The organism is Polynucleobacter sp. UK-Gri1-W3 (assembly GCF_018881595.1).
Classification (GTDB): Bacteria; Pseudomonadota; Gammaproteobacteria; order Burkholderiales; family Burkholderiaceae; genus Polynucleobacter.
Window position 1 is genome coordinate 54,869 of record NZ_JACVQA010000008.1, and the last position, 112,960, is coordinate 167,828.

Sequence of the window (112,960 nt, forward strand, 5' to 3'; positions counted from 1 at the left end):
TCAGCGTAGAGAATTCTCATACCCATACTTAATAACAGTTGATGGTGATGATGCGCATTTGGTATATACCTGGGACCGTAAAAAGATTCGCCACCGTTATTTTTCTGGCGCTTGGTTAAAGCACGCTTTTGACAAGATGGAAAAACAAACGAAAACATCACAAGCAGATGCTCCACGTCAGGAGGCGCAATAATGAATTCTCTAATGCAGGCCTTAGTCTTAATTGAGTTATCTATCACGTGTGCGATGCTATGTATTTGGGTTTTGCAGAAGTTTTCTCCAAATACCATTCCACTTCTCGTTAAAGTATTCCTTGTGATCTTGATTGGTAATATTTTCTTTTGGCCTTTGGGCATGAATTTACCTTTGGTTACCTATGTTCGTGGTGTAACTGGCGATCTCAGCATTGTCCTGACACTATTGCTATGGAGTTCATTGCTGCCTTCCAATAAACCTGCACCGATTGCTTTTAAGTTTGCAGTTGCCATCATCTCTTTATGTTTCTATCCATTTGCCTTGGGCGTGGGGATGGTTGACCCTTATTCATGGGGATATGGATCGCTTGCATTACTAGTGGCCGTACTATTTTTCGCTTTGGTCTGCGGAGTGGCCAATTGGGGTAAGGGCGTTTGGATTATTGCGATCGCAATCCTTGCTTGGGCAGCGCATTGGCATGAATCAGCGAACCTTTGGGATTACCTACTTGATCCATTCTTGGCAATCTGGGCTTTGATTGCCCTTATTGGGATGCTTTATAGGAAACGTCGCGACAAGGCACGCTCTGGATATTTATTTAGACCAGGTTAAAGAAATAAAAAAAGCCAGTATCTTGAACTGGCCTTTTTATTGATGTAATCAATGCTTAGTCTGCAATATTAGATTTACGAATGATTGGACCCCATTTATTGATCTCGGCTTCGAGGTGTGCTTTTAGACCCTTAGGCGTCATCTTCTCGGGAGAGACGATGTCAATATTGGCATCTTCCAAGCGTTTTTTGACATCGGGAGTGTTGAGTGCCTTTATTAGTGCGGCGTTCAACTTATCCAGAATTGGCTTTGGAACACCTTTTGGTGTGTACATGCCATGCCAGACTTTAACTTCAAATCCTTTGAGACCCTGTTCATCCAAAGTGGGTACGTTAGGTATAGCAGGCAAACGTTTTAAGGTAGTTGTGCCGAAAGCTTTGACGCGCCCATCTTTGATGTAAGGAATGGTTTGAGTAGTTTGATCGCAAAGCAAGTCAACCTGACCGCCCAATAAGTCAGTCAGAGCAGGCCCAGTTCCTTTATAAGGGATGTTCGTTAGCTTGACACCCATGCGACTCTGAAACAAAAGTCCGCAAAGTTGTGAAACCGCGCCAGGGCCTGCATTAGCCATAGTGACTTTTGAGCCATTGGCTTTGATATAGGCTTCAAGTTCTTTAAAGTTGTTAGCAGGCAAATCTTTTTTACCTAAGAGCACCATTGGAACGTCTGCCACCTGACCAATGTATTCAAAGTTTTGCAAAGGATCGTATGGGAGTTTGTCATAGAGAGCGTTAGCAGTAGCCATACCCATATGATGCAAATAGATTGTGTAGCCATCGGGTGCGGCACGCGCAACTTTAGTTGTAGCAATGGTGCCACCAGCCCCGTTGACGTTTTCAACTATGACGGTCTGTCCAAGGGCTTGGCCCATTGGGACTGCAATTAAACGCGCAACAGTGTCAGTTGGGCCGCCTGCTGCGAAAGGAATCACCATGGTGATTGACTTGGTTGGCCAATCTTTTTGAGCGAGAGCGCTAGTACTCAGAAATGCACCAGCCGTTAAAGCGGCGGCAATTCCTGAGGATATAAATTTTTTCATTTGCATTTTGGTCTCCAACTTGTTTTTATGTAGACCATTTTTGCCAGTTTTCAAAACTTTTTTGTCTTGAATTGCCCTAGTGTTTACCAGTAATTGCGAGAGTCCTCTGGGCTAATAGGACAACTGGTCGATCGATCATGCGGCCATCTAATTTCACGGCACCTCCCTTAGATGCTTTATCCGCCTCGATAACGCGTTGAGCCCAAGCCAGCTCCTCTGCTGTTGGGGTAAACGCTTTGATGACGACACCTACTTGCTTTGGGTGAATGCAGAGTTTTCCGCCGAAACCCATGCGCTTTGCGCGCTCGGCATCATCAGTAATGCGCTCAACGTCATCAGTGGAAGGTGTAACCCCATCAATAGGAGGGGCAATCTGCGCAAGCCGAGAAGCTAAAACAATTTGAAAGCGCGCGGTTTGTAGTTCTGTTTCTTGGCGGTCACAGACCATTCCCAGGTCTGCTTGCAAATCCAAGTTACCCAAAGCAAGTCGAATGACTTGATTAGAGTTTGCAATACCTTTTAATTGATCCAAGCCAATAGCAGTTTCAATCATAGGAATGATTGCGGTATTAGGTAGTATGAGGGCGGCACCATTAATCTGGTCGAGCGATTCGCTCTTGGGGATTAATAGACAGGCAATATTAAGTTCCTGAGCCAAAATTAAATCGGCTGAGTAAAACTTGCTGCCGGGTGAGTTTGTACGAATCACCAAACGTTTCTTTTGCTCTGCACTAAAGCTTGACCATGCAGCACGAATAGCATCACGTGCAGCGGCTTTATCTTCTTCTGGGACCGCATCCTCTAAATCTAAGACGACCCCACTAGCGCCACTGTCGAGGGCTTTCATAAACCGTTCCGGACGAGTGCCGGGAACAAATAAAAAGTTGGTACTAAAGCCTAATGGCGTTTCAAGTGGGTTCATAAATAGGTTTGTACTGAGTTTGCACTTAGTTCGATGGTAGAAGAGAGCCTATCTTGGCTTGTTTGCGGATATTCCACAAGAGATCAATTGCCTTACTCATCTCTGCAGGGCTAGCTCCTCCGCTAAAGGCGGCTAGGCGCATGGCTTTATCGGTAATTTCTGCACGAGAGAGAGTATTGCCTGGGTCGCCCTTAGGCTCGTCTACTCGTCCCTCTAAAACTTGCCCATTAGTTAAGTGAACTTTGACTTTGCCAATCCAGCGCTGTGGATAGGCGCCATCCACTTCAGGATCTAGTGTCATGGAAACGCGCTCTCGGAAAGTGCAGATCTCATCATCATGAAAGTGCTCTTCAAATTCTTGTAAGCCCGCAAATTGGTAGTGCGCAACCAAAGCCAGAACCGTGCCCATGGAGAACTTGGATTGATGAACGGTAGCAGGGTCTGTAACTGGACCCAAGACATCAATAGCACCCTGGTGCACCAAGGTTTCCACTTTAGCAATATCACTGGGTACAAGTTTGTTCGAAAGCATCACTTGCAGCAAAGCATCTGCAGCAGGGTGAGTATGGCGGCATGAGGCGTAATACTTAAAGCTTGTTTCCGCCAAAGCCCAACGACTTCCTAAGCGATCAACTAATTTACTTGGATCGCTATCGCTTGACATGCCAGCGGCTAAGCCTTGCTTGCCTTCTAAAATATGCTGCGCACCTGTAAAGCCAGCCTGTGCAATATAGGCAGACATTAATCCAGTGGAAGCTGCATGCGCTGTATGGAGCTGCTTAGAGTCTGCAGCATCGCGCAGAAATTCCCAAAGGCCTGCTGATTGTGTACCCGCAGAACCAAAGGCGTTGAGCATTTGTTCGGGAGAAAGCTTTAGAAGCCTTCCAACCGCAGCAGCGGCTGCTAAGTTGCCAGCAGTACCGGTTGTATGAAAGACTTTGTAATGAGAGCGACCTAAGAATTCACCTACCCGAATACCTACTTCGTAGCCCGCTACTGCGGCAACCAATACATCTTCGCCTGAGGCGCCAATAGCTTGAGCGCAAGCTAATACTGGTGGAAATACTACAGTTGCCGGATGAAAAACTGATCCATTGTGAACATCATCTTGCTCTGCAACATGTGATGCTGCAGCATTTGCCATTGCTGCCAAAAAGGGGCTCGAGGTTTTACGAGTAACCAGCACCTCTGAAGGACCGGCATGTGCGTCACCAAAGCCACCCATATTTTGTGCAAACTGAGTAATGAGCTCCACTGGGCGGGAGCCCTTACCTGCAATAGCTGAGCCAAACCAGTCGACTAATAAGTCTTCAGCGCGGTTCATTACATCTGCAGGTATATCAGCAGCCTGTAAATTGGCTGCAAAAGTAGCTAGCTCACGAGAAAGATGTTGAGTAGTCATAAATTAAAAGTGTCTCATTAAGTTAAGACAGCGGTGGCTTGCATAGTCAGCCAGCCTTCGTGATCTTGTGCCCAAATAGAAATTGTTTTTCCTGTTGGATCTTTTTCTAAATCTGGCTTAGCATTTACTTTGAAGATGTTGATGTCAAAAGTGGGGCGAATGGCGCGGAACTCAAAGCTCTTAAGCTTGCACCCAGGAATGCTTTGACGTACTAAATCAACTAGTAGAGTTGCAATCAAAGGACCATGCACAATTAAACCGGGGTAGCCTTCAACCTCGGTGACGTATTTGCGGTCGTAATGAATGCGATGGCCATTAAAAGTCACTGCTGAATAGCGAAATAGCAGTACATCATCAGGCGTGATGGTTTTGCTCCATTTGGCATCAGCGGGTGCAGGGGTAGGGGCAACTGGCTTGTCATCTGGCCCAGGTGCATCGCGATAGACAATGTCATGCTCCTCAATAATCGCAAGACCATCTTGATTGGAAATCTTGTGATTCACCAATACGAAAATTAGATCACCAGTGCGACCCGCTTTGTGGGTAACCGACTCAATCGTAGAAATACGCTCAATCTCATCACCAACAGCAAGAGGCTTTAACCATTCAATACGACTACCTGCCCACATACGACGTGGCAATGGTACCGGTGGAAGAAAACCGCCGCGCTTGGGGTGACCGTCGGGCCCGATTTCTGATTGGCGAGCATGAGGTAAGAAATACAACCAGTGCCACAGTTCAGGTAAAAAAGTGCCTTTACTCGGCGTAGCATCATCACGATCTAATGTTGCCGATAGTGCGCGTACGGGGGCTGCTGTGACGGTGTCTTGATGGGACTCGGTTTTACCAAGCCATTCTTGCAGGTGGGTAATGGTTTGAGGTTCGATTCGCATGAGTTCCATTATGCCAATCTTGTAGAAAACCTCACCCCATCAAAACAGAGATGTAATAGAGCAGTAATCCAGCTAATGCGGAGCCACCCAATACCGACATAACACCCTTTTGAAACTTAAATAAGGCCAGCCCAGCTAAGGCGCAAATGATGATCGATACCCAGGAAATCGAGCCACCAAAGCCCCTTGGTAAAAACACGTGGTATGCAAAAAATAGACCGAGATTAGCAATAACGCCAACGACTGCAGCAGTAATGGCTGTTAGAGGGGCGGTAAATCCGATCTTGCCATGCGTTGATTCAATTAGTGGACCACCTACCAAGATAAAAAAGAAGGAGGGTAAAAAAGTAAACCAGGTAGCAACACAAGCGCCGATAACGCCAAACCAAAATGGATTGCTATTGCCAATCAAAGATTGAATGTGTCCTGCAAGGTAGCCCACAAAAGCCACCACCATGATGAGTGGGCCTGGTGTCGTCTCCCCTAGAGCTAAGCCATCAATCATTTGGTTAGCGCTGAGCCAATGAAAGTGCTCGACTGCCCCTTGGTACACATATGGAAGCACAGCATAGGCGCCACCAAATGTCAGAAAGGCAGCCTTCGTAAAGAACCACGCGATATCGACGTACAAAGTCTTCCAGCCAAAGATTGCTACTAAAGCACCCATTGGAAGCAACCAGCATGCCAGCGCAACCAAGCCATGGCGAGCTGTCTTTGAGTATGTAAATTTCGCATGCTCAGGTGTGGGGGTGTGATCATCAATAATGGCAGCGCCGTACTCTTTTATTTCTTTAGCGCTATGCCCAATACCTTGCTGAAAATATTCTGGATAGCGTTTGCCTCCCCAGTAGCCAATGGCAGCAGCAATCAAAACGATGATAGGAAAGGCTAGATTAAGAATGAAGATAGCCAGAAAAGATCCAAGCGCAATCCACTGGAGCGCTTGGTTATGAATTGTGCGCTTACCAATGCGAACTGCAGCATGCAGCACGATTGCAGTCACTGCAGGTTTGATGCCAAAAAAGATAGCAGCAATCCAAGGAACCTGTCCAAAGGTAAGGTAAATCCAAGATAGGCCAATCAAGATAAACAAAGAAGGTAGTACAAAGAGGGTTCCTGCCAGAATGCCACCCCAACTACGGTGCATCAGCCAGCCAATATAAGTAACCAGCTGTTGGGCCTCTGGCCCCGGTAGCAGCATGCAGTAGTTGAGCGCATGTAAAAAGCGCCGCTCAGAAATCCAGCGACGCTTCTCAACCAACTCTTGATGCAGAACAGCGATCTGTCCTGCAGGCCCACCAAAACTAATGAAACCTAGCTTAGCCCAAAACTTCAGGGCATCGCGTAGTGGAATACTCAAACTTCATCCATTCCGCCAACAACTTGGCTAAAGCCGTTATCAACGTAAATGATTTCAGCGGTAATGCCATTGGCCAAGTCAGACATTAAGAATGCAGCAGTGTTACCCACATCATCAATGGTTACATTGCGACGAAGAGGAGCAGTTTTTTCAACCGCTTCCAAAATTTTGCTAAAGCCTTTAATACCAGATGCAGCCAAGGTTTTAATTGGGCCAGCAGAGATACCGTTAGCACGAATACCTTTAGGGCCTACGGAGCCAGCGAGGTAGCGCACGGAAGCTTCAAGCGATGCTTTTGCAAGGCCCATGGTGTTGTAGTTAGGAACATTCTTCATGGAGCCCAAATAAGTCAAGGTGAGCAACGAAGATTTATCGCGCAACATTGGTAGCGCTTCTTTAGCCATAGCAGGGAAGCTGTATGCCGAGATGTCATGCGCAATCTTGAAGCCTTCGCGAGAGAGGCCATCCAAGAAATCACCCGCAATTGCCTCGCGTGGAGCAAAGCCAATTGCATGCACAAAGCCATCAAACTGAGGCCAGGATTTGGCTAAATCCTTAAAAAGGGCGCTGATTTGCTCATCACTGCCGACATCGCAGTCAAAAATGAGTTCGGTATTGAATTCTTTTGCAAAATCAACAATACGGTCTTTAAAGCGCTCACCCACATACGTAAAGGCAAGTTCAGCGCCTTCACGATGACAGGCCTTGGCAATGCCATAGGCGATGGAGCGGTTGGAGAGGAGGCCGGTAATGAGGATTTTTTTGCCGGTGAGAAAGCCCATGATGTGTCCTTTACTTCAAATATGATTAGCTATCTACAATTGTTGCATATATGCCTACCCTCAAGCTCATTCGACAAATTGCCTATTTCTTGCTGCTAGCCCTGCTAGCTGGGCTTGGACCCAATACAGCTATGGCGGGGCAGGGAATTGCTCAGTACGGTAAGCCCAAGTATCCCGAGGGTTTTGCCCATTTTGACTACGTCAATCCCAGCGCCCCCCGTGGTGGAACCCTGGTCTTGCCAAATCCAGGACAAAGAACCAGTTTTGATAAGTTCAATCCGTATACCTTGCGGGGCGTGACTGCACCTGGGATAGATTTGATGTTTGAATCTTTGGCCGAAGGAAGTGCAGATGAGGTTTCTAGTATTTACGGTTTATTGGCGGATGACATTGAAGTTGCTAAAGACCGTAAGTCAGTCACATTTCATATTCGCTCGGAAGCAAAGTTTTCAGATGGCAGTCCAGTCTTGGCTGCAGACGTAAAGCATAGTTTTGATACCTTGATGAGCGGTCTTGCACATCCTCGTTACAAAACGACTTTTGCAGATGTGAAACAAGCCGTTGTTATCTCTGATCGAGTAGTACGGTTCGACTTTATAAATAACAATACTGAATTACCGATCATGGTCGGCACCTTACCCATTTTTTCTCGTAACTGGGGAAAGCGTCCTGACGGTACGATGGTTGCTTTTGACAAGCTCGCCTTTGAGGCGCCGATTGGAAGTGGCCCTTACTTAATCGAGTCTTTTAAGGCTGGCAAATCGATTACCTATAAGAAAAATCCGCAGTACTGGGTTGATCAACTTAGCAAGCCCCTGAATGTGAGGGTGGGCTTTTATAATTTTGATCGCGTCTTATACAAACTGTATAGCGATGATGCTGTGAGGCTGGAGGCCTTTAAAGCCGGGGAGTTTGATGCTTTAGTTGAGTATCGAGCTAAGATTTGGGCTAAAGGTTACGTGGGCTCTAAATTTGATAACGGTACACTTTTAAAGAAGGCCTTTGTTAATCACAATGGCGCTGGCATGCAGGGCTTTGCCATGAATGTGCGCAAACCTACATTGCAAGACCCACGCGTTCGCCAAGCATTGGGATTGGCGCTGGATTTTGAATGGCTCAATCGCCAAATATTTTTTGATCAGTATGGCCGCATTAATAGCTTCTTTACAAATAGCGATCTAAGCGCGAACTACGATGGTCCACGCAAACCTACTGAAGCAGAATTGAAATTGCTTAGACCATTGAAGGCTAAATATCCACAGTGGGTACCGGATGCCGTTTTTGGTCCAATGCCTGCACCACCTTCAACGAACTCGCCGGGCAGTCTTCGTCAAAATCTCCGTCAGGCTCGTGAATTGCTAATGCATGCAGGTTGGCAGTATCGTGATGGCGCCCTTCGGAATGAAAAGGGCGAGCCGTTTCGAATTGAAATGGTGGAGAACGGTGGATTTTTCTTGAGAGTTCTTTCTGCTTATGGTCGAAATTTGGAAAAGTTAGGCATCCAACTCGATATTCGTACCAGTGACTTTGCTTTGTATCAAAAGCGTATGGACGAGTATGACTTTGACATGACAACTACTCGTTTTCCGGATTCACAAAATCCAGGAAATGAATTGTGGGACCGATTTGGCAGTCAAGCAGCCAAAACAAAGGGCTCGGACAACATCATTGGCATACAGTCGCCAGTCGTAGATGCTTTAATAGAAGAGATTACGAAAGCACAGAATCGCGAAGAGTTACGTGCAGCATGTAGAGCGCTAGATCGGATTCTTTGGAATAGTTATTACGTCGTTCCCCAGTGGTACAACCCAACGCATCGTATTGCCTTCCGCACTGAAATGCGCTACCCAGAACCTCCGCTGTATTACCAGGCTGAACCTTGGATCATGCAAAACTGGTGGAAAGAAGAGGCTAAATAATGCAAGGAAATATGCGCGCCTATATCTTTAAGCGTTTGCTGTTGATGATTCCTACTTTGTTAGGTGTGCTCACTTTAACTTTTGCGGTAGTGCAATTTGTTCCGGGTGGCCCAGTTGAGCAAATGATATTAGAGCTCAAAGGCAAGGGCGATGCAGCGGTTGGAGGATCGGAATCTTCTGGTTCAGGGGCAACTTATCGTGGGCGTCAAGGTATCGATGCACAGCGCCTGGAAGAGGTAAAGGCCTTATACGGATTTGATAAGCCACCACTCGAGCGTTATTTCATGATGTTGGGTCGCTTCGCAAGATTTGACTTGGGACAAAGCTATTACCAGCACGAAAGCGTTTGGAGTTTAGTGGTCTCTAAATTACCAGTCTCTATCAGCATCGGACTCTGGACCTTCTTTATTACCTATTTAGTTTCGATTCCCTTGGGTATCGCCAAAGCAGTACGCGATGGTTCACGTTTTGATGCCATTACCAGCAGCATGATTCTGGTTGGTTATGCCATTCCGGGATTTGTATTGGGGGTCTTATTGCTCGTTCTCTTTGGCGGCGGCAGTTTCTTGCAGTTATTTCCGCTGCGAGGGCTTACTTCGGACAACTGGAGTGATCTGAGTTTGATTGGCAAAGTCATGGATTATTTGTGGCATTTGGTGCTACCGATTACCGCATCTGTTCTGGGTAGCTTTGCCGTTGTCACCATGTTGACTAAGAATTCTTTCCTAGAAGAGATTCGCAAGCAGTATGTATTGACTGCGCGCGCAAAAGGACTCACTGAAAAACAAGTGCTCTGGAAACACGTATTCCGAAATGCGCTCTTGCCGCTAGTAACAGGTTTCCCAGCAGCATTTATTGGGGCATTTTTTACAGGTTCATTGTTGATCGAGACGCTATTCTCATTGGACGGACTTGGTTTGCTCTCATACGAATCTGTAATGAGGCGTGACTATCCTGTAGTGTTCGGTACCTTATATTTATTTACTCTTATTGGCTTATTCACCAAGCTCATTTCTGATCTTTGCTATGTATATGTAGACCCACGCATTCAGTTTGGCGCGGGAGGGGGCTCATGAGTCGTTGGCTGCGCTTTAAAAATAGTCGCATGGGTTATGCGAGCCTTTGGATCTTCATGGTGCTATTTGGCCTATCGATGTGTGCCGAGCTGATCGCGAATGACAAGCCCTTAGTAGTTCGCTATGAGGGCCATTTCTATTTTCCAATTGTGAAGAGTCAGCCTGAAACTGTTTTTGGCGGAGATTTTGCAACACCAACAGACTTTTTGGATCCGGATATTCACCGAAACATTACCAGCAACGGTAATTGGGCGATCTATCCGCCGATTCACTATAGCTATGAGACGCTGAACTACTTTTCTCAGGTGCCCAATCCTGCACCACCTTCTTGGGAGAACTGGTTAGGTACTGATGATCGTGGGCGCGATGTATTGGCTCGACTGATCTATGGCTTTCGCTTATCTATTCTTTTTGGCCTTGCCCTAACTATCGTTGGCGTGAGTGTGGGCATTATTACTGGGTCTTTAATGGGATTCTTTGGCGGTAAGTTTGACCTGATCTCCCAACGCTTGATTGAAATCTGGTCGGCAATGCCCGAGTTGTACTTACTCATTATTTTTGCTTCGATCTTTAATCCTAGCGTCTCTTTATTAATTATCTTATTGGCAGCATTTGGTTGGATGGGGTTATCGGATTACGTGCGCGCAGAATTTTTCCGTAATCGTGCTTTGGAATATGTGCGCGCAGCCCGAGCGCTTGGTTTGACAAACATGCAGATTATGTGGCGTCACATTCTGCCCAATAGTTTGACACCAGTAATTACCTTTTTGCCGTTTCGCATGAGTGCCGCCATATTGTCTTTGACCAGCTTGGACTTTTTAGGATTGGGAGTTCCTCCAGGAACCCCAAGCTTGGGCGAGCTGCTCTCTCAGGGTAAGAGCAATCTCGATGCTTGGTGGATTTCCTTATCCACCTTTGTAGTCTTGGTTGTAACTCTGCTGCTGTTGACCTTTATGGGGGAAGCATTACGTAATGCATTTGACTCGCGCAAAGCTGGCTTGATGAGTGGAGGGCGCTCATGAGCGAAGCTTCAAATCAAAAACAGCCCTTGTTACGCTATGAAGATTTATGCATTTCATTTGGATCGGGTCGGCGAGAAAAGTTCGCAGTCAACCATTTGGATTTGGATATCGGCATCGGTGAGCGTGTTGCTTTGGTCGGCGAGTCAGGTTCTGGTAAGACGCTAACTGCTTTGGCACCCTTACGACTCGAGCCTGAGGGCGCCAAAGTTTCCGGAAAGATTCTGTGGAATAAAAAAGATGGGAAGGGCGCTGTAGATTTGCTCTCCATGCCTTTGCAAGATATTCGGGAAATTCGTGGTCGTGAAATTGCGATGGTGTTTCAGGAGCCAATGACAGCTCTTAACCCATTGTTTACTGTTGGCAATCAAATTATTGAGGCGGTACAAATCTATCAACCCTTGATTTCTAAGGCGGACTCGATTGATGCTGCGATTGACTTGCTTAGAAAGACCGGAATTCCTGAGCCTGAGCGCCGCTTTCATTCTTATCCACATCAGCTATCTGGCGGTCAAAGGCAGCGCGCCATGATTGCGATGGCCTTGGCATGTAAACCACGGCTATTGATTGCGGATGAACCGACTACCGCCTTAGATGTGAGTTTGCGTTTGCAAATTTTGGATTTACTCAAAGAGCTCCAAGAAGAATCCAAGGATCATGGAGGAATGGGAATACTCCTGATTACGCATGACCTTAATATGGTGAAACATTTTGCACAGCGTGTTGCAGTATTGAATCAAGGCAATCTGATGGAATCTGGCCCCACTAAGCAAGTATTTGAGCATCCAGAAGATCCCTATACCCGCGCTTTGGTCAATAGTGAGCCAGTGCGTGACTTAGCTCCACTCATGCCTCTTGCCCCAGTGCTCTTAAAAACAGAAGAGCTATCGGTTGCTTATCCAAGCTCAAGGTCCGTCTCTTGGTTTAAAAAAGCGCCATCACATAAAGTTCTAAAAAAAGTGGGCTTTGGATTGAAGCAAGGGCAGACCATTGGTGTTATTGGGGAGTCCGGCTCTGGTAAGACAACACTGGGTATGGCGGTACTTGGTTTATTGGGCGACTCTGCAGCTGAAGTGACTGGTAGTGTGGATGTGCTGGGTAATGAATGGCAAAAACTGAAACCCATTGAACGACGCGCGATGCGTTCTAGCTTGCAAGTTATTTTTCAAGATCCCTTTGGTTCGCTGTCACCCCGTATGAATGTCTTGCAGATTGTTTCTGAAGGTTTGGATGTGCACTTTCCTGGGCTGTCTGCTGCAGAGCGCGAGACTCGCGTAGTAGACATGCTCAAAGAAGTTGGCCTCGATCGCTCAGCTTTACTGCGTTATCCCCATGAGTTTTCTGGCGGACAACGACAACGTATCGCAATTGCCCGCGCTCTTATCTTGCGTCCACAAATTTTGGTTTTAGATGAGCCGACCTCTGCATTGGATGTATCCATTCAAAAGCAGGTGCTTGCTTTACTGACCGAGCTGCAGAAAAAGTACAACTTAGCGTATCTGATGATCAGTCATGATTTGGCAGTGATTCGGGCCATGTCTCATGAGGTAATGGTTCTCAAAGAAGGTAAGGTTGTGGAATTTGGCGACACCGAAACCCTTATTAAGCATCCCCGTCAGGTCTATACCAAAGAGCTTTTTGCTGCTGCTGAGCTGACCTAGAGAAGAGCAAAAACCCATCTCAGATGGGCTAAATTGGTGCATTTGCCCCTATTTAAAGCAAAATTATGTTTATAAACATAGACTTATACATATAGTGAAGGCTTGGTTAATTAGGGGTTCTTTGTTAAACTGAACAGATGTCATTGAAAAAAGCATTGCTTTTAAAACTACTAGGCCTGACTTTAGGAGTCATCGTCTCTGTATCTGCTTATGCGGCCGATCCGGTCGTTGAGGCATCTGCTGAAGCCGTAGTTCCTAAAGAGAGCATGTTCCAGGCTGGGCGTTCTTACATTGCTCGCGTATCAGATCGTTTGGCAGACACCGTTACCGGCAAATCTGAAGAGTTAATTAACCGCGCTATGGAAGTCATTGGCGTGCGTTATCGCTGGGATACAGAATTACCGCAATCCGGATTAGATGGCAGTAGTTTTGTTGGCTATGTATTTAAAGATAAGCTTGGATTTTTATTGCCACGTAAATCCACTCAAATGAGTCGTGTTGGCAAACCAATTACCCGTGAAGAATTACAACCAGGTGATCTCGTATTCTTCAACACGATGCGTCTGACTTTTTCTCATGTTGGAATCTATGTAGGTGATAACAAGTTCATTCATTCTCCCTCTAAAGGTACGAATGTTCGAGTGGATGATCTCGGTAGTCTTTATTGGGATAAACGTTTTGATGGCGCACGTCGCTTAGATGGCAGTGATAACCTGAACGACTCGGAGCGTCAAGAGCTCCTCAATGAAGTAAACAATCTCAAACGTAAGTCACGCAGCCTTTAAATAAAGGCTCTTTAGCCTTATGGCTGCTAGCCCTTCAGCTTTTCTTTAATCAGCCCCATTTGCTCTTGTGCAGCGAGTTCGCCAGCAAGAATGGCGGCATTCCTGGATTTGAAATCACCACTACCCATTTGCTTTAATTGCGGCTGAATCACTATGTCCGCGCTTTTGAGTTCGTATTGGTTGATGCTTCGCTGCATGATTGAAATGGTCTGCTGCAGAACGCCCAGGGTTCCACTGGCATCTTGATGAACGGGTTCAGATGAGATGTTGACTGCAATCACTAAAGTTGCACCCATTTGTCTTGCATAACTAACGGGAACTGGCGCTACTAAGCCGCCATCCAAATATTCTTTGCCGCTAATCACTGCCGGCTGAAATACACCTGGCACGCTGCAGGATGCACGAACGGCTAAGCCGGTGTTTCCTGTTCTAAATAAAACCCCTTTGCCTGACTGCAATTCAGTAGCGACAATTCCCAAAGGGATGCGCATTTGTTCAATAGTTTTATTTTGTACTTCTCGGTTAACCATGTTTTGCAGTGCATCACCCTTAATCAGCCCACCAAATCGTCCGGCAAAAGGGAGTCCCCAGTCCGCAATTGTGGCCTCATCCAGATTTAGGGCTAGGCGGTTTAGGTCATTACCTGTTGCGCCTGAGGCCAGTAAGGTAGCAATAACGCTACCAGCACTACTGCCAACAACGATATCGGGCCTAATGCCCTGGGCTTCCAGAGCCTTAATGACACCTATATGGGCAAAACCTCTGGCTGCGCCTGCACCTAAAACCAATCCAACCACTGGTTTCTTGCTACTAATCATGCTGCAAGAGCTCAGGCCGGCACCCCCAAGAAGGGCGCTCATGCTAATTCCGAGGCCCAGGAGTCTACGGCGCCCTATAGATTCTGGAGCGCTAGACGGGGCTAAGGGGGATGTTGTGGAATTCTTGTGCATGTAGCTATTGTATTAAGCCTACCTTATAATGGTTGAAAGGTGAACGAAAAGGACTTCGTTTCAGCGCGGTCATATCCCAATAAGAACTGATGAGATGGATTGTCCGTAGTCGCTAGAGAACACCAAAACCCATTACTGAATACATTTTTAAAGCCTAATCAGGATTACTCCTGGTAGCCCGAATTTTATGGACGATCACAATAAGCGCGTAATTGAAACAGCCCTCCTGTGCGCACAGGAACCACTCACTGTTGCTGATTTGTCTCGCTTATTTGTAGAAGACATCACTACTGCTGATATCGAGGAAGCATTAATCGAAATTCAGCGCACTTGGGATGACAAGGGTATGGAGTTGGTGCATATCGCTACCGGCTGGCGTTTTCAGAGTCGCCTTTCGATGCGTGAATATCTTGATCGCCTGACTCCAGAAAAGCCACCAAAGTATTCACGTGCTGTGATGGAGACATTAGCCATCATTGCCTATCGTCAACCAGTCACTCGTGGTGAGATCGAGGAAATTCGCGGTGTTGCAGTGAGTAGTAACGTGATGAAGCAGTTAGAAGACCGTGGCTGGGTAGAGGTGATTGGCCACAAGGAAACAATTGGTCGCCCAGGTTTATATGCAACCACAAAGCAGTTCTTAGATGATTTAAGTCTGACAAATTTACAAAGCCTACCAATTTTGGAAGATGCTGCACCAATGGCTGCTGCAGCGCAATTAGGCCAAGCAGTGATGGAGTTTGATCCATCTGCCACAGTCGAGACAGTCATCATCGAGGCTGATGCAAAAGAAGTAAGTGAGACCGATGCTGAAGTAGTAGAAATAGTTATTGAAGAAATTGAAGAAACTGAAGAAACGACTATTGAAATTACTGAAGATGGAACAATTGAAGAGGTTACCCCTGAGTCTGAAAATAATCCAGACGAAACAAAATAATAATTAATGACAAGCTCTAACGAAAACGATTCATCCCCGATAGTAAATTCATCGGCACCTCCTTCCAATTCAGACGCTGCGCAATCGAATTCTGATAGCCCTAAGACTGAAGGTGGGGAGCGTGCTGAACGTGGCGATCGTCGCCCACGCCGCCAGGGTGCTGGAGGTAGTAAGCATCCCTTTAATAAAAAACGCCCGTTCAATAAGGATCGGCCACGCCGCGAGGGTGGTGATTCCAATGGTCCCCGTGAAGGGGGAAATAACCCCGGCAACAATCAGTCCGCAAAATTAGCCCCGAATCCCGCTGAAAGCGAAGCTTTGTTTGCTTCAGTAGTATCTGGTGAATTCGACGCTGCCTTAGATGCGCCGGAGATTGAAGAAGTTAAAAATCCTGATGGCTTTAATGAGAGTGAGATCTCTCATCAAGCTGGAGCTGAACATCGTGCACAACGTGCCCAACGTTCCCGTGAAGATGAAGATCCTGATGCGCCAACAGATGAAGAAATGAGTAGTCTGCAGTTTGCGAACGTTGATGACCTTCCACTCAGTTTGCGCGATGAAGTTTGGTCTGATCTTGATGGCCTAGACGATGACGCAGATGATGAAGATACTGTTAAGTTGCACAAAGTATTGGCTGATGTCGGCATGGGCTCACGTCGAGATATGGAAGACTTGATTATTCAAGGGCGCGTATCGGTTAACGGATTACCTGCGCACATTGGTCAACGTATCGGACCAACAGATCAAGTACGTATCAATGGCAAGCCAGTCCATCGCAAGATTCAGACTAAGCCGCCACGCGTCATCTTGTATCACAAGCCTGCTGGTGAGATCGTGAGTCAGTCTGACCCTGAAGGTCGCCCAACGGTATTTGATCGTTTGCCAAAGCCTCGTCAAGGACGCTGGATCGCAGTAGGTCGCTTGGACTTTAATACTGAAGGCCTTTTGTTATTCACTACTTCTGGTGAATTAGCGAATCGTTTAATGCATCCACGTTACGGTGTCGAGCGTGAATACGCAGTGCGTATCTTGGGCGACTTGAGTCAAGAAAATACATCACTATTAAAGAGTGGTATTACGCTCGATGACGGCCAAGCCAAATTCTTACGTTTAGCAATGGGTGGTGGTGAAGGCGCTAACCGCTGGTACCACGTTGCATTAAACGAAGGTCGTAATCGCGAAGTGCGTCGTATGTTTGAGGCGGTTGGTCATGTGGTATCTCGCTTGATCCGAACCCGTTATGGCATTTTCTTATTGCCCCCACGCTTAAGACGTGGCAAATGGGAAGAGATTGAGGCCGGCGGTATCTATAACTTGATGAAGTCTGCAGGCTTAAAAATGCCTCAGCCACAAGACAAGGGTCGCAACCCTAACGCTAACTCTAATCATCGTGATCGTCGCCCTATGGGAGAAGATTTCCAGCCCGATCCAATGCAGACCTCAGTTTCTTACTGGGGATCACGTGATGCTTTAACCCTTGCTAGCGGCCACAATGGCCTAACGCACCAGGGTAGAGGTGGAAAACCTGGTGGCGGTGGTGGCTCCGGTGAAGGACGCGGACCTTTCCGCGGTCGTGCTCAAGGCGGTAGACCTGGTCAGGGTGGTCAAGGGGGTCGTGGCGGTCAAGGCGGGCAGGGTGGCCAAGGTGGACAAGGCGGAAATGGTCAAAACCGCAGTAAAGGCGGCAAAGTTCATCATGGACAGTCAGCTTTTGTGACTGGAAACCCTCAAAGTCCTGGAAATGGGCCAAAGCGTGGCGCACCAAAAGGAAGAAAACCCTTCAATAAAGGGCCTAGAAAACCGCGTAATCCGGGCAAAAGCTTCTGATTTGTATCGATTTTCTGCCAAATAGGCTATAATTTCGGTCTTACAGCAGGTTTCTGTTGTTTTAGTGGTTACCGACTGATGTTGCGATCAACGTAAGTCGGCCTGTTCTGAATTTCGAGAATATGGGCTTTGAAGCCCATTTTTTTTTGCCATTTTGGTATGAAGGGGTGTCGTGAAGGATCAGCAGGTTATTTCAGCAGAGCTGGAAAACTTAGGTTACACGCTAGTAGAGATTGAGCGTGAAGCCGGAGGATTGCTGCGCGTCACGATTGAAAACCCAGATTACGAACGTTTGATTTCTGTTTTGGATTGCGAGAAGGTAAGTCATCAGTTGAGTTACACCTTGCCAGTAGAAAACATCCCTTACGAGCGTTTAGAGATTTCTTCTCCAGGATTGGATCGCCCAGTAAAAAGTGCCGCAGATTTTGTTCGCTTCGCTGGTATGGAAGTGGATTTGAAGTTGCGTGTTGCAGTTGGTAGTCGCAAGAATTTTCGTGGTGAGTTACAAGGTTTGCTAAGTGGTGAATTGAATTCACCGGATGCAAAGTTTGGTTTGGTATTTGAGGGTGCTGATGGTCAGCCTTCTCAATTGGAGTTCTCTTTAGCCGAGGTCGATAAGACTCGGTTGGTCCCTGTTATTGATTTCAAAGGAAGAAAGTCATGAGCCGAGAAGTTCTCATGTTGGCAGACGCGTTAGCGCGTGAAAAGAACGTTGATCAAGCAATTGTGTTCGAGGCGTTGGAGATGGCTTTGGCCTCTGCGACTAAGAAGCGCTACGCTACAGAAGACGTGGATATCCGCGTTTCAATTGATCGCGAAACTGGTGAATACGAAACCTTCCGTCGTTGGTTGGTTGTTCCGAACGAAGCCGGTTTACAGGAGCCAGATAAAGAGATTCTGCAATTTGAGGCCCAAGAGCAGCTTGCTGATATGGAAGTTGGCGACTACATCGAAGAGGAAATTGAATCTTTAGCATTTGGTCGTATCGGCGCACAAGCTGCTAAGCAAGTCATCTTGCAGCGCATCCGTGATGCTGAGCGCGAACAGATTTTGAACGACTACCTTGAGCGTGGCGAAAAAGTCATGACCGGCACCGTCAAGCGTGCCGACAAGAATGGCCTGATCATTGAATCCGGTCGTGTTGAAGCCTTACTGCGTCGTGATCAAATGATCCCAAAAGAGAACTTACGTTCTGGTGATCGTGTTCGCGCCTATATCCTTAAGGTGGATCGCGAAGCACGTGGCCCACAAATCGAACTCTCACGTACTTGCCCAGACTTCTTGATTAAGTTGTTTGAGAACGAAGTTCCAGAAATGGAACAGGGCTTACTAGAGATTAAGGGTGCTGCCCGTGATCCTGGTGTACGCGCAAAGATTGCTGTGATTACTTATGACAAGCGTATCGACCCAATCGGTACTTGCGTTGGCGTTCGTGGTACACGTGTGACTGCGGTTCGCAACGAAGTTGCTGGCGAAGCGGTGGACATCGTATTGTGGTCTGAAGATCCAGCCCAGTTTGTAATTGGTGCCTTGGCTCCAGCTCAAGTATCTTCTATCGTGGTTGACGAAGAGCGTCATGCGATGGACGTAGTGGTGGATGAAGAGAATTTGGCAATTGCCATTGGTCGTAGCGGACAAAACGTTCGTTTGGCGAGCGATTTGACTGGCTGGCAGATCAACATCATGACTCCTGAGGAGTCTGCTGAGAAAACTGAAAAAGAAGCATCTTCTGTGCGCCAGCTGTTTATGGACAAGTTGGATGTAGATCAAGAAGTTGCCGACATTTTGATTGAAGAAGGCTTCAATACATTGGAAGAAGTGGCTTATGTGCCATTGTCTGAAATGTTAGAAATTGATTCATTCGATGAAGATACTGTGAATGAGCTACGTACTCGTGCACGTGACTCTTTGTTAACTATGGAGTTGGCAAAGGAAGAGCGTATTGGAGAAGTTTCCCAAGATTTACGCTCCCTAGATGGAATGACAACAGAACTGATTGCTAAGCTTGCTGACAATCAAGTTCATACCCGTGACGACCTTGCTGAACTGGCTGTTGATGAGCTGGTTGAGGCGACACAAATTGACGAAGAAACTGCGAAAACGCTCATCATGAAAGCGCGCGAACATTGGTTTACTTCATGAGAGGAAGTAGTGCATGGCAACAACAGTAAAAGTACTCGCTAAAGAATTAAAACGTACCGCGCCAGACCTCTTGGAGCAGTTGAAGGCGGCCGGTATCGAAAAAGGTTCTGAGGACGACAGCATTACCGAAAAGGACAAAACTGTCCTGCTCGAGCATTTGCAAAAAGCCCACGGCAGCGCAGATTCAAGCACGCGCAAAAAGATTACCTTAATCAAGCGCGAGAGCTCAGAAATTCGTCAAGCTGATTCTGCTGGTCGCACTCGTACCGTGCAGGTTGAAGTTCGTAAAAAACGTGTACTCGTTAAGGCCGGAGAAAAAGCCCCTGAAGAAGCTCCCGCTCAAGAGGTTAAAGAGGCTGCACCAGCCGCACCAGCTGTACCAGCTAAACCTGTTATTTCTGCAGAAGAATTAGAGAAACGCGCAGCTGAAGCAACACGTCAGGCTGAGTTATTGGCTCGTCAAGAAGCGGAAATGAAGGCGGCCGAAGAAGCGCGTCAAAAAGAGGTTGCCGCTCCGGTGGTTGCTAAAGAAGAGGCGCCTGTAGATGCAGCGCCGGCTGCTGCTGCAGCTGCTGCAGAGAAAAAAGCCGCAGCAGATAAGGCAGCTAAAGATTTAGCTGTAAGCAAAGAAAAAGAATTAGCAGACATTCGTGTCCGTCGTGCTGCTGCTGAAGCAGAAGCATTGGCAATTCGCGACATGATGAGTGCTCCAGCACGTGTTTTAAAGGCACCAAGCGAAATTGCTGCTGAAGAAGCCAAAAAAGGCACATTACACAAGCCTGCCAAAGTTGAAGGTGCCGATGATAAGAAGAAGGCTGTCGCCAAAGTTGGCGGTAAGACCATTAAGTCTGCTGAGACATCTTCTACATGGCAAGAAGAGGGCGCTAAGAAACCTGGCGGCCTAAAGACTCGCGGAGATTCTTCTGGTGGTGTTGGCGGTTGGCGTTCAGGCGGTGGCCGTAAGAAGCAACGTCAAATCGCAGAAGCGAACGTCGACACCAACTTCCAAGTACCAACAGAAGCTATAGTGCGCGATGTTCACGTACCAGAAACTATTACTGTTGCTGAGTTAGCTCATGCAATGGCGGTGAAGAGTGCAGAAGTGATTAAGCTTTTGATGGGTATGGGCCAAATGGTCACCATCAATCAAGTACTTGACCAAGATACTGCAATGATTCTTGTGGAAGAAATGGGTCACAAAGCCTTTGCAGCGAAATTGGATGATCCGGATTTAGAGCTCGGTACAGTCGGTCATGATGCGGAGTTATTGCCGCGTCCTCCAGTTGTAACGGTGATGGGTCACGTTGACCACGGTAAAACTTCCTTGCTCGATAAGATTCGCGCTGCCAAAGTAGCCACCGGTGAAGCCGGCGGCATTACTCAGCACATCGGCGCATACCATGTGGAAACTCCACGCGGCATGATTACCTTCTTGGATACCCCGGGCCACGAAGCCTTTACGGCAATGCGTGCTCGTGGTGCTAAGGCGACCGATATTGTGATCTTGGTAGTTGCCGCTGATGACGGTGTGATGCCGCAAACAAAAGAAGCGATTCACCATGCGCTCGCAGGTGGTGTTCCTATTGTTGTCGCTATTAACAAGATTGATAAGCCAGAAGCCAATTCAGAGCGCGTTAAAACTGAATTAGTAGCAGAACAAGTGGTTCCTGAAGAGTACGGTGGCGATGTGCCATTTATTCCAGTGTCCGCTAAAACAGGCGAAGGCATTGATGCTCTTCTTGAAAACGTTTTGTTGCAAGCAGAAATTCTTGAACTGAAAGCGCCTAAAGATGCGCCAGCACAAGGTTTGGTCATTGAGGCACGCTTAGATAAAGGTAAGGGCCCAGTGGCAACTATCTTGGTTCAGTCAGGCACATTAAAACGTGGTGATATGTTGTTGGCCGGTTCAACTTATGGCCGCGTACGCGCCATGCTAGATGAAAACGGTAAGCCATGTAATGAGGCAGGTCCATCTATCCCAGTTGAGATTCAAGGTTTAGGAGATGTTCCTGCGGCTGGTGAGTCAGTACAAGTGGTTCCTGATGAGCGTAAGGCTCGTGAGATTGCACTTTTCCGTCAAGGTAAGTTCCGTGATGTGAAGTTGGCTAAACAGCAGGCATTTAAGCTTGAAACCATGATGGAAAACATGGAAGAAGGCGCCATTGAAGCCAAGTTATTGCCGTTGATCATCAAAGCGGACGTACAAGGCTCTCAAGAAGCTTTGGCTCAATCTTTAATGAAGCTTTCTACTCCAGAAGTGAAGGTTCAAATTGTTCACGCAGGCGTTGGTGGCATTACTGAAACTGACGTGAACTTGGCTGTTGCTTCTAAGGCCGTTATTTTTGGATTCAACTCCCGTGCAGATGCCGCAGCTCGCAAGTTAGCCGAGAACAATGGCGTAGACATCCGTTATCACAACATCATCTATGACGCAGTAGACGAGGTGAAGCTGGCGCTGAGCGGCATGTTGACTCCAGATAAGAAAGAAGAAATCACTGGTCTGGTTGAGATTCGTCAAGTCTTCCTGGTATCTAAGGTTGGCGCGATTGCTGGTTGCTTGGTTGTTGATGGCATCATCAAGCGTACATCTAGTGTGCGTCTCTTGCGCGATAACGTGGTTGTTTGGACTGGTGAGTTGGATTCTCTCAAGCGTTTCAAAGATGACGCCAAAGAAGTTCGTGCCGGTGTTGAGTGCGGCCTGTCATTAAAAGGTTACAACGATATTAAAGAGGGTGATCAGCTTGAGGTATTTGAAGTTACTGAAGTTGCACGTTCACTCTAATTAATATGCATAAGACTAGTCCGCATCGTAACCAGCGTCTCGCCGATCAAATTCAGCGAGACCTGGCCGAGCTTATTCCGCGCGAATTGCGCAGTCCAAGCTTGGGTTTGATTACTTTACAAAGTATTGAGCTCACGCCAGATTTGGCGCACGCTAAGGTGTTCTTTACTGTTTTAGGTGCTGAGCCTGAGCATGCTTTAAAGGCGCTACAAGAAAAAGCAGGATATTTACACTCACTTTTGTTTAAGCGTTTGCATATCCATACTGTTCCTACATTACATTTTCACTATGACAGCTCTGTTGAGCACGGCATAGAGATGTCTCGATTGATCGATCAAGCCGTGGATAGTGACCGCAGCAGCAGTGATCAAGCGGACGAGACTAAGTAATTCATGTCTATTCGGATCGACGGCGTAGTGCTACTAGATAAACCCGCTGGGATGAGCTCACAAGGTGCGGTGACTGCTGTCAAGCGCGCCTTTAATGCCGACAAAGCTGGACATACCGGCACATTAGATCCAATGGCAACTGGCTTGCTTCCTATTTGTCTTGGTGAAGCCACTAAGTACTCTCAAGACTTGCTTGAAGCTGATAAGACCTATATTGCGAGAGTGAAGTTTGGTTCGCGTACCGATACTGGTGATGCTGAAGGGCAGATTATTGAAGAGTTGCCTTTGCCTGTGTTTGCAAGCGAAGCCGAAATCAAGATTGCCTTAGATTCCTTGCTCCCGAAATTTACCGGCCCGATTTCTCAGGTACCGCCAATGTATTCCGCGCTCAAGCGTGACGGTAAACCTTTATATGAATATGCTCGTGCTGGCGTTGAGTTAGAGCGCGCTCCACGGGATATTACGATTCACTCCATTCGCTGGACTGATGTTACTTGGCCTGAGGCCACTTTAGAGGTGAGTTGCAGTAAAGGCACCTATATTCGTGTGCTGGCCGAAGATATTGGTAATGCCATAGGCTGTGGCGCCCATTTGGTTGGCTTACGCCGAACCGAAGTAGGGCACCTAAATCTTGAGCAGTCCTTTACGATTGAATCGATTCAAAGTGGCTTGCAAAATAGCGCTAACTATATATTGCCTGTTGACGCCTTGTTACAAACGTTGCCTCACTTAACGGTGGATGAGCAACAGGCTAAACGTCTTGAGATGGGGCAGCGAGTTCCTCTCAATTTACCTTCCATCGAAGCATTGGTACGTATCTACCGCGCCACTGCTGCTCCTCATAACTTTATTGGCACTGCTGATTGGCGCTCTGGTGTTTTACATCCAAAGCGTTTGATCTCCTCAGCCCATTAAACAAATTTGACTTATTTACCCACTAATCTTAATTAACCCGAATTTATATTCTTAACTTTAGAAGCTTCACATGACTAAACGCGCACTTCGTAACATCGCTATCATCGCCCACGTTGACCACGGTAAAACTACCTTGGTTGACCAACTCTTGCGCCAATCTGGCACATTCCGCTCCAATGAAAAAATGACTGAACGCGTCATGGACTCAAACGACTTGGAAAAAGAGCGTGGTATTACTATTTTGTCCAAGAACTGTGCGGTGGAATATGACGGCACACACATCAATATCGTTGATACCCCAGGACACGCCGACTTCGGTGGTGAAGTGGAGCGTGTGCTCTCGATGGTTGACGGTGTATTGCTCTTGGTCGACGCGGTTGAAGGTCCAATGCCACAGACCCGCTTCGTTACTAAGAAAGCTTTGGCTTTGGGTTTGAAACCAATCGTGGTGATTAACAAGGTTGACCGCCCAGGCGCGCGTTGCGATTACGTGATCAACGCCACTTTTGAGCTGTTTGATAAGCTTGGCGCAACTGAAGAGCAGTTAGACTTCCCTGTTGTGTATGCATCTGGTTTGAATGGTTATGCAGGTTTGACTGACGATGTACGTGAAGGTGATATGCGTCCATTGTTTGACACAGTGTTAAAGCATGTACCAGTTCGTGATGACAATCCAGAAGGCCCATTGCAATTGCAAATTACCTCGATTGAATACAGCACTTACGTCGGTAAGATTGGCGTAGGCCGAGTAAACCGCGGTACTGTAAAGCCATTAATGGACGTTGTATTTATGGACGGTCCTGACGGCGTTCAGCGTAAAGGCCGTATTAACCAAGTATTGAAATTCCGCGGCTTAGAGCGCGAACTAGTAGATGAAGCGCAAGCGGGCGATATCGTATTGGTAAATGGGATTGAAGATTTGGCAATTGGTACAACTATCTGCGCACCAGATGTACCGGAAGCATTGCCAATGCTCAAGATCGATGAACCTACTTTGACTATGAACTTCATGGTGAACACTAGCCCATTGGCTGGTCGTGAGGGTAAATTTGTTACTAGTCGTCAGATTCGTGAGCGTTTAGATCGCGAATTGAAGTCAAACATGGCTTTGCGCGTAAAAGAAACAGACGACGACACTGTATTTGAAGTATCTGGTCGTGGCGAATTGCACCTCACCATCTTGGTGGAGACTATGCGTCGTGAAGGTTACGAATTAGCGGTTTCCCGTCCGCGCGTTGTTTTCCATGAAGTAGATGGCGTGAAGATGGAGCCGTATGAGAACTTAACGGTTGACTTAGAAGATACAACTCAAGGCGCCGTGATGGAAGACTTGGGTAAGCGTAAGGGTGAATTGCTCGACATGGTGAGTGACGGCAAAGGTCGTACACGTCTTGAGTACCGCATTCCTGCGCGTGGTTTGATCGGCTTCCAAGGCGATTTTATGACTATGACCCGTGGTAATGGCTTGATGAGCCATACCTTTGATTCTTATGCGCCAGCTAAAGACGGTATCTTAGGTGAGCGTCATAACGGCGTATTGATTAGCCAAGACGATGGTGAAGCAGTTGCATATGCATTGTGGAAGTTGCAAGACCGCGGTCGTATGTTTGTGAGCCCTGGAGATCCTTTATATGAGGGTATGGTGATCGGTATTCATAGTCGCGATAACGATTTGGTTGTGAACCCCATTAAGGGCAAGCAATTAACCAACGTTCGCGCATCTGGTACTGACGAAGCTGTTCGTTTAGTAACTCCAATCGCAATGAACTTGGAATATGCAGTAGAGTTTATTGATGACGATGAATTGGTTGAAGTAACGCCTAAGAGTATTCGTATTCGTAAGCGCTACCTCAAGGAGCATGAGCGTAAAAAAGCATCACGCGAGTAATTTCACTCAAGCTACACAACAAAGGTCACCTCAGGGTGGCTTTTGTTCTTCATTGAAATCAAAATAACAAATTAACTATTAATTGTTACAAATCAATTAATTAAATAAAAATAGATATACATGCTGCCATCAATAGAACAACGCCTTGCCCAAGAACTTTCTGCTAAACCTGCTCAAGTATCGGCTGCTATAGCCCTAATGGATGAGGGTGCAACCGTACCATTTATTGCTCGTTACCGCAAAGAAGCCACTGGTGGATTAGATGACACGCAATTGCGTTTATTAGAAGAGCGACTTAGCTACCTTCGCGAATTAGAGGGTCGACGTAAAACGATTGTTGCTTCGATTGAAGAGCAGGGCAAGATGACCCCAGAGCTTCTCAAAGCCATCATGCTGGCAGAAGATAAGACGCGCTTAGAAGACCTTTATCTACCTTATAAGCCCAAGCGAAGAACAAAAGCACAAATTGCCTTAGAGGCTGGTTTAGAGCCTTTGGCAAATGATTTATTGGCTAATCCCAATTTAGATCCTGAAACGGAAGCAGCAAAGTATTTGAAGGAAGCCTTTCAGGTGGATGGCACTGACAACCCTGGAGTACCTGATACTAAGGCTGCTCTTGAAGGCGCCCGTCAAATTCTGATGGAGCGCTTTGCAGAGGATGCTGCATTGGTGCAATCTCTCAGGGAGTATTTGCAAGATCATGGTGTTGTAGATTCCAAAGTGATTGCTGGCAAAGAGCAAGAAGGTGAGAAGTTTGCTGATTACTTTGATTACTCCGAGCCAATCAAAGCGATTCCATCACATCGTGCCTTAGCTTTATTCAGAGGTCGTCGTGAGCAGATGTTGATGGTCAATCTACGCCTAGATACCGAAGAAGAAAAACTAAAGTGGGATGCTCCTCATAATCCTTGTGAAAACCGCATTGCCAATCATTTCAAGATTAAAAATGATGGTCGTCCTGCCGATGCTTGGTTAGCCGATACTGTGCGCTGGACCTGGCGCATCAAGTGTTCTTTGCATTTGGAGTCAGAACTTATGACTGCGCTGCGTGAACGCTCAGAAACTGAGGCAATTAACGTCTTTGCGCGCAACCTAAAAGATCTTTTGCTAGCAGCGCCTGCTGGCCCAAGGGTCACAATTGGTCTAGATCCAGGAATGCGTACCGGTGTCAAAGTGGCAGTAGTGGATGCCACCGGCAAAGTCGTCGATACCGAGGTCATTTACCCGCATCAACCTAAAAATGATTGGGCTGGTTCATTACATACTCTGGCAAAGTTGGCTGAAAAACACAATGCCACCTTGATCTCGATTGGTAATGGTACCGCCTCTCGTGAGACTGATAAATTGGCCCAAGAACTCATTAAAGCCAAACCAGAGCTTAAGCTCACTAAGATTGTGGTCTCTGAAGCAGGGGCATCAGTCTACTCAGCATCAGAATATGCCTCAAAAGAATTGCCCGGTATGGACGTCTCATTACGTGGCGCCGTATCAATTGCACGTAGATTGCAAGATCCGCTTGCTGAGTTAGTGAAGATTGATCCTAAATCTATTGGTGTGGGTCAATATCAGCATGATGTGATGCAAACCCAATTAGCAAAATCTCTAGTAGCAGTAGTAGAGGATTGCGTGAATGCCGTAGGTGTGGATGTCAACACAGCCTCAGCACCATTGCTAGCAAGGGTCTCAGGCTTAAGCTCTACCGTTGCTGAAGGTATTGTGGCGTACCGAGACAGTAAGGGTGCATTTAAATCCAGAGCTGATCTGAAGAGTGTGCCTCGTCTTGGCGATAAAACGTACGAGCAGGCTGCTGGGTTCTTACGCATCATGAATGGCGATGATCCATTAGACGCATCTGCAGTTCATCCAGAGTCCTATCCTTTAGTAGAAAAAATCTTGAAGGATATTAAGAAGGGAGTGAAAGAAGTCATTGGCGATGCTAGCTTACTTAAATCACTCTCACCAGAAAAATATGCCGATGGTCAGTTTGGTTTACCTACTGTAACTGACATTATTAAAGAATTAGAAAAGCCAGGTCGTGATCCACGTCCAGAATTTACCACTGCTACCTTTAAGGATGGCGTAGAAAAAATTAGCGATCTCAAAGTGGATATGATTTTGGAAGGCGTAGTGACTAACGTTGCTGCCTTTGGCGCCTTTGTGGATATTGGTGTGCATCAAGATGGCCTAGTTCATATTTCTGCGCTGTCCAATACATTCGTAAAAGATCCGCATAGCGTGGTCAAGGCCGGGCAAGTGGTGAAAGTCAAGGTACTAGAGGTAGATGAAAAGCGTAAGCGAATTGCATTGACGATGCGCTTAAGTGATGAGGCTCCAAGAGATGGCGCTAAGGCAGGAGCAAAGCTTGAGCAAAGAATGCCGAATCGTCCTAACTCGGAGCCTAAGTCAGCTGAAGCTAGAAAACCTCAAGAAGACAGAAGACAGGCGCCCCCCATGAATAATGCAATGGCAGCAGCCTTTGGAAAACTTAAGAAATAGTATTTTTTAGAGAATTTCTCATCATAAGAGTGGCAAATTCTCTAAACTACTAGTCTGTAACTGTAAATACTAAAAGCAAGGATCCCTGTGAAAATCTCCCCATCAATTATTCGCTTTGCAGTAATTTCGCTCTGTGCAGTAGGCGTTAGCGTTTCTGCTGCTAAAGCTGCTGATTTCCCTGGCGATCGTCCAATTACTTTAGTGGTGCCATTTTCTGCTGGCGGTCCAACCGACAAGGTGGCTCGTGAGCTTGCTTTGGCAATGGGTAAGCAACTTAAAGGCCAGGTGATCGTTGATAACAGTCCTGGCGCTGGTGGCACGATTGCCGCTAAGCGAGTAATCAACTCCAAGAACGATGGCTACACATTATTGATTCACCATATTGGTATGTCTACCGCTCCAGCTTTGTATAAGAACTTGGGCTTTGATCCAATGAATGACTACGAGTATGTTGGCCAAGTTGCTGATGTACCAATGATATTGGTTGGCAATAAAGATTTGCCTCCTAAGAATTATCAAGAACTTCTCCCGTATATGAAGGCAAACGTAGGCAAAATTGCTTACGCCAATGCTGGTGTAGGTTCTGCTAGTCACTTGTGCGGCTTGTTGTTCATGAGTCGTATTCAGTTGGATTTGACAACCGTTCCTTACAAAGGCACTGCGCCTGCGTTGACTGACTTGATCGGTGGCCAAGTGCAATTGATGTGTGATCAGACAACTAACCTGTCAGGTCAGCTAGCAACTAACGCAGTCAAGCCATATGGCACAACTACGATGCAACGCATCAAGGCTTTTGATAAGATTCCAACGCTTAATGAGCAGGGCTTAAAGAACTTTGAAGTGAAAGTTTGGCATGGCGTTTATGCGCCAAAAGGCACTCCTAAAGCAGAGATGGATAAGTTGGCTAAAGCATTGCAAGGTGCCATTCAAGATCCGCTATATAAGCAACACATGGCTGAGTTAGGTGTTGAGATTCCATCACTAGCAAATGCAACCCCAGAAGGCCTGAAAAAGCACTTGAAGGCACAGATTGATTTGTGGACACCAATCATTAAAGCTGCTGGCATCTACGCAGACTAAGCAAAAATAAGCTGTGATACTAAAAGCCGCCTTAGGGCGGTTTTTTGTTTCCTTTGCTAGGGCGTAATTTAAACTAAGCCCATCATGTAATTTTCTAGCAGGGTTTATGAAAGTCAATTCAGAAGGGGTCTCGGCATCGCGGGTATATTTACCTGCTGATCAAGCTCATCTGAACTTGCTGGCATTTTTTGTTGCCCAGTTTCCGCACATTACTGAAGTTGAGTGGGCCGATCGCTTCGATGAAGGACTTATTCTTGACCAAGATGGTCATGCTCTTAAGGCAGGTGATCCCTATCTACCCAATACACACTTGTTGTACTTTAGGCGGCTTGCCCGTGAGCCAAATATTCCTTTTGAAGAAAAAATTCTTTATCAAGATGAGCATATCTTGGTTGCAGATAAACCCCATTTCTTGCCAGTCACACCAAGCGGTCTTTATTTACATCAGACCTTACTAAATCGACTTAAGAAAAAAACGGGTATACAAACCCTTAGCCCCATTCATCGAATTGATCGCGATACTGCTGGCCTAGTTATCTTTTGTGTCAACCCAAATGAACGAGCTCAATACCAAAATTTGTTCAGGGATAGGGCGGTTAAAAAAGTATACGAAGCGATTGCGCCGTATTCAGAAGATATCAGTAAGCAAGTGCCAATGACTTATCAAAGTCGCCTAGAAGAATCTGAACACTTTTTGCAAATGCAAGAAGTGCAGGGTGACCCTAACTCCGATACCTTAATAGAGATCATCGCAGTCAAAGAGCCCTGGGCTAAATATCGACTCACTCCTGGCAGCGGTAAAAAGCATCAACTACGCTGCCATCTCAATGCACTTAATATTCCCATTAAGAATGATCAGATTTATCCGATCCTTACACCTTATCAAGAATATGACTTGGATTTTTCCAAACCATTACAGCTGCTTGCAAAGGAAATATCCTTTATTGACCCTCTGGATGAAGCAAAAAAGGCCTTCAATAGCCCTCAAGAGCTAGTGCTTTAGTTCTATAGAGCCCTTATTTAGCGGTTAAATCATAGTTATGCACTAAAAATAGGCCTAGATTTTAGTAAAGTATTAGCTCTTAGGCTAATATTCGTCGCATGACGTCCAAACCCCGTTACCGCTGGCTATTGAATCGTTTAAGACACCAGCCAAATGGTCTGGAAGAGTGCAACCCCGATCTGATTGTTGAGTATGCAAAGGCAACTAGTGCAAAGGTTTTTTATCGTACTAATGAATATCCACGCTGCCCACAGTTAACTCGAGATTTTAGTAAGCTCGTAAAACATAAATTAGCAGTACGTAAAAGATCATTTCTGTATGACCTCAATGGATTTATGTTGTCTCCGAGGGCAACCTTCATTTATCGGTTAACGCCTGTGTCTGCGAATTCTCTTACCTGGGTAGATCGGGAATGATGCAAATGAACAGTATTGATAGTCTATTTGGGATCAAGCCAAAATTGGCGGTTCAGCTTGGATTTATTTCACTATTTCTAATTTTATTAATCGATGTTCTATCGCCCGATGATTATCGATTAGTTCTACTCTACTTATTTCCTGCTGCAATCATTGCATTAAATGCGAAGTCAATGAAGGTGGTTATCGTAGCTCTGATTATCACCACCTTATTTGAAAATTACTTTCTCTTTAGGGATGGGTATTACCCTCTCTATTTTACGAAGATAGAAGTATTAAATATTTTGATTCGTTTTCTGGCTACCTTATTAATCATGTGGCTTGCCAGGTCGCTCAGGCGCAGTCAATTACGCGTGAATCTTCTCGCTAATACCGACTCTTTAACGGGTTTGTGGAATAGGCGTTGGGCTCGAATCATGATAGAGCAGGCTATTGCAGGGCTAGAGGAGCGTAAAGAGATATTTTCTGTTGCGATGATTGATGTTAATGACTTTAAAAAAATTAATGATATTCGAGGGCATTTAGTTGGTGATCAGGTATTAACAAAGATCGCGCATACCCTAATGAAATTTTCATCTGAGAAAACAATGTTTTTCCGTTTGGGTGGGGATGAGTTTTTGATTGTTGCATCAAAGATCAATGAGCATGAAATGAATCGCATGTGCAGCGATATTGTTAAAACAGTAAATCAGACAATGAGTGATTCTGGGTATCCGGTTACCATAAGTATTGGCATGGCAACATATAGTGATAATTCAGGTACCGTATCAGCAATTTTGCACCAGGTAGATTTGGAGATGTATCGCCACAAAACTGCAGGCAAAAATTCTCAATAGACTTCTCAAGAAGAGTTATCTATTGGGGATCTACAGATTTAGGCTTTCAGAGCAGAAAAACTTTGGGCTTGAGACCGATGCCAATACAACTCAAATACTCTAGGTAGATTGAGGTTTGGATCAATATGTTCTGCCTTGAGTAGCAGGCCTGCAGGCATTTCAGGTAGCAAGAAAGATAAAAGACGCACCTCATGTTTATTAATGCGTCGGATGATATGAGGGGCATCAATTTCACCGGGATGACTGAGGCCTGCTGCCTCGACCAGTTCTTTCAGGGTCTTGAGTGTTTCATTGTGGAAGTTATAAACACGCTCGGCTTTATTGGGGACTACTAAGGCTTTCTGGCGCAAAGGATCTTGTGTGGTGACGCCGGTAGGGCAGTTGCCAGTATTGCAAACTTGTGCCTGAATACAGCCAATCGAGAACATAAAGCCGCGGGCGCTATTGCACCAGTCAGCGCCTAAAGCAAAAGCTACTGCCATATCAAATGCGCTAATAATCTTTCCTGCGCAACCAATTCTGATTTGATCGCGTAAATTTGCACCCATCAGGGTGTTATGAACTAGGCGTAAACCTTCTTGAAGTGGAGTCCCCACATGATTAGTAAACTCTACTGGTGATGCACCAGTACCACCTTCAGAGCCATCCACTACGATAAAGTCAGGATGAATGCCGGTCTCTAGCATTGCTTTAACAATGCCAAACCATTCCCAGGGATGGCCAACGCAGAACTTAAAACCCACTGGCTTGCCGCCAGATAGGTCGCGTAGTTTCTTCACAAAGTGAATGAGCTCAAGCGGAGTGGAGAATGCGCTATGTGAGGCAGGGGAGATACAGGCCTCGCCTTCTTTTACGCCACGCGCAGCGGCGATCTCAGCCGTCACCTTGGAGCCCGGTAGGATGCCACCGTGACCAGGCTTGGCGCCTTGGCTTAACTTGATCTCAATCATCTTGACTTGAGGGTCTAATGCATTCTCAGCGTATTTTTCGGCATTAAAACTGCCATCGGAATTGCGACAGCCAAAGTAGCCAGAGCCAATTTCCCAAATGAGGTCGCCGCCATGGACGCGATGGTATTCAGAAATCGACCCTTCGCCAGTGTCATGCGCAAAGCCACCTTTTTTAGCGCCAAGATTTAAAGCCAAGATAGCATTGGCACTCAACGATCCAAAGCTCATTGCTGAGATATTGAAAATGCTTGCTGAATATTTCTGTTTGCAATCTTTGCCACCAATCTCAACCCGGAAGTCATGGTTAGGCAGTCGGGTGGGGGCGAAGGATTGATTGATCCATTGGTATCCTGGTGCCATCACATCTAGAGTGGTTCCAAAGGGTATTTGATCGGGCACAGCCTTTGCGCGTGAATACACTAATGTGCGCTGCTCTTTTGAGAATGGAGTTTCATCATTGTCACCCTCGATAAAGTACTGTCGAATTTCTGGGCGAATAAATTCCAGCATGAAACGCAAATGACCGATAACAGGGTAATTGCGAAGAATGGCAACTTTGGTTTGAATAAGGTCGTAGATGCCTACAACAGTTAAAAATCCAAATAATATGAAGAAGCGATATGCCTGTAGATGCAGTTCTATAGAGGCGAAACTGACGACTGCCCCCAAAATACAAAGTCCAAAAGGGATGTAGCGAATGGGTACGTATTTATTAGGGGATATGGCCATAATGAGCTTAAATGTAGATGGTCTAAGTATATGAATTTAATACTAATCAAACATTTTGACTTAAATCAAGTTAAATAACACTTCATCAGTGATTTTCCGCGATTATCAAGCGTTGCAGGAGTATTCTCAAAGGGTAGTCAATATTATTAATAGGAAGAATATGTCATTAAATCACGCAGTTATTTGGATTGACCATAGAGAAGCTCATGTCATGTTTTTGAGCGCAGAGGCTAGTGAAGCTGAAATTATTCGCAGCAAAACTACCCATGCGCATTTGCACCACAAGGCGAATGAAGTTGGTAGTGGCAAGCTAGCCTTAGATCATAAGTACCTGCATTCAGTTATTAATGCCGTGAATGAATCCAAAGAAATTTTGATTCTTGGCCCAGGTTCTGCAAAATTAGAGTTAATCAAGCACGCGCACAAGCATGATGCCAATATTGCAGAAAAAATTGTTGGCGTGGAAACAGTTGATCATCCTTCTGATAAAGAAATCCTTGCCTATGCTCGTAAGTTTTTCTATAAAGTAGATCAGATGTTATGAAAATTGAATTTATTGGCCCACCAACTTTAATGGCTGATCGAGGCATCAGTTATTTTGCAAAGCTCGATGGCAAGGATCTTGAATGCCAATTTAGTTATGAGGCCTTGGGGGATGTTGATCCCGATAGTATCTTGGGTAACCCATTGGAGCATTTTATAAAGCATCAACTAAAACTGCTTTCCGTTGCCGAAGCTAAAATTACTCAGGGACATAGTCATAATGGCGTGCTACAAATTCATAGTAATGATTTGGTTATAGATTAAATTTCGCAAACAGTTAGATGAGGGGTAATTGCAAATGACTAAAGTAGCTAAAGAAGAATTGGGTCCAGATGGACTCCCCGGACATGATTACTTTCTAGATGCAGTAAATCATATTGATGAGGCTGTAGCAAACAATACGATTGCAGCTGGCGCAGCCAAAGGAATCATCTTTAGTCTGGTGGAAACCTTAGGTGCCATGGTTGGTGATCCTGATCTACCAAATCATCTGAAATCCGGCTATATGGGGGCTTTGGATCTCGCAGTTGAGTTAGAGGCTAAGCTCGCTAAATTGCGTTAATCAAGTAGTTTCTTTGTTTTACAGTAAGGGCAGCTTCGGTTGCCCTTATTCATATGTCTGATAGCAGACAGACTAATTCATCAGTATTTTTTAGACTAATTACTGCTTAGTCAAAATAAGAAAGTGAATATGTATATGAAAAAACTATCAATAGTATGTGCTTCACTATTAATGTCTGCAGGGGTGGCTATAGCGGCCACCGGAACGCCTGTCGCAATTAGTACGCTTGAGCTAGCAGGTGTGTGTAGCGATCAGTCGAACCCATCCCCACAGGTTTATTGTGATATCTATGGTCAGGGTGTGTACGACAGCTATTTAGTGACACGTCACCCTAAAAGGGCTCCAGAGTTCATTTGCGTAGTGCAGCCAGCACCATCACGTAGAGAGGTGATGAGTCAATTCATCGATTGGGTAAAAGTAAACTCAGTTTATAACTCTGCGCCAGCTGCAGATACCTTACTACGATTTCTAGCAGTGCGTTTTCCGTGTGATTCATCCAGCATGTCTCCTGGAAATGCTGCTACCAAAATTATTCGATAGATTTAAAGGGAAAATATGAAAACGACTTTACTGGTTTTATCTACTACCGCTATCCTGGGGCTATCAGCCTGCTCTAATATGAGTAACACTCAGCAACGAACCCTGTCTGGAGCTGCGATTGGTACTGCTGCTGGTGTTGGAATAGGGGCGCTTACTGGCGGTGGTTTGTTATGGGGTGCTGCAGGTGGAGCGGCCGTAGGTGCTGCAGGCGGCTATATCTACGATCAGTATGAAAAAGATCAAAAGAAGGCTCCCCCAAAATCGAACTCCACTAAATCAACTGTCAATTGATAGATTGACGATCATTAAAAAGCCGCGATTTGCGGCTTTTTAATTAGACAGAAAAATTACTTCACAACAAGCAACTTATTGGTAACAGACTTAACGCCTTCGGTAGTCTCTGATAACTTCACTATCTTATTGATGTTTGCCTGAGTATCAGCTGAGCCAGTGAGTGTAACAACGCCGTTTACCGTATCGACTGAGACCTTGATTGACTGCAGCCCAGGTTCATTGAGAAGGTCACCCTTAATCTTTGCGGTAATCTGGGTATCACTAAGCGCTTGACCGGTCGCCTTATCTTGTTCAATGAGTGCTTTATCTGCCTTATCGGCAGAATTCGAAACAGCTGTAGTAACGTTTTCAGTCACTTGATCAATCTTTTTGCCAGCCGTTTCTGCTGGACCAGGTTTATCACAGGCGACTAATCCAGATACGATCATCATGGGGGCAAAAATTGCCTTAAAACTATTATCAATTTTCATATTTTTCTTTCGTGGATGTATTTATATTCTGCCAGTGAGGATGAGGATCAGTAGTATTAAAACCACCAAACCTAACCCACCACTTGGTGCGTATCCCCAATTTTTGCTGTGTGGCCAAGCAGGGATGGCACCCACTAGCATCAAAATTAAGAGAACTAAAACGATGGTTCCTAACATTTGAAATTCCTTTCGTGTGATTACTACCATCTACTCTATAAGTGTCACACTGTTATGACTGTTCGCCATCAGACATATGAAGAAATAATTTTTATTAATCGAAAATAATTTTCTATTAGTACGCCAGCGCACTGAAGATAGGCATCTCAACGCTATAGCATATAAGCTCATACACAAAGGGGGTTTAAATGAACTGGGATATCGTCGAAGGCAATTGGAAGCAATTTAAAGGCAAAGTTCGTACTCGTTGGGGCAAGCTAACAGATGATCAATTGGATTTGATTGCCGGAAAGAGAATCGAGTTAGCCGGGAAAATTCAAGAAGCTTATGGTGTCGGCAAAGATGAGGTTGAAGAGCAAATCAAATTATTTGAAGAGCAGATGAGGGACTTCAAGATCACAGCTATAAAGTAGTGTTTGCAAGCTTGGTGCTGTGATGAATTAGTCTTTAATGATTACTAAGGCATTGCACACCAGCTTTCATTAACAATGGGAAAAAGTAATTATCAGGTAATCATTTCTTCTATAGCCGTCTGCCTACTTATTACTCATAGCATAGGTTGTAAGGCTGAATCATAAGGTCCTATAGACGTGATTGATGAATCCTCCAAATCAGAAGTCTGGCTTAATCCCGGGCTGTATTCCTATCATTTTGATCAAAACCGAAACTTTAATTCAGTGAATTATGGCTTTGGCGTGGAGTATCTCTTCTCAACTGTAGCCTCAGTAACTGCCGGAACTTTCCGTAATAGCAACTACTATCAATCAAACTATCTTGGAGTATATTGGCAGCCTATTGCCATTGGCCCTATTCAGATCGGGTTAGTTGCCGGCGCATTTAATGGATATGCAAATACTAATGACGGCGGTTGGTTTCCAGCAGCTTTGCCTGCGTTGACTATTAAGGGCGATTTAGTGGGTCTCAACTTAATGGTGATACCCACTATTCCTGGCCGCGTAGCCGGGTCACTATCATTTCAGCTAAAGATAAAAGTCTTTGATTAATATCATTCGCTAAAAATCTCAGCGTAAATTTTTCTATTTTTTTCATAGCAGCTACAAGCTTCTGCTTGCAGGGCTGTGCGGTTTATTACTTTAATTTCTCCGCGATGATATTCAATTAGACCTCTTCTTCTAAAATCTGCTGCAGTAGTTGTTATGCCTACACGTCTAACCCCCAACATTAAAGAGATAAATTCATGTGTCATTGAGAAAGTGGGGGATTGCGCTCTATCCTGGCTCATCAGAAGCCACTTTGCAAGGCGTTGGTCAATCTGATGAAAGTGTTCGCAGGCTGCAGAAAGGCCTAATTGCTTTATGCGAACCGCAAGATAGCTGTTAATGAGCTTACTCAGTTCTGGGCGATTTTTTATCTCAGCTAAAAAATCGCCAATACCTATTTGCCATGCGCTTCCCGCGCCCTGAACAAGAGCGCCAAAGGGGTTGTTGGCAATTCCCAGGACTGACTCAGCACCTAGAACGCCTTCTCTGCCTACCATGCCAACCTCAATAGCAGGGTGCTCATCCAAGCTTTGGGTTACAGAGATAAAACCATCCACTGGAAAATAGATGTAATCAAAAGGACTATCTGCCGTACAAATAACTTGGGAGAGGGTTAATTCTATAAGCTGTGCTTTGGCTTGTAGTGATTCCTGAGTCTTTTTAGGTAGTAAGTCAATTAGATGATTCTTATTCATTTGTGATTACCTTAGGGTTAAATATGAAACCCTTGTTCGGGCAGTAGGGTTTGAATGACGTAGGTGAAAGTTATCCCGTCATAATTCTCGCCCTACAAATCTCTAGCGTTAGTCTGCTAGCGAACTAAGTCGCAATTTTATTTGGTAGAAGGCGATCATATTCAGTTTTAACTACTTGATAGCACTCACAGGTGCGATGTTCAAGCCCAGGTCGATCTAGAACCGTGATGTGGCCACGCGAATATTTAATAAGTCCTGCCTTTTGAACTTTTAGTGCAGCTTCTGTTACGCCTTCTCTACGAACGCCCAACATATTGGCAATTAACTCCTGAGTCATTACTAGTTCATTGCTTGGTAAACGATCTAGGCTAAGCAGTAGCCAGCGACAAAATTGTTGATCTAGGGTGTGGTGACGATTGCAAACAGCGGTTTGAGCCATCTGTGTAATGAGTGCTTGGGTATAGCGCAATAACAAATGCATGACAGGGCCGCCCTTGTTGAATTCTTCCAATAGCAGGCTAGAGCGGATCTTGTAACCCAGCCCGGCACTTTGAACAACGGCTCTGCTAGAGGTCGACTCTCCACCCATAAAGATGGAAATGCCAACTACTCCTTCATTGCCAACAATAGCAATTTCTGCTGAAGAACCATTTTCTAGGGCGTATAGCAATGAAACAATGGCGGTCGAGGGAAAGTAAACATGGCTCATTTTTGTGCCGGGCTCGTATAAAACTTTTCCGAGTGGTAGCTCAATAGGTTCAATGTTGGGCAATAACCTTTCCCATTCAACAATAGGAATGTATTGAAATAGATGGTTTTGCGCTTTTAGATACTTTAATTCCATACAAATACCTTGATATTGGTTGTCGGCTGAAGACTTATTAAGTCTATTTGTCGGAATGAGTTAGGTATGTGCGATACCGCACATAAGACAAGCTTACACGATAAAAAACCCACCAAAGATTAGTGGGTTGGCATCCTGATGTAAAGCAGTCCTAGCCTAAGCTAGGCAGCTAAAACAGTTATTCGCCGCAATACATTATTTCATTGCTGAAGCTGTATTGGCAGCATTAGCAGTATTTTTACAAGCAATTTCGCTATATTCATTTGCTTGTACGGTATGACCTTGAGCTACGGCTGCATGATAGCCAGCTTGTTTTGTATCTCCAGATGCGCAATGTTTAGCAGCTTCTTTGTGTGCCATTGACGCAGCGTCACAATGTTCGGCAGCTTTTACATGAGTGTTTTGGAGTTACTGGGTTTGAAGTATTTGATTTTGGGTCGAGTGTCATATAAATCTCCTGATGAATTTAAATAGAGAATTCTCTATACAGATGAGCTAAAAAACTCATCACTCAATATAAAGTGCATACTCAAATGATTGAGTCTGATAACGCACATATAAAAAATATTTTCTTATGTCTGATATCGAACAATCAATTACTTAAATGAAGAATAGGGTAAATGTGTACCTAAGGAATTGTCGACGCCTCAATTGTTCGACCATCTTCATGAAAGTCAAAAATGAATCTATCAAAAAAAATCGTAGCACTACTCATGTCCGGCCTACTGATTTCATTGGGCGCTTGTGCTGCATCTGATACCAAGGAAAGTACTGGGCAGTATGTAGACAACAGCGTTCTCACTGCTAAGGTAAAAGCCGCCATCTTTAATGACCCAACTTTAAATTCTTCAGAGATTACTGTGCAAACGTTCAAGGGTGAAGTGCAGCTTAGCGGCTTTGTGAGCAGTATTGACCAAACCAATAGAGCGGTAGATGTTGCCAAGGGCATCCCAGGCGTTACTTCAGTGAAAAATGATATGCGCGTAAAGGGAAGTAACAACCCCTTCTATAAATAAGAAATTTTTTGAGCCAATTCTCGCATTGTTGTTGCTTCAGTGATTTAAGTCTGATGCACCAGTAGTTCCATAGTTTAACGACACAAAGGAGTTTTCAATGAATAAAGATCAAGTTAAAGGCCGCGTAGAAGAAGTTAAAGGCAAAGTAAAAGAAGTTGCTGGCAATATTGTTGGCAATAAATCTCTCGAGGGTGAAGGTCTTGTTCAAAAGACGGTAGGGAAGATCCAGGCTGGAGTAGGTGATGCCAAGGCTGAGCTGAAGAGCAAGCTTTAAAGCATTGGTTTTATTGAAATTAACCTCAGATCAGCATCAACTGATCTGAGGTTTTAAATAAAGGAATCGTATGGATTATCTTCAAAAACTAGGCGCTGCATTTTTAGCCAGCCTATCTTTGGTTGCGTGTGTATCGATGTCTAACGGGCAAAGTATTGTTAAAACTACTGATGGCTACTTAGTTGGCACCAATAATATGACTCTTTATACCTTTGATGGTGATGTGGCTAAGTCAGGTAAGTCAGTGTGTAATGGAGACTGCGCTATCAATTGGCCACCTCTATTGGTGGATGTTAATGCCACTTCTTATGGGGACTATTCAATCATTACTTGTGACGATGGTAAGAAGCAATTTGCCTACAAAGGTAAACCTTTGTACTCCTTCTTCATGGATAAGAAGCCGGGTGATCGTACAGGGGATAACTACTCCAACGGTGCATGGCATGTTATCAGAATGTAATTAACAAAAAAATATGAAAGACCCGCTACGGCGGGTTTTTTGTTATTCAGCTCTATATAAAAACAAGGTCAACCAATAGCGCCCTAAGCATTCTGTGAGTCAAGACAATATTTGGCGGATTCGAGGCAAAACCATCTAAAATCATTCTCTATTATTAGTTGCATAAAAAGATAGCTCAAAATCCTTGAATAGCATCCCAAAAAAACGTTTAGCAGTGGCGCCCATGATGGAGTGGACGGATCGTCATTGCCGTTCTTTTCATCGCACGCTTACTAAAGAAGCCGTTCTTTATACGGAGATGGTGACTTCTGGTGCCTTGATGCATGGGGACGTCCCGCGTCATCTAGATTATTCGCAAGATCAACATCCAGTCGTTTTGCAGTTGGGCGGATCTGAGCCTTCCGATTTAGCAAAGTCTGCCGAGCTAGCGCAGCAGTGGGGCTACAATGAAATTGATCTTAATTGCGGTTGTCCGTCAGAGCGCGTGCAGCGTGGCGCCTTCGGCGCTTGTTTAATGGCTGAGCCTAATTTAGTGGCTGAGTGTGTCCGCTCAATGAAAAGCGCAGTAGATATTCCAATCTCCGTAAAGCATCGTCTAGGCTTGGATTCGATGGATGCAGCGAACTCGGAGACTGACTACCAATTTGCGCTGAACTTTATTCTTGCTGTTGCTGATGCCGGTGCAAGTCAAGTAACAATTCATGCTCGTAATGCTGTGCTCAAAGGTTTATCTCCCAAAGAGAATCGTAGTAAACCACCATTGCGTTATGAAGTAGCTGCAAAACTTAGGCTGGATGCACAAAAGCAATTTCCAAATCTCAAAGTGTTACTCAACGGTGGCTTAGAAACGAATGAGCAAATTGCCGGTCACTGGAATGACTTTGATGGTTTCATGGTGGGAAGAGCTGCATATCATTTTCCGGCGCTGCTTTTAGGTTGGGATGACATGATCAACACGGATGGCGATGCTGCTGGTTATCTTTTCAGTGAAACCGAGTGGCACCGCATTCAAATTGCATTGGTGAAACAAGTACAAGCTTGGTTTGATGAGTGCCAAGCAAAAGGCAAACCTTTTTATATAGGCGTCTTTACAAGACACATCCTGGGTCTAGCTCATGGCAGGGCAGGATCGCGTTATTGGCGTCAGCGCCTATCTGATCACCATGCTTTAGCCAAAGTTCAAAGCAAAGCCGCCATTGTGGATTTCTTTATCGATGCGAGCCTTTGCCTAGGAGATTGGGCGGCTTTTGAGTTCGAAACTGCCTAAAGACAGGCTTTAAAGGGCAGTTTTTGACAGAATTTTGAGCAAAAAGCTATAATCTAATTCTTCAGTGGCGGACGTAGCTCAGTTGGTAGAGTCCCAGATTGTGATTCTGGTTGTCGCGGGTTCGAGCCCCGTCGTTCGCCCCATATTCTATATAGCTCTTAAGGTTTTTAGAAGCCTTAAAGGGGCCCCAAAAAAGTAACCACATGGTTACTTTTCTCATTTAAGTCCAGATAAGCCCCATTTCAAGCGCTCGGTATCATATTTGCCTGCGCGACAACCAGATAGCGATACTTATGTTTCGCATCTAATCAGGTTGATGCAAGTCGGAATATCAAAAGACTGGTTGGCGGCAATCGGCCTCAAGTTACCAAATTCAGTAATACCCTACTTATGCAGAGTATTTGCTTTTGCTTTTTGTGGATAAGATTATTTTATTGTGAATTATTCAACCCAGTTGCTTGCCCTCATATATTTATGTACAATGTACATATGACTTCATTGAGATTTGAATGGGAGCCCCGAAAAGCTTCGGTTAACCTGAAAAAGCACGGCGTTTCGTTTGAAGAAGCGAAATCTGTGTTTTCTGATGAGGGTGCCAAATTAATTTCCGATCCCGATCATTCGGAAGATGAAGACAGATTTATTTTGCTAGGCGTAAGCCACGCACTTCGGACAATTTTGGTTTGCCATTGCTATCGAAGTGAAGGTAATGTCATACGTATTATTTCGGCTCGTAAGGCGACGCCTAAAGAGTCAAAAGCTTATTAAAGGTGATGAACATGCGTAAAGAATATGATTTCTCAAAAGCTCGTAAAAATCCATATGCTTCTATGCTCAAGAAGCCTATTACGATTCGTTTAGACGAAGATTCTGTTAGCTACTTTAAGTCCGTGTCTGAAGAAGTAGGCATTCCTTATCAAAGCCTCATTAATCTCTATTTGCGTGATTGTGCGGCATCTCATAAGAAGTTAAACCTTAGCTGGAAGTAGTTTGGAGGTGGGGTTAAATATCCTGAGCCCTGGTCTATGGCAGTTTTGATCGCTGTTGAAATCTTAAAATAGACTTCTACCTCTTACTCAAGAGAATTTACCTTTTCATGGTTACTAGGGTTTGTAACCCTCTGATTTTATTGAGTTGAAAAATTGAAAAAGTAACCATGAATCACCTTGTAAGCCATATATCTCTTGATATAAGCCTTCAGATTGTGATTCTGGTTGTCGCGGGTTCGAGCCCCGTCGTTCGCCCCACAGCATTAAAAAAAGCTCTCATTGAGGAGCTTTTTTCTTTCCGCCACTCATATTTCTTTTACTCTTATCTCTTGCTTCTGGCTGATCTAGCCGATTCAGCCGTAAGGTTAGACATTTTTACAGCTTCGGCGGCGGCCATAGCTGCGCGCTTAGTGGCCTCAGCAGCTTCAGCTGAGGCCAATATAGAGGACTCCTCGGCTTGATGGGCAACAGCTGCAGCGGCTGCAGCGGCAGCAGCAGAGGCAGCAGCAGCGGCTTCAATGGCAGCTTCGGCAGAGGCAGCAGCGGCCGCCTCTGCGGCATCCACCACCGCTTCTGATGCGGCTAGCTTGGCTGCAGTTGCGCAATTCTTGGCTGAGAGGGAGGCTTTTTCAGCAGATATAGCAGCTCTCTTAGCGGCTTCAAGTGCGCTCGAGGTCAAAGCCTTGAGGGTATTTATCGCATCAGCGTAGCGAGCATTAACGGTGATATATCCCTGACGTAGGTTGCTCACCTCGGATTCCAGGCCGATCAGCTTTGCATAGATTTTTCAATATCTTCTTTCATATTCCCTTGTTAGTAGTTTATGTTTTCATACTCTGCCTATTTATTGGCAATTGCAAGCCTTTTAGGGCGATTTAGGGCCATAATAAAAACATGAAAACAAAGCCTATAAATCAGCATAACTTATCTTCTGATTTAGCCATTCGTGACGAGTTAGAAAAGCGAGGCTGGGCTTTATCCGCACTTTCAGAAGCGGCTGCTGCACTGGCACGTGCAAACTCTACTGAGTTATTGATTCAAGAGGTTTGTCAGGCGATTGCTGCACAAGGTCCATACATTCTTGCTTGGGTGGGACAAGCTGAGGGTGACGCCTTTAAGACCGTCAAAGTAGTTGGGGTTGCTGGGGCTGCCTCTGGCTACATTAAAGATATTGTGGTGAGCTGGTCCAGCGCTGAAGTAACCGGACGCGGACCTGCAGGTAGTTGCATTCGAAATAATAAAACGAGCGTAGTTATCGATGGTGAAATCGATCCTGGATTTGTTGCTTGGCGCGAGCATGCCAAGGGGTTTGGAATTCGCTCGGTAATCGGTTGTCCAATTCCTGATGGTATTACTGGGATACCCTTTGGTGTACTGATGGTGTATTCGAAAGTTCCGAATACATTTAGAGCTTCTGAAGTTCAGTTATTTGAAAGTCTTGCTAAAGAGATTGGATTTGGACTGCGCTCTATTGAACGTCAACATAAGTTAGATGACCAAATTCATGAAAAAGAAGTAACGCAAGAGCGCCTTGCAACTGCATTACGCGCAACTATTGAGGCTATGTCCAAGACTATGGAGTGGCGCGACCCCTATACTGCCGGTCATCAAAAGAGGGTAGCTAGTATTGCGATGGCTATTGGCCGTCAATTAGGTTGGGACAATGAGCGTATTCAGGCTATCTATATGGCAGCAATGGTGCATGACATTGGCAAGATGGCAGTGCCATCAGAAATTTTGACCAAGCCCTCACGATTGACTGACCTGGAAATGCAAATGGTGCAAGGGCACGTAGAGGCTGGCTATCAAATTCTGAAGGATATTCCATTTCCCTGGCCAATCGCGGATATGGTGCGCCAACATCATGAGCGTTTAGATGGCAGTGGTTATCCGCTGGGTTTGAAGGATGAGCGGATCAGCCAGGAGGGAAGGGTATTGGCCGTAGCCGATACGATCGAGGCAATGGCAACTCATAGACCTTATCGGCCTGCTAAGGGATTAAATTCAGCAATGGATGAAATTCAAGCTGAGGCAGGTACCAAGCTAGATGCGAAAGTTGTTGAGGCTGCATTTAAGTTGCTTGAAGATGGAAATGAACTGCAAAATATATTAGATACGCATTAAAGATGACGATTAAATGGATTGCACTCGGCGCGTATTATTTGGCATTACTTGCGCAAGTTTTTGCAACGATTTTTGCGCTCAAGATATTTTTTAAATCAAAAGCGTATCGCCTGGCTAGCGGCTCCTTAGCTCTCGGTTTTGGCTTAATGGTAGGGAGGCGGATTACTTCTCTTCTGCATTTTTATCTAGATGGTTACTACAACCTCTTGGATGCAGCCTTGGCCTTTTCTATTTCAGTACTGCTTTTTCTGGGGCTGATGCAAATCAAAAAAATTATTTTAGAGTTAGAGGAAAAGAATTTCCTGCTTGACCATATATCAAAGACAGATTCATTAACTCAAGCTTTAAGTCGATTGGAAACTTTCCATCAAGCAGAATTGGAGATTGAAAGATCTTTGCGCAATGGGGAGCCGGTAGCCTTCCTTATGCTCGATATTGACCACTTTAAAAATATCAATGATGAGTATGGCCATCCGCTAGGCGATATCGTTCTGACAAATCTTGTGAAGCACTGCCAAAAAGAGCTCCGTGTTATTGATATTTTCGGGCGCGTCGGTGGCGAGGAATTTTTCGTTGTTTTGCCAGGGGATGATATCGGGAGTGCTTTTGAGGTCGCTGAGCGCTTGCGTAAAAGGGTGTTCTCTACCCCTTCAGCTCTTGTGGGTGGTAAAGAAATCTTTATATCAATCAGTATCGGCGCCGCTAGTTTCAGCCCCAAAATGGATGGAGAGACCAAGTCCAGTCTGGTTTTAAGGACTTTTTATGCCAAAGCCGACCAAGCCATGTATGCAGCTAAGTCTAAAGGCCGTAACCGAACGGAGATTTGGACTCAATAGGCTAATAAAATAGCTTATATTCCTAATAAAATTGATAGCAATGCCAAAAAAGAGAAATATTATTCATGCAACTATCAATGCGATTGATGGCGTCAAAGAACTCGTCCTTCAAAAGGCGGCCCGTAGAGAGTTAATTCTTGTGGTGATTGCCATCGGATTTTTTTGTTATCGCCCAAATGTGTATACCGTATTAATGGCTGTTCTATCCCTGGTTTTGCTAGCGGTTGAAGCGCTTAATACGGCCATTGAAAAGATCTGCGATCTCATTACCTTGGAAGAGCATCCTGAGATTAAAAAGATCAAAGATCTTGGTGCGGCAGCAGTGATGATTATCGTGTTGGCTATTGGTCTCATCTTTATTCGCTACTTATCTCCATTCTTCTGATGAGGAACTTTTTAAGCGCCTTTCATATACATATCATCCCTAGGAGTGATATGGAGTCACCGGATGAATCATCTCATCAAGCCATTCGAGACAAGGCACTTCTTTTAATTGCAAGAATTTGTAGAGATTTTCGCGGCACAACCTTTGAAGAGTCTCGCGAAAAAATCATTTATTCATTTGAGCAAATCAGTTTCGCAGCACAAGCGGCTATGGCTATTCAAATAGAGGCTGATGCAACGAATGCAAAAAATCATTCAGACCCTATATGTTTGGCCTCGATTGGGATTGTTTCTCTGATTAATCCATTTACTGGACTCAAGGAAGAAGAGCGCTCTATCCAATTGGCATCCTTCATGGCTGAGGCTGCTGGCCCTGGAGAGCTTTATCTATCTGAGGGCGCGCATGATTCCTTAAAAAACCCAGATGCACTTCTGTGTCGCTTTACACGACAGCTACTGAGAACGGGTGAGGATAGAGCCCTCAATGCCTATGAAGTTTTTTGGAATCCAACCGAGGTTGATCCAGGAAGGCTCCATCAAGATCCCAGTGCTATCGATTTGGAGCTTCAACCGATTCGCTCCTTTGGTCTGAAATTGGTTGCTGGGATTTTGCTATTGTTCTTTTGTGTGCTACTGCTTACTGTGGGCTATGAAGCCCTATGGGAGTGGTTTATTTATATGGTTAATCGCTAATGTTTTTGCGCGATCGTCACTCCAGAATCACTGCAAGCTTATTGATGTTTGCCGTTGGTATTGGCGTCATGATTTACTTCGCTGAGGAATTACTCAATCTTGGCGGCCAGCTCTATTTAGGTTGGGGCTCTTTTTTCATCATCTTCCTAATGTCGAAGGTGAAGTATTTCCGTAATCAACCTTGGCGTTCTGTATTCATTGTTCTAGCGCTCTTTGTTAGTTGCCGTTATATGGCATGGCGTATTTTTGACACTTTAATTTATAACGGTTTCTTTGACTTTATCGGCACCGCTCTGTTATTCCTGGCAGAGCTGTATGGCTTTACCTTATTCCTGCTAGACATGTTTGTGAACTTCTCGCCAATGTCTAGTGAAATCGTTCCCTTATCTCAAGACGAGTCTTCTTATCCCTCTGTAGATATCTTTATTCCTACTTACGATGAGTCTGAAACTATTGTTCGCATGACGGTGACGGCTGCGACTCAGATTCAATACCCTAAAGAAAAGCTCAATATTTACATCCTGGACGACGGCGGGACCCATGCCAAGCGTCGCAGCAAGGAAACGGGTCATCAAGCCTGGAGGCGCCATTACAGCTTGAGAAGACTCGCCAAAGATCTGGGTGTGCATTACATCACCCGCGATACCAATCAAAAAGCTAAAGCTGGAAATATCAATCACGCTTTGCAGCATAGCAAAGGTGAGCTGATTCTCATTTTGGATTGTGATCAAATACCAACCAAAGATATTTTGCACAATACAGTAGGGCAGTTTTTAAGCGATCCCAAAATGTTTTTGGTGCAAACACCGCATTTCTTTATCAATGAAACTCCAGTCAATAACGTGATTACTGGCGTTTCTAATCGCCCGGATGAGAGCGAGATGTTTTATCGCAAGATTCAGCCTGCCATGAATTTTTGGAACTCTGCCTTTTTCTGTGGCTCCGCAGCGGTACTGCGCCGTCAGTACCTCATGGAAATAGGTGGTATTGCCATTAAGACAATTACGGAAGATTGTGAGACATCACTTATTCTCCATGCGCATGGATATAACAGCAGCTATATCAATAAACCCATGGTCTGCGGTCTTTCTCCAGAGACTCCATCTGACTATCTGACCCAGCATTCACGTTGGGCCAAGGGGATGCTTCAGATCTTGATGCATTACAACCCCTTGTTTATGCGTGGGCTCAGTCTGCCACAGCGTTTGGCATATTTTTCTTCGTCATACTCGTGGCTTTTTGGATTTGCACGATACATCTTTTTCTTGGCGCCATCAGCCTTCTTAATTTTAGGCCTTAATGTGTATTCAGCCAATTGGCACGAGATGGTGGATTTCACGGTGCCTTATGCGTTGAGTATTTTAGTGGTGATCTCATACTTCTTTGCTGGTTCGCGTCAACTCTTCTTCTCGGAAATTTATGAAACTGTGAAAGGTTTTAGGATGATTAGAGAGCTCATGCCGGTTCTTCTAAATCCTTGGAAGCAAAAGTTTCTAGTAACGCCAAAAGGCCTTACCTTAGAAAGAGAGCAGCTTAGCTGGGATGCCTTCCCATTATTTATCCTGGTAACTATCAACGCCGTTTCTATTCTTATTGCTGCTCTTCGCTGGCATTACGAGCCTATTTGGCATGACAACATCGTCATTACCGCAATATGGTGTTGTATCAATATTTGGTTGGGCTTAATGTCTCTAGGCGCCTTTTGGGAAAAGCGTCAAGTCAGAGCTTATTACCGAATTGGTGGTGGTGGGGCAGTGAGGGTTCTTCGTGGTAATGGCCTACCTGTTATCGAAGCAAATTTAGAGGATGTTTCAGTAAGTGGCATCGGGTTTGTTCTTCCATTTAACACGGACCTAAAAGTTGGCGAATCCATTCAATTAGCCGTGAATGATAGTTATGGAAACCACTATAAATTTATGGCAAAAGTAGTTCGTATGCTAAAAGAGACTGACCATTATTTTTGCGGTACACAGTTTGTCGCTGAACAAATTGGTAGCCCTGAAGCCATTGCCTTCGTTTATGGAGATAGTGGTCGTTGGCAGCACATTTGGGATGCTAGTGCGGAACTCAAGCATTCAAAGCTTCAGTTGTATTTGTTAACGAAGTTAGGGCTGAAGGCGGTACGCGAAAACTCTGCGGGCTATTTTGCTTACATCACAAAAAGTCTAGGCGCTTTTATCGTGATGCTATTTAATCCCTATGTTTGGTTTTATGCGATCACTGGCTTAGTCAATTGGATTATTTATCTACTTTATTTATTCGTGGTCTATACCATTGGCTTAGTCGATCATGAGCAGGCAAGAACCTTTCCACGCTTACAGGCTGGAGAGAGAATGACTCTTTATTTCCCCAAGCTTGATGCTACCTTGGAAGGCTGGCTCTTTGATATCTCACTAACTGGCGTTGGTATTAAAGTCAATCTACCTTTCTTAATTGACGATAACGAGTTAATAGAAGTTTTTGTATCTGGAGTCTTGAAATCACAGCAACGCATGGATTGCATTATTCGCCGAGTAATTAAAACCGGTGATGAAGTAATATTAGGTGCAGAATTTATCGTAGATAACAGCAACTTCTTCAAGATTGTGAGCTTCGTTTATGGCCAAGGTTCAAAGATGGTATTTTCATTGGCGATTCAGAATTTAAGGCGAATTCTGTCCTACCTCTTTTTCATCGGTGAGTTGTCGGATGAACGCAAGAGTCTCGCTTCCTCTAAGCCCTTGGGTAAATGATCCCTTGAGAATAAGAGCTCTTCATCTCTGCTTTAGTTTTGTGCTGATCTCTTCAATTGGGGTGGTGGAATTTGTCTACGCTTCTGATGCAACCCTCAGTAGACAAGAGATTGCAGAGGCCAGAAGGGCGCTAACCCAGGCCACCATTCTTCAAAAAAGTGGCAAGTCGGCAGAGGCAAATGCATTTCTCAAGGAGAAGTTTCCTAATGGCCCGCCTGCAGGCGATTTGGCAGTTGGCTATTTCAAAATTATCGCTAGCTTGCCGGGCGGCTGGAATGAGGCGCGCGCGGGATTGGAGGGGTTGGTTAAGTCTGACCCCAAAAACTTGCAATACACCTTGGCATTAGATACCTTATTAGGTTCAAATCTGGAAACCCGTGATATGGCTTTCCAGAATTTGGCTGAAACCTATAAAGTTCGCAAAGTGGATAAGCAGCGCGTTCTTCAAGTTTGGCGGGAAGTACTTAATGCGCAAGAGCCTGGTCCAGAATTGCTCCCGTACTATCAGAAGTATCTAGAAGTAGATCCGCACAATCAAGAAATCACCGGCAGATGGATTCTGGAGAAGGATGTCCTTGCTGAACGTAAACGTATTGCGAGCGACCCCTTGCTTAAACGGCGGCAGGTTGGTTTGGATTTGTTGGATAAGGGTGACATCGTAGGGGCGGAGGCGCCACTGCTAGATACGCTTAAAGAACGCCCAAAAGATTATTTAGCATTAGGTGGTATGGGCGTTATTCGGATGAGACAAGGTAACTATGATGAGGCGGTTGCTTACTATCAAAAAGCTTTGGCGCTGAATCCAGAAAATAGCGGCAAGTGGAAGAGTCTGATATCTACCAGTCAATACTGGTTACAAATTCACCAGGCTGAGGATGCAAGGGATAAAAAGAATTACCCCTTGGCAATGGAGAAAATTCGAGCAGCTATTAATCTTGAGCCACAAGGTGCAGAAGCTATTGCTGTATTGGGAACTATTGAGGCTGAGCGAGGTAATACCAAGGAGGCTGAAAAACAGTTTCGAGAAGCCTTAAATATTGAGGCGGATAACGGTATTGCACTTCGTGGTTTAGTCCAATTGCTTATTAAAGCAGGTAAAGGTGATGAGGCATTAGCCTTAATTAATTCACAGGCATCTGCTAATAGCTCTGCTGGTAAAGGCTATGATTATTTGCGAGTCAAGATTTTAAGTTCGCAGGCAGATGACTTGGTAAACAAAGGGCGTGCTATTGATGCCATTCCTTATCTACAGAGTGCGCTCAAGCTAGAACCAACCAACCCTTGGTTACGATTTCAGCTAGCTGGGATCTATGAGACCTCAGGCTCTATCAACAAAGGCTTGGCAGTAATGAAGGAGGGCTTGCGTCTGGCTCCCAATGATCCGGAAATGATTAACGCCAACGTACTGTTCTTATTAAGCGCTGATAAAACTGATGAAGCCCTGAGCCTGATGCGCAGTGCATTGGCTAAACCCTCTTCCGATGTAACATCATTGCGCTTAACTTATGCCAATGTGCTCAATCGCCTGCAGCGTGATGATGAATTAAGTCCCGTGTTGCAACAGCTGTCAAAAACCCAATTATCAATCAGCGATAAGAAAAAATATACTCAGATAAGACTGGATTTTGAGATTCGCCAAGCCCTTCAAGCAGGCGATACTCAAAAAGCCATTACGCTTTTGCAACAAGCAATTGCACTCGATCAAGATGATGTTTGGTTGCGATTAGATTTAGCGCGTTTATACGCAAAGGTACATCGCCCAAAAGAGGGCATTGCACTATTCGACGCTTTCCTCAAAACCCATCCCAATAGTGTTGAAGGCTTGTACGCCTATGCCTTGTACTTATCTGCTCTTGATCAAAATCAACCAGCCCTAAAGGTGTTAGAGCGCATTCCTACACCTGAGCGAACCCCAAAAATCACTCGTTTCCAAAGAAGTGTTTGGGTAGATCTTCAATTAACTCAGGTAAGCAGAGCAAATGCCCAAGGAAATCAAGCCAAGGCAATTGCTCAGCTAAGTGCTCTCGAAAATGAGGTATCCAATGATCCCGACCTTTCTTCCTTGGTTGCGCTGATGTGGGGAAAGATTGGTAAGGTAGAACAAGCTAATGCTCTCTTTGAGAAGATTGAGCAAAGCACTCCAGACCTCTCTGTTGAATGGCATTTACGTTATGCCAATTACCTTCTCAATAATGATCAGCCCGAGGCATATCAGAAGGAGATGTTCCTGATATCTAGTCAAAAATTAAGCCCAGGTCAAAAGCAAGATTACGCAGATCTTCAGGAGACGGCTGAGCTCAGAGCGATCGGTCAGTTTATTAAGAGTGGCGATATTCAAGTGGCTAAACAAAAGCTACAACCGCTCATTTCTGTAACACCGAATAATTACAAGATGATGTATTTGGACAGCCAGATTCAAAGGAGAGAAGGTTACCTAGATAAAGCAATCGATATTGAGCAACGTGCGCTTGCTCAATCTCCGGTGCCAATCTCTAGTTACCATAGCCTTTCTACACTCAAACCGGCTGCAAGTTCATCAGGCGTTTCTGTGTTTCAGATTGACCCACCCATTTTGGAGCCCTCAGCTGTCTCATCCGGAAGTGCATACCAATACAGGCAAATGGCCGACATGATAGAGATGCGTTCCAATTGGCTTGATTCAGCTATAGATTATTTATCTCTCAATGGCACTCCAGGGCAGTCTTATTACCGGGCGACAGAAATTCCACTGGAGTGGAAGATGCCGATACGCTCCGATGAGCGCATTACTTTCCGAGCCGATCAGGTCAATATCAATGCTGGCACTATTGACGCAGGTAATGTATATCAAGTTAGTACCTTTGGCACCATGGCCACTGTTTGCGGCGGAGGAGCCGGTACTGGGAAATGCCCAACTGGCTACTCAAATCAATCTGCCTCAGGTACCGCTATCAATATCGGATACGAGAAGCAAAACTTCAAGGCTGATATTGGCACAACACCCATTGGCTTTCTTACCCAGAACTGGATAGGCGGAGTCAAGCAGAGGTTAGATGTAGGTCCTGTTGGAGTCTCGTTAGAGTTGGCACGTCGCTCCATGACCAGCACCTTACTTTCTTATGCGGGAACTCGTGATCCTGTCACTGGATCCGTTTGGGGAGGCATGATCGCAACTGGTGGAACGATTGGCTTAAGCTTAGACCAAGGCGGAACTCTTGGGGGCTGGACCTACTATCGAGCGCGTAGCCTCACTGGTACGAATGTTCAGAGTAATAGTGATAATCAATTCATGGCTGGCCTGAACTGGCGCATTATTAATGAAACAGATCGCCAACTCTCGAGCGGTCTTACCGGAATGCTCTGGGGCTTTAAACGAAATGCTGGTGAGTTTACTTATGGGCAGGGTGGTTACTACAGCCCACAAAGCTATCGCTCTGTAACCCTTCCTTTAAATTATTCTCAGCGTTTTGCTCGCTTCTCCTATGTTATCAGTGGTTCGGTATCGACCAATTGGTCTCGCACTGATGCAGCGCCTTACTTTCCGACCAATACTCAATATCAGGCGGAGTCAAACAACGCTACGTATTCCGCAAGCTCAGGCCCTGGTAGTGCATATTCTGCTTTGGCTGCTTGGGAGTACCAGGTCACGCCATCCGTTTTCGTTGGTAACCGCTTGAAGTTGGAGCGTTCGCCTTACTATGCTCCAAATAGTTTTGTCTTGTATGTCCGGATCATGCTTGATGGCAATTCACCAAATCCAGTGCCACTGCAAACCCAACCAGTAATACCGACATCTCGCTTTTAATACACTGTAGACAATGAACAAACGAATCTCATCGCCAATATTGCTTCTCGTGATGGGTTTGCTCGCTTGCTCAATTCTGAGAGCTCAGCCATCGAATGTTGCCCCTGAGTTTGATCCCTATCTTCCAGGCGAATTAAATGAAAGAGCGCTCTATGAATTAAAGGATGGTGATATCTCCACTGCAGTAATTCTGCTGGAGCGGGCTTATCGCTTAAATCCCCACAGCCCTGATATCAAGGCTAATCTAGAAATAGTAAGGAAGATTGATCAGGAGAAATCTGCCATTCAAGTCAATGGGGAGGTGGTCTACCTAGATGCACTTGGCAATACGCTCATTCCTGAAAAAACTCTAGATGTTCCAGCGCTGTGGCCGGAAACCCAGCCTAACCGTAGCCTTAATCCTAATCCTAAGCCAAAGCCCTAATTAAGGTGCTAATTATTCGTTTCGAATACATTCCAGTTGATATCGTTGGAACGGAAGTAGTAAGAAGCACCAAACTTCATGATGACTGAGTCTTCGTTCTCAGCAACAAATCGGGTACTAGGGATATTTTTTAAATAGGTTTCAGGTGAGGCAGCTGCAGCACCAAAGGGAACTTTACCCACAAACTTCGAAATCAAATCCGATGCAGCAAGATAGCTTGTTGGCTGCTCAATGACATTGGTTTTCATAGGTGTATCTGCTTTGCCAGTGAACATGATGCCAACGGGAATATTGGTCACATTTGGACTTGGGATTTCTCGCATACCCGTAATTTCATTCTTGTTTCTGCGGATCGCTGCACCATGCTCAGGAATGAAAACAATCACCACTTGTCGACCAGAGCTATTTACCTTGGTGTAAAAACGATCAACATCACTTAATAACTTACGCGCTCTGCGGGAGTAGGTTTCTACGCTGTTTTCTAGCTTGCCACCATCCAGCGCACGATTACCATCATGCAATGAGATCGTATTGTAGAAAAGGGCGACCCGTTCATTGGGGGACTTCATGCGCGCATCCCACCAATTCGATAGCACGGAGTAGTCATCATAAATTTGCGAACCGTCAAAACCTCTTAGGTAAGGGGTGGATTGCGTGTTATCGAATAGTGGGGCAGACATACCGCCCTCATTTCTGATTTCCTTAAGGAGATCTCCATATTTGCCATCATGATTTAAAGCAAGCTGTACCTGAAAGCCAGTTTTATTCAGGTTACTAAAAAGCAAGGAATCTTCGACAGGAGGTTTGTATAAATCCCGCTGGTCCTGCTGACCACGACTACCGCGTAATAAACGAATAATTGAAGGGCCACTGTAGGAAGATGCTGAATTAAAGTTGGTAAATAAATAATGGAAGCGTTGGAAAAGTGGATTGTTATCTTCTTTAATGTATCTCAGATCATCCCAAGCCAGCGAGCAGACATTAATCACCAGTACATCAAATGGAGCGCCGCTGGCCTTTTGAGAGCGATTGAATGCAGTCCGAGAGGCCTCTTCAATAAAGAAGCCATCAAGCGACTCTGTGAGTGCTGTATCGCTTGGTAGACCAATCACTTGGCCGTCTGCATCATAGGCCAATGGTGCCATCTTGGCTCCCAACGGAAGCAAAGTGCTCAAGATGGCTAATGAGGCTATTGTTGTCATTCTCAACTTCTTGGAAAGCAGGAAGTAAAAAAGATATAGACCCAGCAAGATGGCTATGACTCGCCAATCTAAAATTCGGATTAAGAGCTCTAAGTAATACTGGTAGCTAAAGTCTAGCAACTGACTAATTTTGGGAATGATATTGCGAAGCGGTGGCAGCGGGCTATCGAAGTAAAGTAGAGCGATGCCAGTAGGCAATGCTACCCATTTACGAATTCGTAGCAAGGTTGGATTAGCATGGGAAAAAATTAGAAATAGCGCAAAGGCAGCATTAACAAAAAAATGGAAATGTATATAGCCTGTATAGAACAGGATAATCTTAATGAGGAAATAGAAATTCCAAATTCCCATATTACTTTTTCAGATCCTCTAGAGCCATTTTAGTAAATAAAGACAGCATTGATGAGTAATAACCTTGCGATGGATTAAAGCTTGGTAGTTGAGTCTTCTCTACATCAGGGTAAGCAAGCGCCATAGCTGCAATGCTTTGGAACCCTTCAGATGCATTGTACGTTGCCATTTCACCAGTCATAACATTAATCCAGGCGGGCGGCATTTTGCCGGCATAAGAGCCCCAGTAGTGTTGAAAAGGTTTTATGAAGGGTAGAGAGGCCTGCTTTCCCCAAATTAAATACAGGGGGATTCTGACTGCGTCATACCCAAATCGATCGTCATCCGTAGGACCGATCCTCTCACCCTCTAATACCAGCCAATCTGGAGGCAATTGCCATTTCCCAAATCTCGCTTCTTGAATCAGCTTTAGGCCGGTTAATCGCAGATCTTCCCATTCCGGAGCAGGGTCTAATCTAGATAATTCCGCAATCGCCGGAAATACCCAATAGGAGAGGTTGAGTTTTAAGCCATCTGGTTTTTCAAAACCCGCTGCACCAGGTAGCAAAACTGTTCCTTTATTAGTTTTGCGCAAGAGCTTTGCTCTAATGGACTGGCTTATTTGGATGGCGTTAAATAAATAGCTCGGTTCATTCCATTTGGTATAGGCACACGATAAGGCCCATGCAATAAATAAATCGCCATCACTGGCGTTATTCATATCATTGATGCCTACCTGCGGAGACCAGCTCCAGGCAAACAGTTTATCGTCGCGCACTTGTAGATTTTGCTGTGTCCAGCTCCACACTTGGGAGAATGTTTCAGGGTCGTTATTTTGTACTGCAAGAAGCAAGGCCATGCCTTGACCTTCGGTATGGCTTATAGCGTTTTGGCCTTTATCAATAACCCGACCATTCTCCATAAATTCGGATTTAAATTGGGTCCAATCATCCGTCCCAAACGCAGTCGACGAACAGAAGAGCGCAAAAAGAAAACTCAAGAGCCAAAATCGTAGAAGGGTACGCCTAGTCATGGGATTATTAAATCTAGGAAAAAATATGCTGGCGATTGATTATGATTTGTATTACTAAGGAATAGGGTACATTATGGAGTAATGGCTTGTCATTGGCCTAATTTATTTGGTATTTCATGCAGTTAGCTAATCAAACCTTTTACTTTGCTGTATTTATCATCCTTGTAGGGCTGATGGCCCGATTCTTGGCGAATAAGGATGACGATCGCTCTCAGTTTAGGGTAATTTACTGGCCCGCAGGCTTGAGCTTTCTGGCCGCCTCTATGTTGGGCTTTGCCACTGCTCCATGGGGTGGCATGCTTGTCTTGGCCTTGGCGAATATCTTTTTGATCGCCGCCCTCGCCAATATTTCCCTATTGTTTAGTTGCTGGAATGAATCTCTACAGAGATCGAGTAAGGTTGCTGCTGGCACCTTGTTTGGCGGTGCCTCCGCAATCTATATCTACTTACAGTTTTTTGGGGAAACAAAAGACCGTATTCAGTTAATGGACATTGTCCTGATTATCTTTTGTATTTGGCAGATTGTAGCCTTGAGTCAGTTGCTCAAAAAAGATAACGCCTATCAAATTAAAGTATTGCTTGGTGTCGAGTTTATTCAGCTTGGGGCTCGCATCATTCGCTCACTTTTAGCACTTAATGAAGTGGACTATCCTGGCACGCTTTACCACGAGAGTGGCTGGGCATTTGTAATGCGTATAACCTCAATCCTTGCGATTGCTACGATCTGCATCCTGATTACCAATTACTACATAGAAAAGCTGTGGCATGAATATCGACGTAGCTCACGTGCGATTGAGGATGGGATGCTTAATAGTCTAAATGTACTTTCAATGGTGCGAGATAACGAAACAGGTAACCATATTCTCCGAACAAAGAATTATGTACGCGCTTTAGCAGAAAGACTTAGCTCTAGCGGTGCTTATGCAAACGAATTGTCTAAAAGGGATATTGAAAATATTGTGAAGGCCGCCCCCTTGCATGACATAGGTAAGGTTGGTATCCCGGATACCATTTTGAAAAAATCAGGATCGTTGACAGACGAGGAGTGGCAAGTGATGAAGACACATGCCACTCTTGGGCAAGATGTTTTAACTGCCGCCAAGCTGAAGGACGCCTTAGATACCGATGTATTAGATGCTGCAATCCAGATTGCGGGCTGTCATCATGAATGTTGGGATGGCTCTGGCTATCCGCGGGGGCTAAAAGGCAAAGAAATTCCCTTGCCAGCTAGGCTGATGTCCTTGGCTGACACCTATGATGCTTTGGTCAATGAACGGGTTTATAAAAAGAAGTGGTCTCATGAAGAGGCTTGCTTGGAGATTGCTAGGTTAAAAGGTCTTCGTTTTGACCCTCGTATTGTCGAAGCTTTCATTTTCGAAAAAGACAATTTCTTGAGGATCTCTGAGCTATATAGAGACTCGATATGACGATTACTTTCGAGCCTAGCTCTAATGTTAGACGTAACTCTAGCCTTATTTTGGGCGCCTCTATTATTCTGGCGGTCATCTTTATCATCAACGCAGTAATCTCAGGATATTTGTTACGCCGTAATACAACCGACGATCGTGCGGATCAACTCGCCACCCTGACATTAATATTAGCCGAGCACACTTCGCAGATTATTTTCTCAGCTAATACTGTTTTAAATAGCATTGATGATGTGGTTTACGCAGCAAAAATTGAAGATGAGAAAAGCTATCGCAAGTTCACATCAAATAAAAATCAGTTTGAGCTGTTGGAGGAAAAGACAAAATCGAATTCTATTTTAGACGTCACTACTTTTGTGGCTAATGACGGTAAAGTCCTGAATTTCTCGCGCTCCTATCCTGCGCCTGAAATTAATCTGGCGGATCGTGATTATTTTGTCTACTTGAAAAATCACAATGATCTTGAGACCTTCTACAGCGCTCCCGTCCAGAACAAGGGGAATGGTAAGTGGGTTTTTTATTTGGCTAGGCGCGTCAATGGTGCGCACGATGAGTTTCTGGGTATCATTTTGGTGGGCGTCTCTGTTGAGGTCTTTTCCTCGTTGTACGAGAGGTTAGGCTCCAACTTGGGCGATGGCGCAGCGATAACTCTGTATCGCCAAGATAAGACCTTATTAACTCGATGGCCGCTAGTTGAAAATCTGATAGGTCGTGTCAATACCAATAACTTGATTGAGCAATCCTTAGGCGCTGCAGCAGACGGTAATGGCGTGATCTTTACATCCAAGACCGGCTTTACTCGGCAAAATACGTCTCCGGTTGAGCGCATGATTTCCTATAGAAAAGTTACTGGATATCCATTCATTGTCGGAGCCGTAGTCCCCGAGACTTTGTATTTGGCCAACTGGTATAAAAATGCGACTGGCGGATTAATTGCCACCATTTTGAGCATCATCATTTTATTCATTGGAACCTATTTTCTGCTGAGGACTTATCGTCGTAATGCTGAGAACCAATATCGTGCGCATCACGATGTCCTTACCAGATTACCCAATAGAACCTTATTCTCCGACCGCCTCTCTTATTCACTAGCCAATTGCAAGCGCAACCAAGCTAAATTGGCGCTTCTTTTTATTGATTTAGATAATCTTAAAACGATTAATGATGTATACGGCCATCTCGTAGGAGATGCAGTCCTAATGCAGGTTGCCGAAAGAATACGATCCTGTTTACGAGATACGGATACTGTAGCCCGTCTCGGTGGAGATGAGTTTATTGTGCTCTTGCTGGGTGTTGGTGATGAGAAGAATGCCTTAATGGTTGCCGAAAAAATACGATCCTCTCTCATGATGCCGATGACGGCTGATGGCATAACTGTAAGTACAAGCGCAAGTATTGGAGTGGCTTTATATCCCGATCATGGATCTAATGAGTCTGATTTGATGAATAATGCTGATATGGCGATGTATGAGGCTAAATCTAGCGGTCGCAATACAATTCAGGTATTCAGCGAGAAAGTACTCAAATCAGTTTTCAAAGATATTTCATAAGCCTTATATTTACAAGTTAATTGTTTGCTGAGTAAAGCCTGATGTATTGGAGGATCATTGTTTATGAAAAAATTTGAGACCCCCAAAATTCTTTTAATTCCATTGATTAGTATTGGGCTCTTGTTCATAGTGCTTAGATCAGCTCCAAGTCAAAGCGCACCAAGCTCAACTATTCCTACATTGCAAATCGGTAACTTGATCTGGGATCAAACAGAGATGAACATTGCTGATGTTAAGGCTTATGCAGCCTCAACCGGATTTGTTAGTGCTGCGGAAAAGAAGGGCGGCGGCTTGTCGTATGAATATGGCTTTGTTCAAAAGCCGGGATGGACCTGGAAGACCCCCTACGGTGTACCTGCAAAAGATTCTGAGCCAGCAGTGCATCTAAACCAAACAGAAGCAGAATCGATTTGTCGCTATTACGGCAAACGTTTGCCTACTGAATCTGAATGGACTAATGCAGCTTTCTTAGAACAAAGAGCGAGTCCTCCCGCTGGATATACGAAGGGTCAGCGTTACCCATATCCGGGAGGCAGCACTCCCGCGGTATCCCATTGCCTCAGTGGTTGTGGTGACTACAAGGGGCTCGCACCGGCTGGCGCCCTGAATCGTGGTACTGGGCACGTTATTGCTGGTTCAACAAAGCCTGGCGTCAACGGATTGTTTGATATGGGTGGAAATGTTTGGGAATGGACATCAACAGAACGTAATGGCGGATATATCACTCGAGGTGCCTCATGGTGGTATGGCCCTGAGAGACAGCAAGAAAGCGATGTGGAATCTAAACCAGGTGATATTGCCGTGGTTTACATTGGTTTTCGGTGTGTCGCCGATGCCGTGAAACAATAGGGGATGACTAGTTCTGCTGCAGATTCCTCCGAAATTGAAATTACCCCAGATTACCAAGCGGTAATTGAGGCCGTTGATCGCCATGATCCTTATATCTTCGTTAGCGGTAAGGCTGGTACAGGTAAAACAACCTTAATTGGATATTTGAGAGATGCCATCCCTGGGAACGTTGTAGTAGTGGCCCCCACAGGCGTTGCAGCTCTTCAAGTGAAGGGGGTGACGATTCATTCTTTCTTTAGATTGCCGCCTCGCTTAATCTTTCCGGAAGAAGATATCAAGCCATTGCGTGATAAGCGTCTTTATAAAGACATTCGTTTACTTATCATTGATGAGATCTCGATGGTGCGCGCCGATGTAGTCGATGCGATGGATTTATTTCTGCGTGAAAACGGCCCCCAAAAAGGTCAGCCTTTTGGCGGTATTCAGGTGATGTTCGTGGGGGATTTGTTTCAGTTGCCCCCTGTGGTTTCTAGTGCTGATATGCAGGTCTTATCAGAGAGAGGGTATGAGGGGCCTTATTTCTTTTGCGCCATGGCCTTGCATCGTAAGGATGTCACGATGGTTGAGCTCTCAAAGATCTTTCGTCAAAAGGATGAGCACTTCGCAGGCCTGCTCAACCGTATTCGAATTAATCAGGATATAGACGAAGCCATTGAAACTCTGAATGCCCAATGCTTCAAAAAAGATACTGAACTAGATGAGCAGACTATTACTCTAACGACTACCAATGCCAGGGCGGATCAAATTAATGGTGCTGGGCTACGCGCTATCACTAGCGATAGTAAGGTCTACGCAGGCAAGTCGACAGGAAAATTCAATATTGATGAGCGTAATCTACCGTCACCCAATAGCTTGGTACTCAAGGTTGGCGCTAAGGTTATGTTTACGGCAACCGATCCAGGATTTCCGAAGCGCTGGGTGAACGGCACGATCGGTGTGGTGCGAGAGTTATTACCCGATAAGGTGAAGGTAATGGTCCAAAATGGGCCTTACTCAAATACAGTTGAGGTTACGGGCCATCAGTGGGAGTCGTATCGTTACGATCATGACATGATGTCGGGAAAAATTTCCCCGAGCATCATTGGAACGTATGTGCAGATACCGCTCATGCTGGCTTGGGCCGTCACTATTCACAAAAGCCAGGGCAAGACGCTTGATAAGGTGAAGGTCGATCTCTCATCGGGTGCATTTGCCTCAGGGCAGGTCTATGTAGCTTTAAGTCGCTGCAAAACGATTGAAGGCATTTCTCTACAAAGACCCATTGAGCCCAGAGATGTGAGCTGCGATCAGGAGATCAAGCGTTTCTATATGAACTGTTTGCCTTCTAAATAGGGTTATTCCCCCTCATTTGACGCTCTTCTGTTTATGTAATTACATTGTTATTACTATGAACAAAGACCATAAATCCAATGTTGTAACCAGCGCACCACTGCAGGTGGCCATTAGAACTATTGGCAACTCTAAAGGCGTGGTCATCCCAAAGATTATTCTTGAGCAATCTGGAATACGGGAGATTGTGGAGATGTCGGTAGACGGAGAAAAAATCGTTCTAAGTAAGCCTAAAAATGCCATTAGAGAACATTGGGCTCAAGACGCGCAAAGTCTTGCGAAGCTTGGTGAGGATAAATTGCTACTTGGAGATTTTGCTAACGATGAAGATGGAGATTGGGTTTGGTAAGGAGCATCGTTTCTTGTGGGGAAATTTGGCTCATCAATCTCGACCCAACAATTGGAAGTGAAATTAAAAAAACACGCCCTTGTATTGTGGTCTCGCCTCAAGAGTTAAACGACTGTTTGCGCACTGTCATCGTTGCTCCCATGACTAGTAAGGGTAAGTCAGCAGGCTTTCGGGTACCTATTACGTTCGATGGAAAGAAGGGTTTAATTCTTATAGATCAAATTAGAGCTTTTGATAAAGCACGCTTAGTCAAGAAAGTTGGAAAGGTTAATTCCAAAACCTTAGCCGCCAGTCTTAGTGTGCTGCAAGAGACTTTTGCAATATAGTTTCTTATTAGAACCCAGCCGCCAATCCATCTCTACGGTGATCGCTGCCAGCGATAAAAGCTGAATCAGTATCTTCATTAAGTTTTGCGATTGCTTGTGCGCTGCCAAAATCTAGGCTATTCGCAGGCTGAACAGCAACTTCATGACCAAGCATCTTTAATCCCTCAATGACGCTGGCTGGCATGGACGCTTCCACTGTGAGCTTGCCTACATCATCGATACGCCAGCGTGGCGCATCGGAGCATGCCTGTGGGTTGAGATATTCATCCACAAAGCGCATTACGAACTGAATATGACCTTGCGGTTGCATATTGCCGCCCATGACACCAAAAGCCATAGTGGGTTTGCCATACTTGGTAAGGAAAGCTGGAAGAATGGTGTGGAAAGGTCGTTTTCCTGGAGCAACTTGATTAGGGTGTCCATCTTCAAGCCTAAAACTCATGCCGCGATTGTGAAAAGCAATGCCTCCTGGCGCTACAACACCGGAGCCAAAGCCTTTAAAGTTCGATTGAATGTACGAGATCATCATGCCGGACTCATCGGCAGCGCAAAGATATACAGTGCCCCCTGAGTGTGGATCGCCAGGACCATAGCTTCCAGCCTTGTTGTGATCAATCATAGCTGCGCGACTTGCTAAGTAATCTCTATTCAATAAAGAGGTAACTGGCATTTCCATTGAGTGTGCATCGGAAACATAGGCATAGACATCAGCGAAAGCCATCCGCATGGCTTCAATTTGTAAATGAATGCGTTGTGCAGAATTAGCTGGGTACTGTTTTACATTAGCAGCTTCCAAGATGCCTAAAGCAATTTGCGCAGCGATGCCTGAACCGTTAGGGGGTATCTCAAGGAGGGTGTGATCGCCATAGTCAAAAGCAAGAGGCTCTACCCACTCGGGCTTGTTATCGGCAAAATCTTGCATGGTGAAGCAACCACCAGTAGCCCCCGCAAAATCGACCATGCTCTGTGCAAGCGGACCCTTATAAAAAGATTCACCTTCTGTAGCAGCGATTTCTTTTAAAGTTTTAGCTTGCGCAGGGTATTTCCAGATTTGTCCTGCTTGAGGTGCTTTGCCATCAATTAAAAAAGATTCGGCAAACCCCGGTTGATTTTTCAGAACTGGAATAGCTTCACGCCATTGACGAGCGATAACCGGAGAAAGGGGAAAACCATTTTCCGCATAATCGATCGCACGTTTAAACAATTGCGCGAAGGGCAGCTTGCCAAATTTTCTGGAGAGTTCGATCCAACCAGCAACCATGCCTGGGACAGTGACTGTATTCCAGCCAATTAAATCCATGGCCTCTTTGCCGGCAAAATACTCCGGCTTCCAAGCTGCAGGGGCTCGGCCAGAAGCATTTAGGGCATGTATTTTCTTACCATCCCAAAGGATTGCAAAGCCATCTCCGCCTATGCCATTCATCGTAGGTTCAACAACGGTGAGCGTGATTGCAGTTGCAAGTGCCGCATCCACTGCGTTGCCGCCACTCTGAAGAGCTTCAATGCCAGCCTGAGTGGCCAGTGGTTGAGAGCTCGCAACCGTGTTTTTAGCTAAAACAGGGGCGCGACTACCAAAAGGAGGGGATATCAACATAAGGACTTATCTATTTAACGACTTAATCAACTTTAACATTCGCTGACTTTACTACCTTCTCCCATTTACTAGCTTCGCTTGCAGTAATTTCAGATAATTTTTCAGAGTTTGCAAACTGAGGATGAATACCTTGGGCAGCCATACGTGCTTTGAAATCCGGATTCGTGAGAATTTTACGGATTTCCTTTTCTAATTTTGCAATGATTAGTGGAGATGTTCCCTTGGGAACATAAACCGCATAGAAGTTTTCCACATCAAACTGCTTCATACCATCTTGTCCGAGAGTGGGAACATTGGGCAATAAAGGGGAGCGTTCTGCTGCAGCGATCGCAATCGGGCGTAGCTTGCCACTCTGAATATGGGGCAATGAGGCAGTCACACTATCAAACATCATCAGGGTGTTGCCCGCAATCAAATCAGGCAAAGCAAAACTGCTGCCCTTGTAAGGGACATGGGTTCCTGTTGCGCCGATACGTTGCATAAACAAAGTGGACTCTAAGTGGGAGAGACTGCCATTACCTTGAGATGCGTAATTAAAGTCACCCTTTTTAGATTTGATAAATGCAATAAGCTCCGGGAGATTTTTTGCCGGAACACTTGGGTTCACCACAATTAAATGAGGAATTGTTCCAATTAATGCTACTGGAACAAAATCTTTCTGCAAGTCAGCCGGTGGATTTTTAAATAGGGCTGAAGAAATCGATTGATTTGTCAATGCACTAATGTTGATAGTGTAACCATCAGGAGCGGCTTTAGCGCCAGCTTGTAAGCCAATCATTCCACCTGCACCCGGTTTGTTCTCTACAACAATGGATTGTCCCAATGCTTCTGCTAATGGTGCCGTCACGCTCCGCGCAAAGATATCGGTAGATCCGCCTGCAGGAAAGGACACAATCGCAACAATCGGCTTTTTAGGCCAATCTGTTTCTGGAGCTGCTAATGCTAGGTTGCTAAGGGCTACTGCTCCAAGAGCGCTAAGGAGCAAAGATTTAAGAAGGTTCATTTAAGGATCCGAATGTAAGATGAGTACTATAGTATTGGAAATTCAGAATCTTGTTTGCAAAGATCAACCAAAGAGACACATGACAATAATGAATAAAACACCAGGTGGAATTGACATGTCAGCTTATTGGCTGCCATTTACGCCTAACCGCTACTTTCAGCACCACCCGAAGATCATGCAGTCAGCTAAGGGAGCTTACTACTTTGATGACCAGGGGCGTAAACTATTTGATGGCCTATCTGGGCTTTGGTGCTCACCATTGGGGCATGCTGATCCACGTATTGGTGCAGCGATTCAAAAGCAGTTTGAAACGATGGATTATTGCCCTGCATTTCAGATGGCCAGTGAAACAACTTTTAGCTTGGCTAGTCGAATTGCGAAGATGGCGCCGGAGGGATTAGATAAAGTGTTTTTCACCAACTCTGGTTCTGAGGCGGTTGACACTGCATTGAAGATCGCCATTGGTTATCACCGAGTAATGGGCAATGCATCCCGTATTCGACTGATTGGTCGAGATCGCGCTTATCACGGTGTTGGTATTGCCGGTATATCCGTAGGTGGCATGGTCGCCAATCGCAAAATGTTTGCCAGCATGATGATGCCCGGTGTAGATCATTTGCCACATACGTTAAATCTTTCGCAGATGGCTTTCTCAAAAGGGCAGCCAAAGTGGGGTGCTCATTTGGCAGAAGAGTTGGAAAAGATTGTTGCTCTTCATGATGCCAATACGATTGCTGCAGTCATCATGGAGCCAGTACAAGGATCGACCGGAGTAATCGTTCCGCCAGATGGCTATTTACAAAAGATTCGTGAGATCTGCACTAAGCACGGTATCTTGCTGATCTTTGATGAGGTGATTACCGGCTTTGGTCGCTTAGGTGCAAACTTTGGCGCCGATCGTTTCGGCGTTACTCCTGACATGATTACGTTTGCCAAAGGTATTACTAATGGCGTTATACCCATGGGCGGTGTGATTGTTCGTGGCGATATTTATGACAACATCATTGCTAACGGTGGGCAAGAGCAAGCGATTGAATTTTTCCATGGCTATACCTACTCAGGTCATCCAATACCAGCAGCTACAGGCCATGCGGTACTGGATATTTTTGAGTCTGATGATTTAGTTAATCGTTCTCGGGCACTTGAACCGGTTTTAGAAAACGGACTTCATGCTCTAAAAGGCCAGTCAGGCATTTTGGATATACGTAACTTTGGTTTATCAGGCGCCGTTGAGCTTGACCCTGTTCCTGGAAAGCCTGGTCTTCGTGCGATGAAGGTATTGGAAGCCTGTATCGAAAGAGGTGCGTTGGTGAGGGTAGCGGGCGATGCTATCGCCGTTGGACCTCCATTTATTTCTAAACCTGAAGAGGTTGAATTTCTGTGTAGCGTGTTGGGTGATGCTATAGATGTCGCTATGCAGATTCAATAAGCAGGTTAAATAAGTAGATTCCTAAATCACTTATTAAATAGGTGATAAATCACTGGGATAGCAATCGCGCTCACCACGCCGTTCATTCCCATAGCTAGGCTCGCATAGGTGCCCGCTTCTGGGTGAATGCTAAAAGCACGTGATGTACCAATACCATGCGCGCCGATGCCAATAGCAAAACCTCTTTGCCACCAAGCTTTCATACCTAATGCGTTCAATACAAAGGGTGCCAAAATAGCGCCTAGTATTCCGGTGCTCACTGCAAAGATAGCTGTCAGGGTGGGCGACACACCAATACGCTCTGCGATACCCATAGCAATTGGTGCAGTGACTGATTTGGGATACATAGCACCAGTGATGCTGGAGTCTGCGCCAAGCACGGTAGCAATGCCTACCGCACTAATGATCGACACTAATCCGCCAGTACATAGCGAAGCAATCAAGGGGAGTGATCTCCCTTTAAGGCTGCTCAATCCTCTATAGATGGGGATGGCTAAAGATACTGTCGCGGAACCTAATAAAAAGTGAATGAACTGAGCGCCCTCAAAATAGGTTGAGTAGGGCATTTCAATAAATTGAATCGTACTTGCCACAATCAGAATGGCAATTGCCACTGGATTGGCCAATGGATTCTGATGACTAGCTTTATAAATGCTGAGCCCAATTTGATAGGCTGCTAGCGTAATAAACAGGGCAAAAAGCGGGCTACCTGATAAGTAGACCCAAATCTCAACGATGGAGTGCTTTTCACTCATGAGATTCTTTCTTGCTCAATAAACGGGCGACTAACGCGCTAGAGGCAATAGTGAGGATGACGCTACCAATGAGGGCGCTAATAATGGCCCATGCATTTGCCTTGAGCTGTGGCAAGAAAAGCACCACGCCAACGGCAGCTGGAACAAAGAGAAGTCCAAGGTACTGACTAAAGCCATCACCCACCATAGCTAAGTCGGCATTAATTCCTTTGCGCAAAACAAGCCACAGCACCAAGAGAACTAATCCAATGACCGGGCCAGGGAGCGTGGGCAAAAGGAACTTAGAAACAAGTTCACCCAAGCTTTGAAAGAGAAGGATTTGTACAAGACCAAAAATCATGTATCTATCTTACCGCCTGCGTGAATAGAGTGCCCGGATAACCATCTCAGTGCCTGAGGTACCAAAGAAGGGGTTTTCTGAAGCTGCGCCATGGCTATCTCAGTTAGATTTGTACTATTCAGGGATGCCCTGAGGATTCCAGCCAATATCTTGTATACAAAACCTTGCTACACTGGTCTGAAAATAGCAGTTCATATTAATAAATAGGAGATTCAACATGAAGTCACTCGTATCTGGCTTGCTTCTTGCTTTGTGTTCCAGCCTTTCTTTTTCTGTATCGGCGAAAGACACGGTCAAGATTGCCTATATTGGACCATTGACCGGCGGCGTTTCCGCAAATGGTATTGGAGGACGAAATTCTGCTGATCTTGCAGTTCGCCTAAAGAACCAAGACCCTAATGCTAAATATAAGTATGAATTAGTTACCGCTGATGATGAGTGCAAGCCAAACGTAGGCGTTCAAGTCGCTACGAAAATTGCGTCTGATAGCTCCATCATCGCTGGTATAACGCATTACTGTTCAGCAGTCGCAATGAGTACTGTCGACGTTTATCACAAGTTTGGTTTGCCAGTGATGGTGTGGGGTGCTGTTCTACCTGAAATCACTTATGGCAATGACTATAAAGAGATTCATCGCGTTAATGGTACGATGATTAATCAAAATGAAGTGGCAGCTAAATTCTTAACTGGCTTAGGCTACAAGAAGTGGGTCATCATTCATGACACTACCGATTACGGCAAAGGTCACAATAAGTATTTCTCTCAGTTCCTGACTAAAAATGGCGGCCAGATCTTGGGCACCTTTGGTGTCACCGCTGACCAGCAAGACTTCACGGCTGAATTAACCAAAATCAAGCAGTTGAATCCTGAAGTGGTTTACTTTGGCGGTCTCACACCAATTGGTATTCGCATCCGTACGCAAATGGATCGTTTGGGTATCAAGGCGGTATTTGAAGGAACTTCTGGAATTAAGTCTGATGCTTACATCGAAGGCTTAGGTAAATTATCTGAAGGCTCTTTATCCTTCATCGAGGGTGCGCCATGGGAAAAACTCCCTGGCGGTCTTGAGTTCATAGCCAAGTATTCACAACAAAAGTATCCAGATGCACCTGAAGCCTACGGTCCTTTTGCCTATACCGCTACTAATTTGATCATGGCTGCAATCGAAAAGGCAGGACCTAATCGCAAGAAGGTCATGGATCTTTTAAATAACACCCAAAACGTAGAAACGATTATTGGCAAAGTCAGTTTTGATGATCATCGTCAAAACATTGTTCCTTTGATCTCTAAGTATGTTGCGCAAGATGGCAAATGGGTTCTCTGGGAAGATAGTCTCTATGCTAAGAAGCAGCGTAAGTTAGGGCAGTAATTGAAATCGTAGTAGAGGGGGTATTTTTGCATGTCATTTGATATTTTTTTGCAGTACCTGCTCAATGGTTTGATGTTGGGTGTAATTTATGCAATCGTGGCAGTTGGATTTACCCTTTACTTCGGTGTTTTGGATGTCATTAAGTTTTCTCACGGCGACATCCTCATGGTTGGGGCCTTTGCTGGCCTCACCGCCTATATTGGTATAGCCGAGACTTTTACTTCTCCTTGGCTACAGCTTCTTGTGTTAATAGTAGTGAGTCTAGCTGTTGCAGCCTTTCTTGGTGCAGTCATTGCACGCTACCTCATCCTGCCTTTGCAGAAAGCGCCCCCAATCAACACCTTATTGGTAACCTTGATGTTGGGCCTAGCGCTGCGTGAATTAGTCCGTTTGTTTTATCCAAATGGATCCAATCCAAAACCTTTTCCAAAGTTGCTGCCAGTTGATGGCATTGTTCTTGGCGAATTTACTTTGCGCTCTGATAGTCTCATCCTGCTCATTACTGGAGTCTTAATCATTGTTGCGGTTCAACGCCTGATCACCAAAAGCAAGATTGGCTTAGCTATTCGTGCGGTTGCACAAGATAGCGAAACAGCACGCATTATGGGCATTAACTTCCATCGAATTGTCTTGATTACATTCATGTTGGGTTCAGCCTTGGCTGCACTAGCTGGCTTGATGAACGGTCTGTATTACAACGAAGTCAATTTCAGCATGGGTTTATTGCTAGGTGTGATTGGCTTCTCTGCTGCGGTAGTGGGCGGCTTGGGAAATTTCTATGGGGCGATTGTGGGAGGATTCTTATTTGCGGGACTCCAAACGATTGGCGCTGTTTTATTGCCGGCCATCATACCGAGCGTTCCAAGCGCTTACAAAGACGTCTTTGCCTTTGCGGTAATTATCATCATCATGGGATTGAAGCCTACGGGCTTGATTTCTGAAAAATCCAGCGAGCGAGTTTAAGTATGAAGTTATTAATATCTGCCTTCATTGCCTGCTTGGTCTATTGCATTCTATTGTTGGGCTCTGAAAACCAGTTAGAAGTTGGCGCTCTCGTAATCCTCGCGTTTGTAACCAGTTTGGTTGGTAAAAAATTAGGGTTGATGGATAAGCTTGCTATCGCCGTAAGAGAGCATCCTCAGTTTCCAGCTTATGCATCGATTGCGGGCGTACTCATAACCATGCTGGTGTTCCACAATTCACACTTTGCGCTATTGATGCTCGCTACAGTGCTGATCTATTCCATTGTTTGCCTTGGCTTAAACATTCAATTTGGTTATGTCGGTATCGTGAACTTTGCAGGCGCCGCTTTCTTTGGTATCGGTAGTTATACCGCTGCAATATTGGCAACCCACGCAGCGATCCCGCATTTGCTGGTTCTATTTATCGCAGCAGGTATCTCTGCCCTGATTGGTTCCATATTGATCTATCCAGTGTTGAGAACACGTGGGCACTATGCTGCTTTGGTCACCATCGCTTTCGGTATCTTGTTCCGCAACTTCTTGGAGGTGAACGACACCTTGGGTGGTCCGCAGGGGCTAAAGATTCCACCGCTGATTATTTTTGGCTGGAATTTATCAGATGGTTTGTACATAGGTGGTTTTGAGTTTTCTTTCTACATCCCATACCTCCTGATCGCATTAGTTCTGCTAATTGCTAGTTTTAGAATCACCCGCAATTTAGAGCGCTCATGGATTGGCCTCAGTATGGATATGGTCCGTACCGATGAAATTGCAGCCTCTACTTTTGGTGTAAATATTGCGCACTGGAAGGTGGTGGCATTTACATTGGGCAACTTCATTGCTGGTATGGCAGGAGCGCTCTATGGAATGATGACGGCCTATGTTGCCCCTAATAACTTTACCTTTGCTGACTCCTTGATATTGGTATCAATTGTGATTTTGGGTGGTATTGGTAACCCATGGGGAATTATTCCTGCGGCAGCCATTGTGGTGATTCTTCCTGAGAAGCTGCAGTTCATTCAAGAATATCGTTTCTTGCTCTATGCCATTGTGGTGATCTTGATCTTGCTATTCCGTCCTGATGGTTTATTGCCAAGGCGGATTCGTGAGTATTTCCCGGGTAATAAAGCGGGAGGCCAAAAATGAGTTCATTGACATCAACCAAGAAGCAAATCCTTGTCGCAGAAAAACTCACCATGCGCTTTGGTGGTGTGACGGCATTAGATTCATTGGATCTTCATGTGAATGAGGGAGAGGTATTGGGATTGTTGGGCCCCAATGGTTCTGGCAAGACCACCTTTTTTAACGTGATTACTGGTCTATATCGAGCAAGCTCAGGAAGTGTTTCATTTCGTGGTGAGGATTTGACTGATGCTACTGCTCAGCAAGTGTATTTACATGCAATTACTCGCACCTTTCAGCGCTCGCGTTTGTCTTTACCGCTGACTGTCTTTGACAACATTGCTATTGGCGATAACCGTCGATTAAATACGGGGCTTTTCTTTAATTTGTTTCAAAGAGAGAAATTCAAGCAAGAATACGAAGGTTTGGTTGAGCAGGTAAGGCAGTTGCTCCTTACGTTTAACCCTAAGTTAGCTGACAAAATATTTGAGCCAGTGGCAAGCTTGCCAATGATTGATCGCCGCCGCATTGAAATCTGCAGAGCCTTGATCAGTCAGCCCGATTTACTTCTTTTAGATGAGCCTTCGGCTGGTATGACTCATGATGAGACCGCTGAAGTAATGGATGATATTTTGCAAGTTCGCAGCAAGATTAAGCCATTCACTATTATTTTGATTGAGCATGAAATGGGTTTGATTCAAAGGATGACTGAGCGTTGTATTGTTCTGAACTATGGCAAGAAAATTGCTGAGGGCACTTACGATGAGATCGTGAACAATCGCGAAGTACAAGTCGCTTATTTGGGGCAGGAATAATCATGGCCTTATTAGAGATTGAACACATCTATACCGCATACGATCGCATTGATGTTTTGGAAGACGTCTCCATCAAAGTCGAGATGGGTGAAATTACCTGCATTCTTGGTGCCAATGGCGCCGGTAAATCTACCTTAATTCGATCCGTCCTAGGATTGACCCCGGCTAATCGTGGAAAAATCATCTTTAATGGCGTAGATATTGCCCATTTGCCAACACATCGCATTATTGAAGCAGGGATTGCATGTGTTCCAGAAGGACGTCGCGTGTTTCCGCGTATGACAGTGGATGAAAATCTATCTGCTGGAGCTTATCTGGTAACCGATAAAAAAGTGATTGAAGAGCGTCGTGAGCATGTAAAGTATTTATTTCCGCGCCTTGCTGAGCGCTCTAATCAGTTAGCGGGGACTATGTCCGGTGGTGAGCAGGCCATGCTAGCTATTAGTCGTAGCCTCATGAGTTCGCCTGAGTTGCTGATATTTGATGAGCCTTCACTGGGTCTGTCACCTTTGTTTGTCAAAGAAAACTTTAAGATCATTAAAGAAATCAATCAAATGGGCACCACGGTCTTATTGGTTGAGCAGAATGTTCGACAAACCTTGGCAATCGCTCATCGCGGATATGTTATTACCAAAGGCCAAGTGGTGGCTGAGGGAAGCGCCACAGCATTGGCTGAGAATGCAGAAGTACAAGCAGCTTATTTTGGATAAATACAGATGACAACCAACATTCCTGATCCAATTAAATTAACTCAAGAGCTGATTCGTTTTAATACGATTAATCCCCCGGGTAATGAAGATCAAGTTTGTGAATATCTAGCCAAACTTTTAGAGTCTGTAGGCTATGAATGTCGCAAGGTTGAATTTGCTCCACATCGAATGAGTTTAGTTGCCAAAATTGGCGCCTGTTCCGATCAAAAGCCTAGTATCTGCTTTACTGGGCATGTAGACGTTGTTCCTTTGGGTGCCCGCACTTGGAAATATGAACCCTTTGCCGGCATTATTGAAGATGGCAAGTTATATGGACGCGGCTCTAGTGATATGAAGAGTGGCGTAGCTGCTTTTGTTGTTGCGGCTATGAAAATGGCTGACTCAGCAAAGCAGGGTGCTGGCGTGAGCATGATCATTACTGCAGGAGAAGAGACGGGCTGCGAGGGCGCATTTCATTTGGCGGCCAACCAAGAGATATTGGATTTTCTGGGCCCTGCTGGATGCTTTATTGTGGCTGAGCCAACCGCTAATGAACCTTTGCTAGGTCATAAAGGGGCTTACTGGTTAAAAGCCTCCACCGATGGTGTCACAGCACATGGCTCGATGCCTGAGCGTGGAGACAATGCGTTCTATAAGTTAGCTAAGGCGGCATTAACTTTAGAAAAATTTTCTTTTGATACTCCGGTTCATGAGTTGATGGGGCAGGGCACCCTGAATGTGGGTACCGCTAAATCGGGTATCAATATCAACTCGGTTCCTGATGCAGCAGAAATGACGCTGGACATACGAACGGTTGCAGGGCAAAGCCATAAACATATATACGGTTGTCTCTGTAAGGTCCTTGGCCCTTCGGTTCGCCTAGATACCATTATCGATATCGAAGGTGTTTTTACGCCAGCTACAGATCCCTGGATGGCAAGCGTATTTGATTTTTGTGAAAAGGTGAATGGGGTTCGTCCAATTGAAAAGACTGTGTCCTACTTTACCGATGCCTCAGCATTAAAGCCTGCTATCGGCAATCCACCTACCGTGATTCTGGGGCCGGGCCAGCCAGAAATGGCTCATCAAACCGATGAATTTTGCTACGTCGACAAAATTACGGACGCAACCGAATTATTTTCTGAATTAATCCTTGATTGGCAGGCTCACTAGTCCTTTGCCCCCAATATATGTTGCATTGCAATATATTAATTCTTAGTTAAGATAAGCACACCGAAAGCAGGGGTATATATGCCCCTAAAACAATAAAACAAGTAATTACAGGAGAGCACGCATGGCTGAATTGAATGTCAACGGCAAAAAGTACAAGGTAGATGTAGATCCCGATACCCCATTGCTTTGGGTAATTCGTGAGCAAGTTGGCTTAACTGGTACTAAATACGGTTGTGGAGTTGGCCAGTGTGGTGCTTGTACAGTTTTGTTTGAAGGTCAAGCTATTCGTAGTTGTTCAATTCCGGTTGCTGCAGCAGAGGGCAAAAAGATTGAAACGATTGAAAGCCTAGAGAAAAGTGGTCAACTTTCTAAAGTACAAAAAGCTTGGGTTGACAATCAAGTACCTCAGTGCGGCTACTGTCAATCTGGCATGGTGATGGCAACAACAGCTTTGCTCAGAAACAATCCAAAGCCTACTGATGCTCAAATTGATGAATCCATTACTAATATCTGCCGCTGCGGCACATTCCAGCAAGTGCGCGCAGCTATTCATGCGGCTAGCAAGGCTTAAGGGAAAAGACATGACTACAAATACAAATATTTCCCGCCGCCACTTTGTTATTGGCTCTAGCGCAATTGCCGCTGGCTTAGCAATTGGCTTTGACCTCTCATTTATGTCTGCTGCGCACGCAGCGATGGGTACTGGCACAACCGCTATGACTCCATTAGCCACCCCAGAAATCGGTATCTGGGTTGTAGTTAAGCCAAACGATGATGTTGTTGTAAGGATTGTTCGCTCAGAAATGGGCCAAGGAACCATTACTGGTTTGGCACAGATGGTTGCAGAAGAGTTGCAGTGCGATTGGAAAAAAGTAAGCTATGAATATCCATCTCCTGCTGAAAGCTTGGCGCGTAAGGCGGCTTGGGGTAGCTATTCCACTGGCGGAAGTCGTGGTATTCGTACCTCTGAGCAATATGTTCGTAAAGGCGGTGCCGCTGCCCGCATGATGCTTGTTCAGGCTGCCGCCAATCAATGGAATGTACCGGCCTCTGAGTGTGTTGCCATGAACGGCGTCATTACACACACACCGTCTGGCAAGAAAACGACTTTCGGCAAAGTTTCTGTTGCCGCATCCCAGCTGGAAGTCCCTAAAGAAGTTCCACTGAAGGATCCTAAAGAATGGACACTCATTGGCAAGCCGGTTAATCGTATTGATGGTGTTGCTGATAAGGTAACGGGCCGTCAGGTTTACGCAATTGATTTGAAGATGCCTGGCATGTTGGTTGCAACTATCAAACAGTGCCCCGTATTTGGCGGCAAGGTTAAGACTTACGATTCTGCAAAAGCAATGAACATTAAGGGTGTTAAGAAAGTAGTGCAAGTCGGCGATAACGCTGTTGCAGTTATTGCTGATACTTTCTGGCATTCTAAAACTGGTCTTGAACAGGTAAACATTACTTGGGATGAGGGAGTAAATGCTACCGTTTCGAGCGAATCTATCAAGAAAAATCTAGAAGAAGGTTTGACAGCAAACGACGCTTTTGTTGGAAGCGCTAACGGTGATGTAAAAGCTGCTTTTGCTAGTGCCTCTAAAACAATGGAAGCGACGTATTTCTATCCATTTTTGAGTCACGCAACCTTAGAGCCACAAACTGCAACTGCAAAGTGGACTCCAGAGATGTGTGAAGCATGGGTTCCAACCCAGGATGGCGAAGCATCATTGGCAGCCTTGATAGCGGCAGCTGGTTTGCCTGCTGAAAAATGTAATGTCTACAAAGTCAACCTTGGTGGAGGCTTTGGTCGTCGTGGTGCCTTTCAGGACTTCACAACTCAGGCGGTAAATATTGCCAAGCAAATGCCGAGTACACCCATTAAGTTGATTTGGACTCGTGAAGAGGATATGACGCATGATCACTATCACCCAGTGATGATGTGCAAGATGTCTGCATCCATTGATGATAAGAAAAATGTGACCGGTTTAAATATGCGTTTATCTGGGCAATCCATTCTGGCTGCAGTTCGTCCAGCAGTGGTGGCTTCGAATAAGGGCAAAGATCCTGCAGCGTTTCAAGGTGTAGACGAGACGGGTGAGCATGGCATTACCTATAAATTCCCGAATTTAAATATTGACCATGCTATGCGCAATACTCATGTCCCCCCAGGCTTCTGGCGTGGTGTGAACGTTAATCAAAATGCTATCTTCTTAGAAACATTTATGGATGAGTTAGCAGAAGCTACCGGCAAGGATGCTGTAGAGTTCCGCAGGCAACATATGCAGGATTACCCGCGTGCTATAGCTGTCCTTAATGCTGTGGCAGATGGCATTGGCTGGACTAAGCCAGCATCGCCTGGAGTTTTTCGTGGTGTCGCACAGATGCATTCTTATGGAAGCTATGTTGCTGCCGCTTGCGAACTCTCAGTTACCAATGGTACTGATGTGAAAATTCATCGTATCGTAGCGGCAACTGATCCAGGTTATGCGGTGAATCCAGCGCAAATCGAGCGTCAAGTTGCTGGCTCGTTTGTTTATGGCTTATCCGCTTTATTCGAAGAGGAGATCACGATCGAAAAAGGCGCAGTTGTTCAGAAGAACTTTGACACCTTTAATTCGATTCGCCTTTCTCAAATGCCAAAAGTGGAAACTATCATCATTCAAGGTGGTGGCAAAGAGTGGGGCGGCGTTGGTGAGCCAACGATAGCGGTGGCTGCGCCAGCAGTACTCAATGCGTTTTATCGGGCAACAGGTAAACGCTTGCGCACAGTGCCATTGAAAAACAGCGGCATCAAGTTGGTTTAAGTCTTAGCTGATAGTGAAACTGTGCCGATGAAAAAGAGGATTGCACTAGCATCTTTATTGCTAGTCATCCTCAATTTCAATGCTGCAAATGCTCAAGTAATCAAGGGGGATTCGATATTCGAATCCCTTTCTGCTGAGCCTGGTAATCCAGTACGAGGTAGGGCCATTGTGGTGAGTCGTCAGACGGGGCTGTGCTTGTTATGTCATAACGGACCATTTCCTGAGGAGCGTTTTCAGGGGAATTTGGCGCCTGAACTTAAAGCAAGTGTTGCACGTTTAAATGCGCCTCAATTAAGGGCTCGCATTGTCAATGCAGCGCACTTTAATCCTCAGACCATCATGCCGGCTTACTATCAAACGAGTCATCTCAATCGAGTAGCTCCTAAATTTGTGGGTCAAACAATTTTGAATGGCCAAGAGATAGAGGATGTTATTGCATTCTTGACTACATTAAATGATTCAAATTAACTGAAATCCGGATGAATAAAATTACTCACAATCAGCGTCGCCACTGGCTAAAGCAAGCTCAAGGTCTTGGGCTGCTTGCCCTGGGTTTTTGTTTAACCCCTATCTCAGCATTTGCTAAAAAAGAAGAGGCTGATGAGGCGATTAAAAAGATTACTGGTGGCGCCGCAATACGTGAAGGTAAGGTTACCTTAACCATTCCACCGCTAGTGGAGAACGGAAATTTAGTTGCTCTCAATGTCAGTGTGGATAGCCCAATGACGACTAATGATTATGTAAAGACTATTCACGTCATCGCCGAGGGAAATCCTTTGCCTAATATTTTTACTGTTTACCTCAGCCTAAGATCTGGCACCGCCAAAATTACAACTCGCGTTCGTTTGGCTGATAGTCAGAAGGTTTGGGCTATTGCGCAGATGAGTGATGGTAGTTTTTGGAAGGGCTCTGCCGAGACTTTGGTAACTCTTTCAGCATGTACGGAGATAGTATGAGTAAAACATCCCGCACATCCATCACCATGCCAGCAACGGCAAAAAAAGATTCCATCATTGAGATCAGGGCTATTGCGCAACATGATATGGAATCCGGTTTTCGCTATACCGAGGGCGGGAAACTCATTCCTCGCGATATTATTCGCACCTTTACTTGTACCTATAACAATATAGAGGTATTTAAAGCAGACTTCTACTCAGGCATAGGCGCAAATCCCTTGATCATCTTTACTACTGTCGCTGTAGAGAACGGAACCCTAGAATTTAAATGGGTGGGGGATGATGGATACGAGGCAGTGAATCAGCATCGCATTACTGTTACGTGAATAAAAACGCCTATTTTTTTCTAAGCAGTATTTATTTAATACTTGCCAGCCTCCTTATCGTCGGGGTGGTAAATGCAGCACCGCTAATGCAGCAATCTAGTTATGAGTTGATGTCTGCGGAGAATAAGGCTATGCAGGACGACCCTGCATTAAATCCCGCCATGTTTTGGGTGGGCGATGGAGAGGCATTGTGGCAACAAAAAATGGGCTCTCAAAACAAAGCTTGTAGTAGCTGCCATGGCGATGTTGAAAAATCGATGCGTGGTGTAGCAACTCAGTTTCCGAAGGTCATCAAAGGTAAGCTCCAGACTTTAGAGGGTCAGATCAATCAATGCCGGGTAAGCAATCAATCTTCTCCCCCGCTGGCATATGAGGGCAAAGACCTTCTTGCATTAACAGCATTGATCGCTTTTCAATCAAAAGGATTGCCAATCTCTGTAAGTGAAACCCCGGCCAATACCTCTTTCTTAAAAAAAGGGCGTGAGTCATTTAATGAACGTATGGGGCAACTCAATTTATCTTGCGCACAATGCCATGAAGACCGGGCAGGGTTGAAGTTAGGGGGCAGCCTAATACCTCAAGGACATCCTAATGCCTATCCTATTTATCGGTTGGAGTGGCAAACCTTAGGTTCATTGCAACGGCGTCTACGCAATTGCATGAGCGGTGTGAGAGCCCAGCAATTTGAATATGGGTCACCGGAAATGGCTCAACTAGAGTTGTTTCTGATGTGGCGTGCCAGAGGTATGCCCCTGGAGTCTCCAGGGGTCAGGCCTTAAACAATGGTATTACTCTAATTAGTCAGAGAAAACTACAGAAGTTGCCCCATTAATGAGAACGCGATCGTGCAGGTAGTAGCGTAGGGCTCTTGAAAGAACGGCACGCTCTAAATCACGACCTTTGCGTACCAAATCATCTGGAGTATCACCATGGGTAACGCGTGTAACGTCTTGCTCAATGATCGGGCCTTCATCCAAATCGCTAGTAACAAAATGGGCAGTTGCACCAATCAATTTGATTCCGCGAGCATGCGCTTGGTGATAAGGTTTGGCGCCTTTAAAGCTTGGTAAGAATGAATGGTGCACATTAATACAGCGGCCAGAAAGCTTAGTTGATAAATCATCGGACAAGATTTGCATGTAGCGCGCCAGAATCACCATATCTACCTTGGACTCTGCAACGATTTCTAGAAGTCTAGCTTCCTGTGTTGGCTTAGTGTCCGGGGTCACTGGCAAATGGTAGAACGGGATATCTGCAAAATCAATGCTGGCATAAACTTCACGCGGATGATTAGAAACGATGCCGCAAATAATCATTGGCAGTTCACCGATACGCCAGCGGTAGAGTAGATCAACCAAGCAATGATCTAGCTTGGAAGCCATAATCAGGACTCGCTTGAGATCCTTAACTGCACGTAACTCCCATGTAAGCTCAAAGCGCTTTGCGATTTCCACGAAACCCGCCCTTAAAGAATCAGCATTTGCAGGGCAGCTAAAACTAACACGCATGAAAAAGCGTTTAGATGCTTTGTCATCAAATTGTTGTGCCTCTTCAATGTCTCCACCCAGCTCATAGATATAGGTAGAAACCGCAGCAACAATACCGGGTTTATTGGGGCAGGTAAGTGTGAGGTAGTAGTTTTCTGTGGTCATATGAAATCGCATTGATTGCTAGTGAAAGATCGATTTTAGACTGTTATCACCCTTATTTACGAGGGAGTCCGTAAAACTACTGCTGAACAGGCTTTCTCAGTACTTCTGTAGGTCCCAGCAATGGTTCGCTCCTATCGGTTACGGTTGGTAACACCACCTCGATACATATTGGTTTGGAGCCAATTAAATTAAAGAAGCTGCACTCCTTTTTCGTAGCAGCTGAAGCTGCGTGTTCCAGGGGAGATTTTCCTGTAGCCGCTGTTGAGGCCAAACTGACTGCCGTACTTGGATTAGCTACTGCAGCTGTTCCAATACTGCTCGCCGCTGCAGTACTCGAAGTAGTGAGCGCAGCTAAGGGCGCTGCGCATCCATTGACGATGCAAAGTGTTAAAGCTAAAGCTGAATACCTAAGGGCATTCAGCGTTAAAACATTCGCTTTATTTGCCGCCGCAGGCAACATTATAAACGCCGGCTGGCCAAGAGCCATTTTCAATGGTTTCAAAAGAGCTGCTTGGAGTTTTCTGTTGTTCAACAACTTTGCCTTTACCCATATTTCCAGAAAAAACTTTAAATTCAAGCGGGCGGTATTTCACGGTGCCGCATTCATATTCGTTCAGGCCAATGATAGAGCTTGCGTTTTCTTTGGTTTTAGGATTTTGAGCAGGTTTTTTAAAGTCCAGCATCGACATGATTTGAGACAAATTACCCTGAGTTTGAATAGTTACAGGATCCACATAAAGTGTAAATAGATCAGTCTTGCCGACCTCCTGCCATTCTGCCAGCGCACTACCAGAACATAGCAATGCGGCACTCAACAAAAGAATAGAAGCTTTTTTCATTTAAATAGTCCTTAAATTTTCTGGTAACAGTATGGGGTCATTTTACTCATCACAGGCCGGTAGGATGATATTTTTATCATCTTTAGCAATACTTTCGAACGCTTATTTAATGCTTAATTCAAGCTGACGATTTTTATTCTCAGATTTCATTCTCAGGGGTAGATATTCGTTATTAGCCCATAACGAGTTCATATTTCGATACAGCTTGCTTTGTACCCATCCGGATTGGCCTGTCTGATAAATAAATAGGGAGTTTTCGAGGTCAGATAAGTCATAAACTGCACGCAAACTAGGGCCCTGAACTGTTTGATAGGGGTTTTTGGATTGCGCAAGCTCAAGCCTACCAATATTGATTGAAAAGCTATCCCCAGGGAAGGGTGTACGAATATTAAATAGACTTCCCAGTAATGGAACTTTGCTCAATGGGCGATGTTCGGAAACGGCGATGTGTGCGTTGCCCCAAGCCCAAGATTTAGGATCGTCACCATATTCTTTGCTTAGATACTCCAGGGCCTTATCAAGTGCTTTATTTGATGAATCTTGACATGATTCCACTTGCTCTGTTTTGGGATCGTCGCACCATGGGCTATGAGGATTTTTAACCTGAATAATTAGTGGCATGCGGTAATTACGAGGGCCATAATTGTCAGAAAAAAGGTAGCCCAATCTTGAAAATAGATTGCGCGTGAGTTGATCGGCCCAAGCATTAAAAATCAGCGCGCCTGCACTATCTAATTTCATATCGCCATCAAAACCTCTGCCAATTTCCATTGCTTTCGCACTTAAAGGGTGGGACGATTGGCTAGACTTAAACAGTTCTAGTAGAGGTGTAGCGGCAAGCGATAGGGTATCGCCCTGCATAGTTTTCATATCAGCTACAGAATGCATACTCTTGGATTTAATGAGATCAACAATGCGATCGTAGCGTGTTGGTAATTCCCAATCACCCGTTAGTGGGTTTGGATCATTGGCTGCAATGATTCTTTGATTGGCAGTCGCAATCCAGCCTTGCTCGGGATTATTGCTGGCAGGGAGTTGGTCAAATGGTACGTAGCCATTCCAGTCGTATTGTCGCTCCCAGCCTGGGGCTGGCGCTACGCCATATAAGCCTTGATGCAGAATTCTTTTGGGCGCAACCCCAGCCGCTTGATATGCAATATTGCCTTCGCTATCTGCCATCACGACGTTTTGCATCGGTGCATAATTTTTGCGTAAAGCCTGCTTAAATTGATCAAGATCGGCAGCGCGATTCATGTCTAATAATCCAGCAATAGATTGATTTTCAATATCTAGCGCTGTCCAACGAAGTGCCAGTGCAAAACGATCTGTATCAATAGTGCGCCTGGCTTTTGCATAAGAATCAGAGATAACAGGACCATGTCGAGTTTCTTTAACAAGAAAAGTTAAAGAGGGAGATCCTTTGATGTCAATGATCTCTTGATGAACTTTAAATGGAAGTGGGCCATCTGGTCCTCGATACATTCCTGGATTCTTTGGATCAATTTGCTCAATGTATAAATCCTGAACATCGGGTCCTGTATTGGTGAAACTCCAAGCAAACTTTTCAGTTCTTCCTAAAATTACAGCCGGTATCCCAGGCAATGTTCCGCCGATGATGTTTAAACCTGGCGCCTCAAGATGGGCGAAATACCAAATGGCAGGGGCAGATAGTCCTAGATGTGGGTCATTGGCCAGTAATGGCTTGCCTGTAGCGCTTAGATTGCCACTCAGGGCCCAATTATTCGAGCCAATGCCATCCTTTCCACCCATCTGTTCCCATTGACTCAACTCTGTAGAGGGAAGATTTTGTGGCCTACCTTCAGCTGGACCTGGGGAGGGATTAAAGACTTTGAGTTCTCGATACAGCTTGGAAAAATCCATATTACTGACCGGCTCACTAGGCTCAAAGGTTGGTACAACTTCCCAAATTTGCTTCGTTGTCAGGTATTGAGATAGCTCAAGTCTTTGCAATTCTTTTTGCCAATTTCCACCCAGGTCATAAGCCATCATCAACATCCAGGCAACACTATCAGTTGGAGACCAGTGGCCCGGTTTTGATCCCGTCAAAAAATATTCAATAGGTAGCGCCCATCCTAATTGCGCGTTACCTGCATTAACGCCATCAGCATAGGCTTGCAGTAGACGCTTAGCAGCAATAGGGTAGCGATCAAACTGACGCTCAGCTGCTCGCTTAATACCTAAGGTGCGCACAAAGCGATCAATTTTTACAGTATCGTTGCCTAGAATTTCTGAAAGTCGTCCGCTAGCAATACGACGATTTATTTCCATTTGCCAGGAACGCTCAGTAGCATGAAGGTAGCCTAAGGCAAAGTAAGCGTCTGCCTGACTTTTCGCTTTGATATGCGGAATATCAACTTCATCAAAAGTAATGGCAATAGAGTCACCAATACCCTTAATAGCTCTCTTGCCCGAGGCATTAGATTGGGCGGAATATAGATAGGCGATAGTAAGGGCTAAACCAGCCACAAGGCATAGCCCTATTAGCGATAGACCAGCCCGCGTAAGCTTGCTGATCCTAGAAGATTTTGCCGGTAAATTCATGGATATATTCTAGATGTTTTATCAAGCGTGGCCGCATATAGAGGGTCAAAAGGGTCTACAAAGGTCTGTAGGGGGCTTGCGTGCTAAAATTTCGCTTGTCTTGATTTAATTAGCACTGCTTTATTGTTGGTGCGAGCCCGAGTGGTGAAATCGGTAGACACAGCAGATTTAAAATCTGCCGACTCAAAAAAGTCGTGCCGGTTCGATTCCGGCCTCGGGCACCAAAGACACTCATTCATATGAATTTATCTAAACTTTTACTATGCTCTGGCTTGGCCTTTTCATGTCTTACTGCATGGGGTATTGACGTATTGGAATTCAATTGCAAGCGCTCAGAAAAAGGCTATACCGAAGAGTATGAGATGAAAATGATCCTTGCTTCTGGCGCCCAAAAGGCAAAGGTTTTTTTAGATGGTCGTGACTTGGATCATTCAGATGTATTTGGGGCGCAAGTTGTTAAGAGCATTACTATTGCGCGCCCCAATATCTTGATTGCAATTGAGGCAAACTTTGAGCCTGAAGAAATCATGGGAGTTTCTTATCCCGCAGGTAATGTGCTAACCAACATTACTCTTGACCCAGTCACTGGAAAATACATTAAGGTCGAAAAAATACAAGGCGGAATCCTAGGTGCAACTATAGGAAACGGTACTCACATCAGTGAAGAGACGTGCTTACCTTCTAAGATGCCTTATAAAAGCAAATAAAAAGACTAAATCAAAGTCTTTGCTCAAACCTAATTAGGCTCAGTTACAAATCCAAGCTTAGTCAAGCCAGCACGGCGTGAGGCAGCGAGTACCTGTGCAACATATTCATATTTCACGGATTTATCGGCACGCAGATTAATTTCTGGCTGCGGATCTTTCTGAGCAGCTTTCTCTGCATAGCCATCAAAGGTTTTTAAATCAATGGGGGTGCTATTCCAGAAGATTTGACCATTGGCATCAATCGATAACTGAACTGATTCAGGCTTCACTTCGTTGCGTACGCTATTAGCTTTAGGCAACTCTACCTTCACCGCTTGTTGAATGACGGGTAGGGTGATGATGAAAATAATCAATAGCACCAACATGACATCCACCATCGGTGTCATGTTGATTTCCGACATGATGCTATTGTCGTTTGGTTCGTCTTGAATATGAAAAGACATAATTATTCCCCGGAGTTAACGCGGGCACCAGTCACAAAATAAGCCAATAGATCATTGCCAAAGCGATTGAGGTCAGCAACAAATAATTTATTAGCGCGGTTAATGGCATTAAAGGCAAGAACAGCTGGGATCGCCACAGCCAATCCAAGGGCAGTCATGATCAGTGCTTCACCAATTGGCCCAGCTACTTGATCAATTTGAGCGCTGCCAGAGCTGCTGATAGAGATCAAAGCATGGTAAATGCCCCACACGGTACCAAACAAACCAATAAACGGTGCGATCGCGCCAGTAGACCCCAAGAAGGTCAAGCCTTTTTGCAAGCTCGCAGCAATAGCATCAACGCTATTTTTTACGCTTCTAGCCATCCACTCGGAATAGTTCAGTGTTTGTAGTAATTCGCGGTGATTGGTGGATTGGCTTTGGTGATGCGCCGATGCCTTAGTTGCCGACTTGGCAATTTGATAATAAGGATTGACGGCATGATTACTAAAAGCTTGCAAACCTTGATCAAATGAAGTAGCTCGCCAGAATTGCTCGAGTTCTGGTTTGAGTTTGCGCAGATTACGTAAATCCCATAGACGGGTCAATAGGATTACCCAAGTCACGATAGAGCAGATGAGAAGCGCAAGTGCAACAAAGCGGGTAATTGCATCGCCTTCAAGCCAGAGATTTGCAATGCCAAATGGTGTATTCATATTGATTAATTCTTGAGATTAAATTTAATTAAAAGATTGGTGGAAATTCTTTGGGGTGAACCATTTACTAAAAAAGGTTTAAAGCGATAACGTTTCCCAATATCAGTAGCAGCGCGATCAAGTCTGGGAAAAGTGCTTGACTGCAGCAATGCCACATCTTCTACGCTACCGGTTTCATCAATGATTAAACGCACCACAACTGCACCTTGTTCACCAGAGCGTTTCGAGAACGAGGGGTAGTAAGCATCAGCATCAGGTTGATAAACCACAACTAGTTTACCAATGTCAGTCTGAATTGGTGTGCCACTAGCACCCCCACTGGTTGCAGGGGCTACAGATGCATTTTGCACTTGAGATTGCGACTGAGCTTCAGATTTACTTTGTGCTTGGTTTTGCTGTGTTTGCTGCTGCTGCGGCTGCGTAGGGCTAGGCTTTTCTGTAGGTTTTTCTTTTGGCTTCTCTTGAACCTTTTTCTCTTCCTTGGGTTTTGGCGGAGTAGCAGCAGGGGGCGCAGGGGGTTGCTGAGTCTTAGAAGCTTCTGGGCTCACAAGATTGGCCATAACACGCTCATCATCCATTTGTGGCGGACGTTTACTAAATTGTAAAAACTCTAAAGCAGGGAGTGCATGTAATAGCACGACGATGCAAATAATGATGCGTTCAGTTTTATTGAACGGAATATAAGCATCCAATTTTTTCAGGAAAGTGCTCATCTCACTTCACCTAAGATACGAGCTTCAACGGCATGTGAAGTTAAATCTGCGGACAACAAATTTTGTGCCATCAAGAGTAATGATTCTTCATTCTTGCTGCTCAGAAATAGCACGGATCCAAAATTTTTCTCACTACTAGCTTTCTGTAAGACCTCAACCTGTCTCTTAAGCTGCCTGACCACTGCATCACTAGTATCAATCAGCGTAATGGATTCACCTAGGAGTTTACGGATTGCTTTTCTTAGGAAGGGGTAGTGAGTACAGCCTAGAACTAGGGTGTCAGCTCCTGCATCCTGAATAGGCTCAAGATGTTTGGCTAATAGCTCGAGAGTATCTTCACTATCTGCTTGCCCAGACTCTATTAAAGCAACCAATCCAGCGCCAGCTTGTTTGATGAACTGGCAATCATTTGGTAGGGTATTTAATAATGCATTGAACTTATCGCTCTTGAGGGTTGCCTCAGTAGCGAGGACGCCCACAATATTATTTTGCGATTGCATCGCTGCTGGCTTAATACCAGGCTCAACCCCAATGATCGGAATAGGAAGTGCTTCCCGAATTTGCTTAATCGCTTCAGCAGTTGCCGTATTGCAAGCAACTACTATCGCATCGCATCCCTTGCCATCTAAATATTTGCAAAGGGCGAGGCTGCGCGCTGCAATCCAATCGCCGGACTTTTCACCATAAGGGGCATTGGCTGAATCAGCCAGATAGATATAGTCATGCTGAGGAAGCTGACGCAGAGCCTCATCCAATACGGATAAACCTCCAACGCCAGAATCGAAAACCCCGATGAGTGCCAATATTTGCTCAGTAGTCGCTGATGAAGTGCTTAAATAATTCAGTAATCAAGCGATCTTGACTGGAATACCAGCAATCTTGGCTTGCCATTCACGCGGGCCTTCGTTGTGCATGGAGATGCCTTCTGAATTCACCGCAACAGTTACTGGCATATCTTTCACATCAAACTCATAAATAGCTTCCATGCCTAAGTCAGCAAAGCCAACTACCTTAGAGGTTTGAATTGCTTTAGATACTAGATAAGCAGCGCCACCAACAGCCATTAAGTAAGCTGACTTATGTTTCTTAATTGCTTCAATTGCTTCAGGTCCGCGCTCTGCTTTACCAATCATGGTGATTAAACCTGTCTTAGCAAGCATCATCTCGGTGAACTTATCCATACGGGTAGCAGTAGTAGGGCCAGCAGGGCCAACCGCTTCATCGCGCACTGGATCAACCGGTCCAACATAATAGATTGCACGGTTCTTAAAGCTCACCGGCAATTCTTCACCTTTGGCGAGCATGTCTTGGATGCGCTTATGAGCGGCATCACGTCCAGTCAAAATTTTGCCGTTGAGCAATAAAGTTTCACCTGGCTTCCAGCTGGCGACTTCTTCGGCGGTAAGGGTGTCCATATTAACGCGCTTAGATTTTTGAACATCTGGTGTCCAAGTGACATCTGGCCAGTCAGACAGAGAAGGCTTTTCTAATTTAGCAGGGCCATCACCATGCAAATGGAAATGTACGTGACGAGTAGCTGCACAGTTAGGAATCATGGCAACAGGCAATGAAGCTGCGTGAGTTGGGTATTCCATGATCTTGACATCCAGCACGGTAGCAAGACCACCGAGGCCTTGAGCACCAATACCCAGTTTGTTTACTTTTTCATAGAGCTCTAAACGCAGTTCTTCAGCGCGCGTTTTAGGGCCACGCTCAATGAGTTCTTGAATGTCTACTGGACCCATCAAAGATTCTTTTGCCATGAGCATGGCTTTTTCTGGTGTACCACCAATACCAATACCGAGGATGCCGGGAGGGCACCAGCCTGCGCCCATAGTAGGCACAGTTTTGAGAACCCAGTCCACGATCGAATCAGAAGGGTTCAGCATGACCATCTTCGCTTTGTTTTCTGAGCCACCACCTTTAGCCGCGCAAATTACTTCAACATCATCGCCAGGAACAATTTCATAGTGAATTACTGCAGGAGTGTTATCACCTGTATTTTTACGTTTACCTGCTGGATCAGCTAATACTGAAGCACGCAACATATTGTCTGGATTGAGGTAAGCGCGACGTACGCCTTCATTCACCATATCGCTGACACTCATCGTTGCATCAGGCCATTGCACATTCATACCAATCTTCAAAAAAACCACTGCAATACCAGTGTCTTGGCACATTGGACGATGGCCTTCGGCACACATTCGACTATTGGTCAAAATTTGGGCAATAGCATCCTTAGCCGCCTCACCTTGCTCAAGCTCATAGGCCCTACCCATGGCAGTAATAAAGTCCTTGGGGTGGTAGTAGGAGATGAACTGAAATGCGTCTGCAACGCTTTGAATAAGGTCGTTTTGTTTGATATTGGTCATGGTTTTAGGCTTATTTCCACATTATTAGTAAGGTTTGCCCTATTTTAAGGGTTTGCCATAGAGCAAATCCCCAGTGTTTTCACTTATCTTCTAAGGTCTTGAGGGTGTAAACCTGTCATTTTGCGACATTTTCTCGCATTTGTAGTGGATTTTGATGATTGATTATTAGATAGAGGGCCGTGAAGCATGGAACCATTAAAGCAAGAAAACCGCGTTTTTAACCCACCTGCAGACTTTGTAAAGGGTGCGGCAATTCCAGGTATGGATGCCTATAACAAGCTTTGCGCTGAAGCGAATTCAGATTACGACGGTTTCTGGGGTCGCCTTGCTAAAGAGAACCTCTATTGGAAAAAGCCATTTACCAAGGTTTTGGATGAATCCAAAGCACCTTTCTATAAATGGTTTGAAGATGGCACAACCAATGCTTCATACAACTGTCTAGATCGTCAGGTTGAAGCTGGCTTGGGTGATAAGACTGCCATCATTTTTGAAGCGGATGACGGTACTGTTACTAAAGTCACTTACAAAGAAATGCTTGAGCGCGTTTGCAAAATGGCAAATGCACTGCGCAAGATGGGCGTTAAGTCTGGCGATAGCGTCATTATTTATATGGCAATGACGATTGAAGGCATTGTTGCTATGCAGGCATGTGCCCGTATCGGCGCAATTCACTCGGTAGTGTTCGGTGGATTTTCTGCTCAAGCTTTGCGTGATCGCATCATGGACGTCGGTGCAGTTGCAGTGATTACTGCTGATGGACAGTTCCGCGGCGGTAAAGCATTGCCACTAAAAGCAATTTGTGACGAAGCGCTCTCTACTGGTGAGTGTCCTAAGGTCAAGCATGTGATCGTAAGCAAGCGTACTGGCACTGATGTCACTATGCAGGCTGGTCGCGACGTTTGGATGCAAGAGATCGTTGCGAATGAGGCAACGACATGCGAGCCAGAGTGGGTTAGCGCTGAGCATCCATTATTTATTCTTTATACATCCGGTTCAACTGGAAAGCCAAAGGGCGTGCAGCACTCCACGGGTGGCTACCTCTTGTGGGCTATTCTGACAATGAAGTGGACCTTTGACATTAAGCCTAATGATGTGTTCTGGTGTACTGCTGACATTGGTTGGGTAACAGGCCACTCCTACATTACGTATGGCCCACTCGCAGTCGGCGCCACTGAGATCGTATTTGAAGGTGTGCCAACATATCCAAATGCTGGTCGTTTCTGGGATATGATCCAAAAACACAAAGCATCTATTTTCTACACCGCACCAACTGCAATTCGTTCATTGATCAAAGCATCCAGTAATGATGAGGCAGTGCATCCAAAGAGCTACGATTTATCATCACTGCGCCTATTAGGTTCTGTTGGTGAGCCAATTAATCCAGAGGCATGGATGTGGTACTACGAGCATGTTGGTAACTCCAACTGCCCAATTGCAGATACTTTCTGGCAAACCGAAACAGGTGGTCACATGATTTCACCATTGCCGGGTGCAACTCCAATGATTCCAGGTTCATGTACATTGCCATTGCCAGGTATTCAGGCGGCGATTGTGGATGAGGCTGGTGTAGACGTGCCAAACGGACAGGGCGGTATCTTGGTTGTGAAGCGCCCATGGCCTTCCATGATTCGCACGATTTGGAATGATGCAGATCGTTTCGTGAAATCGTATTTCCCAGAAGAATTGGGCGGTACCCTGTATCTGGCGGGCGACGGCGCAATTCGCAACAAAGAGACTGGCTACTTCACTATTACGGGCCGTATCGATGACGTCTTGAACGTTTCTGGTCACCGTATGGGCACAATGGAAATTGAATCTTGCTTAGTAGCCAACCCATTGGTTGCTGAGGCAGCGGTGGTTGGTCGTCCTGATGAGCTAACTGGCGAGGCTATTTGTGTGTTCGTGGTTCTCAAAGGTGGTCGCCCAACAGGCGAAGATGCCAAGAAGATTGCTACTGAGCTGCGTAACTGGGTAGGTAAGGAGATCGGCCCGATCGCTAAACCTAAGGATGTGCGTTTCGGCGATAACTTGCCAAAGACCCGTTCTGGCAAGATTATGCGTCGTCTCTTGCGCGTGATTGCTAAAGGTGAGGAAGTGACTCAAGACACCTCAACCCTGGAAAATCCACACATCTTGGAGCAGCTCAAAGAGTCTGTATAAGCAGTACCCATCAGCTTTTGGCAGAAACCCTTTCGGCAATCGTATAATTGACGGCTGTACGGAAGGGTGGATGAGCGGTTTAAGTCACACGCCTGGAAAGCGTGCGTAGGTTAATAGCCTACCGCGGGTTCGAATCCCGCCTCTTCCGCCAAGTAGCAGCAAAGCCACCTTCGGGTGGCTTTTTTTCTTTTCGACTTCCCGTAATATCTTGGTAGTTAAGAATCAATCGTAAAACCAATCAAAGATGGAGAAAAAATGATCTACGCAATTATGTTGATGGATAAGCCAGGTACAGCAGATTTACGGATTCAGATTCGCCCAGAGCACCGCGCTTATTTGGCCCAACTTTCGGATCGTATGGCCTTTGCAGGCCCTCTCACTTCAGAAGATGGCAAGACGACGCTTGGCAGTTTGATTGCAATTGATTTTCCTAGTAGGGCAGATGTGGATGCTTGGTTAAAGGATGAGCCGTACACCAAGGCTGGCGTTTATGAAATGCCGGTCATTCATGTTTTCAATAATATGTGGGAGCAAAAAGCAGGCTTTCCACCGGCAAAATAATGCCATTATTTAAGCAGGGCTGTTACTTTTGATATATCATCTCATGATATATCATGGGTGATGGGAAAACGTGGACTTGCTACCCTTTTGGATTTGCACCAACAGATCATTGATCAAGGTGATGGTTACTGGGTAAAGATAGAGGCCTGGGAAATTGAGATTAGTGTTGCAGTGCCTTATGGAATTCGCTATTCATTAACCTTGCATAACCCAAAAGGGGTAAGAATTTTAGGTTTCGACAATGCTCATTCAGTGAGGTCTAAATCGGGGCATTCAGCAAGAAAATTAGCTTACGATCATAAGCATCGTAACTCTAGGGATCCTGGTATCCGCTATGACTTTAAAGATGTGCATGGACTGTTAAGTGATTTTTTTATAGATGTTGATAAGGTCTTAAAACTGGATAAAGAGAAATGAAAGTTATCAAAATTGGGATTGCGTCACAAAAAGATATTCGAGCACGCGTACTCGCTATCGCTAAAGGCGAGTTAAAACCTAAAGCAGCCGATCCAAAGATATGGTTTACCTCGATGCGCTCCTTGGCACAAGTATTGAGCGATGAAAACAGAGCTCTTTTACATGTCATTAGAGCGTCCAAGCCTATATCGATTTCTGAGTTGGCAGAGCTTACCGGAAGAAAGCAAGGCAACTTATCTCGCACACTAAAAACAATGTCCCATTACGGCTTGGTTGAGATGTTAAAAGAGGCCAGGGCCCTCAGGCCGGTTGCATGCGGTGATCGCTACGAGATAAGTCTTCAATAAATTAAAGCGGCTTAATTTGTAGTTTTCTAAACTTAATCACGCCACCTGCCGATTGCAGGGCAATGGGGCCTTCTGTAAATTTACTATCTTGACCATTGGCTACGGTGACCATGTCATTCATCATGACTTTAAAATTAGGTCCGTTGGCAGTAATTTCCATGGTATTCCAGCGTCCGCCAGCTTTGGGCACCGGGTCAACTTTTGCCACTTCTACAATCGCCCCAGTTGCGTAAGCTTGCTCAGGACGAGTATCCCAAATATTGATTTCATAACAAGTGGATTGACTCACGTTGTTAGGGTCTTGGCAGCGGATGAAAATACCGCTATTCGTATTGGACTCAGCATAAAACTCTGCCTTTATTACAAAATTCTTGTAAGTCTTGGTGCTAACTAAAAAACCATTGGGCTTATTCCCCTCGACAATTCCATTGCCAATGACCCAGTTGGCACTTCCAATAATGTTCCATCCACTCAGGCTCACGCCATCAATGAGGTCGGTAAAGCCATCTGAATTTTGGGCATGTGCAACGCCCCCAATGGATAGGGTGGTAAGACCTAAAATTGCCGCACCTAGTTTTTTGAGGAATGCTTTCATGGGGTCTCCCGGGGTTCTATTTATTGTTGTCTATAAATTTCATTGTTACTGATATTGGCTCTTAAAGACAAGTCAGCTGGGTGATGTTAAGGCTTTAGGGGTGGGAAAAGAGGGTATGCCTCTCGATGTTCGGATCAGAATCAAGTAGACTTGAGGTCATGAATTCAACAAAAATGCGCCTTTTCCTTATTGCCACCGTGTTGGCTGTTCTAAGTCTTACGGGCTGTGGCTCTATTGAATCTGCCGCACAAGATGACTGCACGTCAATTGGCTGGCAAATTGGCAGTAAAGGCTACCAGGATTGCTATAAAGCTAGTCTTTATGAGCGCAAGCTAGATTACTCCCTTCCTCCTGGGGATCAGCCTTCTCCTTCACTTCTTTAACAGGGTAAACCCTTAGTTAAAGTCCTTGAGCGCCGTCAAGGACATGGGGTCCTAAATAACCCAAAATAAAGCGTTATTTTGAGTATTAGTGACAAGCTAAGTATTTGGCTTAGCTGGTTTTTAGTGCGCAAACCAGGATAGGGCTCTGCATTGGCGCTGAGCAAAAATAGCATTAAATAGATAATTAGAGACTACGAACTATGAATCATCCAAAGCCTTCTGGAGAAGTCAAAGCGGTTGCTGTTGCAACTGCAGATGATTTGAGGGAAACCATTCGCCGTAAAAGCAAGCTGAAGGGTCGTCAAGCAGATGATGCTTCTATTGCTGAAGTACGCAAACTCATTGGAGATGCTCCGCATCGTCGTGATTTATTGATTGAAAATTTACACAAGCTCAATGATGAATACCGTGCTTTGCATGATCGTCATTTAGTTGCTCTAGCAAAAGAAATGAATCTGCCAATGGCAGAGGTATACGAAGTTGCCACTTTCTATCATCACTTTGAAGTAGTGCGTGGTAATGATCCAGTAGCAGATATCCTGATTCGCGTATGCGATGGTATTGCTTGCGAATTAGCTGGCGCACAAAATCTTTTAGCTAAATTGCCAGAGATCTTAGGTAATCCAAACATCAAAGTAGCTGCGGCGCCTTGTGTTGGCCGTTGCGAACAGGCTCCTGTAGCCGTAGTTCATCAATACCCAGTTTTGTTTGCTACGGTAGACAAGGTATCCGCTGCTGTAAAAAATAACTTAACCACTCAGCCAATGGCCAAAGATGATGCTGTCTTTGATCCTGCTGCCTTAGCTGAGCAGGGCGTTTCACCGCAAGGTGAGATGCAAGCGGTTTCTCCAGATTACGTTGGATATGAGTCTTATCGTGCTCAAGGTGGTTACGCTTTAGCTAAAGAGATTTTCGAAGGCAAGAAAGATGCTGAGAGCATCATCAAGTCAATGGAAAGCTCGGGCTTGCGTGGCTTAGGTGGTGCAGGTTTCCCTGCAGGTCGTAAGTGGCGCATTGTGAAAGATCAAGTAGCGCCTAAATTGATGGCAGTGAACATCGACGAAGGTGAGCCAGGAACATTTAAAGACCGTACATACTTAGAGCGTGATCCACATCGTTTCTTAGAAGGCCTTCTTATTGCGGCAAGCGTGGTTGGTATCGATGCTTGCTATATTTATTTGCGTGATGAGTATCACGGCTGCCGTGAGTTGCTTGAAGCTGAATTAGCAAAACTCAAAGCTAATCCGCCTTTTGCATTGCCGAATATTGAACTACGTCGTGGTGCTGGTGCTTATATTTGCGGTGAAGAATCTGCCATGATTGAAAGTATCGAAGGTAAACGTGGTGAGCCGCGCATGCGTCCCCCATACATCGCCCAAGTTGGATTGTTTGGGCGCCCAACCTTAGAACACAACTTTGAGACGCTGTACTGGGTGCGCGATATTGTTCAGCGTGGACCTGAGTGGTTTAGCTCTTTTGGTCGTCACGATCGCAAAGGCTTACGAAGCTTTAGCGTTAGCGGGCGCGTGAATAAACCTGGTGTGAAGTTGGCTCCTGCCGGCATCACTATTCAAGAATTGATTGATGAGTATTGTGGTGGCATGCAAGATGGTCACAAATTCTATGGTTACTTACCTGGTGGCGCATCGGGCGGTATCTTGCCAGCAACCATGAATGACATTCCGCTCGACTTTGATACCTTACAGCCATATGGATGCTTTATTGGTTCGGCTGCTGTGATGGTGTTTAGTGACAAAGATAAAGCGCGCGATATGGCATTAAACGTGATGCATTTCTTTGAGCATGAGAGCTGTGGTCAATGCACCCCATGCCGCGTTGGAACTGGCAAGGCTGCTAAGTTGATGCAAGCCAAATCTTGGGATCAAGAAACTTTAGAAGACTTAGCCACTGTGATGGTTGATGCTTCTATTTGTGGTCTTGGCCAAGCCGCACCAAATCCTATTCGTTGTATTCATAAATATTTCCCTGAAGAAGTAGCTTAATAAAAATTAGGGAGTAACGAGACAAACATGAACGCACCCACAAATCCAAAAGAACTCGAATTACAAACCGTTGAGTTCAAGCTAGATGGCAAGACCATCGTTTCGTATGAAGGCGAAACGATTCTCAAGGCTGCCAAACGCCACGGTGTTGATATTCCGCATCTGTGTTTTAAAGAAGGCTATCGCCCAGACGGTAACTGCCGCGCTTGCGTGGTAGAAATTAATGGCGAGCGTACTTTGGCGCCGAGTTGCTGCCGAAGCGCAACGCCTGGTATGGAAGTAAAAGCCAATAGTGAGCGTGCTGTAAAGAGTCAAAAGTTAGTTCTCGAGATGTTGCTCTCTGATATGCCAGATGAAGGATTTAAGTGGGTTGGAGACAGCAAGGAAGAAGAGCAAAAAAATCAACATGGCGAACTCAGCACCTGGGCAGCACGCATGGATGTTACAGTTCGACCCGAGCTCAAAGCATTGCGACGCGAGAAGGTCAGTTGTGATATTTCACACCCAGCGATGGCTGTGAACTTGGATGCCTGCATTCAATGTAACCGTTGTGTACGCGCTTGCCGTGAAGAGCAAGTCAACGATGTAATCGGTTACGCGATGCGTGGCGGTCACAGCGAGATCGTATTTGATTTAAATGATCCAATGGGCGATAGCACTTGCGTTGCTTGTGGCGAGTGCGTTCAGGCTTGTCCAACCGGCGCTTTGATGCCTAAGGGTTTAATTGGTTCACAAACAGTCGATCGCAAGGTGGATTCTGTTTGCCCATTCTGTGGCGTTGGTTGCCAAATTACTTACAACGTCAAAGACGAAAAAATTGTGAGCGTTGAAGGTCGTGATGGCCCAGCCAATCACAACCGCCTCTGCGTTAAAGGCCGTTTTGGTATGGATTACATCCATAACCCACAACGCCTCACTAAGCCATTAATTCGTAGGGCAGGCGTTCCTAAGGATGAGTCCATCCTAGAAGGCAAGCAAGACTGGTCCGACATCTTCCGTGAGGCGACTTGGGAAGAGGCTTTGGAAGTTGCTGGCGGCGGCTTGAAGAAACTCAAAGATCAATACGGCAATAAGGTATTGGCAGGCTTTGGCTCTGCAAAAGGCAGCAATGAAGAAGCCTATTTATTCCAGAAGCTGGTTCGTACTGGCTTTGGCAGCAATAACGTAGACCATTGCACACGTCTTTGCCATGCTTCATCTGTAGCAGCGCTTCTTGAGGGTGTTGGTTCGGGTGCAGTAAGTAATCAGGTGAATGACGTTGAGCACTCAAGCATGATTTTCTTGATTGGATCCAATCCAACTGCCAATCATCCTGTTGCTGCCACCTGGTTCAAGAACGCCGCTAAACGTGGCGCCAAGATAGTCTTGTGTGACCCACGCGCGACAGAGATCAGCAAGCATGCATGGCGTACCATGCAGTTCAAACCAGATACTGATGTGGCCATGCTCAATGCCATGATCTACACGGTAATTGAAGAAGGCTTAGTTGATAAAGGCTTTATTCAGAATCGCTCGAATAACTTTGAAGCCTTAAAAGAAAATATCAAGGGCTATAGCCCTGAAGCAATGGCACCAATCTGCGGTATTCCTGCAGAAACCTTGCGTGAAGTAGCCAGAGAGTTTGCGACTACAAAGTCAGCAATGATCTTGTGGGGTATGGGCGTAAGCCAACACGTACACGGTACTGACAATGCACGCTGCTTAATCGCTTTAGTGAGTATCACCGGTCAAATTGGTAAACCAGGCTCTGGTTTGCATCCATTGCGTGGTCAGAACAACGTGCAAGGTGCTAGTGATGCTGGTTTGATTCCAATGATGTTCCCGAATTATCAGCGTGTTGACAATCCAGAAGCACATGCTTGGTTTGAAAAGTTCTGGGATACGCCATTAGATAAAAAGCCTGGCTATACCGTTGTAGAGATCATGCATAAGATCACTGCTCCCGATAGTGACCCAGATAAGATTCGCGGCATGTATGTTGAAGGCGAAAACCCCGCGATGAGCGATCCCGATTTAAATCACGCTCGTCATGCATTGGCTGCATTAGATCTTCTCGTAGTTCAAGATATCTTTATGACGGAGACTGCGCTCCTGGCTGACGTAGTGTTGCCAGCCAGTGCATGGCCTGAAAAGGCTGGTACTGCTAGCAATACTGACCGCATGGTTCAGATGGGCAAGAAAGCGATTAACCCTCCTGGTGATGCAAAGCCTGATTTGTGGATTATTCAAGAAATTGCCAAGCGTATGGGTCTGAATTGGAACTACCAAGGTCCTGATGCAGGTGTTGCTGAGGTATATGACGAAATGCGTCAAGCAATGCATGGCGCGATCAATGGCATTACATGGGAGCGCTTAGAAAAAGAATCTAGCGTTACCTATCCATGTTTATCTGCTGAAGATCCCGGTCGCCCAATTGTGTTTAATGACAAGTTTGATACCAAGGATGGCAGAGTGAAGTTAGTGCCAGCCGATATCATTCCAGCTAACGAGCGCCCAGACGCTGAATATCCATTTGTGTTGATCACTGGTCGTCAGTTAGAACATTGGCATACAGGCAGTATGACGCGTCGTGCCACTGTGCTGGATGCGATTGAGCCTATGGCTACCGTATCAATGAATGGTGAGGACATGACCCAGTTAGGCGTATCTGCTGGTGACGTCATTACAGTTCAGTCTCGTCGTGGTGAGGTTGGTATTCACGTCAGAAGAGATGATGGCACACCAAGAGGCGTGATCTTTATACCGTTTGCCTACTATGAGGCTGCGGCTAACTTGATTACCAACTCAGCGCTAGATCCATTTGGCAAGATTCCAGAGTTTAAGTATTGCGCTGTGAAGCTTGCTAAGGGTGGGGAAGTAGCCAAGATCATGGGCTATGGCACGAATGCCCCAGGTCGATCTAAGGTGATGTCTAACGTTTAACTTGAACAGCCCCCTAAAACCCCGTCCTTGTGGCGGGGTTTTTCTTTTTGACTTGCTTGAATTGGATGATGTAGATACAATGTAGACACATTTAGAGGGGCTCATATGCAAACAATTATTAAAAAGTGGGGTAACAGCCCAGCTTTGCGTTTAAATGCTGCGGTGATGAAGTCCGCCCAATTGAATATTGATCAACTTGTTTCTGTAAAAGTGCAAAAGGGTCGAATTGTGATTGAGCCAATGACTAAACAAGAGTATCCACTGGATGAGCTATTGTCAGGAATTACCGCTAAGAATTTGCATGGTGAGGCCGACTTTGGTGGGCCCGTTGGCAAAGAGCTTCTCTAATGGTTAGGGCTTATGTGCCAGAGGCTGGTGATGTAGTCTGGCTAGTGTTTGACCCTCAGGCGGGAAGAGAGCAGGCTGGTCGTCGACCTGCTGTTGTGTTGACCCCAGAGGGTTACAACAAAAAAACAAATTTATTGGTTTGCTGCCCATTAACAACCCAGATTAAAGGCTACCCCTTTGAGGTGTTGGTTGAGATCGATGGGGTGCAATCTGCTATCTTGTCTGACCAAGTGAAGTCTCTGGATTGGAAAATAAGAAAAGCAAAGTATAAAAATACAGTGAATCCAAGGACCCTCACTGAAGTAAGGGCTAAGGTGAAGTCTTTGCTCTCAATCGGTTAGGCAGCAAGTACCCAATGTTAGAGCGGAATTTATGTAGTTACGTGAAGACCATCACTGCTGAGAACGGTTATTCCAAGGAAGAGCAGGCTCAATTCTTAGCGCGATTGGAGCGTGCGTGCATAGATAATCCAGAGCTACCACCCACCTTTGTAGCTAACTGTCTTCTATCGCTTTCTGAGTCTAAGTTTGACGAATTGCTTCCTTTTGCGTCGTGTGACAAAGGAATTTAACGGCAACCCTTATTTCTAATGCCAGTTAGAATGGATCCTCTATGGCCAGTTCCAAACCCTCCCAAAACACCACTGCAATCGCCGATCTTCCTGTCCTTATCATTGGGGCTGGATTGGCTGGATTGACTGTTGCCCTTCATATGGCTGAGTCTCAGCCCGTGATTTTGATGGCTAAGCGTGGTTTAGGAGAGGCCGCTACAGCTTGGGCACAAGGCGGCATTGTTGGGGTTGTGGATAAAGAGCATGACAGTATTGACTCCCACGTTGCCGACACCTTAGATGCTGGTGCAGGACTTGTGGTGGAATCTACTGCACGTTATATCGCGGAAGAAAGTGCTGATGCGATTCGTTGGCTAGTAGAACAGGGCGTTCCCTTTACAGCTGATGAGACTGGCCCCATGGGTTTGCATTTAACCCGTGAAGGCGGACATAGTCATCGTCGTATTGCTCATGCTGCCGATGCTACTGGTAAAGCGATTCATGAGGTCTTACTAGATAAAGCTAAAGCCCATAAAAATATTCAGATCCTAGAGCATTGGATTGCGCTCGATCTCATTACCAATCGTCAGTTGGATGCTAAAACTCAGCGTACTAAGCCTAATCGTTGCTACGGTGTGTATGCACTCGATATTAAGAATAATAAGGTGGAGACAATTGAAGCTAAGTCAGTTGTTTTGGCTACCGGTGGCGTTGGTAAGGTTTACCGCTACACCAGCAATCCCGACACTGCTACAGGTGATGGCATTGCCATGGCTTGGCGAGCAGGCTGCCGTGTAGGTAATATGGAATTTATACAATTTCATCCGACTTGTTTGTATCACCCTAGCGATCGTACATTCCTGATTACTGAAGCGATGCGCGGTGAGGGTGGCTTACTCAAGCTGCCTAATGGCAGCCGCTTTATGCCAGAGCATGATGACCGTAATGAATTAGCTCCACGTGACATTGTTGCTAGAGCTATCGACTTTGAAATGAAGAAGCACGGCTTGGACTATGTCCATCTAGATGCTACACATTTAGGCGAAGCATTTATTAAAGAACATTTCCCGATGATCTATGCGCGTTGCATGAGTCTCGGTTTAGATGTCACCAAGGAGCCTATTCCGGTGGTGCCTGCTGCGCATTACACCTGTGGTGGAGTAGTCACAGACCTCAAAGGACGCACAGACTTACCAGGACTTTATGCAGTTGGCGAAGCAACCTATACTGGCCTACACGGCGCCAATCGTTTGGCCAGTAACTCATTGTTGGAGTGCGTAGTTATTGGTAAGGCAGCAGCAGAAGACATATCCAATCTCAAGACACCAGCAATGCCTGCTCTTCCTTTATGGGATGAGAGCCAGGTTGAAGATGCCGATGAACAAGTCGTTATTGCCCATAACTGGGATGAGCTACGCTCCCTGATGTGGAATTATGTTGGCATTGTGAGAACCAATCGTCGTCTTGAACGGGCCCTACATCGCATTAAGCTGTTGCGCTACGAGGTGCAAGAGTATTACGCCAACTTCAAAGTAACGCGCGATTTAATTGAGCTCAGAAACCTCTTAGAGTGCGCAGAGCTCATTGTGCGTTCAGCCTTGATGCGAAGAGAAAGCCGTGGCCTTCATTACAGCCGCGACTACCCAGGCACCTGGGCTGTGTCATACCCAACCATTCTTACCCCTCAAGCAGAGGGTGCTGAGAGCGATTCAGCCACTTAAAAGCGCATTCCAAGCCCTTAAATCAGGGTTTTTGGTGATAAGCTAGCCCAATATCACGAGGAATGACATGGCCAGTTTTAAAGAAGAAGTCAGCGAACATATCTCTGCTGTTTACCAACCGGCAGCAGATGAAATCAAGAATTGGTTTAGTGCCTTAAGAGAAGTCTGGCCACTTGTTTTCTTATTAATTCTTTCCTTATCTATCCTGGTTTGGTACGCAAAGCCTGCGCCACCGAACAAAGTATTAATGGCAACCGGTACAGGTGGCTCCTACAAAGTCTTGGGTGAAAAATATAAGACCTATTTTGAGAAAAAGGGAATTAAGCTCGAACTGGTGGAGACCCATGGTTCAAATTAAATCTACAGCATTTAATTGATCGCAAGGATCCAATCCAGGCGGCCCTTGTTCAGGGTGGAATGATTGCAGTAGACAATCTGTCTGGTGTGGAATCCCTCGGCAGTGTTGACTATGAGCCAGTTTGGATGTTTTACCGTAAGAGTGCTTTTAATGAAAGTATTCATATATCTGATAGAGATATAGCTAAGCTCAAAATCAATATTGGCCCAGTAGGGAGTGGAACGCGTACACAGGCACTTAGTATATTTAAACTCAATGGCTTGAATGGCGACGCCCCTAATTTACTTGGTCTTGGGAATGCTGAGGGTGTTAGTGCTTTGGAGCGGGGTGAAATTGATGCCGTGATTTTGGTAGATGGTTTTGATTCGCCAAATGTACAAAGACTCATTAGAAATCCAGAAATTAAACTGACTTCATTCACGCGTGCAGATGCTTATACCCGTTTATTGCCATATTTTGAAGAAGTGACGGTGCCAATGGGCGGCTTTGATCTCGGGAAAAACATTCCGGATCATCCTATTCAATTGATCTCAACCACGACCAATCTCTTAATTGATAACCGCCTCCATCCAGCGATCCAAGTTTTGTTTCTAGAGGCCGCCCGAGAGATTAGCGGTAATAAATCTTATTTTGCTAAAGCTGGAGAATTTCCGGTGTATATGAACACTGAGGCCCCATTGAGCGAAGAGGCAAAATTTTTCTATGAAAAAGGCACTCCAACCTTAATGAAGTATTTGCCATTTTGGCTTGCTGAATTCTTGGAGCGCATGTTCTTCCTGTTGCTTCCCTTTGCTGCGTTTGCTTATCCCGTTATTAAATCAATTCCAACATATAGAACCAACCTGGCTAAGAAGCAAATTAACTCCATTTATAAAGAGTTGGATAAATTTGAGCAGAACACAATTCAAACCTTTGACCCTAATCGTCGCAGTGAATATATTGAGGTACTCAATGAGATGGAGCGCAGAATACTTAGATCAAAAGCAGCAAAGCTAACCACTGCTGAATGCTATAGCCTGCGAAGCAATATTGAATTTATTCGTAATGCCCTGGAGAAGCAGATCATTTACAAGGGTAGGGAAGGGTAATTTAGTGCGCTTGCTCGTAAGCGTAGTTAATGTATTAAATCCCAGGACGCCCTGGCTCATTGGGTTCCAGGGTTGCGTCTTGGGCTCTAGCTATATCGTCCAATGCTCTTGCTATAAATTCAACATCTCCATTTGATTCCTCAATGCATGCTTGAAGATAGAGGGCCATCTCCTGGGGTGTGCGCAAATGTTCTGCCACATCATAGGGGCTTGTAGTTTTGTTTTTCATCTTCCCTCTTGCGTTGTAGATACCAGGCTTCTCACATGACGCGCATAACTTGTGTGATTTAACTTTATAGATTTGCACGGAATTCTTCTATAAAAGCCGGCTACTTGCAACCCTAATTCATTGTCGGATACAATGTTATAGCACTGAGTGCTATACATTAAAATATCGACTATGAAAATAGTCTTAAAAACAAAAACATTCGATCGTTGGGCAAGAAAAATTATTGGAGCTATAGAACTTTGTAATGCTGCTAGAGAGATTGAGCGAGGAGTTTATGAGGCCGACTTAGGTGGTGGGGTATGTAAAAAGAGAATCCCACTTCCAGGTCAGGGCAAAAGTGGGGGCATTCGCACTATTGTTGCCAAGAAAAATAAGGAAGCAATTATTTTTATCGTTGGCAGGGAAAAGAGTTATCCCGGCTCTGACTTTAGCAATGTGGAGCAAGAGGCGGCAACGATTATTGCTAAGTCATTCGAAAAGGCAGATAGAAATAGATTGCGGGTACTAGTTAGGGCTGGGATATTGAAGGAGCTAAATTGCAATGAGTAAAAAATTAAAATCTGAAGATAGAAGGGTGCTTGACGAGTTATTGGAAATGGCGCAGGCATTGGAGGAGCACGGTCTTTTAACTAAGCATGATTATGCAAAAATGAAGACCCTTTGCTTAGAAAAGCCACCCTTATTTACGCCTAAAAAAGTGACGGATATACGCATTCATCAAGCAAGAATGAGTCAATCCATTTTTGCCTCACTACTAAATGTAAGCGTCTCTACAGTTCAAAAATGGGAGTCGACAGGTTCTGGAAAACACCCTAGTGGTGCCGCTGCCAAGCTACTTCAGCTAATTGAAACTAAGGGTATTCAAGTGCTATTGGTATAGCCAAATTGCTACAAAATGCGCATTGAGAAATCAACCGCATGTACATCCTTGGTGAGTTTTCCAAGAGAGATGCGGTCAACACCAGTGCTTGCAATGGCGCGCATTTGGTCTAGGTTGATACCACCAGAGGCTTCCAGTAAAGCACGCCCAGCAGTAATGGCAACAGCTTGCTTCATTTGATCGGTATTGAAGTTATCGATCAAGATGCTTTTAGCGCCAGCAGCTAAAGCCTCTTCAAGTTCAGCAAAGTTTTCTACTTCAATCTGAATATCCACGCCTGCATTAAGAGCTTGCGCATTTTTAAGTGCGGCAGTCACGCTACCGGCAGCAGCAATATGATTCTCTTTAATTAAGATGCCATGCCACAGTGCTAATCGTTGATTCTTGCCGCCGCCAACAAGTACTGCGTATTTCTGAGCCTGGCGCAATCCTGGAACAGTCTTGCGGGTATCTAGTACAGCGCAGCCTTTAGGGTTAGGGCTGGCCCCTGCAATGGCATCAACGTGCTGACGTGTAATGCTGGCTGTCCAAGAAAGTGTTTGTAAGAAATTAATGCAGGTGCGCTCAGCAGAGAGTAGAGCCTGCGAGTCAGCTTCGATATCACAAACCTTGGTATCGGGCTTCATCATGTTGCCCTCTAGGTAATGCCAAATAATTTTTGCATTGGGATCGAGCTTCTTGAGTGTTCCCTCAAACCAATCCACTCCACAAAGAACGGCTTCTTGGCGAACAATCAGTTGCGCCTTTACTGGCTTGCTGGGAACGAGTTTAGCCGTCCAATCACCGGTACCGATATCCTCCATTAAGGCATCTGCAATATTGCGTTGGCGAGCTTGCTCTAAGGTTTCGTTGTAATCGAACATGACAAACAATATCTATCTAAAAGAAAAAGTAAAAAAACTTAAATTAAGCTGCACCAATATTCTTTACAAAGCCATGCTGTGCTTTAGCTAAAAGGTCGGGATGATTCTTGGTGAAATCGAGCATGCGCTCAATACAACCTAAAGCCTCAATACGAATGGGCTCTTCGATGAGAATTTCGCCAGAAGTATTTTCTAGGCAATCTAAAATTCCTTGTAAGCCATTCATGGCCATCCAAGGGCAGTGTGCACAACTTTTACAGGTTGCGCTGTTGCCAGCAGTTGGTGCCTCAATCAATTTCTTATTCGGCGCCAATTGGCGCATGCGATGCAAGATGCCGTTATCGGTTGCCACAATATATTCAGTAGCGCTACCTTCGACAACTGCTTTAATCATGGCAGAGGTAGAGCCCACAACGTCTGCAAGGTCAACAACAGCCTGCGGAGATTCAGGGTGCACCAAAATCATGGCGTTAGGATGTGCTGCTTTGAGCATCCCCAATTCAACTGCCTTAAATTCATCATGAACAATGCAAGCACCGTTCCACAACAACATATCAGCGCCAGTTTGTTCTTGAATGTAGCGACCTAAATGACGATCAGGTGCCCACAAGATTTTTTTACCCTCAACCTTAAGTTGATGAACGATGGCTAATGCACAAGAGCTAGTCACCATCCAATCGGCTTGCGCTTTTACTGCTGCACTGGTGTTTGCATAAACAACGACGACGCGATCAGGGTACGCAGCTCTAAAAGTAGCAAAGTCAGCAGCGTCGCAACCCAAGTCTAGAGAGCATGTTGCATCCAAGTCAGGCATGAACACGCGTTTTTCTGGGCTGAGAATCTTGGCAGATTCACCCATGAAACGTACGCCGGCAACAATCAGATTCTTTGCAGAGTGGTTCTTACCAAAACGCGCCATCTCTAAAGAGTCGGCGACAAACCCACCGGTTTCCAAGGCTAAGTCTTGTATATCGCCATCTACGTAGTAGTGAGCAACCAGTGCTGCATCCTTTTCTATCAGAAGCTGTTTGATGCGTGCAATCACGGCTGCTTTTTCAGAACCATGAAGTTGGGGAGGGGTCTTGGCCCAAGCCTGGGCTGTACAGGTGACGCCAGCAGAGTCTTGCTGGGGGTAATCGAAGGAAATAGGGGAACTAGCAGTTGAATTCATACGAAATCTTAATCGACAGACCATTATTTTGTCTGAAATCAGTCAATTTAGGCCAAAGGCGCTTGTTATCCCTTAAGTTAATGGGAGTTCACCTTATTCAAAGTAAAATTTATACATTATTTATGAAGACCTTAGCTTAATTTACGCCTCCTATACATAGTCTCCCTACATGTCCTTTACTTCTCTTTGCCAATCCAAAAAAACGCGTATTGCCTTGGCAGTGATTAGCCTTACAGTATCCGCACAAGTTTTTGCTCAGGTAGATGCGGGTGCATTGCAGCAGAACTTAGAGAAGCAGCTACCTTTGCCATCACCGTTAGCGCTTCCAGAGCCTAGTTCAAGAGATGGCGCTCGTCCCGGTGAAGCGCGTAAAGATGAGTTGACGTTCCAGGTGAAGCAATTTGTTTTAGAGGGTATTAGTATTATTCCTGAAGCTAGCATTCAAGAGGTATTGAAGTCTTGGGTAGGTCGTGCCGTTAATTTTGATGATTTGCAAAAAGCTTGTGACGCTGTTGTCGAATTCTATCGTAAGAGTGGCTATACAGTGCAGGCAATATTGCCACCACAAAAAATCGCTAACGGTGTTGTGAAAATCTTAGTAACAGAAGCGAAGTTGAGTAGTGTCATTGTTGATACTCCAAATGGACCCACACGTTTTAGTAAAGAAACGGCTGCTGAATACATTACTTATGCAAACCCGGTAGGTCAGCCGCTCAATACGCAAGCTATCGAACGTGCTTTGATTATTCTTAATGAGACCCCGGGCGTTATGGTCTCCAGCCAGTTAGAGCCAGGTGAGAAAGATGGCGAGACGGCATTACGATTACAACTCACAGAGCCGCAGTAGTACCAAGGTAGGGTAGAGGCGAATAACTACGGCAGTAGAACTACTGTAGCCAATCAGGGAGTTATTGCTTTAAGTGGAATCAATCCATTGGGTATTGGCGATCAAATATCGGTGAATGGTATTTATTCAGAAGGCTCGCAATATGTACAAGCTGCCTACTCTTTACCTGCTTCTAAAGATGGATTGCGCTTAGGAGTCGCTGGAACCTTTCTGAACTATAAGAACGTTAGCAATTACGCCAATACTGCTAATGCTGGATACGGTGATGCCTGGACTACCGGTGTAAGTGCCGCATACCCACTGGTTAGAAGTCAGGGTACTAACGTAAACGTGACTGCCAACTACGATATCAAAGAGTACACCAATAAAAATAGCCAGACCTTAACGACTATTAGTGCCTACAACATCAGATTCCGTTAATTACCTTTAGAGGTGCTATTGGTTCAATCGTTCCGCTTGGCGGCTTGGTCGTGGTTACTGAAATGCATCTAGATCCGGATCCAGCTAAACCAGGTGCACTTGCAGGTGATATCACTATTGGCGCTGGTATATCAACAATTGGCCCGCAGACTTATTCAGGTAATGGCATTATTTTTGATCCTGCACCGGGTGCAGGCCCAATCTATTTGACAACTAAAGATGGCGCAATCCTGCTCTATGGACCTAGCGGATTGCGCGATGATTTAGCCGCTTACCTCAGGCTGGGTAATGGTGGTTTAGCACCTGCGGTAACGCAAAATACTATTCCGCGCATTGCCCCACGTATTTTGAGTGGTTATTTACCTCCATTAGATCCCGATAATGAGTTATTCAGCTCGAATCGCTATGGCGAGGGATCCAAAGTCTCTGTTGGGGAGCCAAGCACTATTGTTCCTTGTGAAGCTGAGCTTACTGAGGAGTGTGTAAAGGGTTGAGATTAATTTCAGCTACTATTTAGTCATGACGATTAAACAATTTAATGCCACCTATTTAGCGAACGATGATCGCTTGCTCTTTCGCTTTAATACCAGTGAAGACACTGAGTTTCGCTTCTGGTTTACTCGTCGCGTTACTTTATTTATTCTCGCTGCAACTTCCCATCTATTGGTTAAGAATCTGGAGCAATCCCATACCCCGGAAGCGGCAAAAGCCATTGCCCAATTTGGTGAAGAAGCTGTAAAAAAGGAGAGAGAACAGCGAGAGGCGGTAAAGCCCAAGACTTATCAGCCTGCAAGCGCCTATCCTTTAGGCGCAGATCCTGTTCTCGTCATGGACGTCAAATGCGCTTTTGAGAAGCAAGATGCTGAAGACATGTTGTCATTAGACTTGGTGCTTCCTGGTGGAGCCAACATCAACCTCAAGATGGCTGGACCTACCTTACAAGCAATGTGTTTATTGCTCAATCAATTGCGTGAACACGCTTCTTGGGGTGAGGTACCCCAAGTTCAAGATGTTGTTCTTGGAGCAGGGGAGGTTGATGCGCCTGACAAGCCGCTATTTCACTAGAACCCGTGGAATAACCTGTCAATAGCGGCTATAACAATCTGTTGTTGATCTCTTAAATTCCCAATTTCTTTTTTAAGGTGTTTTGAAGGTATTGCTGCCATTCTGGGTGTATCAAGAACAAATTCTTTGCCCTTTATCGCTAGCCTTGGCATCAAATCCTGCGAAGCGCTTAAGTTTTGATATCGCTCACTGTTCCGAAGCGGAATGACGATACGGATATTTAACCCGCTCAAGATCTGTTAGTACACCAAGAATGTAAGGGGTTGTTTTAGTGTAATCATCGCTATTTTGATAAATGCTAAGTCTTAACTTTAAAAAGTTCTCCACTTATCAAGTGGAAGCCCTTCTTCATCAGTGATTTGATTGTATTCACTGATAAATTTTGCATTCTCCAATTTCCAGAGCCGCTCTTTTTCTTTTATGTTGCTGCGTAAAGTGTCATGATTGAACATGGCACTATTATGGGGTAATTTATACGCAGTCAATATGTGCATAAATTATGTGGATATTGCAATTAGAGGCTAAAACGGCAGCTTTGCGCCCGGCTTGGCTGCTAACAATACCGCCTTAAACTCTGCCTGAATTCTGGCAATTGCTTCTTCACTATCAGCCTCAAAGCGCATCACCACTACTGGTGTTGTATTTGAAGGTCTAGCCAGACCAAAGCCATCGGCATATTCCACGCGCACACCATCAATCGTGTTGATTGATTCAGAAGTGGGGAACTTGGCATTCGCTTTAATGGTTTCCAGCAGGGCGAATGGTTCTCCCTCAGCACAAGCCAATTGCAATTCAGGCGTGCAAATAGCATTTGGCAAGTCATTAAGCGTTTGATTTGGATCTTTCTCTTTGGAGAGGATCTCTAATAAACGTGCGCCGGTATACAAGCCATCATCAAAACCAAACCAACGGTCTTTAAAGAATATATGGCCAGACATTTCGCCGGCTAATGGTGCACCAGTCTCTTTGAGCTTAGCTTTCACTAAAGAGTGGCCTGTTTTCCACATCAAAGGCTCGCCACCATGTTTTTTCACATAAGTAGCTAGGTTGCGTGTGCATTTAACGTCATAAATAATCTGACCGCCAGGATTGCGTGAGAGTACATCCTTTGCAAACAGCATCATTTGACGGTCTGGGAAAATAACCTGTCCATCTTTCGTCACTACGCCCAAACGATCGGCATCGCCATCAAAAGCAAGGCCCAATTCATTATCGGTAGTTTGTAAGTTCTTAATAAGATCTTGCAAGTTCTCAATATGCGCTGGATCTGGATGGTGATTCGGAAAATGACCATCAACTTCGCAAAAGAGTTCTTGCACTTCGCAACCTAAAGCTCTAAATAGTTTGCCAGCAAATGCACCACCAACACCATTACCGCAATCCACGACAATCTTCATAGGACGAGCCAACTTCACGTCGCTCACAATGCGCTCTAAGTACATTGGGAAGATATCAAAGGTAGATCTAGTTCCTTGGCCCGTAGCAAACTGCTTTGCCTCAATACGTTTACGTAATGCCTGGATTTGATCGCCATAAATCGCTGCTCCACCCAGAACCATCTTAAAGCCGTTGTAGTTGGGTGGATTATGGCTGCCAGTAATCATGATGCCGGATTTCGGTTTCCTGCCATTAAGTATCTGGTTGGCGCCAAAGTACACCATTGGTGTCGCAACCATTCCCAGATCAATCACATTGATACCAGTAGAAAGTAAGCCTTCGGTCAAAGCCTCAATTAGGCTTGGGCCTGATAAACGACCATCGCGTCCGATTACGATTTCGGTTTCGCCAAGTTCGCGCATCTCCGTACCAAATGCTTGACCAATCAGCTTGGCAATTGATGGATCTACAGTCTCATCAATAATGCCGCGAATGTCATAAGCTTTGAAAATGGATGGAGAGAGTTGCATGAGTGTTCTTTCGATGTCTAGACTGAAGCTAGATCTATATAGCTATTAATAAACTATTGATTAAATAAATTAATACGAGCAGCCGTTACAGCATCAATACCGGCATCAGCTTGTACCGTGCCACCATTCTTTAATGCGGCCTCAATTGGCTTAGCCAGCACTTTGCCAAGCTCTACGCCTGGTTGGTCAAAGCTATTGATATTCCATAGGGCACCTAATGCAGCCGTACGATTCTCATAAAGCGCCAAGAGTGCGCCTAAGTAAAAGGCATTGAGCTTGGGCAGAATGAGTAGGTTGCTAGGGCGTTTACCAGGGTAAGTATTGTTCGGGTTATCAGTCTTCTTGCCATTAGCAAGTGCTTGGGCTTGCGCCAGGCAGTTCGACAATAGAATGCGGTGATGCGCTTTTGCCTCAGGCAGCTTGCTCATGGGTTCGCGTACCGCAATGAAATCAATGGGAATGACTTCGGTGCCTTGATGTAATAACTGAAAGTAAGAATGCTGTGCATTGCTTCCTGAGCTACCAAATACAACTGGGCAAGAAAACTTCACCGGCTTACCATCACGATCAACGCTCTTGCCATTACTTTCCATATCTAGCTGTTGCAACCACTTCGGAAACCAATCCAAAGCATCTGCATACGGAATAACAGCATACGATTTAATGTTGTGCTTTTCTTGCTGATAGAGCAGGCTGAGCGCCATGATCACTGGCAGATTTTCTTCGAGAGGCGCAGACGTAAAGTGCTGATCCATTGCCTGGGCACCAGCTAGGAACTGCTTAAAGTTATCAAAGCCATACTGCAGGGCAATTGGTAAACCTACGGCAGACCATACGGAGTAACGGCCGCCGACCCAGTCCCAAAACGGATAGATGTGGTCTTGATTGATACCAAATTCTTCAGCTGCAGGAATATTGGCTGTAACAGCAAAGAGAGATTTGCTCACTTGGCTGTCGGTAAGACCATTATTTTTAAGCCACTTCACCACAGCTTCCGCATTCATGGTGGTTTCCAGTGTTGTAAAGGACTTGGAAACAATGATTACCTTGGTGCTATGGGGTAAAGCGCGTTGCAATATGCGATTGAGTTCGGCGGTATCGATATTGGCCAAGAAATGCATGCGCATCCCGCGGCTTTCAATATCCGGAACATGGGCTAAAGCTTCAATGGCTAAACGGGGACCAAAGTCAGACCCACCAATACCAATGTGAATCACATCAGTAACGCCAACCCATTTATTGCAGAGCGCCTCAATGCGATGCCACACTTGAGCAACCTCGGGCATGACATCTTTACCGTTGATTAAAACTGGAGTTTTGTCCAGGTTGCGTAGAGCAGAGTGAAGGGCGGGGCGATTCTCAGAGTTATTGACTGGCTTACCGGCAAATAGGTCGGCAATAAACTGCTCTAAATGAGCATCTTTAGCCTGTTTAAAGAGAGATTTCCAGCTGGCAGCATCAATGCCTTGATACGCGCTATCTAAAACGATATCTTGGGCGCTGAATAGGGTTTTCAGGTTATCTGCAGCTGGTTTTGAAGACATCTAAAGATTTTATCAAGAAGTACCCCAAAACCCACTAAAACACTGAAAATGTTACGATTTCAGGATGCAAATAACAATAATTCAGGGCTTAGGCAGATAAATGGATCAAGTCGACTGTGTCGTCATCGGTGCCGGGGTCGTTGGCCTGGCCGTTGCGAGGGAAATGGCCCTGCAGGGCCGCGAAACGATTTTGCTTGAGCGGGAAAGTGCTTTTGGCACGATTAGCAGTGCGCGTAATAGCGAAGTAATCCACGCTGGTATCTACTATCCAAAAGATTCACTCAAAGCCAAACTTTGCGTTGAAGGCAATCGCATGCTCTACGAGTATTGCCGCACTCACCATGTTGCCACTCAACCTTATGGAAAATTGATCGTAGCCAGTGATGACTCTCAATTAGATGATCTCCATGCAATTCTGTACAAAGCACAGCAAAACGAAGTCCCAGAAATCAAAATGATTACTGGTGATCAGGCTAAAGCAATGGAACCCGAACTTAATTGTGCGGCAGCAGTTCTCTCTGCTTCAACAGGCATTGTTGATAGCCATGGATTCATGCTTTCTCTTCTTGGTGGCTTTGAGGATGCGGGTGGCATGGTGGCTTATCAGTCACCGCTGATGAGTGCAAAGCCTATCGGTGAAAACGCCAAAGATGGCTTTGAATTAGAAATTGGTGGCGCTGATGGAATGAAGATTCAAACCAAGCTTCTGATCAATTGTGCTGGTATGAGTGCACCAGCCATTGCGAGAAAGATAGAAGGACTCTCACAGGAACAAATCCCCAAAGCGTATTTTGCTAAAGGTAATTACTTTTCCCTTTCTGGAAAATCACCATTCAAACATTTGATTTATCCCGTCCCTGAACCTGGTGGTCTAGGCGTACATCTCACTTTGGATATGGGTGGGCAGGCCAAGTTTGGGCCCGACGTCGAATGGCTTGAAATCGATGAAGAAAGCCAAATTGATTACACCGTAAATCCAAAGCGAGGTGAAGGTTTCTATGAGGCCGTAAGACGCTATTGGCCAGGCCTTAAGGACAATGCATTGCAACCTGATTACTCTGGGGTGAGGGCAAAGATAGTTCCGCCAAACGCGCCTGCAGGGGACTTTTGCTTCAATGCGCCCAAGGACCATGGCCTGGAAGGACTCTTTAATCTATATGGCTTTGAGTCCCCAGGATTAACCTCCAGCCTAGCTATTGCCAAGCATTTAGAAGGTTTAATTAAGAGGTCTTAATCTACTTGAGCTCGATATTCGAATGGGTTCAGTAAATTAATTTTAAATCGTTTGAAGTCTTTTATATTTCTACTGACCACAATGAGTTTCTGATCAATAGCTGTCGCTGCGATCATGGCATCTTCCCAAACGGTATTACTTTCTTTATGCATGAGCTTTGCCCACAATCTAAAGGTTGATCCCGTCATCGGTAAGACATGATGTGCATTTGAAACTTGTTGCAACCAACTCTCCAAAGACTCTGCTTTATTTTTATCTTGCTCACGAGTCAACTCAATGCCTGCTTGAATTTCACCGATCGAGACTGCGGAAATATAAAGATCATTATCTGAAATGTTCTCATACCACTCTAATACTGCTCCATGCGGTTTTGGTTTACGTAGTTCTGAAATAATATTGGTGTCTAGTAAGTACATGAGCAGTCTTACAGTTTGATGGATTTTCGAAATACACCTTGGCCACGCTTTGGCAGCACTAGGTCACCCTTGGCTTGCTCTGAAAGCAAAAGCGATTTAAGAGAAGGTTTAGCTAACTTTTTCAATGTATTCCACTCCTGGATGGTGATTAATACGGCTGCTTCATGCCCCCGCTTAGTAACCACTTGTGGACCTTCTTCAAGGCAGGCGTTTAGTAACTCGCTAAATTTTGCTTTGGCATCTTGAACTGCCCAGTGCTTATTCATCACCCGTACTCCTGACTAGTTATCTGACTAGTTTATCAGAGAAAAGGCTATATCGGTTGGTGCACATAGAGTATTTAAGCCAATGGAAGCAATCTTTAGAAGGGGGCTTATTGCATTTTTAAGTAGTGGCTCACCGAATTCCTTATAATCTAGTGCTGAAATCGCAAAGGAAGAGTGGCAGAGCGGTTGAATGCACCAGTCTTGAAAACTGGCGAGGATGAAAGTCCTCCGTGAGTTCGAATCTCACCTCTTCCGCCATCAATATTCGTTACGACAGATCCTCAGATCTGCTTCCCGGTTACCGCCCCCATAAAGCCTTGTATGTAGGGCGCAGGAACATAAATCACATTGCTATTGCCAGTCTGGGACTTAATCTCGAGCTGAAAGCCAGTCTTGCTATGACTTGCCAAGAATTTTGGATCGAGTTCGATCGCCATTAGCTCTTTAAAGATGCAACCTTGCTCTCCACAGATTCCAGCTTCGCGCGAAATCACGCTGAAGGTTTTGTTTGGTACGTTTTCTAGATTTGCTGAATCGTAATAGCGCCATTTTGTAAAGTAAGTCAGCATGACGATCACGCGGTAGGAGATCACACCCTGAGGATTGGTGGTGCTCTCTAGGCTATACATTTGATAGGTATTTTGATCTCCCATCGTATTAATATGGGGCCCGATATAGCTTTTGATACCCATTGGTGTATTGGACACTAGGCGGGTGGACATGTATACCGATTGAGACTCTTGCTCGTTCACGAGCTTATCGGGATGGGAGCACCCAGTTACTCCAGCGATGACGGCGCAGAAGAGGGTAGCTAAAAAGAGACTGCGTTTCATATTCAATTCCTTGTAAGATTTATAGAGTTTACTATTTACTTGTTTGCAAGCAGGCTGGCATCCCAGCCGCCGCCTAAGGAGGTAATCAGGCCTACATGGGCTGAAATTTGCCGATTTAATAAGGACATGAGCGTACGCTCATTCGAGAGCTCAGTGGCTTGGGCGGTAGAGACGTTCAGGTAATTCACGATCCCCGACTTATATTGGTTCAAACTAATCCGTACCGCAGCTTGTGCATATTTCACAGCACTTGCTTGTGCCTTACTTTCGCTTTGGAGTAAGCGTAACGCAACTAAATTGTCTTCGACATTTTGAAAGGCACTCAGTACTGTCTGGCGATAAGTAGCCACATTTTGGTCATATGCGGCATCGGCTTGACGTAAGGCGCCCACGCGTAAACCGCCATCAAATAAGGGCTGGGCTAAGGCGGGCCCCCATGACCAATACCTAAGGGGCATACTGATTAGGTTCGGTAGTTCCACCCCTTGAAAGCCACCCGCAGCCGAAATAGTTAGTGTGGGAAAGAAAGCCGCGGTTGCCACGCCAATCTTGGCATTGGCTGCCGCCATTTGACGCTCAGCAGAGGCAATATCGGGTCTACGCTCTAACAATTGGGATGGTATGCCGATGGGAACATCTGGAAGCGAGGCGACTAACTTGGTCACAGGACTAACTACTAAGCCAGTTTGGGGGTCAATCGCATTTACTTGCGCCGGCAATGAAAAAGAGGAGGGTGTTTGACCAACTAAAACGGCGAGGGCATGCTCAAGCTGCGCACGCGTCAATTTCAGATCAATCGCAAGCGCCTTAGTCGATTCCAATAAAGTTTGCGCTTGGGCAACGTCAAGTTGTGTAACGATCCCTGCGTCATATTGATTTTGGCTAATCGTGAGCGATTTTTGATAAGCGTCGATCGTGAAGTCATACATTTGCGTTTGCATATCAGCAATGCGCAAGGCGAAGTAGGTTTGCGCTAAGGTAGCCTGGGTTGAGAGGGTGATGGCTGCAA

The 112,960-nt window shown here is 45.3% G+C and carries 120 protein-coding genes, 4 tRNA genes and 1 pseudogene (2 of these 125 cut by a window edge); 84 read left to right on the plus strand and 41 right to left on the minus strand.

Annotated features, from left to right (window positions below):
* Both ICN36_RS08155 and ICN36_RS08160 read left to right on the plus strand, forming a co-directional pair.
* On the plus strand, nt 1–193 hold the 3' portion of the coding sequence (locus ICN36_RS08155) for an exo-alpha-sialidase (RefSeq protein ID WP_216227900.1). It extends 1,055 nt beyond the left edge of the window; the window shows 193 of its 1,248 coding nt (coding positions 1,056–1,248); the start codon falls outside the window, past its left edge; its stop codon occupies nt 191–193.
* On the plus strand, nt 193–807 hold the full coding sequence (locus tag ICN36_RS08160; protein ID WP_216227901.1) for a hypothetical protein: 615 nt from the start codon (nt 193–195) through the stop codon (nt 805–807). Before ICN36_RS08155 ends, ICN36_RS08160 begins: the two co-directional genes overlap by 1 nt.
* Before the next feature lie 55 nt (nt 808–862).
* Here ICN36_RS08160 and ICN36_RS08165 read toward each other — a convergent pair whose 3' ends face one another.
* The 6 genes from ICN36_RS08165 to fabI all read right to left on the minus strand — a co-directional run bounded on the left by ICN36_RS08165 (nt 863) and on the right by fabI (nt 7,205).
* Entirely contained in the window at nt 863–1,846 is a 984-nt protein-coding gene (locus ICN36_RS08165) for a tripartite tricarboxylate transporter substrate-binding protein (protein WP_255531300.1), read from the minus strand.
* Nucleotides 1,847–1,922: 76 nt separating this feature from the next.
* Entirely contained in the window at nt 1,923–2,768 is an 846-nt protein-coding gene (locus ICN36_RS08170; protein WP_216227903.1) for a CoA ester lyase, read from the minus strand.
* Nucleotides 2,769–2,793: 25 nt separating this feature from the next.
* On the minus strand, nt 2,794–4,170 hold the full coding sequence (locus tag ICN36_RS08175) for an MmgE/PrpD family protein (protein WP_216227904.1): 1,377 nt from the start codon (nt 4,168–4,170) through the stop codon (nt 2,794–2,796).
* 17 nt (nt 4,171–4,187) lie between these two features.
* On the minus strand, nt 4,188–5,072 hold the full coding sequence (locus tag ICN36_RS08180) for a MaoC family dehydratase N-terminal domain-containing protein (RefSeq protein ID WP_216227905.1): 885 nt from the start codon (nt 5,070–5,072) through the stop codon (nt 4,188–4,190).
* 22 nt (nt 5,073–5,094) lie between these two features.
* Nucleotides 5,095–6,423: a chromate efflux transporter gene (chrA, locus tag ICN36_RS08185; protein ID WP_216227906.1), complete on the minus strand. Its 1,329-nt coding sequence runs from the start codon at nt 6,421–6,423 to the stop codon at nt 5,095–5,097.
* Nucleotides 6,420–7,205, minus strand: a complete 786-nt coding sequence (gene fabI, locus ICN36_RS08190; protein ID WP_216227907.1) for an enoyl-ACP reductase FabI — start codon at nt 7,203–7,205, stop codon at nt 6,420–6,422. The genes chrA and fabI overlap by 4 nt, the downstream gene beginning before the upstream one ends.
* 50 nt (nt 7,206–7,255) lie before the next feature.
* On the opposite strand from fabI, the gene ICN36_RS08195 reads away from it, so the two are divergent.
* The 5 genes from ICN36_RS08195 (at nt 7,256) to ICN36_RS08215 (ending at nt 13,665) form a co-directional block, all read left to right on the plus strand.
* Nucleotides 7,256–9,124 carry an extracellular solute-binding protein gene (locus ICN36_RS08195; RefSeq protein WP_216227908.1) on the plus strand — a complete coding sequence of 623 codons (1,869 nt, stop codon included), beginning with the start codon at nt 7,256–7,258 and terminating at the stop codon, nt 9,122–9,124.
* Nucleotides 9,125–9,135: 11 nt separating this feature from the next.
* Nucleotides 9,136–10,200: a microcin C ABC transporter permease YejB gene (locus tag ICN36_RS08200; protein WP_216228279.1), complete on the plus strand. Its 1,065-nt coding sequence runs from the start codon at nt 9,136–9,138 to the stop codon at nt 10,198–10,200.
* The gene (locus tag ICN36_RS08205; protein WP_216227909.1) at nt 10,197–11,222 is read left to right on the plus strand and encodes an ABC transporter permease; all 1,026 of its coding nucleotides are present in this window, start codon (nt 10,197–10,199) and stop codon (nt 11,220–11,222) included. Before ICN36_RS08200 ends, ICN36_RS08205 begins: the two co-directional genes overlap by 4 nt.
* The gene (locus ICN36_RS08210) at nt 11,219–12,880 is read left to right on the plus strand and encodes an ABC transporter ATP-binding protein (protein WP_216227910.1); all 1,662 of its coding nucleotides are present in this window, start codon (nt 11,219–11,221) and stop codon (nt 12,878–12,880) included. The genes ICN36_RS08205 and ICN36_RS08210 overlap by 4 nt, the downstream gene beginning before the upstream one ends.
* Nucleotides 12,881–13,017: 137 nt before the next feature.
* On the plus strand, nt 13,018–13,665 hold the full coding sequence (locus ICN36_RS08215) for a C40 family peptidase (RefSeq protein ID WP_216227911.1): 648 nt from the start codon (nt 13,018–13,020) through the stop codon (nt 13,663–13,665).
* 26 nt (nt 13,666–13,691) lie between these two features.
* Here ICN36_RS08215 and ICN36_RS08220 read toward each other — a convergent pair whose 3' ends face one another.
* The gene (locus tag ICN36_RS08220; protein ID WP_370623486.1) at nt 13,692–14,483 is read right to left on the minus strand and encodes a patatin-like phospholipase family protein; all 792 of its coding nucleotides are present in this window, start codon (nt 14,481–14,483) and stop codon (nt 13,692–13,694) included.
* 319 nt (nt 14,484–14,802) lie between these two features.
* On the opposite strand from ICN36_RS08220, the gene scpB reads away from it, so the two are divergent.
* The 13 genes from scpB (at nt 14,803) to ICN36_RS08285 (ending at nt 31,326) form a co-directional block, all read left to right on the plus strand.
* Nucleotides 14,803–15,552, plus strand: a complete 750-nt coding sequence (gene scpB, locus ICN36_RS08225; RefSeq protein ID WP_216227913.1) for an SMC-Scp complex subunit ScpB — start codon at nt 14,803–14,805, stop codon at nt 15,550–15,552.
* Between the two features lie 6 nt (nt 15,553–15,558).
* Nucleotides 15,559–17,379, plus strand: coding sequence for a pseudouridine synthase (locus ICN36_RS08230; protein ID WP_216227914.1), 1,821 nt, complete (start codon nt 15,559–15,561; stop codon nt 17,377–17,379).
* Nucleotides 17,380–17,551: 172 nt separating this feature from the next.
* Nucleotides 17,552–18,043, plus strand: a complete 492-nt coding sequence (gene rimP / locus ICN36_RS08235; RefSeq protein ID WP_216227915.1) for a ribosome maturation factor RimP — start codon at nt 17,552–17,554, stop codon at nt 18,041–18,043.
* Nucleotides 18,040–19,521 carry a transcription termination factor NusA gene (gene nusA, locus ICN36_RS08240; protein WP_216227916.1) on the plus strand — a complete coding sequence of 494 codons (1,482 nt, stop codon included), beginning with the start codon at nt 18,040–18,042 and terminating at the stop codon, nt 19,519–19,521. The genes rimP and nusA overlap by 4 nt, the downstream gene beginning before the upstream one ends.
* A gap of 13 nt (nt 19,522–19,534) precedes the next feature.
* A complete protein-coding gene (infB, locus tag ICN36_RS08245; RefSeq protein ID WP_216227917.1) occupies nt 19,535–22,303 on the plus strand; it encodes a translation initiation factor IF-2 in 2,769 nt (922 codons plus the stop codon).
* Nucleotides 22,304–22,308: 5 nt separating this feature from the next.
* Complete coding sequence (rbfA, locus tag ICN36_RS08250) at nt 22,309–22,692, plus strand: 30S ribosome-binding factor RbfA (protein WP_216227918.1); 384 nt, start codon at nt 22,309–22,311, stop codon at nt 22,690–22,692.
* A gap of 3 nt (nt 22,693–22,695) precedes the next feature.
* A complete protein-coding gene (gene truB / locus ICN36_RS08255) occupies nt 22,696–23,607 on the plus strand; it encodes a tRNA pseudouridine(55) synthase TruB (RefSeq protein WP_216227919.1) in 912 nt (303 codons plus the stop codon).
* 70 nt (nt 23,608–23,677) lie between these two features.
* A complete protein-coding gene (gene typA, locus ICN36_RS08260; RefSeq protein WP_216227920.1) occupies nt 23,678–25,495 on the plus strand; it encodes a translational GTPase TypA in 1,818 nt (605 codons plus the stop codon).
* Nucleotides 25,496–25,615: 120 nt separating this feature from the next.
* Nucleotides 25,616–27,991: a Tex family protein gene (locus tag ICN36_RS08265; RefSeq protein WP_216227921.1), complete on the plus strand. Its 2,376-nt coding sequence runs from the start codon at nt 25,616–25,618 to the stop codon at nt 27,989–27,991.
* A 93-nt stretch (nt 27,992–28,084) separates the two neighbouring features.
* Nucleotides 28,085–29,071, plus strand: a complete 987-nt coding sequence (locus ICN36_RS08270) for a tripartite tricarboxylate transporter substrate-binding protein (protein WP_216228280.1) — start codon at nt 28,085–28,087, stop codon at nt 29,069–29,071.
* Between the two features lie 106 nt (nt 29,072–29,177).
* Nucleotides 29,178–30,074, plus strand: coding sequence for a pseudouridine synthase (locus ICN36_RS08275; protein WP_216227922.1), 897 nt, complete (start codon nt 29,178–29,180; stop codon nt 30,072–30,074).
* A 98-nt stretch (nt 30,075–30,172) separates the two neighbouring features.
* On the plus strand, nt 30,173–30,490 hold the full coding sequence (locus tag ICN36_RS08280; RefSeq protein ID WP_216227923.1) for a hypothetical protein: 318 nt from the start codon (nt 30,173–30,175) through the stop codon (nt 30,488–30,490).
* Nucleotides 30,491–30,495: 5 nt separating this feature from the next.
* On the plus strand, nt 30,496–31,326 hold the full coding sequence (locus tag ICN36_RS08285) for a GGDEF domain-containing protein (RefSeq protein ID WP_216227924.1): 831 nt from the start codon (nt 30,496–30,498) through the stop codon (nt 31,324–31,326).
* Nucleotides 31,327–31,364: 38 nt separating this feature from the next.
* Here the strand turns inward: ICN36_RS08285 and ICN36_RS08290 are convergent, their stop codons facing one another.
* A complete protein-coding gene (locus ICN36_RS08290) occupies nt 31,365–33,005 on the minus strand; it encodes an FMN-binding glutamate synthase family protein (RefSeq protein WP_216227925.1) in 1,641 nt (546 codons plus the stop codon).
* 160 nt (nt 33,006–33,165) lie between these two features.
* Between ICN36_RS08290 and ICN36_RS08295 the strand changes: the two genes are divergently transcribed.
* From ICN36_RS08295 to ICN36_RS08315, 5 genes are all read left to right on the plus strand, one after another.
* Complete coding sequence (locus ICN36_RS08295) at nt 33,166–33,549, plus strand: translational machinery protein (RefSeq protein WP_216227926.1); 384 nt, start codon at nt 33,166–33,168, stop codon at nt 33,547–33,549.
* Nucleotides 33,546–33,812 carry a hypothetical protein gene (locus tag ICN36_RS08300; RefSeq protein WP_216227927.1) on the plus strand — a complete coding sequence of 89 codons (267 nt, stop codon included), beginning with the start codon at nt 33,546–33,548 and terminating at the stop codon, nt 33,810–33,812. Before ICN36_RS08295 ends, ICN36_RS08300 begins: the two co-directional genes overlap by 4 nt.
* Before the next feature lie 34 nt (nt 33,813–33,846).
* The gene (locus tag ICN36_RS08305) at nt 33,847–34,110 is read left to right on the plus strand and encodes a hypothetical protein (RefSeq protein WP_216227928.1); all 264 of its coding nucleotides are present in this window, start codon (nt 33,847–33,849) and stop codon (nt 34,108–34,110) included.
* A 135-nt stretch (nt 34,111–34,245) separates the two neighbouring features.
* Nucleotides 34,246–34,650, plus strand: a complete 405-nt coding sequence (locus ICN36_RS08310; protein WP_216227929.1) for a Rap1a/Tai family immunity protein — start codon at nt 34,246–34,248, stop codon at nt 34,648–34,650.
* Nucleotides 34,651–34,665: 15 nt separating this feature from the next.
* Nucleotides 34,666–34,941: a YMGG-like glycine zipper-containing protein gene (locus ICN36_RS08315; protein ID WP_216227930.1), complete on the plus strand. Its 276-nt coding sequence runs from the start codon at nt 34,666–34,668 to the stop codon at nt 34,939–34,941.
* 56 nt (nt 34,942–34,997) lie between these two features.
* Here ICN36_RS08315 and ICN36_RS08320 read toward each other — a convergent pair whose 3' ends face one another.
* Both ICN36_RS08320 and ICN36_RS08325 read right to left on the minus strand, forming a co-directional pair.
* A complete protein-coding gene (locus ICN36_RS08320) occupies nt 34,998–35,414 on the minus strand; it encodes a BON domain-containing protein (RefSeq protein ID WP_216227931.1) in 417 nt (138 codons plus the stop codon).
* 21 nt (nt 35,415–35,435) lie between these two features.
* Entirely contained in the window at nt 35,436–35,591 is a 156-nt protein-coding gene (locus ICN36_RS08325; RefSeq protein WP_216227932.1) for a DUF3309 family protein, read from the minus strand.
* A gap of 188 nt (nt 35,592–35,779) precedes the next feature.
* Between ICN36_RS08325 and ICN36_RS08330 the strand changes: the two genes are divergently transcribed.
* The gene (locus tag ICN36_RS08330; protein WP_216227933.1) at nt 35,780–36,004 is read left to right on the plus strand and encodes a CsbD family protein; all 225 of its coding nucleotides are present in this window, start codon (nt 35,780–35,782) and stop codon (nt 36,002–36,004) included.
* 177 nt (nt 36,005–36,181) lie between these two features.
* Nucleotides 36,182–36,595, plus strand: coding sequence for a hypothetical protein (locus ICN36_RS08335; protein WP_216862072.1), 414 nt, complete (start codon nt 36,182–36,184; stop codon nt 36,593–36,595).
* A 2-nt stretch (nt 36,596–36,597) separates the two neighbouring features.
* Here the strand turns inward: ICN36_RS08335 and ICN36_RS08340 are convergent, their stop codons facing one another.
* The 3 genes from ICN36_RS08340 to ICN36_RS08350 all read right to left on the minus strand — a co-directional run bounded on the left by ICN36_RS08340 (nt 36,598) and on the right by ICN36_RS08350 (nt 38,491).
* Nucleotides 36,598–37,287, minus strand: a complete 690-nt coding sequence (locus ICN36_RS08340; protein WP_216227934.1) for a Crp/Fnr family transcriptional regulator — start codon at nt 37,285–37,287, stop codon at nt 36,598–36,600.
* Nucleotides 37,288–37,411: 124 nt separating this feature from the next.
* Nucleotides 37,412–38,131 (minus strand): Crp/Fnr family transcriptional regulator, encoded by a 720-nt coding sequence (locus ICN36_RS08345; protein WP_216227935.1) that lies wholly within the window; start codon nt 38,129–38,131, stop codon nt 37,412–37,414.
* Nucleotides 38,132–38,326: 195 nt separating this feature from the next.
* Nucleotides 38,327–38,491 carry a hypothetical protein gene (locus ICN36_RS08350; RefSeq protein WP_216227936.1) on the minus strand — a complete coding sequence of 55 codons (165 nt, stop codon included), beginning with the start codon at nt 38,489–38,491 and terminating at the stop codon, nt 38,327–38,329.
* Between the two features lie 320 nt (nt 38,492–38,811).
* Between ICN36_RS08350 and ICN36_RS08355 the strand changes: the two genes are divergently transcribed.
* The 7 genes from ICN36_RS08355 to ICN36_RS08385 all read left to right on the plus strand — a co-directional run bounded on the left by ICN36_RS08355 (nt 38,812) and on the right by ICN36_RS08385 (nt 42,137).
* Nucleotides 38,812–39,147, plus strand: coding sequence for a BON domain-containing protein (locus tag ICN36_RS08355; RefSeq protein WP_216227937.1), 336 nt, complete (start codon nt 38,812–38,814; stop codon nt 39,145–39,147).
* 97 nt (nt 39,148–39,244) lie between these two features.
* Nucleotides 39,245–39,421, plus strand: coding sequence for a CsbD family protein (locus ICN36_RS08360; protein ID WP_216227938.1), 177 nt, complete (start codon nt 39,245–39,247; stop codon nt 39,419–39,421).
* A 70-nt stretch (nt 39,422–39,491) separates the two neighbouring features.
* Nucleotides 39,492–39,881 carry a hypothetical protein gene (locus ICN36_RS08365; RefSeq protein WP_216227939.1) on the plus strand — a complete coding sequence of 130 codons (390 nt, stop codon included), beginning with the start codon at nt 39,492–39,494 and terminating at the stop codon, nt 39,879–39,881.
* A gap of 184 nt (nt 39,882–40,065) precedes the next feature.
* Nucleotides 40,066–41,148, plus strand: a complete 1,083-nt coding sequence (gene dusA / locus ICN36_RS08370) for a tRNA dihydrouridine(20/20a) synthase DusA (protein ID WP_255531281.1) — start codon at nt 40,066–40,068, stop codon at nt 41,146–41,148.
* A gap of 67 nt (nt 41,149–41,215) precedes the next feature.
* A tRNA-His gene (locus ICN36_RS08375) sits at nt 41,216–41,291 on the plus strand.
* Between the two features lie 346 nt (nt 41,292–41,637).
* Nucleotides 41,638–41,916 carry a BrnT family toxin gene (locus tag ICN36_RS08380; RefSeq protein ID WP_216227940.1) on the plus strand — a complete coding sequence of 93 codons (279 nt, stop codon included), beginning with the start codon at nt 41,638–41,640 and terminating at the stop codon, nt 41,914–41,916.
* Nucleotides 41,917–41,927: 11 nt separating this feature from the next.
* Nucleotides 41,928–42,137: a BrnA antitoxin family protein gene (locus ICN36_RS08385; RefSeq protein WP_068949841.1), complete on the plus strand. Its 210-nt coding sequence runs from the start codon at nt 41,928–41,930 to the stop codon at nt 42,135–42,137.
* A gap of 322 nt (nt 42,138–42,459) precedes the next feature.
* Here the strand turns inward: ICN36_RS08385 and ICN36_RS08390 are convergent, their stop codons facing one another.
* Nucleotides 42,460–42,888 carry a hypothetical protein gene (locus tag ICN36_RS08390; protein WP_216227941.1) on the minus strand — a complete coding sequence of 143 codons (429 nt, stop codon included), beginning with the start codon at nt 42,886–42,888 and terminating at the stop codon, nt 42,460–42,462.
* A 143-nt stretch (nt 42,889–43,031) separates the two neighbouring features.
* On the opposite strand from ICN36_RS08390, the gene ICN36_RS08395 reads away from it, so the two are divergent.
* From ICN36_RS08395 to ICN36_RS08425, 7 genes are all read left to right on the plus strand, one after another.
* Nucleotides 43,032–44,261, plus strand: coding sequence for an HD domain-containing phosphohydrolase (locus ICN36_RS08395; protein ID WP_216227942.1), 1,230 nt, complete (start codon nt 43,032–43,034; stop codon nt 44,259–44,261).
* Nucleotides 44,262–44,467: 206 nt separating this feature from the next.
* Complete coding sequence (locus tag ICN36_RS08400; protein WP_216227943.1) at nt 44,468–45,097, plus strand: GGDEF domain-containing protein; 630 nt, start codon at nt 44,468–44,470, stop codon at nt 45,095–45,097.
* A 40-nt stretch (nt 45,098–45,137) separates the two neighbouring features.
* Complete coding sequence (locus ICN36_RS08405) at nt 45,138–45,482, plus strand: diacylglycerol kinase (protein WP_216227944.1); 345 nt, start codon at nt 45,138–45,140, stop codon at nt 45,480–45,482.
* A gap of 50 nt (nt 45,483–45,532) precedes the next feature.
* Nucleotides 45,533–46,174: a hypothetical protein gene (locus ICN36_RS08410; protein WP_216227945.1), complete on the plus strand. Its 642-nt coding sequence runs from the start codon at nt 45,533–45,535 to the stop codon at nt 46,172–46,174.
* Complete coding sequence (gene bcsA / locus ICN36_RS08415) at nt 46,174–48,906, plus strand: UDP-forming cellulose synthase catalytic subunit (RefSeq protein WP_216227946.1); 2,733 nt, start codon at nt 46,174–46,176, stop codon at nt 48,904–48,906. Before ICN36_RS08410 ends, bcsA begins: the two co-directional genes overlap by 1 nt.
* A 40-nt stretch (nt 48,907–48,946) precedes the next feature.
* Nucleotides 48,947–52,690, plus strand: coding sequence for a cellulose synthase subunit BcsC-related outer membrane protein (locus ICN36_RS08420; protein ID WP_216227947.1), 3,744 nt, complete (start codon nt 48,947–48,949; stop codon nt 52,688–52,690).
* Nucleotides 52,691–52,703: 13 nt separating this feature from the next.
* On the plus strand, nt 52,704–53,114 hold the full coding sequence (locus ICN36_RS08425) for a tetratricopeptide repeat protein (protein ID WP_216227948.1): 411 nt from the start codon (nt 52,704–52,706) through the stop codon (nt 53,112–53,114).
* A gap of 8 nt (nt 53,115–53,122) precedes the next feature.
* Here ICN36_RS08425 and bcsG read toward each other — a convergent pair whose 3' ends face one another.
* Entirely contained in the window at nt 53,123–54,667 is a 1,545-nt protein-coding gene (gene bcsG, locus ICN36_RS08430) for a cellulose biosynthesis protein BcsG (RefSeq protein ID WP_216227949.1), read from the minus strand.
* A gap of 1 nt (nt 54,668) precedes the next feature.
* Nucleotides 54,669–55,679: a glycosyl hydrolase family 8 gene (locus tag ICN36_RS08435; protein WP_216227950.1), complete on the minus strand. Its 1,011-nt coding sequence runs from the start codon at nt 55,677–55,679 to the stop codon at nt 54,669–54,671.
* 116 nt (nt 55,680–55,795) lie between these two features.
* Between ICN36_RS08435 and ICN36_RS08440 the strand changes: the two genes are divergently transcribed.
* The 6 genes from ICN36_RS08440 (at nt 55,796) to ICN36_RS08465 (ending at nt 61,509) form a co-directional block, all read left to right on the plus strand.
* Complete coding sequence (locus ICN36_RS08440) at nt 55,796–57,106, plus strand: HD-GYP domain-containing protein (RefSeq protein ID WP_216227951.1); 1,311 nt, start codon at nt 55,796–55,798, stop codon at nt 57,104–57,106.
* On the plus strand, nt 57,103–58,656 hold the full coding sequence (locus ICN36_RS08445; RefSeq protein WP_216227952.1) for a sensor domain-containing diguanylate cyclase: 1,554 nt from the start codon (nt 57,103–57,105) through the stop codon (nt 58,654–58,656). The genes ICN36_RS08440 and ICN36_RS08445 overlap by 4 nt, the downstream gene beginning before the upstream one ends.
* Before the next feature lie 63 nt (nt 58,657–58,719).
* On the plus strand, nt 58,720–59,505 hold the full coding sequence (locus ICN36_RS08450) for an SUMF1/EgtB/PvdO family nonheme iron enzyme (protein WP_216227953.1): 786 nt from the start codon (nt 58,720–58,722) through the stop codon (nt 59,503–59,505).
* Between the two features lie 3 nt (nt 59,506–59,508).
* The gene (locus ICN36_RS12095; RefSeq protein ID WP_216227954.1) at nt 59,509–60,837 is read left to right on the plus strand and encodes an ATP-dependent RecD-like DNA helicase; all 1,329 of its coding nucleotides are present in this window, start codon (nt 59,509–59,511) and stop codon (nt 60,835–60,837) included.
* Nucleotides 60,838–60,892: 55 nt separating this feature from the next.
* The gene (locus tag ICN36_RS08460) at nt 60,893–61,183 is read left to right on the plus strand and encodes an AbrB/MazE/SpoVT family DNA-binding domain-containing protein (RefSeq protein WP_216227955.1); all 291 of its coding nucleotides are present in this window, start codon (nt 60,893–60,895) and stop codon (nt 61,181–61,183) included.
* A gap of 5 nt (nt 61,184–61,188) precedes the next feature.
* On the plus strand, nt 61,189–61,509 hold the full coding sequence (locus ICN36_RS08465; RefSeq protein WP_216228283.1) for a type II toxin-antitoxin system PemK/MazF family toxin: 321 nt from the start codon (nt 61,189–61,191) through the stop codon (nt 61,507–61,509).
* 7 nt (nt 61,510–61,516) lie between these two features.
* Here ICN36_RS08465 and ICN36_RS08470 read toward each other — a convergent pair whose 3' ends face one another.
* Entirely contained in the window at nt 61,517–63,103 is a 1,587-nt protein-coding gene (locus tag ICN36_RS08470; RefSeq protein WP_216227956.1) for a gamma-glutamyltransferase family protein, read from the minus strand.
* Nucleotides 63,104–63,125: 22 nt separating this feature from the next.
* Nucleotides 63,126–64,106: a tripartite tricarboxylate transporter substrate binding protein gene (locus tag ICN36_RS08475; RefSeq protein ID WP_216227957.1), complete on the minus strand. Its 981-nt coding sequence runs from the start codon at nt 64,104–64,106 to the stop codon at nt 63,126–63,128.
* Nucleotides 64,107–64,194: 88 nt separating this feature from the next.
* Here ICN36_RS08475 and ICN36_RS08480 point away from each other — a divergent pair, with 88 nt between their 5' ends.
* Nucleotides 64,195–65,535: an aspartate aminotransferase family protein gene (locus ICN36_RS08480; protein WP_370623465.1), complete on the plus strand. Its 1,341-nt coding sequence runs from the start codon at nt 64,195–64,197 to the stop codon at nt 65,533–65,535.
* 26 nt (nt 65,536–65,561) lie between these two features.
* Here the strand turns inward: ICN36_RS08480 and ICN36_RS08485 are convergent, their stop codons facing one another.
* Nucleotides 65,562–66,290 (minus strand): LrgB family protein, encoded by a 729-nt coding sequence (locus ICN36_RS08485; RefSeq protein ID WP_216122561.1) that lies wholly within the window; start codon nt 66,288–66,290, stop codon nt 65,562–65,564.
* Nucleotides 66,283–66,630 (minus strand): CidA/LrgA family protein, encoded by a 348-nt coding sequence (locus ICN36_RS08490; RefSeq protein ID WP_216227959.1) that lies wholly within the window; start codon nt 66,628–66,630, stop codon nt 66,283–66,285. Before ICN36_RS08490 ends, ICN36_RS08485 begins: the two co-directional genes overlap by 8 nt.
* Nucleotides 66,631–66,847: 217 nt before the next feature.
* On the opposite strand from ICN36_RS08490, the gene ICN36_RS08495 reads away from it, so the two are divergent.
* The 12 genes from ICN36_RS08495 to soxA all read left to right on the plus strand — a co-directional run bounded on the left by ICN36_RS08495 (nt 66,848) and on the right by soxA (nt 77,619).
* Nucleotides 66,848–67,999, plus strand: coding sequence for a branched-chain amino acid ABC transporter substrate-binding protein (locus tag ICN36_RS08495; protein WP_216227960.1), 1,152 nt, complete (start codon nt 66,848–66,850; stop codon nt 67,997–67,999).
* Between the two features lie 30 nt (nt 68,000–68,029).
* On the plus strand, nt 68,030–68,962 hold the full coding sequence (locus ICN36_RS08500) for a branched-chain amino acid ABC transporter permease (RefSeq protein WP_216227961.1): 933 nt from the start codon (nt 68,030–68,032) through the stop codon (nt 68,960–68,962).
* 2 nt (nt 68,963–68,964) lie between these two features.
* Entirely contained in the window at nt 68,965–70,107 is a 1,143-nt protein-coding gene (locus ICN36_RS08505) for a branched-chain amino acid ABC transporter permease (RefSeq protein WP_216227962.1), read from the plus strand.
* Entirely contained in the window at nt 70,104–70,898 is a 795-nt protein-coding gene (locus ICN36_RS08510) for an ABC transporter ATP-binding protein (protein ID WP_216227963.1), read from the plus strand. The genes ICN36_RS08505 and ICN36_RS08510 overlap by 4 nt, the downstream gene beginning before the upstream one ends.
* A 2-nt stretch (nt 70,899–70,900) precedes the next feature.
* Nucleotides 70,901–71,608 carry an ABC transporter ATP-binding protein gene (locus ICN36_RS08515; protein ID WP_216227964.1) on the plus strand — a complete coding sequence of 236 codons (708 nt, stop codon included), beginning with the start codon at nt 70,901–70,903 and terminating at the stop codon, nt 71,606–71,608.
* Between the two features lie 6 nt (nt 71,609–71,614).
* The gene (locus tag ICN36_RS08520) at nt 71,615–72,760 is read left to right on the plus strand and encodes a M20 family metallopeptidase (RefSeq protein ID WP_216227965.1); all 1,146 of its coding nucleotides are present in this window, start codon (nt 71,615–71,617) and stop codon (nt 72,758–72,760) included.
* Between the two features lie 121 nt (nt 72,761–72,881).
* Nucleotides 72,882–73,331 carry a (2Fe-2S)-binding protein gene (locus tag ICN36_RS08525; RefSeq protein WP_216227966.1) on the plus strand — a complete coding sequence of 150 codons (450 nt, stop codon included), beginning with the start codon at nt 72,882–72,884 and terminating at the stop codon, nt 73,329–73,331.
* Between the two features lie 10 nt (nt 73,332–73,341).
* On the plus strand, nt 73,342–75,558 hold the full coding sequence (locus ICN36_RS08530; protein WP_216227967.1) for a molybdopterin cofactor-binding domain-containing protein: 2,217 nt from the start codon (nt 73,342–73,344) through the stop codon (nt 75,556–75,558).
* Nucleotides 75,559–75,585: 27 nt separating this feature from the next.
* Nucleotides 75,586–76,026, plus strand: coding sequence for a sulfur oxidation c-type cytochrome SoxX (soxX, locus tag ICN36_RS08535; protein ID WP_216227968.1), 441 nt, complete (start codon nt 75,586–75,588; stop codon nt 76,024–76,026).
* Between the two features lie 11 nt (nt 76,027–76,037).
* Nucleotides 76,038–76,514: a SoxY-related AACIE arm protein gene (locus tag ICN36_RS08540; protein ID WP_216227969.1), complete on the plus strand. Its 477-nt coding sequence runs from the start codon at nt 76,038–76,040 to the stop codon at nt 76,512–76,514.
* Nucleotides 76,511–76,840, plus strand: coding sequence for a thiosulfate oxidation carrier complex protein SoxZ (locus ICN36_RS08545; RefSeq protein ID WP_216227970.1), 330 nt, complete (start codon nt 76,511–76,513; stop codon nt 76,838–76,840). Before ICN36_RS08540 ends, ICN36_RS08545 begins: the two co-directional genes overlap by 4 nt.
* 86 nt (nt 76,841–76,926) lie before the next feature.
* On the plus strand, nt 76,927–77,619 hold the full coding sequence (gene soxA / locus ICN36_RS08550; protein ID WP_216227971.1) for a sulfur oxidation c-type cytochrome SoxA: 693 nt from the start codon (nt 76,927–76,929) through the stop codon (nt 77,617–77,619).
* An 18-nt stretch (nt 77,620–77,637) separates the two neighbouring features.
* Here soxA and purU read toward each other — a convergent pair whose 3' ends face one another.
* The 4 genes from purU to ICN36_RS08570 form a co-directional block, all read right to left on the minus strand.
* Nucleotides 77,638–78,492, minus strand: a complete 855-nt coding sequence (gene purU, locus ICN36_RS08555; protein WP_216227972.1) for a formyltetrahydrofolate deformylase — start codon at nt 78,490–78,492, stop codon at nt 77,638–77,640.
* Between the two features lie 76 nt (nt 78,493–78,568).
* Complete coding sequence (locus ICN36_RS08560) at nt 78,569–78,952, minus strand: hypothetical protein (RefSeq protein WP_216227973.1); 384 nt, start codon at nt 78,950–78,952, stop codon at nt 78,569–78,571.
* Nucleotides 78,930–79,331, minus strand: a complete 402-nt coding sequence (locus ICN36_RS08565) for a surface-adhesin E family protein (RefSeq protein WP_216227974.1) — start codon at nt 79,329–79,331, stop codon at nt 78,930–78,932. Before ICN36_RS08565 ends, ICN36_RS08560 begins: the two co-directional genes overlap by 23 nt.
* Before the next feature lie 102 nt (nt 79,332–79,433).
* On the minus strand, nt 79,434–81,893 hold the full coding sequence (locus tag ICN36_RS08570) for a penicillin acylase family protein (protein ID WP_216227975.1): 2,460 nt from the start codon (nt 81,891–81,893) through the stop codon (nt 79,434–79,436).
* 135 nt (nt 81,894–82,028) lie between these two features.
* Between ICN36_RS08570 and ICN36_RS08575 the strand changes: the two genes are divergently transcribed.
* Together ICN36_RS08575 and ICN36_RS08580 are read left to right on the plus strand one after the other, a co-directional pair.
* Nucleotides 82,029–82,117 (plus strand) — tRNA-Leu (locus tag ICN36_RS08575).
* 15 nt (nt 82,118–82,132) lie between these two features.
* Nucleotides 82,133–82,600, plus strand: a complete 468-nt coding sequence (locus ICN36_RS08580; RefSeq protein ID WP_255531282.1) for a hypothetical protein — start codon at nt 82,133–82,135, stop codon at nt 82,598–82,600.
* A 29-nt stretch (nt 82,601–82,629) separates the two neighbouring features.
* On the opposite strand, the gene ICN36_RS08585 is transcribed toward ICN36_RS08580, so the two are convergent.
* The 5 genes from ICN36_RS08585 to ICN36_RS08605 are packed head-to-tail and all read right to left on the minus strand — an operon-like array spanning nt 82,630 to nt 86,823.
* Nucleotides 82,630–83,043 (minus strand): biopolymer transporter ExbD, encoded by a 414-nt coding sequence (locus ICN36_RS08585; protein WP_216227976.1) that lies wholly within the window; start codon nt 83,041–83,043, stop codon nt 82,630–82,632.
* 2 nt (nt 83,044–83,045) lie between these two features.
* Complete coding sequence (locus tag ICN36_RS08590; protein WP_216227977.1) at nt 83,046–83,738, minus strand: MotA/TolQ/ExbB proton channel family protein; 693 nt, start codon at nt 83,736–83,738, stop codon at nt 83,046–83,048.
* Nucleotides 83,739–83,743: 5 nt separating this feature from the next.
* Nucleotides 83,744–84,451 (minus strand): energy transducer TonB, encoded by a 708-nt coding sequence (locus tag ICN36_RS08595; RefSeq protein ID WP_216227978.1) that lies wholly within the window; start codon nt 84,449–84,451, stop codon nt 83,744–83,746.
* Nucleotides 84,448–85,254, minus strand: coding sequence for a glutamate racemase (gene murI, locus ICN36_RS08600; protein WP_216227979.1), 807 nt, complete (start codon nt 85,252–85,254; stop codon nt 84,448–84,450). Before murI ends, ICN36_RS08595 begins: the two co-directional genes overlap by 4 nt.
* A gap of 45 nt (nt 85,255–85,299) precedes the next feature.
* Nucleotides 85,300–86,823, minus strand: coding sequence for a fumarate hydratase (locus ICN36_RS08605; RefSeq protein ID WP_216227980.1), 1,524 nt, complete (start codon nt 86,821–86,823; stop codon nt 85,300–85,302).
* Nucleotides 86,824–87,009: 186 nt separating this feature from the next.
* On the opposite strand from ICN36_RS08605, the gene acs reads away from it, so the two are divergent.
* From acs to ICN36_RS08630, 5 genes are all read left to right on the plus strand, one after another.
* Complete coding sequence (gene acs, locus ICN36_RS08610; RefSeq protein WP_216227981.1) at nt 87,010–88,983, plus strand: acetate--CoA ligase; 1,974 nt, start codon at nt 87,010–87,012, stop codon at nt 88,981–88,983.
* Between the two features lie 60 nt (nt 88,984–89,043).
* A tRNA-Ser gene (locus ICN36_RS08615) sits at nt 89,044–89,134 on the plus strand.
* A 104-nt stretch (nt 89,135–89,238) separates the two neighbouring features.
* A complete protein-coding gene (locus ICN36_RS08620; RefSeq protein ID WP_216227982.1) occupies nt 89,239–89,544 on the plus strand; it encodes a YciI family protein in 306 nt (101 codons plus the stop codon).
* Nucleotides 89,545–89,604: 60 nt separating this feature from the next.
* Nucleotides 89,605–89,961 (plus strand): DUF6516 family protein, encoded by a 357-nt coding sequence (locus ICN36_RS08625; RefSeq protein WP_216227983.1) that lies wholly within the window; start codon nt 89,605–89,607, stop codon nt 89,959–89,961.
* Nucleotides 89,958–90,308 carry a MarR family transcriptional regulator gene (locus ICN36_RS08630; RefSeq protein WP_216227984.1) on the plus strand — a complete coding sequence of 117 codons (351 nt, stop codon included), beginning with the start codon at nt 89,958–89,960 and terminating at the stop codon, nt 90,306–90,308. The genes ICN36_RS08625 and ICN36_RS08630 overlap by 4 nt, the downstream gene beginning before the upstream one ends.
* 1 nt (nt 90,309) lies before the next feature.
* On the opposite strand, the gene ICN36_RS08635 is transcribed toward ICN36_RS08630, so the two are convergent.
* The gene (locus tag ICN36_RS08635; protein WP_216227985.1) at nt 90,310–90,903 is read right to left on the minus strand and encodes a DUF1080 domain-containing protein; all 594 of its coding nucleotides are present in this window, start codon (nt 90,901–90,903) and stop codon (nt 90,310–90,312) included.
* A gap of 158 nt (nt 90,904–91,061) precedes the next feature.
* Between ICN36_RS08635 and ICN36_RS08640 the strand changes: the two genes are divergently transcribed.
* From ICN36_RS08640 to ICN36_RS08680, 9 genes are all read left to right on the plus strand, one after another.
* A complete protein-coding gene (locus ICN36_RS08640) occupies nt 91,062–91,286 on the plus strand; it encodes a hypothetical protein (protein ID WP_216227986.1) in 225 nt (74 codons plus the stop codon).
* 200 nt (nt 91,287–91,486) lie between these two features.
* The gene (locus ICN36_RS08645) at nt 91,487–93,289 is read left to right on the plus strand and encodes an NAD(P)H-dependent oxidoreductase subunit E (protein WP_216227987.1); all 1,803 of its coding nucleotides are present in this window, start codon (nt 91,487–91,489) and stop codon (nt 93,287–93,289) included.
* 27 nt (nt 93,290–93,316) lie between these two features.
* On the plus strand, nt 93,317–96,211 hold the full coding sequence (fdhF, locus tag ICN36_RS08650) for a formate dehydrogenase subunit alpha (RefSeq protein WP_216227988.1): 2,895 nt from the start codon (nt 93,317–93,319) through the stop codon (nt 96,209–96,211).
* Between the two features lie 105 nt (nt 96,212–96,316).
* On the plus strand, nt 96,317–96,559 hold the full coding sequence (locus ICN36_RS08655) for a PbsX family transcriptional regulator (RefSeq protein WP_072583581.1): 243 nt from the start codon (nt 96,317–96,319) through the stop codon (nt 96,557–96,559).
* On the plus strand, nt 96,559–96,900 hold the full coding sequence (mazF, locus tag ICN36_RS08660) for an endoribonuclease MazF (protein WP_072583582.1): 342 nt from the start codon (nt 96,559–96,561) through the stop codon (nt 96,898–96,900). Before ICN36_RS08655 ends, mazF begins: the two co-directional genes overlap by 1 nt.
* 14 nt (nt 96,901–96,914) lie before the next feature.
* Entirely contained in the window at nt 96,915–97,130 is a 216-nt protein-coding gene (locus tag ICN36_RS08665) for a hypothetical protein (RefSeq protein ID WP_158009052.1), read from the plus strand.
* A 41-nt stretch (nt 97,131–97,171) separates the two neighbouring features.
* On the plus strand, nt 97,172–98,830 hold the full coding sequence (gene nadB / locus ICN36_RS08670) for an L-aspartate oxidase (RefSeq protein WP_216227989.1): 1,659 nt from the start codon (nt 97,172–97,174) through the stop codon (nt 98,828–98,830).
* 67 nt (nt 98,831–98,897) lie between these two features.
* Complete coding sequence (locus ICN36_RS08675) at nt 98,898–99,188, plus strand: hypothetical protein (RefSeq protein WP_216227990.1); 291 nt, start codon at nt 98,898–98,900, stop codon at nt 99,186–99,188.
* 59 nt (nt 99,189–99,247) lie between these two features.
* The gene (locus tag ICN36_RS08680) at nt 99,248–100,276 is read left to right on the plus strand and encodes a TAXI family TRAP transporter solute-binding subunit (protein WP_216227991.1); all 1,029 of its coding nucleotides are present in this window, start codon (nt 99,248–99,250) and stop codon (nt 100,274–100,276) included.
* A 34-nt stretch (nt 100,277–100,310) separates the two neighbouring features.
* Here ICN36_RS08680 and ICN36_RS08685 read toward each other — a convergent pair whose 3' ends face one another.
* Nucleotides 100,311–100,505, minus strand: coding sequence for a DNA-binding protein (locus ICN36_RS08685; RefSeq protein WP_216227992.1), 195 nt, complete (start codon nt 100,503–100,505; stop codon nt 100,311–100,313).
* A gap of 171 nt (nt 100,506–100,676) precedes the next feature.
* Between ICN36_RS08685 and ICN36_RS08690 the strand changes: the two genes are divergently transcribed.
* Together ICN36_RS08690 and ICN36_RS08695 are read left to right on the plus strand one after the other, a co-directional pair.
* Nucleotides 100,677–101,054, plus strand: coding sequence for a type II toxin-antitoxin system RelE/ParE family toxin (locus tag ICN36_RS08690; protein ID WP_072583586.1), 378 nt, complete (start codon nt 100,677–100,679; stop codon nt 101,052–101,054).
* Nucleotides 101,047–101,385 (plus strand): DNA-binding transcriptional regulator, encoded by a 339-nt coding sequence (locus ICN36_RS08695; RefSeq protein ID WP_076024163.1) that lies wholly within the window; start codon nt 101,047–101,049, stop codon nt 101,383–101,385. Before ICN36_RS08690 ends, ICN36_RS08695 begins: the two co-directional genes overlap by 8 nt.
* An 8-nt stretch (nt 101,386–101,393) precedes the next feature.
* Here the strand turns inward: ICN36_RS08695 and nadC are convergent, their stop codons facing one another.
* Both nadC and nadA read right to left on the minus strand, forming a co-directional pair.
* On the minus strand, nt 101,394–102,248 hold the full coding sequence (nadC, locus tag ICN36_RS08700) for a carboxylating nicotinate-nucleotide diphosphorylase (protein WP_216227993.1): 855 nt from the start codon (nt 102,246–102,248) through the stop codon (nt 101,394–101,396).
* A 43-nt stretch (nt 102,249–102,291) separates the two neighbouring features.
* Nucleotides 102,292–103,419, minus strand: a complete 1,128-nt coding sequence (gene nadA, locus ICN36_RS08705) for a quinolinate synthase NadA (protein ID WP_216227994.1) — start codon at nt 103,417–103,419, stop codon at nt 102,292–102,294.
* A 169-nt stretch (nt 103,420–103,588) separates the two neighbouring features.
* Between nadA and ICN36_RS08710 the strand changes: the two genes are divergently transcribed.
* The 4 genes and pseudogenes from ICN36_RS08710 (at nt 103,589) to ICN36_RS08725 (ending at nt 105,751) form a co-directional block, all read left to right on the plus strand.
* Complete coding sequence (locus tag ICN36_RS08710; RefSeq protein WP_216227995.1) at nt 103,589–104,266, plus strand: POTRA domain-containing protein; 678 nt, start codon at nt 103,589–103,591, stop codon at nt 104,264–104,266.
* A gap of 15 nt (nt 104,267–104,281) precedes the next feature.
* Nucleotides 104,282–104,686, plus strand: a pseudogene (locus ICN36_RS08715) (ShlB/FhaC/HecB family hemolysin secretion/activation protein); the annotation flags it as partial.
* Between the two features lie 62 nt (nt 104,687–104,748).
* The gene (locus tag ICN36_RS08720) at nt 104,749–105,180 is read left to right on the plus strand and encodes a hypothetical protein (RefSeq protein ID WP_216227996.1); all 432 of its coding nucleotides are present in this window, start codon (nt 104,749–104,751) and stop codon (nt 105,178–105,180) included.
* 25 nt (nt 105,181–105,205) lie between these two features.
* Complete coding sequence (locus ICN36_RS08725) at nt 105,206–105,751, plus strand: hypothetical protein (RefSeq protein WP_216227997.1); 546 nt, start codon at nt 105,206–105,208, stop codon at nt 105,749–105,751.
* On the opposite strand, the gene ICN36_RS12145 is transcribed toward ICN36_RS08725, so the two are convergent.
* The 4 genes from ICN36_RS12145 to pgi form a co-directional block, all read right to left on the minus strand.
* On the minus strand, nt 105,748–105,984 hold the full coding sequence (locus ICN36_RS12145) for a CcdB family protein (RefSeq protein ID WP_216227998.1): 237 nt from the start codon (nt 105,982–105,984) through the stop codon (nt 105,748–105,750). The genes ICN36_RS08725 and ICN36_RS12145 overlap by 4 nt on opposite strands.
* Nucleotides 105,985–106,062: 78 nt before the next feature.
* Nucleotides 106,063–106,245: a type II toxin-antitoxin system CcdA family antitoxin gene (locus ICN36_RS12150; RefSeq protein ID WP_370623468.1), complete on the minus strand. Its 183-nt coding sequence runs from the start codon at nt 106,243–106,245 to the stop codon at nt 106,063–106,065.
* A 27-nt stretch (nt 106,246–106,272) separates the two neighbouring features.
* Nucleotides 106,273–107,658 (minus strand): phosphomannomutase/phosphoglucomutase, encoded by a 1,386-nt coding sequence (locus ICN36_RS08740; protein ID WP_216228000.1) that lies wholly within the window; start codon nt 107,656–107,658, stop codon nt 106,273–106,275.
* A 53-nt stretch (nt 107,659–107,711) separates the two neighbouring features.
* Nucleotides 107,712–109,202: a glucose-6-phosphate isomerase gene (gene pgi / locus ICN36_RS08745; protein ID WP_216228001.1), complete on the minus strand. Its 1,491-nt coding sequence runs from the start codon at nt 109,200–109,202 to the stop codon at nt 107,712–107,714.
* Nucleotides 109,203–109,302: 100 nt separating this feature from the next.
* On the opposite strand from pgi, the gene ICN36_RS08750 reads away from it, so the two are divergent.
* Nucleotides 109,303–110,436 (plus strand): NAD(P)/FAD-dependent oxidoreductase, encoded by a 1,134-nt coding sequence (locus tag ICN36_RS08750; protein ID WP_216228002.1) that lies wholly within the window; start codon nt 109,303–109,305, stop codon nt 110,434–110,436.
* On the opposite strand, the gene ICN36_RS08755 is transcribed toward ICN36_RS08750, so the two are convergent.
* Nucleotides 110,433–110,852, minus strand: a complete 420-nt coding sequence (locus ICN36_RS08755; RefSeq protein ID WP_071465898.1) for a type II toxin-antitoxin system VapC family toxin — start codon at nt 110,850–110,852, stop codon at nt 110,433–110,435. The two genes, ICN36_RS08750 and ICN36_RS08755, sit on opposite strands and share 4 nt — an antisense overlap.
* Nucleotides 110,853–110,860: 8 nt before the next feature.
* On the minus strand, nt 110,861–111,118 hold the full coding sequence (locus ICN36_RS08760; RefSeq protein ID WP_071465897.1) for a type II toxin-antitoxin system Phd/YefM family antitoxin: 258 nt from the start codon (nt 111,116–111,118) through the stop codon (nt 110,861–110,863).
* A gap of 168 nt (nt 111,119–111,286) precedes the next feature.
* On the opposite strand from ICN36_RS08760, the gene ICN36_RS08765 reads away from it, so the two are divergent.
* A tRNA-Ser gene (locus ICN36_RS08765) sits at nt 111,287–111,376 on the plus strand.
* A gap of 23 nt (nt 111,377–111,399) precedes the next feature.
* Here the strand turns inward: ICN36_RS08765 and ICN36_RS08770 are convergent.
* A complete protein-coding gene (locus ICN36_RS08770) occupies nt 111,400–111,951 on the minus strand; it encodes a hypothetical protein (RefSeq protein WP_216228003.1) in 552 nt (183 codons plus the stop codon).
* A gap of 35 nt (nt 111,952–111,986) precedes the next feature.
* A protein-coding gene (locus tag ICN36_RS08775; RefSeq protein WP_255531283.1) for an efflux transporter outer membrane subunit crosses the window boundary here: on the minus strand, nt 111,987–112,960 show its 3' portion. 532 nt of this gene lie beyond the right edge of the window; 974 of the gene's 1,506 nt are visible here — the last part of the coding sequence; its start codon lies off the right edge, out of view — the gene reads right to left on this strand; the stop codon is at nt 111,987–111,989.

Coding starts and splice junctions, on each gene's coding strand:
- ICN36_RS08160 (WP_216227901.1), top strand. CDS start 193: ATGAATTCTCTAATGCAGGCCTTAGTCTTAATTGAGTTATCTATCACG.
- ICN36_RS08165 (WP_255531300.1), bottom strand. CDS start 1,846: ATGAAAAAATTTATATCCTCAGGAATTGCCGCCGCTTTAACGGCTGGT.
- ICN36_RS08170 (WP_216227903.1), bottom strand. CDS start 2,768: ATGAACCCACTTGAAACGCCATTAGGCTTTAGTACCAACTTTTTATTT.
- ICN36_RS08175 (WP_216227904.1), bottom strand. CDS start 4,170: ATGACTACTCAACATCTTTCTCGTGAGCTAGCTACTTTTGCAGCCAAT.
- ICN36_RS08180 (WP_216227905.1), bottom strand. CDS start 5,072: ATGGAACTCATGCGAATCGAACCTCAAACCATTACCCACCTGCAAGAA.
- fabI (WP_216227907.1), bottom strand. CDS start 7,205: ATGGGCTTTCTCACCGGCAAAAAAATCCTCATTACCGGCCTCCTCTCC.
- ICN36_RS08195 (WP_216227908.1), top strand. CDS start 7,256: ATGCCTACCCTCAAGCTCATTCGACAAATTGCCTATTTCTTGCTGCTA.
- ICN36_RS08200 (WP_216228279.1), top strand. CDS start 9,136: ATGCGCGCCTATATCTTTAAGCGTTTGCTGTTGATGATTCCTACTTTG.
- ICN36_RS08205 (WP_216227909.1), top strand. CDS start 10,197: ATGAGTCGTTGGCTGCGCTTTAAAAATAGTCGCATGGGTTATGCGAGC.
- ICN36_RS08210 (WP_216227910.1), top strand. CDS start 11,219: ATGAGCGAAGCTTCAAATCAAAAACAGCCCTTGTTACGCTATGAAGAT.
- ICN36_RS08215 (WP_216227911.1), top strand. CDS start 13,018: ATGTCATTGAAAAAAGCATTGCTTTTAAAACTACTAGGCCTGACTTTA.
- ICN36_RS08220 (WP_370623486.1), bottom strand. CDS start 14,483: ATGATTAGTAGCAAGAAACCAGTGGTTGGATTGGTTTTAGGTGCAGGC.
- scpB (WP_216227913.1), top strand. CDS start 14,803: ATGGACGATCACAATAAGCGCGTAATTGAAACAGCCCTCCTGTGCGCA.
- ICN36_RS08230 (WP_216227914.1), top strand. CDS start 15,559: ATGACAAGCTCTAACGAAAACGATTCATCCCCGATAGTAAATTCATCG.
- nusA (WP_216227916.1), top strand. CDS start 18,040: ATGAGCCGAGAAGTTCTCATGTTGGCAGACGCGTTAGCGCGTGAAAAG.
- infB (WP_216227917.1), top strand. CDS start 19,535: ATGGCAACAACAGTAAAAGTACTCGCTAAAGAATTAAAACGTACCGCG.
- rbfA (WP_216227918.1), top strand. CDS start 22,309: ATGCATAAGACTAGTCCGCATCGTAACCAGCGTCTCGCCGATCAAATT.
- truB (WP_216227919.1), top strand. CDS start 22,696: ATGTCTATTCGGATCGACGGCGTAGTGCTACTAGATAAACCCGCTGGG.
- typA (WP_216227920.1), top strand. CDS start 23,678: ATGACTAAACGCGCACTTCGTAACATCGCTATCATCGCCCACGTTGAC.
- ICN36_RS08265 (WP_216227921.1), top strand. CDS start 25,616: ATGCTGCCATCAATAGAACAACGCCTTGCCCAAGAACTTTCTGCTAAA.
- ICN36_RS08275 (WP_216227922.1), top strand. CDS start 29,178: ATGAAAGTCAATTCAGAAGGGGTCTCGGCATCGCGGGTATATTTACCT.
- ICN36_RS08280 (WP_216227923.1), top strand. CDS start 30,173: ATGACGTCCAAACCCCGTTACCGCTGGCTATTGAATCGTTTAAGACAC.
- ICN36_RS08285 (WP_216227924.1), top strand. CDS start 30,496: ATGAACAGTATTGATAGTCTATTTGGGATCAAGCCAAAATTGGCGGTT.
- ICN36_RS08290 (WP_216227925.1), bottom strand. CDS start 33,005: ATGGCCATATCCCCTAATAAATACGTACCCATTCGCTACATCCCTTTT.
- ICN36_RS08295 (WP_216227926.1), top strand. CDS start 33,166: ATGTCATTAAATCACGCAGTTATTTGGATTGACCATAGAGAAGCTCAT.
- ICN36_RS08300 (WP_216227927.1), top strand. CDS start 33,546: ATGAAAATTGAATTTATTGGCCCACCAACTTTAATGGCTGATCGAGGC.
- ICN36_RS08305 (WP_216227928.1), top strand. CDS start 33,847: ATGACTAAAGTAGCTAAAGAAGAATTGGGTCCAGATGGACTCCCCGGA.
- ICN36_RS08310 (WP_216227929.1), top strand. CDS start 34,246: ATGAAAAAACTATCAATAGTATGTGCTTCACTATTAATGTCTGCAGGG.
- ICN36_RS08315 (WP_216227930.1), top strand. CDS start 34,666: ATGAAAACGACTTTACTGGTTTTATCTACTACCGCTATCCTGGGGCTA.
- ICN36_RS08320 (WP_216227931.1), bottom strand. CDS start 35,414: ATGAAAATTGATAATAGTTTTAAGGCAATTTTTGCCCCCATGATGATC.
- ICN36_RS08325 (WP_216227932.1), bottom strand. CDS start 35,591: ATGTTAGGAACCATCGTTTTAGTTCTCTTAATTTTGATGCTAGTGGGT.
- ICN36_RS08330 (WP_216227933.1), top strand. CDS start 35,780: ATGAACTGGGATATCGTCGAAGGCAATTGGAAGCAATTTAAAGGCAAA.
- ICN36_RS08340 (WP_216227934.1), bottom strand. CDS start 37,287: ATGAATAAGAATCATCTAATTGACTTACTACCTAAAAAGACTCAGGAA.
- ICN36_RS08345 (WP_216227935.1), bottom strand. CDS start 38,131: ATGGAATTAAAGTATCTAAAAGCGCAAAACCATCTATTTCAATACATT.
- ICN36_RS08350 (WP_216227936.1), bottom strand. CDS start 38,491: ATGGCACACAAAGAAGCTGCTAAACATTGCGCATCTGGAGATACAAAA.
- ICN36_RS08355 (WP_216227937.1), top strand. CDS start 38,812: ATGAATCTATCAAAAAAAATCGTAGCACTACTCATGTCCGGCCTACTG.
- ICN36_RS08360 (WP_216227938.1), top strand. CDS start 39,245: ATGAATAAAGATCAAGTTAAAGGCCGCGTAGAAGAAGTTAAAGGCAAA.
- ICN36_RS08365 (WP_216227939.1), top strand. CDS start 39,492: ATGGATTATCTTCAAAAACTAGGCGCTGCATTTTTAGCCAGCCTATCT.
- ICN36_RS08380 (WP_216227940.1), top strand. CDS start 41,638: ATGACTTCATTGAGATTTGAATGGGAGCCCCGAAAAGCTTCGGTTAAC.
- ICN36_RS08385 (WP_068949841.1), top strand. CDS start 41,928: ATGCGTAAAGAATATGATTTCTCAAAAGCTCGTAAAAATCCATATGCT.
- ICN36_RS08395 (WP_216227942.1), top strand. CDS start 43,032: ATGAAAACAAAGCCTATAAATCAGCATAACTTATCTTCTGATTTAGCC.
- ICN36_RS08405 (WP_216227944.1), top strand. CDS start 45,138: ATGCCAAAAAAGAGAAATATTATTCATGCAACTATCAATGCGATTGAT.
- ICN36_RS08410 (WP_216227945.1), top strand. CDS start 45,533: ATGGAGTCACCGGATGAATCATCTCATCAAGCCATTCGAGACAAGGCA.
- bcsA (WP_216227946.1), top strand. CDS start 46,174: ATGTTTTTGCGCGATCGTCACTCCAGAATCACTGCAAGCTTATTGATG.
- ICN36_RS08425 (WP_216227948.1), top strand. CDS start 52,704: ATGAACAAACGAATCTCATCGCCAATATTGCTTCTCGTGATGGGTTTG.
- bcsG (WP_216227949.1), bottom strand. CDS start 54,667: ATGGGAATTTGGAATTTCTATTTCCTCATTAAGATTATCCTGTTCTAT.
- ICN36_RS08435 (WP_216227950.1), bottom strand. CDS start 55,679: ATGACTAGGCGTACCCTTCTACGATTTTGGCTCTTGAGTTTTCTTTTT.
- ICN36_RS08440 (WP_216227951.1), top strand. CDS start 55,796: ATGCAGTTAGCTAATCAAACCTTTTACTTTGCTGTATTTATCATCCTT.
- ICN36_RS08445 (WP_216227952.1), top strand. CDS start 57,103: ATGACGATTACTTTCGAGCCTAGCTCTAATGTTAGACGTAACTCTAGC.
- ICN36_RS08450 (WP_216227953.1), top strand. CDS start 58,720: ATGAAAAAATTTGAGACCCCCAAAATTCTTTTAATTCCATTGATTAGT.
- ICN36_RS12095 (WP_216227954.1), top strand. CDS start 59,509: ATGACTAGTTCTGCTGCAGATTCCTCCGAAATTGAAATTACCCCAGAT.
- ICN36_RS08460 (WP_216227955.1), top strand. CDS start 60,893: ATGAACAAAGACCATAAATCCAATGTTGTAACCAGCGCACCACTGCAG.
- ICN36_RS08470 (WP_216227956.1), bottom strand. CDS start 63,103: ATGTTGATATCCCCTCCTTTTGGTAGTCGCGCCCCTGTTTTAGCTAAA.
- ICN36_RS08475 (WP_216227957.1), bottom strand. CDS start 64,106: ATGAACCTTCTTAAATCTTTGCTCCTTAGCGCTCTTGGAGCAGTAGCC.
- ICN36_RS08480 (WP_370623465.1), top strand. CDS start 64,195: ATGAATAAAACACCAGGTGGAATTGACATGTCAGCTTATTGGCTGCCA.
- ICN36_RS08485 (WP_216122561.1), bottom strand. CDS start 66,290: ATGAGTGAAAAGCACTCCATCGTTGAGATTTGGGTCTACTTATCAGGT.
- ICN36_RS08490 (WP_216227959.1), bottom strand. CDS start 66,630: ATGATTTTTGGTCTTGTACAAATCCTTCTCTTTCAAAGCTTGGGTGAA.
- ICN36_RS08495 (WP_216227960.1), top strand. CDS start 66,848: ATGAAGTCACTCGTATCTGGCTTGCTTCTTGCTTTGTGTTCCAGCCTT.
- ICN36_RS08500 (WP_216227961.1), top strand. CDS start 68,030: ATGTCATTTGATATTTTTTTGCAGTACCTGCTCAATGGTTTGATGTTG.
- ICN36_RS08505 (WP_216227962.1), top strand. CDS start 68,965: ATGAAGTTATTAATATCTGCCTTCATTGCCTGCTTGGTCTATTGCATT.
- ICN36_RS08510 (WP_216227963.1), top strand. CDS start 70,104: ATGAGTTCATTGACATCAACCAAGAAGCAAATCCTTGTCGCAGAAAAA.
- ICN36_RS08515 (WP_216227964.1), top strand. CDS start 70,901: ATGGCCTTATTAGAGATTGAACACATCTATACCGCATACGATCGCATT.
- ICN36_RS08520 (WP_216227965.1), top strand. CDS start 71,615: ATGACAACCAACATTCCTGATCCAATTAAATTAACTCAAGAGCTGATT.
- ICN36_RS08525 (WP_216227966.1), top strand. CDS start 72,882: ATGGCTGAATTGAATGTCAACGGCAAAAAGTACAAGGTAGATGTAGAT.
- ICN36_RS08530 (WP_216227967.1), top strand. CDS start 73,342: ATGACTACAAATACAAATATTTCCCGCCGCCACTTTGTTATTGGCTCT.
- soxX (WP_216227968.1), top strand. CDS start 75,586: ATGAAAAAGAGGATTGCACTAGCATCTTTATTGCTAGTCATCCTCAAT.
- ICN36_RS08540 (WP_216227969.1), top strand. CDS start 76,038: ATGAATAAAATTACTCACAATCAGCGTCGCCACTGGCTAAAGCAAGCT.
- ICN36_RS08545 (WP_216227970.1), top strand. CDS start 76,511: ATGAGTAAAACATCCCGCACATCCATCACCATGCCAGCAACGGCAAAA.
- soxA (WP_216227971.1), top strand. CDS start 76,927: ATGCAGCAATCTAGTTATGAGTTGATGTCTGCGGAGAATAAGGCTATG.
- purU (WP_216227972.1), bottom strand. CDS start 78,492: ATGACCACAGAAAACTACTACCTCACACTTACCTGCCCCAATAAACCC.
- ICN36_RS08560 (WP_216227973.1), bottom strand. CDS start 78,952: ATGTTGCCTGCGGCGGCAAATAAAGCGAATGTTTTAACGCTGAATGCC.
- ICN36_RS08565 (WP_216227974.1), bottom strand. CDS start 79,331: ATGAAAAAAGCTTCTATTCTTTTGTTGAGTGCCGCATTGCTATGTTCT.
- ICN36_RS08570 (WP_216227975.1), bottom strand. CDS start 81,893: ATGAATTTACCGGCAAAATCTTCTAGGATCAGCAAGCTTACGCGGGCT.
- ICN36_RS08580 (WP_255531282.1), top strand. CDS start 82,133: ATGAATTTATCTAAACTTTTACTATGCTCTGGCTTGGCCTTTTCATGT.
- ICN36_RS08585 (WP_216227976.1), bottom strand. CDS start 83,043: ATGTCTTTTCATATTCAAGACGAACCAAACGACAATAGCATCATGTCG.
- ICN36_RS08590 (WP_216227977.1), bottom strand. CDS start 83,738: ATGAATACACCATTTGGCATTGCAAATCTCTGGCTTGAAGGCGATGCA.
- ICN36_RS08595 (WP_216227978.1), bottom strand. CDS start 84,451: ATGAGCACTTTCCTGAAAAAATTGGATGCTTATATTCCGTTCAATAAA.
- ICN36_RS08605 (WP_216227980.1), bottom strand. CDS start 86,823: ATGACCAATATCAAACAAAACGACCTTATTCAAAGCGTTGCAGACGCA.
- acs (WP_216227981.1), top strand. CDS start 87,010: ATGGAACCATTAAAGCAAGAAAACCGCGTTTTTAACCCACCTGCAGAC.
- ICN36_RS08620 (WP_216227982.1), top strand. CDS start 89,239: ATGATCTACGCAATTATGTTGATGGATAAGCCAGGTACAGCAGATTTA.
- ICN36_RS08625 (WP_216227983.1), top strand. CDS start 89,605: ATGGGAAAACGTGGACTTGCTACCCTTTTGGATTTGCACCAACAGATC.
- ICN36_RS08630 (WP_216227984.1), top strand. CDS start 89,958: ATGAAAGTTATCAAAATTGGGATTGCGTCACAAAAAGATATTCGAGCA.
- ICN36_RS08635 (WP_216227985.1), bottom strand. CDS start 90,903: ATGAAAGCATTCCTCAAAAAACTAGGTGCGGCAATTTTAGGTCTTACC.
- ICN36_RS08640 (WP_216227986.1), top strand. CDS start 91,062: ATGAATTCAACAAAAATGCGCCTTTTCCTTATTGCCACCGTGTTGGCT.
- ICN36_RS08645 (WP_216227987.1), top strand. CDS start 91,487: ATGAATCATCCAAAGCCTTCTGGAGAAGTCAAAGCGGTTGCTGTTGCA.
- fdhF (WP_216227988.1), top strand. CDS start 93,317: ATGAACGCACCCACAAATCCAAAAGAACTCGAATTACAAACCGTTGAG.
- ICN36_RS08655 (WP_072583581.1), top strand. CDS start 96,317: ATGCAAACAATTATTAAAAAGTGGGGTAACAGCCCAGCTTTGCGTTTA.
- mazF (WP_072583582.1), top strand. CDS start 96,559: ATGGTTAGGGCTTATGTGCCAGAGGCTGGTGATGTAGTCTGGCTAGTG.
- ICN36_RS08665 (WP_158009052.1), top strand. CDS start 96,915: ATGTTAGAGCGGAATTTATGTAGTTACGTGAAGACCATCACTGCTGAG.
- nadB (WP_216227989.1), top strand. CDS start 97,172: ATGGCCAGTTCCAAACCCTCCCAAAACACCACTGCAATCGCCGATCTT.
- ICN36_RS08675 (WP_216227990.1), top strand. CDS start 98,898: ATGGCCAGTTTTAAAGAAGAAGTCAGCGAACATATCTCTGCTGTTTAC.
- ICN36_RS08680 (WP_216227991.1), top strand. CDS start 99,248: ATGATTGCAGTAGACAATCTGTCTGGTGTGGAATCCCTCGGCAGTGTT.
- ICN36_RS08685 (WP_216227992.1), bottom strand. CDS start 100,505: ATGAAAAACAAAACTACAAGCCCCTATGATGTGGCAGAACATTTGCGC.
- ICN36_RS08690 (WP_072583586.1), top strand. CDS start 100,677: ATGAAAATAGTCTTAAAAACAAAAACATTCGATCGTTGGGCAAGAAAA.
- ICN36_RS08695 (WP_076024163.1), top strand. CDS start 101,047: ATGAGTAAAAAATTAAAATCTGAAGATAGAAGGGTGCTTGACGAGTTA.
- nadC (WP_216227993.1), bottom strand. CDS start 102,248: ATGTTCGATTACAACGAAACCTTAGAGCAAGCTCGCCAACGCAATATT.
- nadA (WP_216227994.1), bottom strand. CDS start 103,419: ATGAATTCAACTGCTAGTTCCCCTATTTCCTTCGATTACCCCCAGCAA.
- ICN36_RS08710 (WP_216227995.1), top strand. CDS start 103,589: ATGTCCTTTACTTCTCTTTGCCAATCCAAAAAAACGCGTATTGCCTTG.
- ICN36_RS08720 (WP_216227996.1), top strand. CDS start 104,749: ATGCATCTAGATCCGGATCCAGCTAAACCAGGTGCACTTGCAGGTGAT.
- ICN36_RS08725 (WP_216227997.1), top strand. CDS start 105,206: ATGACGATTAAACAATTTAATGCCACCTATTTAGCGAACGATGATCGC.
- ICN36_RS12150 (WP_370623468.1), bottom strand. CDS start 106,245: ATGCACATATTGACTGCGTATAAATTACCCCATAATAGTGCCATGTTC.
- ICN36_RS08740 (WP_216228000.1), bottom strand. CDS start 107,658: ATGCAACTCTCTCCATCCATTTTCAAAGCTTATGACATTCGCGGCATT.
- pgi (WP_216228001.1), bottom strand. CDS start 109,202: ATGTCTTCAAAACCAGCTGCAGATAACCTGAAAACCCTATTCAGCGCC.
- ICN36_RS08750 (WP_216228002.1), top strand. CDS start 109,303: ATGGATCAAGTCGACTGTGTCGTCATCGGTGCCGGGGTCGTTGGCCTG.
- ICN36_RS08755 (WP_071465898.1), bottom strand. CDS start 110,852: ATGTACTTACTAGACACCAATATTATTTCAGAACTACGTAAACCAAAA.
- ICN36_RS08760 (WP_071465897.1), bottom strand. CDS start 111,118: ATGAATAAGCACTGGGCAGTTCAAGATGCCAAAGCAAAATTTAGCGAG.
- ICN36_RS08770 (WP_216228003.1), bottom strand. CDS start 111,951: ATGAAACGCAGTCTCTTTTTAGCTACCCTCTTCTGCGCCGTCATCGCT.